The following is a 115343-nucleotide window of genomic DNA, read 5'->3' as shown; positions in this document are numbered from 1 at the left end:
ATCAAGAGCAAGATGAAGGTGAAGCCGTGAAGTGGTATGGAATCCTGCTTGGGGCGATCCTGGGCATCCTTGTTGGAACGGTGATCGGTTATCTGCTGGTTCCGGGCATGCTCAAATAACACGTCGATGACAACATGCTGGAGCAGACACGATGAGGCTCGAAGGATACCGCGTCCGGACCGGAACCTGGGACAATGCCGGCGCCACCGTCGTTGAGGGCGGCGTCAATTTCTGTGTCTTCTCGCGCTACACCGAGACCATGGAACTCCTGCTGTTCGAGCGCGACGACAGCATCGCGCCAGCGACGATCATTCGTCTCGATCCCGAGATCAACCGCACCTTCTTTTTCTGGCACATTCTTGTCGAGGATCTGCCCGACGGCATCTATTACAACTGGCGCGCGGACGGGCGCTGCGAGACCCGCGAGACCGGCTGTCGCATCGATGGGGAAAAGGCCCTGCTCGATCCCTGGGCGACGACCGTCAGCAATCGGCTCTGGAATCGGGAAGCGGCCTGTCGTCCAGGGAACAACCTGGCCACCGCGATGCGCGCGCAGGTGGTGCGGGACGATTACGATTGGGAGGGCGACCAGACACTCTATATTCCGCTCAACGATGCCATTGTCTACGAGATGCATGTCGGCGGTTTCACCAGCCATCCTTCGTCCGGCGTGACGCATCCGGGAACCTTCGCGGGAGTGATCGAGAAGATTCCTTACCTGCGGGATCTCGGCATCACGCATGTGGAACTGATGCCGGTCATGGCCTTCGATCATCAGGACGTGCCGCCCGCGACCGCCCGTCTCGGACTTGAGAATTACTGGGGTTACAGCACCCACAGTTTCTTCGCGCCGCACCCCTCCTTTACCGTTACGCCCAGCCGCGCCCGCGACGAATTCAGGGACATGGTCAAGGCATTTCACCGGGCCGGGATCGGCGTGATCCTGGATGTGGTCTTCAATCACACCGCCGAGGGCGGCGAAGACGGGCCGACCATCAGCTTCAAGGCGCTCGGTAACGAGATGTTCTACCATCTGGACTTCGAGGACCGGCGGCGCTATCGGGACTATACGGGTTGCGGCAACACGGTGAACTGCAATCACCCAATGGTCACGCGCTTTCTGGTCGACGCGCTGCTTTACTGGGTGCGACGGATGCATGTGGATGGGTTCCGCTTCGATCTCGCCAGCGCGCTGGCCCGCGGCGAGGACGGCAACCCGCAGTATCATGCACCGGTGCTCTGGGCCACCGAACTCTCGCCCAGCCTGAGCCGGGCGCACATCATCGCCGAGGCCTGGGATGCCGCCGGTCTGTACCAGGTCGGCGACTTCCCCGGCTATCGCTGGGCCGAGTGGAACGGCCGCTATCGGGATGTGATCCGCGGCTTCGTCCGGGGCGACCCCGGACTGGTTCCCGAGGTCGCCACCCGACTGACCGGCTCCAGCGACATGTACGGCAGTCGTGGACGACTCCCCCTGAATTCCATCAACTTCGTCACCTGTCACGATGGCTTCACCCTTCACGATCTGGTGAGTTATGACGAAAAACACAATGCCGCCAACGGCGAGGACAATCGCGACGGCAGTGACCACAATATCAGTTGGAACTGCGGCCAAGAGGGACCGACCGACGATCCCGCGATCCTGACCCTGCGCCAGCGCCAGGCACGCAATTTCGTCAGTCTCCTGATGCTGAGTCAGGGCGTCCCCATGCTGCTCTCCGGCGACGAAGTGATGCGCAGCAAGCTGGGCAACAACAACAGCTACTGCCAGAACAACGAACTGTCCTGGTCGGATTGGGAACTGGTGGAGACCAACCGCGACATGCTGGATTTCGTGCGCGCCATGATCGCCCTGCGCCGACGTCATCCGACCCTGACCCGCAACCGTTTCCTGACCGGCAAACCGGCCAACAGGCAGACCCTGCCTGACATTACCTGGCATGGTGTCGGACTCGAAACGCCGAACTGGGACGACCCCGACAACCGCGCGCTGGCCTTCACCCTGGCGGGGATCGACGCGGACGAACCACCGTTGCACATCATGATGAACATGGGACTGGCGGCGCTGGAATTCGCGCTGCCATCCATCAAGGGTTTGCGCTGGTGCCTAGCCGTCGATACCGCATGCGAACCGAGCGTCGTCGCGCCGGACGATCAGCGCCCGCTGCCGACTGGCCGCATCACACTCGGATCGCGTTCCGTTATCGTGCTCGAAGCACGGGATCGTGCTTAAACCGTCTCCGATGGCAGGCAGGCGGAATTCATGCTTGCTTCAGGTTCATCCACATTTCAGGAGCGACAGGGTTATGCAAATCGGAATGATCGGCCTTGGCCGGATGGGATCGAACATGGTGTTGCGGTTGTTACGTGCCGGTCACCAGTGCATCGTCTACGCCCGCAATCCCGACTCCATGGCGGGATTGGTCGCGGAAGGCGCCATCGGCGCGTCGGACCTGGCGGATTTCTGCGCCAAGCTGGAAACGCCACGCCATCTCTGGATCATGATTCCCGCCGGTGCCGTGGATTCCGTCATCGAGGGACTGCTACCTCATCTGTCGCCCGGCGACACCCTGATCGATGGCGGCAACTCCCATTATCGCGAGGATCTGGTCCGCGCCGAGCGCCTCGCGCTGGAGGGCATCCACTACGTCGACTGCGGCACCAGCGGCGGCGTCTGGGGGCTGGAGCGCGGCTACTGCCTGATGATCGGCGGCGAAACTCAGGTCGTCGAGCGGCTCGATCCCATCTTCGCCTCCCTGGCACCCGGCGCCGACAGCATCGAGCGCACCGCGGGCCGCTCCGGACCGGTCAGCCGCTCGGAGATGGGCTATCTCCACTGCGGACCCAATGGGGCCGGACACTTCGTCAAGATGGTCCACAATGGCATCGAATACGCCCTCATGGGCGCCTATGCGGAAGGTCTCAATCTCCTCAAGCATGCCGGGGCCGGTCGACAGGATCGCGCGACCGACGCCGAAACCGCTCCGCTCAGCCATCCGGAACACTACCAATACGACCTCGATCTCGCCGAGGTCACCGAGGTCTGGCGCCGCGGCAGCGTGGTCGCCTCCTGGCTGCTCGACCTGACCGCTAACGCCCTGGCGGAGGATCCCGAACTGAAAGGATTCAGCGGGCGCGTCTCGGACTCCGGCGAGGGTCGCTGGACCTGTCTCGCGGCGATCGAAACCGGAACCCCCGCCCCCTTGCTCACCACCGCGCTCTACGAGCGTTTCAGTTCCCGCGGCGAAGGCGATTTCGCCAATCAGATCCTGTCCGCGATGCGCTATCAGTTCGGCGGGCATCACGAAAAGCCAGCGGATTGATGCAGCCCAATTTGGCGCGGCGGAAAAGAACAGGTCCGGATGCGATCATGAATCCAATCGAAACCCTTCGACTCGACTGTCCCTGGTGCGCCGCGCCAATCGACATCGACGTCGACATCAGCCCTGGCAACCAAAGCTATGTGGAAGATTGTCAGGTCTGTTGCGCGCCCATGGTCGTGACTGTCCGACTCGACGAAGATCCCGACGCGGAACTCCTGGTCACGCTCGCGCGGGAAGGTGACTGAATGCACACCACTCAACCGCCGCTGGTGCTAGCCTCGACCTCCCCTTATCGCCGCGCGCTGCTCACACGGCTGGGCCTGACCTTTCGCACGGCCTCACCGGATGTGGATGAGCGGCGCCGACCGGACGAACCGCCTCAGGTGCTGGTTCTGCGCTTGGCCGAGGCCAAGGCGCGCGCGGTCGCCTCGGCGCATCCGGATGCGTTCATCATCGGCTCGGATCAGGTCGCCTGTCTCGACGACGCGGTCCTGGGCAAACCGCTCGGCCGCGACGCGGCGATCGCGCAACTGGAGCGCGCCTCGGGACGGACCGTTCTCTTTCAAACCGGTCTCTGTCTGCTGGATGCCCGCAGCGGTCAGGCGCAAACACTGGTCGAACCCTTCCGAGTGCATTTCCGCCCTCTCGGGCGGCAGCGGATCGAGGGCTATCTGGACCGTGAACAGCCCTACGACTGCGCGGGCAGTTTCAAATCGGAGGGGCTTGGGATCGCCTTGTTCGAGCGACTGGAAGGCGAGGATCCCAACGCGCTGATCGGACTGCCGATGATCCGCCTAATCCGCTTGCTGGAGTCCGTCGGGATCTTCCCACTGGGCGCATGATTTGACGCGGCTGATTTTGAATTCACATTGCCAAACGTGGCATTGTGAACGATACTTCATGCTGTTTATGAGGGGCCCGATAACGGGTCTTGATACCTCAAGAGGAGCCGCGAACATGCGTCCTGAATCCATTCATGCCCGTTATGCCTGGGTATTCCCTCTCTCGCTTCTGGTCCTGATCATTCTGAACGGCTGCGCTGGCTCTGGTGGCGAACGCGACAGTGGTGGGCAAGACACCGTTCAGATTCAGCGCGATCCGGGCGGCTCGTCAACCTTCCCGGTCCCGCCGGAAATCCAGGACAACGTGGACTTCTGGCGCCACGTCTACGGCATCTGGAGCCGGGGCGAGGTCGCGATCCACGATGACGAACACCTGGGCGTGATCTACGAAGTCAGCAGGATCCCCGGACCGATCCAGGCGGGTTACAGCGCCTCCCAAAAAGCCTGGCTGGATTCGCGCACAGGCTATCACGCCAGCCGGCTCAAGATGCTTGAGGAACGGATCCGCACGGGCCAAACCCTGACTCCTGGCGACAAGGAATTGCTCGCCAAATTCGAGAAGGACGGCGGTGTTGCCGCGCTCTACGGAGCCTCGGATCGGCTGCGCGCCCAGCGCGGTCTGCGCGAGCGTTTTCGGCGGAGCGTCGAGATCAGCGGCCGTTACGAACCCGCCTTTCGCGAGATCATGAAAAGCCACGGCCTGCCCGAGGATCTGGCCTATATCCCGCATGTGGAATCCTCCTATCAAACCAATGCCAAATCCAGCGCGGGCGCTTGCGGCGTGTGGCAGTTCATGCCCGCCACCGGGCGCAGCTTCATGACGGTCAACGATCACGTCGACGAGCGCTACGACCCCATCCTGTCCGCTGACGGCGCCGCGCGTTATCTGTCGCAGGCGCATCGCAGACTGGGTAGCTGGCCGCTCGCCATCACCTCCTACAATCACGGCCAGGGCGGCATGGCGAAGGCCAGGTCGCAACACGGCAACGATATCGGTCGCATTGTCGAACACTATGACGGCAAAGCATTCGGCTTTGCCTCGCGGAACTACTATGCCGAGTTCATCGCCGCCCGCGAAGTGGCCAGTAACGCCAAACGTTACTTCCCCGAAGGCGTGAACTATGAAGCGCCTTGGGCCTATGACCGTCTGGTTCTGCATCACAGCATGCCAGCCGAGCATGTGGCGCGGCACTACGGGGCGTCCGCCAGCCGCCTTGCGGATCTGAACCTGCATTGGCGTGGCGCGGTCCGCGATGGAAGAGCCTCCCTGCCAGCCGGCAGCACCGTCTGGCTACCGCAAGGCTCCATGAAGCGCGTTGCAAGCCAGCCTCCGCCTGTTTCGGTTCCCATCATGCTGGCGCGCGAGCCTAAGGTGGCGCCGAAGCAGGAAAAATCTCAAACCGCCGTTGCGATGGCCAAAACATCTCCCTCCACAGCGAGACCGACGCCAGCGATACGTACGGCGTCAAGTGGGAAGAAACCGGCGCCAGAACCTCGGGTCGCGGCCAACAAGCCGAAACCAGATACACGGACAGCCGCGAATAAGCCAAAACCAACGCCAGAGACGCGTGCAGCCAACAAGGTCCGCTATCACGTCGTGAAACCGCAGGAAACTCTCTACCGGGTGGCACTGCTGAACGGCCTGTCTGTCGCCGAACTGCGCCGCCTCAACAAAATGAGTTCGAACGACAACAACATTCAAGCTGGTCAGAAGCTGAAAGTGGGGATTTAAGATGATTGTTCGTAAATTTCATACTCAGGTTGCATCTATTCGCGATGAGCCAAAAGCCCATCGAAGGGTCTGTCCTGAGCGGATGCAATATTGGCCCCGGAGCGCGATTTTCCGGTCATCCCATTCGACAAGCCTGTCCTGAGCGAAGTCGAAGGGAGTCGACCTGCAAACACTGATCCGTTGGGCGCATCGTTAACAATGAGGCCGGTCCACAAGCGTTGGTATTCGAGCACACGAGTGGGGTTCCACCTTTTTTGACGCGGTGACGGAGTGGACACTGGACGACCTGATTCGTGACAGTGTCGCCTCCGCCGCCCCCTCCGTGCAGCGCGATCCCCAGACGGGGCGGATCGTGCCGAGTGAAGCGCTTACGCAGCACATTGCACCGTCCCGTTGGACCCTCAAGCGCTTGGCCGCCTGAATCAAAACCCGCTTTCAACGCCAAGTCAGTCGTGAAACGGCGTGGGTTTCTATGGGGTCTATCTCTAAAACGCGGGGCAGGTGGCGATCTGGGACTTCCAGCGCGCCAACACCGAGCACACCCTGACCGTCTTGCACCGCCTGCGTGAGCAAGACCTGCGGGGCTCGATACGAATCTGGCCGAATAGTAAAGTTGCTAACGGACGCGAGCTAAGTGTTTCTAAAATTTGCTTACACCAGTGCTTATATGGCGCTGAGGCAAATAAAAATGGCCTACGGCAATAAACCGTAAGCCCTTTTTAATATGGTAGCGGGGGCAGGATTTGAACCTACGACCTTCGGGTTATGAGCCCGAAAAACAGCGCGTTTATTGACGTTTATCGGTGTTTCACGAAATGGCGAAAATCATTAAAATCAACATTTTGCCAATGTAGCCGAATCACCCGAAGGTTGATTGACGTTAGCCTGCGTTGCATAATCTGGCTACATAGTGGCTACATGGCGACCTTCGGGTATGGCAACATCACGATTGACGGCTGGGCGAATCCGCGAGATTGAGTCTGCAAAAAAAGGCGCACAGGTTTTTCTATGGGACGTTGATGCTCCGGGGCTAGGTGTGCGCGTCACCGCCGGGAGCAAGGCATTTATTTTCGAGGGACGCCTTGAAGGGCGACGGATGCGGATCACGATTGGCGACGTGCGCGTGCTGGACATCGATAAGGCGCGCAGCGAAGCACGCCGACTGCAAACCCTGATTGACCAAGGCATTGACCCGCGCGATCAGAAGGCCGACCAGATAGCCGCAGTCGCGACAAAGAAGGCGGAGACCATGCGACAGGCGCAAGCCGAGGAGAGCACCGCGATCAGACAGGCGCTCCTCGTCGCCGATGGCTGGAAGGTCTACATCGAAGACCGCCGCCCCCATTGGGGAGAGCGCCATTACCGCGACCACCTGAATCTGGCACAACCGGGAGGCGAACCGAAGAAACGCGGGGCTGGCCTGAGCGTACCGGGACCGCTGGCGCCGCTGCTGGCGCGACGCTTCGCCGAGATCACGCCCGAGCAGATAACCGCCTGGCTGATCGCGGAATCGGCGACTCGATCAACCCAAGCTCTCCTTGCCTTCGGCCTCTTCAAGACCTTCGCGGTCTGGTGCGAGGAGCGGTCAGAGTACCGTGGCATGATCCATCCTGACGCCTTCGCCGGGCGCTCGGTGCGCGACGCACTGCCCAGCAAGAGCGCCAAGGATGACGTGCTCCAGAAAGAGCAGTTACGCGCATGGTTCGCGGCCGTTCGCCAAGTCGGCAACCCCGTCATCTCGGCCTATCTGCAAACGCTGCTGCTGACGGGCGCGCGCCGCAACGAGATCACCACCTTGACGTGGGCCAACGTCGATTTTCAGTGGGGCAGTCTGACCATTCGAGACAAGGTAGACGGCGAGCGAACCATTCCGATGACGCCCTATGTCGCGTCCCTACTGGCCGGTCTACCCCGCCGAAATGAATGGGTCTTCAGTAGCCCATCCGCCGCCGCCGGACACCTGCAAGAGCCACGTATCCCGCACAACCGCGCATTGGCAACCGCCGCCCTCCCGCCGCTCACCCTGCACGGCCTTCGTCGCTCATTCGGTACGCTGTCCGAGTGGGTCGAGATGCCGGTCGGGATCGTGGCGCAGATCCAGGGCCACAAACCCAGCGCCACCGCCGAGAAGCATTACCGTCGCCGCCCGCTGGATCTACTGCGCCAGTGGCACACCAAGTTGGAGGGCTGGATTCTGGAGCAGGCAGGGATCTATCAGCCACTGGAAGCGCAAGCCGGTCAACCGATCCGGCGCGTGAAGTAGAGCACTGTCATAGACTGTAGATCACACCAGCACCGAGGCGCAGACCATGACCGCCATCACTTTCGATACCCTGAAATTCGCCCTGATGAAAGTCGCGAAGTTGATCTAAACCCTTAGCCGGAGTCGCCGACATGCCAGAGTTACACCCGCAATTTCTCACCGACCCGGACGGCAAACCGACATCGGTTCTGCTGCCCTTCGCCGAGTACGCGGCGCTGATGGAGTATTTGGAGGACACGGAAGACCTGGAGGACGCCCGCGCGGCGCTGGCGCAGATCGCGCGCGGCGATGAAGACCTGATTCCGTGGGAAGACGTGAAAGCCGAACATGGCCTATAGCGTCACCTTCACCAAGGCATCCAAGCGCCAGTTCGACAAGCTGCCGCGACCTGTTCAACAGCGTCTTGGTGCCGTCATCGAACAACTGACCCGCGATCCCCGCCCCGCTGGCGTGGTCAAGCTGTCCGGCGAAGACGGTCTGTATCGCGTGCGGGGCGGCGACTACCGAGCCGTCTACCAGATTCAGGATGAGCGCCTGCTGATCCTCGTCGTCAAGGTCGGCCACCGGCGCGAGGTCTACCGCGACCACTGAACCCAGACAACAACAGGCCCCGAGACGGCACCACCCGTTTCGAGGCCCTGACCACAACCGATCTATCACGGAGATACAGAAATGGCTGATAGGAATTTTAGCAGTTCAGGCGATCCGCTTCGGGACGCGCTCTACGGACTTGGCGCATACCGACCCGATCCTCCGCCGCGCGTCATGGAGCCTACGCTACCCCATGAAATCCCGGCAGTTGTCGCGAGGCTTATGGACGGTGATCGAGCGCCGCCACCAATGGAAGTTTGGCTCAGGCTTAAGCAATGGACGGCGGAACAAGCTGGCTGGCTGGCTGGCCCTGGACATCGACCCTGACCGAACAACGCCTTGTTGGAGCCTGGACTCCGGGAAGGAGGCTCGCATTCGTCATCAGGCCGAGATGCTAATCGGGAAGCTGCGAGGGATCGCGGGCGACAGCAATCAACCGGGCTCCTATCTCGCCGCAATGCGGGATTTTAATATTGCGCCGATCTGGTTAAAGGGCCTGCCGATAACGCGCGAGGGTGAAACGACGGCGAACGCAGGCGACGACGACCAGCCAGGCCAGGACCGGGAAATTACAGACAGGAGCAAGGCGGGTTATTTGGAGGTTATTGGTGCGTTGGCGCGGGCACTGGCGGACTGCCTGCCGGAAACGCTGAAAGGGTCGGACCGCGAGCCTTTAACCGGAACGAGCATCGCGACCGGAGATACTGGTATTGTGGGCCATCTGCGAAAACACGGGTACACCACCAGGAGCGACAGCGATCTACGGAAGAAAATCAGCGCGGCCTTAAAGAAGACGCCGGCAAAATGGTAAATTTGGCATTACCATGACTTCCGATAACACGAACGAATACATTGCTTTCCATCATCAACCGATGGAGAGCATGAATGTTCCAGGCCACACCAAAGACCACCCCGCCGCTCGTCACTGACGCCTTTGCTACCCGCCTTGGCGTCAAGGCGCAAAGTGTTCGAGTCCGCCTCTGCCGCACAGGAAGTTATTACGGCGTCCGCCCACAGAAATCCCCGAATGGCCGCCTACTCTGGCCCGCCGATGGCCCAGATCGCGTGCTATCTGGCGAGTCGATCAATGGTCAGGTGGCCGCGTAATGTCCACCAGATCCAGACAGATCCGCGACCAGCGTCAGGCGAAAGCCGTCCGGCGCTGGACCGCAAACGAAAAAGCCGTCCGGGGATCGCGCCCCCGAGACGGCATTGCAAAGCAGGACGAAAGGCGTTTAGAGTGTGACCGTCCGCTAGGTGTTCAAACCACCTAGCGGCAAAGCAATTACCGACTGGAATCGGCTTGCACCGGCAGGATCAGTATATCCGAACATCCCTCACAGGGGATAGTTTCGCCTGTCGTCATGGGTCTTTGTGCCCATCCGCCCGCCTATCTCAGTTGGTACCAAGTCATTCAGACAAAGGTATCAACATCGTGAAAACCACCAACACCCGTTTTGCTGAAATCCCCGTCCTTGGCATTGACGCCAATTTTTTCAGCGTCAATGCCGGTATCCCGGCGTCTTTCGCGCTCAATGAAGCTGCGGCCATGACCGCATCGGCGATTGAGACGCTTATCAATGCCGCGTCCAATCTGGAGCCGACCAGCGATGCCAGCGCGATTCACTGCGCCATCTACACGCTGCAATCGGCGTGCGGGCTAATCGAGTCCATCACTCGCGCGGTCGAGATCGCCGATCCTGCCCCCAACCCGGACGCTGAGCCGCTCACAGATGACGAGCGCGATGCCGTTGTCAGGATCGCCCGCAATATCGTAAACCTTCGTCCCGAGTTGCCGCTGCCGCGTAACCTGGCTCGCGCAATGCTGGCTGCTGTGGAGTGGGCGCCGAATGATGGAGGGGTCGCGTAATGAACACCCTCCCCCACATTGACCCGGCGCTGATCGTCGCTTGTCGATTGGAAGACCCGGACGATTTTGCTGCATCGAACACAATGGTCCGCGCTGCTGTGTCAGCACTCGGAGACGATCCACGCAAGATCGAAAATTGGAACGTCGGATTACGCGACACTCTAACGATTATCGGAGTTGATCTTGGCGACGGCATGATCGACGCCTATTGCGTCATCAGCGATACGGGGCAGGTCTGCGACATCAACCGCTATCTGATGTCCGACATCGTGATCCCACTACGCCCGAGCCTGAGCGTCATTTGCGGAGGTGTCGTGTAATGACCAGCCCTCAAGGAACGAGGGCGCAAGCCCTCAAACGCACCTCGCGCGGTATCCAGATCAAGCCCGACATCGGCGAGACAATCTTGCCGGGATCGGCGTCTCTGACGAACCTGCCGATTTCATCGATCAGCGTTGACCAGGATATTCAGCAGCGCGAGGGGATGGATGATGCGCTGGTCGCCGAGTATGGCCGCGATATTGGCGAATGGATCGCCAGAGCGCCCGTAACCGTCTTCGCCGCCGATGGCGTCCATGTGCTCGCCGATGGATTCCATCGTCTGGAGGCGTGCAAGGCGGCTGGGCTGGAATCCGTCCCCGTCATCAAGCATGACGGTGGCAAGGTCGATGCGCTTCGCTTTGCCATCGGCGCCAACGCCAAGCATGGCCGTCGCCGCACTCAGGGCGACATGAGCAAGGCTTACAGCACCGCCATTGCCGAGGGATTCTGTCAGGCTGACGATACGGGAGCCGTCGCCGCGCTGCTGAATTGCTCAACGCGCTGGGCATCTGACCTGACCCGCGAGGCTAGGGAGCAAGCCAAGGTCGAACGGGACGCGACGATTCAGAAACTCGCCGATGAGGGCAAGACGCAACGGGAGATTGCGGCAAGCGTTGGGATGCACCAGACGGGCGTCAAAAAGATTCTTGATGACAAACGGAACCCTTCCAAAAGTCATCAAACCCCCGAGCCATCCGATCCCGTTCCCGACATCCCGGTATCGCCCGATCCCGTCATCATCGAGGAGATGCAAGGCGACGACTTGGACGCCATCCGCCAGACCACGGCGAAGCTGAAGGCGGACCAGGCACCCCCGGCGCCAGCGGCAAAAGGCCCTACCGCCAAGGATGCGATGCACGCCGCCCACCAGGTCACGGGATCGATTGGCATCCTCTACCGGGTGGATTCGGCCCTCCTGGCGTCGGACGCCAAGACGCTGATTTCCGAACTTCGCAAGGCGCTGGAACGCTACACCGCGCGGTTCCCGGAGACCATGGAGGGCAACGGCCATGCGTAACACCAGCATCATCAAGTCGCGATTCTTCATTGCGGGCACCGGCCAACGGCTGACCAGGGATCACGGGCGCGAGGTCGCTTTCACCGCGATCTATCTCACCGCCTGCCCTCATTCTCACATGGCGGGGATCTACTACCTCTCTCCGGGGATGGCCGCCAACGAGCTTCACATCACCGAGGGTCGATTCCTCGCCGATGTCGAGATTCTGGAGCGCGAGGGGTTTTGTCGCTATGACCGCAACGCCTGCGTGATCTGGATTCGATCCATGATGGGCCATCAGGTTTCATCGGCATGGAAGGCAGGCGACACGCGGATGAAGACCATCCGCCTGCACCTGGAAGCCCTGCCCGATACCCCGCTGATTCTGGAATTCCAGCGTCATTATCGGCTCTTGCCCGATGGGGCATGGCATGGGGCATCCGATGGGGCATGTGATGGGGGAGCCGATGCCGGTCCTAATCCTCTTCCTGTTCCTAAGCCTCATCCTCTATCCCCCCAGGGCGCCCCGAGCCGAAAAAACGATTTTCCCGCTCAGGACAAAAACGGCCTTGATCTGGGGGTGATGCGATGAAACCGACCCCCACCGAGATTTACCTACAGTGGCTGTCGCATGACGCGGGCTGGGTCGAAATCTGCCAAATGGACAAGGCGCCCCGCGAGATCGGCTGGGATAACCGCTCGGATGTCGTCCTCGCCCAGGCACGGGAATGGGCGCGGTCAGGCAATCTCTTCACCACGCTCAACCGGATCGATCATCCGGGATTGCTCGCCTATCTCGCCCAAGAGAGACAGGTAGATCCTCATCGCAAACTGCGCACCACCGACGCACTGGTGACCCGCTACACCCGGCTGTTCTTCGATTTTGATCCGGCTCGCCCAAAAGGAACATCCAGCACGGATGCCGAATTGGCGGAAGCGGAGATCAGGGCGAAGGGGTTACGGGATCGTCTGGCGTTGATGGATTGGCCGGCGCCGCTGATGGCGATGTCGGGGAACGGCTGGCATGTGCAGTATCGAACGGCTCTCCCCAATTCTGGGGAGACGACCGAAATGCTGAAGGCCATCTATGCCGGGCTCCACGCCGAGTTCAGTGACGACGTGGTGGAGTTCGACCGCTCGGTTCGGAATCCGGCCCGTCTCTGCGCGCTCTATGGGAGCGTCAAGCGCAAGGGGCCGAACACCCCGGATCGCCCTCATCGGCAATCGAAGTGCTGGATTCCGAGCGACTGGCGTCAGGTCCATCCGCGTCAGGTTGCAACCCTCGCCGAGTTCTACGCAAACCGAGCGAGTCAGACCCGACCGAATGCCCATCCAGACTCACAGGAGGCCCGTACAACCGTTTCGACCATCCAGGGCAAAGGGAACTATTCCAGTCTCGACGTGGTGGGGTGGTTCCGCGCTCACGGGGCTTACGTGGGGGAACTCACCGGCAACGTGCATGGGGTTTCGTGCCCGTGGTCCGGCGAGCACTCCACACCCTCGCCCAAGTCGGGCGGGGATACCGTCATCTTCGAGTCCGATGGCGGATGGCCCGGTTTCTCCTGCAAGCACTCCCACTGCCAAGGTCGAACGATCCGCGATGTCATGGCCCTGTGGGGCGACGCCGACGCTTATTGCCGAGAGCAATTCCAACCCCGGAGGGCTGCCTGATGTTCCAACTTTATCTGCATCAAGAGCAGGTCATCGGCGAACTGCGGCAGGGACTCATGGACGGGCACAAGCGGCAAGTGCTGGCGCTGGCGACGGGAGGCGGAAAAACCGTGGTGGCCGCGCACCTCTCCCGCTCCGCCGTCGAGAAGGGAAAGCGTGTGCTGTTCATCGTGGACCGCATCGAGTTGGTCGGTCAGGCGGTCGCCACCTTCCACGCGCTCGGGCTCCAAGTCGGCGTGCTCCAGGGCGACAACACCAACTATTCGCGGGAGGACGACATCATCGTTGCCAGTATTCAGACCATCCGCTCCAGGGCCGCCCCGGATTGGGTGCACGTCGTCATCATCGACGAGTGCCACATCCTGCACCAGGCCCATATCAAGCTGATGGAGACATGGAATGCCTTGCCATTCGTCGGATTGTCGGCAACGCCGCTACGCAAGGGGCTGGGGAAATACTTCACCAATCTGGTGCGTGGTCCGTCCGTGCGCTGGCTGACAGATCATGGCTTTCTGGTGCCGTGTCGGGGATTCGCCCCGGCAGCCGATGCCGTCGCCGAGGCGCTGAAGGGCGTCAAGAAGGGCACCACGACCAACGGTTATGACTATCTGGAAGCGGACCTTGCCGCCGCCGTGAACTCGAAGGAACTGGTTGGCGACATCGTGACCACTTGGCAGGAGCGAGGGGAGAACCGCCCGACCCTGTGTTTTGCGGTCAATATCGCCCACTCGAAGGCGATCCGCGATGACTTTGAGGCGGTCGGCGTCACGGTCGGTCATATCGATGCCTACACCGAGGCTCCCGAGCGAAAGCGTTTGATTCAGGGTTTCCGTGATGGCGACATCCGCATCTTGACCAGCGTCAACGTGTTGGGGATCGGCTTCGATGTGCCGGACGCCGCCTGTCTGATCCTGGCTCGACCGACCCTCAGCGAAGCGTTGCACATGCAGCAGATGGGTCGGGGCATCCGCACCGCCGAGGGCAAGCGCGATTGTCTGGTTCTCGACCACTCCGGTAACACCCTCAAGCATGGCCTCCCGGTCCACTTCGAGGTTCCCGATCTGGACGACGGCGAGAAGGGGAAGGCCGAGAAGCGCAAGAAAAAGGATCAGGAGGAATTCATTCTCTGTTCCCACTGTGGCGCGGTCATGGAGCGCACCGAGATGACCTGTCAGGAATGCGGACTCGACCGACCCGACCGCCGCCCGAAGGTGTCCTATCGCGATGGCGATTTGGTGGAGTTTGGCGCTGCCGATGAGGACATCGCCACGGGAGACGATGCGCGGATGTTGTTCTACCGTCGCTGCTTAGGCGTCTTGGTCGCACAAGGGAAGAAACCGGGCGCTGCTTATTTCCTGACGCGGGAGAAGTTCAAAGGGTTCGAGCCGCCGAAACACTGGCGCGGGCTCCTGCCGGATAACCCCACGCCAGAAGTGGCGCGCTGGATCAAGTCCCGAAATATCCGATGGGCGAAGGGGCAGGGCAAGGCGAAATAGTTGCAGTCTTCAATGGCGCCAGCGGACGGCGCGTGCATAAAAAACGCTTATGGCTTATCTGTCACAGTGACACCTGACGAGCCGGTTAAGCCCGGTATCGAACCCGTCACAGTGACAACTGAGCCTATCACTCCCGTACCCGTCACAGTGACCGACAAGACCGCCCGCGACCGCCGCATTCTGGAACTGTCGCACCTGAGCGAGATGAAAGTCGCCGCAATCCTTCAGCAAGAGGGTTTCAAATGCAGTCCGAGAACCATCGGAAATGTCCGCAAGAATGCCCAACGTGCCATGTGATACACGATGGACCCGCGCCTGAGTGCCCGGCCTGCCTTCGGGACGCTGAGCCTGCCCAAGTCACTGCCGGACAATGGCGAGGACTGACAGCGCAGCGTGACGCACTCACCGAGCACACCCACCAACTCGGTCGCGAGTTGATGAAATCGCGTCGTCGCGTTGAGCGGCTCAGGTGCGACCTCGCCGCGACGCAAGACGCACTGGAGCGAACTCGCCGACCGCCTGGCGTGATTCTGCCGGATCCGATTCGGCAAAAACTGGTGCGCCTGTTAATCGAACTGCACGACGACGAAAAGCATCCCGACGCGCATGAACTTCTGAGTTGGGCGACGCTGGCCTAGATAGCCTGCTCTAACCTGGAAAACAGCCCGAAATTGCCTGTTTTCAGCCTGCAAAATGGCACCTGTTTAGCAACAGGAGCATTCAACATGGCAATCCGCGATGAAAGCGGGAAATTTGCACCAGGCTCGTCGGGAAATCCGCACGGCGCGCCCAAAGGCCCGCGCACCACCAAGGCCACCGAAATCCGCAAGATGATCGAGAAGGAAGGTCCGGCGCTGGTCCGAGTCGTCATGAAGGCGGCAAAAGCCGGCGATCTGCAATCGGCTATTGCGCTGCTGGATCGGATCGTGCCGAGACTTCGCGCCGAAGCGGCGCCCGTCAACGTCGATCTATCCGGCGCGTCAACCGAGATCGCGAGTCGTTTGCTCGCCGCCGTGTCCGAGTCCGAGATGACGCCCGAAACCGCCGCCGACCTGCTGGCGCTGGTGAAGGACGCCCAACCGCCCGCGTCCGAGCCTGCCGCGCTCCCGGATACGAAAATGCTTGATGAGATTTACGAAAAAGCCATGCAGAACGCCGAAGCCGAGCGAGCCAAAGTCGCCAACCGTCGCGCCCTGCTGGTGGGGGACTCACCATGTCTGAATTAAGCCGCCAACGCCTTCTGGCCGAAGTGATTCGGAAACCTGTCGGTGGATTGTCAGAACATGACGTGACGCAGCGCGCCATCATCAAATCTGTCGAGATCGGACAAATCAATCATGACGCAACCCAAGCGGCAATCGCCGAACTGTTGAAGCAACAACGCGAGCTTCACGCCCTGCTGATCGCCCAACAAACCCGCCGAAACGAGACGAAAAAATATGAACGCTGAAACACTCAAGACCGCCGCCGCCGCTCACGACGAGTTGAACGATCCGCGTGCAAAACAGATCGCGCGGGCGATCCGCCGCTTGGACGACATCGGCGCCAAACTGGCGCGGGCACCAATGACCGCCCGCGTGTCGATGGCGATCCGCTCGCACGGGCTTGATGCGGCGCTCGCGTCCGTCACAGATCGCGCGTCCGCTGCCGAAACCGAGATTACAGACATCGGCGCGGAACTTGAACGCTTTGCGGTTGCCGAGAACGCACTGCGGGCGGCGCTGGCCGAGCCGCGAATGACGCTTGAGCGCGAGCGTAACGGGCTGGACTTCGAGCGGGATCGCCTTGGCCGTGAATTGACGGCGGCGCGCGATCAGCATGATCGAGCGGTTTTGACGCTGACAAATGCGGGAATGGATTTCAACGCGGCCACGAACGCGGCCACGCCGAGTCTGGACGAACTCGCGGCGCTGTCCGATCAACTCGAAACGCTGGCGCTTCGCATCGAAGAGGTTGAAACGGCGCTGTCGAGTGCATCCGGGATTGTCGCGCGGATGCGTTTCGAGCCGGAGCCGGAGAGCGAGCCGGAAGCGCTGGCCGCTTGATCGGGATCACCACGAACAGACCCGCCGCTTGGCGGGTTTTTCGTGTGGTTGTCAGTCTTGTTTGGCACCCGAGATAACTCGATCCAAGCATCTGATCTCACTGCCTACGGTGTTAGGGGCGTCGAATTGTTGTCTCTTAGGCCTTCTTGCTGGTTTAAAATCTTGTTAGAGTTCACGCCTTCTTAAACCTAGCTTCTAAGGTAACATCATGATAGCCGACCGCATTCGTCAAGCACGGCTGGCGGCAGGTTTGACGCTAGGTGCTTTGGGAGCAAAGGTAGGGGTCTCGCATACTGCCATTCAGAAGTACGAGAAGGGACTTGTAACTCCATCATCTTCTCAGTTGCTCAACCTAGCCCGTGTCTGCGGTATCCGGACCGAGTATTTCTTTCGCACTCATAAAGTAGCGCTACTGCAACCCGAGTTCCGCAAACTGGCCTCGTTCAGCAAGACTGCGCAAGACGCGCTGAAGATCAAGATCTTAGAATTGGTGGAAAAGCGAGTGGAACTACTAGGCGCATTTCCAGAGTCGCCGTTGTTGGCCTTTGAGCCACCGCCTGGGCTGCCTAAGCGCATCGAGTCTCTTGAGGAAATCGAGGATTTCTCCGAGCGGGTTCGCAATGCCTGGCGGCTCGGCATGAATCCAATTGGGGACCTTACCGACACTCTCGAAGGCATTGGTCTGCTAGTCATCGCAGTCGATGAGAACAACCCAAAATTTTCGGGCCTGAAGGCGGTGGCTCGCACGGAAGACGGCCGCGAGTATCCGCTTGTAGCGGTGTCGACCCGATGGCCTGGAGACCGGCAACGTTTCACCTTGGCCCACGAAGTGGGACATTTGCTCTTGCTTGGCAGGCTGGCGGACGGCGTCGACGAGGAGAAGGCGTGCGACCGCTTCGCCGGAGCATTCCTGGCCCCGCGCGTAGCAGTGTGTCAATTACTCGGTCATCAGCGCCACGCCTTGGAATGGCAAGAGCTTTATGTGCTCAAGCATGAATTTGGCCTGTCGATGGCGGGCTGGTTGCACCGCGCCAAGCAGTGCGGCGTGATCACCGACTCGACTTACCTGATAATGTACAAGCGATTTTCGGTAAAGGGCTGGCGCAAAAGCGAACCGGGCAAGCCACTTCCGCAGGAGCATCCTCGACTCTTTGATCAATTAGTGTACCGCGCCGTTGCAGAGCAGTACATCTCCGAGAGCAAGGCAGCAGAATTGCTTGGTATCCCGATGATGCGTTTTCACAAGGAGCGTCAGCTGGAGTCATTGGATGCGGTTGCTTATCAGTGACGCCAATATTCTGATTGACATGGAGTCCGGTGATCTCATGGAGACGCTTTTTCGGCTTCCCATGCAGTTCGGCATTCCTGATCTGTTGTATTTTGAAGAAATCGAACCGGGAAGTCCTGGCCTCGAATATCTTGGCCTGCAAGTTATGGAAGTCATGGGCGAATTCGTGAAGTACGCCGAGCAATTGCCCGCTCTCTACAACGTTACATTCTCGGCCAATAACGGACCGAAACCCAGTCACAACGACTACTTGGCCTTGGCACTGGCCAAACAGGAATCCTGTACATTGCTCACGGGCGATCGGAACCTCCGTGTCGTTGCAGCGTCTGAACAGGTCGAGGTTATGGGCACTATCGGTCTGCTCTGCGCTATGGTGGAAGAGCAACTACTCACCACAGACGAGGCCCTACTGGCGTTGCAGAAGATGAAGGAGGGCAAAAGGCGTTTGCCCTGGGATTACGCGGAAAAAGAACTCAAGGCGCTGCGCTGATTGCGCCGCCTGACAGACCCGCTCATGTGGCGGGTTTTTTGTGGGTGACACGAACGCGCGTTGATTCGGATTTCTAAAATTTGGCTACATAGTGGCTACATGAACGGCCAGCAACGAAAAAAGGCTTAGAGGCGAAACCTCTAAGCCTTTGTTTTATATGGTAGCGGGGGCAGGATTTGAACCTACGACCTTCGGGTTATGAGCCCGACGAGCTGCCTGACTGCTCCACCCCGCAACTGAGCTGCTAATAATATATATGGCTTCGACCTCTTGCAAGCCCTAATTTAGCATTTTACTGGAAGATACCGTCTTATTCAGGATTACTAATTGATTTTAAAAAGTTTTTAGATATTCAAGCAACGCCGCGCGTTTTACGGCAGAAAGCTCGTCAGCAAAGACGTGCCCTTGGTTTCCGTACCCTGCCAGGCGGGTGTCGTAGATCCGGTTGCGCTCGTCCCAACTCATGGCGCCGGCCTTGCCCTGCTTCAGGGTCCGATAGGCCCAGCCGAGTTGACGCTGATCGTAGACGGGTCTGGCGTCGCCTTCACGGTCGAACGCCCAGTAGGTCGGGCGCGATCGGCTGTCGAGCAGGGCCGCGAGGGTGGGGATAGCGCCATTGTGCAGATAGGGCGCGGTTGCCCAAACGCCGTCGAGCGGCGGGGCAATGTAGCCGAGGGCTGGAGCGGTCTGGGATCCTTGGCCGTAAAAGGAGTTCTGGAACCATTTTAGGAAACGATCCGACTCGCCGAATCCCTGGCGCGCCAACGCTGGATCTGTCTTGATCTTGCCGAGCGCGATGACGCGATTGGGATAACGCCCATCCTCTCCGTGGAGACCGTGGCACGCCTTGCACTTGTCCTGGAAAATCCCCCTGCCCTGCTTCGCGAGACCCTGATCGATGGGAAATGGATACTTGGGAGGTTTCAGGGTCGCCAGATAGGCGCGGACATCGACGAACCAGCCATCGATAACAGCCGCCTCCTCCACCGAATCGGTACAGAGGATCGCGGCCAGCATCATCTGACGCGCATGGTCGCCGCGCCCTTCGGCATTGTAAAAAAGCGCGTGCTTCTTGCCGAGGTTCCACCAGGGCGGAACGCTGACCGGCAGCGGTCTCTCGGGCGGCGGTTCGATCAGAGGTTCATCTGACCAGGCGAGCGTCTTGGGATCGCGGTGAGCCATGAGGGCCAGAATTGGATTGCGCGCGGCGTTCACGCCGACCGTCTCGGTCATCATGTCGTCGGCAATGACCGTGACGCGAGCCGCCCAGCGGCGCCATTCGGCGGCCTCCATGCCATCGGTCATGAAGCCGCCGAGATCTTCGACCGCGCGCAGAGGATCGACCGTCCTATCGAGAAATTCGTTGCCGAGTCCCATGACGAGTTCGCCATTTAAGGTCGCGGCATGGCAGCCAAGACAATTGGACGTGACCAGTTCGACACCCGATTGGGCGACATGGGCCGTCAGCATGTACGGCAGTTCCGCATTCCGGCCAGTGCGGCCCGGAAACTGCAGACCGGGGATCGGCGCGCCGGCGCGTTTCCGATAGACCCGATAGGGCAATCCGCAGGTAACGACCGAGCGGTTAATCAAAGCCTCGTAGCCCTTGTCAGGGTCGCCCGGCCGCTGGGGCGACGCGGGAACGCGACCGACCTCGGCCTTGAAGATCCCATCATGCTCGCGAGGGCCGCGGTCGCAGCCGGTCATGGATACTGACAACGCCAGCATGCCGAGCACACCAAGCCAGGTCGAGAAACGTCGGATCCCTGGACGCGGCCCCATGATCGGATTCTTCCCCTCGCCTGTCGGGGCGGCGACCGACCTGAATCCAACGGCGGACCGAATCAACGCCATCCTGATCGCGGCAATCCCGCCGATGTCGGCTCAGCGACGCGCACGCGCATATTCAGCCCGCGCCTGGGGCAGCAAGCGTTCGATTTGTGCAAGACGGGTGTCGTCCAATGGATGCGTGCTCAAGAACTCGGTTGTCCGCTCGCCGTGGCGGCGGCTATACGCCTGGAAACGTCGCCAGAATGCGACGGCTTCCGTCGGATCATAGCCGGCGCGAGCCATATAAAGCAGTCCGATCCGGTCGGCCTCCAGTTCCTGGGTGCGGGAATAGGGCAACATGACACCAACCTGAGTGCCCAGGCCATAGGCTTGCATGGCCAGCTCGCGACCGACCGCTGACTGCCCGCCAAGCGCGGCGGACAGGGCAGCCCCGCCGATCTCGACCAGAAGTCCCTGGGACATCCGCTCGGCACCGTGACGTGCGGTGGCATGGGCGATCTCGTGAGCGATGACGGTCGCGAGCCCGGCATCGTTGCGGGTCAGCGGCAAGATGCCGGTATGAACGCCAATCTTGCCGCCCGGCAAGGCAAAGGCATTTGGCTCGTCCGATTCGAACAGCACGAACTCCCACTGGGCGTGAGGCAGCTTGACGACCGCGGCGACCCGTTGACCCACCTCCTGTAAACGCTTCCATTCGGCGCGGTCTCGCGCGCGAGGCCGCTCCCGCTTCAACTCCTCGAACGCCTGGAAGCCGAGACGCGCCTCCTCGGCGCTATCGATCAGCACGAGTTGGCGACGCCCGGTCTCGGGCGCGGTCACACAACCCGCCAGACCCAACACGCCCAGCAGGAGCGTCGCTGCAATGGTGTCGCGTGCTCGAAAACGCATCCCGTTTGACCTCATGAACACGACCATGCGGGCCTTGCCGATCTCCAGTCGCTACCTCTGCATCATCGTCATCGCTTGGCCAACGATCCGAAGATCAGATCCTTGACGCAAGCGGCCCTGGAGACGACGCCAATCGTAGTAAACTCACACCGCAAGAAATCAGGTATTCCTGTCACGCACCTGGGATGCCTGCAACTGTCGAAGAGACCCAGAGCGATGCTCCATATCAAACTCGAATCCATCTGCTACATCATCGCAAAGATCCGCGAATTTCAAGCCAAGGAGGAGGTTGTGCTACCGGATACGCCAGCCAGTCCTTCCGAGGATTGGGCGCTCCAGGTACTCGCCGATCACAGCGAGGACTATAGCCTGCGCGAAACGATCGGCGCCATCGGCGAGATGAGCCAGCGCCAGCGTGCCGAACTGGTCGCGCTCCTGTGGCTCGGACGCGGTGACTATAGCCTGGAGGAATGGGAAACGGCGGTGGACGACGCGATCGGCGAATACTCGTTGAGCGCGGCCCCGTATCTGATCGGACATCCGACGGCCCCGGACGATCTTGAGGAAGGTCTGATCGCCCATGGCTATTCCTGCCAGGATTGATCGCGGCCCGATGCCTTGGGTGATTCGCGCCGCCTGAAACCGTTCGTGGTGAGGCACTCGAACCACGAACGGTTTCAGGCTCCGAGCCAGAGGATTTCCCGTTCGTTCCATGCGACAGGCATGTCATCGCTTCGACTCCCTTCGACTTCGCTCAACACGAGGAGCGAAGTCGAAGTGGGCAGGACGAACGGGAAATCGGTGATAAATTTTTCCAGAAACCGCCTTGATATCAAGCCGCGACCGACCGCATCATCGGTACGCTCGCAACCCCAGCACATCCTGCATATCGAACAGACCGCGCTCGCGTCCGGCGATCCAGCCGGCGGCGCGCATGGCCCCGCGGGCGAAGTTCATGCGGCTCGACGCCTTGTGCGCGATCTCGATCCGCTCGCCATCGGCGACGAACCAGACGCTGTGCTCGCCGACGATATCCCCGGCGCGGATCGTCTCGAAGCCGATCGTCCGGCGTTCGCGTGGACCGGCGTGTCCTTCCCGGCCATACACCGCGACCTCCTTGAGATCGCGTCCGAGTGCCTCGGCGATCACCTCGCCCATGCGCAGCGCGGTGCCAGATGGCGCATCGACCTTGTGCCGATGATGCGCCTCGATGATCTCGATATCGACCTCGTCGCCGAGCACCCGCGCGGCGATGTCCAGCAGCCTGAAGCAGAGGTTGACGCCGACGCTCATGTTCGGCGCAAAGACGATACCGATCGTTTCGCCCGCGCCGGCAATGGCCGCGCGCTGCGTCGCATCGAGTCCGGTGGTGCCGATGACCATGCGCCGACCCGCAACGCGACAGAGTTCGAGATGGGCGATGGTCACCGCTGGCGCGGTGAAATCGATCAGTACGTCGAAGTCATCGAACACCTCCGACAGTTCCGCCGCCACCGCTACGCCCAGAGGCCCGACACCCGCAAGTTCTCCGGCATCGGCGCCGAGCAGCGAGCTGCCGGCGCGCTCGGTCGCCGCGCCAAGGACGAGCCCCTCGGTCTCGGTGACGGCCTGCACCAGAGTACGTCCCATGCGACCGCCGGCACCGGCGATGGCGATCCTGGTTTCACTCATGTCATTAATTCCTCAAAATTGAGTGCACAGAACGATCAGAGCCGCATCAGTGAGCGCACAACCCCAGCCCGGTCTTCCAGCACCCATAAAAAATGCTTTTCAATCATGATTTTTTGCCGCGCAAAAAATCATAGTCCCATCTTCTCGAAGAAGTTTTTGACCCCATCCAGCCAGGAATGCGACTGCGGATTGTGGTGCGATCCACCCTCTTTCACGCTGGCCTCGAATTCCTGTAGCAGCTCCTTCTGACGCTCGGTCAGATTGACCGGAGTCTCGACCGTGACCCGACAGATGAGATCCCCGACCGGTCCGCCGCGCACCGGCTTCACGCCTTTGTTGCGGACCCGAAACATCTTGCCGGTCTGGGTGCCGCCCGGAATCTTCAGCATGACCTTGCCGTCGAGGGTCGGTACCTCAAGCTCGCCGCCCAGGGCGGCGGTGACGAAACCGATCGGCACCTGACAATAGAGATTGCTTTCCTCGCGGGTAAAGATGGGGTGATCCAAGACCTGGATCTGCACATAGAGATCGCCGGGCGGACCGCCCTGCTCGCCGCGCTCGCCCTCGCCGGCGAGCCGGATGCGGTCGCCGTTATCGACACCCGCAGGCACCTTGACCGACAGGGTCTTTTCTTCCTGTAGCCGTCCGCGCCCCCGACAGTGACTGCAGGGCTCGGCGATGACGCTACCCGCACCACGGCACTCGGGACAGGTCTGCTGAATCGAGAAAAACCCCTGCTGCATGCGGACCTGGCCAACCCCGCCGCAGGTCGTACAGGTCTTGGGCTGCGTGCCTGGCTTGGCCCCGGTCCCGCCGCAGAACTGACAGTCCACCAGGGTTGGGAGACGGATCTTGACTTCCTTGCCGTTCACCGCGTCTTCGAGCGGGAGCGACAGGTCGTAGCGCAGATCGACGCCTCGCTGCGTCCGGCGTCCGCCACCCGCGCGCCCGCCGAAGATGTCCCCGAAGACGTCGCCGAAGATATCCGAGAAAGAGCCTGCCCCGGAGAAATCCCCAGGACCGCCGAAACCGCCCGCGCCCGCGTCAACGCCGGCATGACCGAACTGATCGTAGGCCGAGCGTTTTTTCGGATCGCTCAGAACATCGTGGGCCAGCTTGGCCTCTTTGAACTTCGCCTCGGCATCCGCGTCGCCGGTGTTGCGGTCGGGATGATATTTCATCGCCAACCGCCGAAAGGCCTTTTTGAGATCGGCCTCGCTCGCGTTGCGTGGAACGCCCAACACTTCGTAATAGTCGCGCTTTGCCATGTCTTTACGTCCAACCGCCAGTGGCTGGTCGATTACCAGCCCCTTCAAAACAGAAAGCGCACGGGCGACCCGTGCGCCAGTACGCTTTCATCCTCATGACCGGCGGCCGTGGGCCAGCCATTCGCCTCATTTTTTGTCGTCTTTGACCTCTTCGAACTCCGCGTCGACCACGTCGTCCTGGGAGCCGCCCTGCCGCGTCTGGCTCTCCTCGGCGCCCGCACCGGCGGTCTCGCCGCCTTGCGCGTAGAGCCGTTCCGCCATCTTACCGGAGACCTCGCCCAGACTCTTGGTCAATGACTCGATGCGCTCCTTGTTCTCGCCCTTCATGGCCTCTTCCAGTTCCTTGATGGCCGACTCGATGGACGACTTCTCGCCGCTCTCGATCTTGTCCCCGAGCTGATCCATCGACTTGCGCGTGGCGTGAATCATGGAATCGGCCTGATTGCGCACGGCAACCAACTCGTGGAATTGACGGTCTTCCTCGGCATGGGCCTCGGCGTCCTTGACCATCTTGGCAATCTCGGCCTCGGACAGCCCGGAGGACGCCTTGATGATGATCGATTGCTCCTTGCCGGTCGCCTTATCCTTGGCCGAAACGTTCAGGATGCCGTTGGCATCGATGTCGAACTTGACCTCGACCTGTGGCACCCCGCGCGGCGCGGGCGGGATGTCGCTGAGATCGAACCGGCCCAGGGACTTGTTGGCGACGGCGCGCTCGCGCTCGCCCTGAAGGACGTGCACGGTAACGGCGGTCTGATTGTCGTCGGCGGTCGAGAACACCTGCTGCGCGGAGGTTGGAATCGTCGTGTTCTTCTCGATCAGCTTAGTCATGACACCGCCAAGCGTCTCGATGCCAAGCGACAGCGGGGTGACGTCGAGCAACAGCACGTCCTTGACCTCGCCACCGAGCACGCCGCCCTGGATCGCGGCGCCGATGGCGACCGCCTCGTCCGGATTGACGTCCTTGCGCGGGGTCTTGCCGAAGAAGCCCTCGACCTTGGCCTGGACCTTGGGCATGCGAGTCTGACCGCCGACCAGGATGACCTCGTCGATCTGTCCGGCGGTGAGTCCGGCATCCTTGAGCGCGATGCGACAGGGCTCGATGGTGCGGTCGACCAGTTCGTCGACCAGCGATTCCAGCTTGGCGCGTGTCAGCTTGACGTTGAGATGCTTGGGGCCAGTCTGATCGGCGGTGATGTAGGGCAGATTGATGTCGGTCTGCTGGCTCGTCGACAGCTCGATCTTGGCCTTTTCGGCGGATTCCTTGAGACGTTGCAGGGCCAGCGGATCGTTGCGCAGATCGAAGCCCTGGGACTTTTTGAAATCCTCGACCAGGAAGTCGATGATCCGCATGTCGAAGTCCTCGCCGCCGAGGAAGGTGTCGCCGTTGGTCGAGAGTACCTCGAACTGATGCTCGCCCTCGATCTCGGCGATCTCGATGATGGACACGTCGAAAGTGCCGCCACCCAGGTCATAGACGGCGATCTTCTGGTCGCCGCGCTTCTTGTCCATGCCGTAAGCCAACGCCGCCGCCGTCGGTTCGTTGATGATGCGCTTGACTTCAAGCCCGGCGATGCGCCCGGCGTCCTTGGTGGCCTGACGCTGCGAGTCGTTGAAATAGGCCGGCACCGTGATGACTGCCTCGGTGACCGCGTGACCGAGATAGTCCTCGGCGGTCTTCTTCATCTTCTGCAAGACCTTGGCCGAAATCTCGGGCGGGGCCATCTTGCGCCCGTTCACCTCGACCCAGGCGTCGCCGTTGTCGGCCTTGACGATCTTGTAGGGGACCATGTCCTTGTCCTTGGCGACCACCTGATCCTCGTAACGGCGACCGATCAGACGCTTGATCGCAAAGAGCGTGTTGGCGGGATTGGTCACCGACTGCCGCTTGGCGGACTGACCGACCAGCACCTCGCCATCGCCCGTGTAGGCGATGATCGAGGGCGTGGTGCGATCGCCCTCGACGTTCTCGATGACCTTCACATTGTCGCCTTCCATCACAGCGACGCAGGAGTTGGTCGTGCCGAGATCGATACCGATAATTTTTCCCATGAGCGTATTCTCCGATAATGTCTTGGTGGCGCGATGGCGCCAGATTGTTCAGTGAGTTGGGGAAAACCCCACGCCATTCAAGCCGGCGATCACGCGACTTGTTGAGACACCAGAACCAGTGCCGGGCGCACCAGCCGGCCATTCAGGGTATAGCCCTTCTGAATGACGGCCACCACGGTATTCGGCGGCAGGTCGGCGCGCGGCTGCGTGGAAATGGCCTGATGGAATTCCGGATCGAAGGGTTGCTCCAGCGGTTCGACCGGCGCGACCCCGAACTTGTCCATCACATCGCCGAGCAGCTTCAGCGTCAATTCGGTGCCTTCACGGAGTTTTTCGATGTTGACCGTCTCTTCCAGCGCCGCGCTATGTCCCAATTCCAGGCTGTCGCGCACCTGGAGCAGTTCGCGCACGAAGCTATCCAGGGCATATTTGTGCGCCTTTTCCAGCTCATTGGCATGACGGCGCCGGATGTTTTCCAGCTCGGCGCGCGCGCGCAGGAGTTGATCGCGGTTCTCGTCCGCGACCGAGCGCACCTCGGTGAGCGCGGCGGCCAATTCCTCCTGCGATGGCAGCGGCGGCTCGGCGGGCGGCGCGCTCTCCGGCACGGCCTCCTCGGGGGCTTCCGAAACATCCGCCGACGACGCCTTGATATACGCATCGACAGCCGCCCGGACGCCATGATTGGCCGCCTCCTCTCCAACGGGGAGCGCTGGCTCCGAGGCCGCCGGTTCCGGCGGCTCTGGGTCGATACGATGTGGATCCGTGTTCATGTTGACCTCCAAAGGCTGCGGACGAGCATGCTCCCGGTCGCTCTCGACGCCGGGTCGCCTGCTCGCATGATTTCGATTGTTTGCGCGCCCCGGCACCAACGCCGGGCGCCTCACTGGCGCAGTGCCGCCGCCAGCAACCGCGCGGTGACATCGACGATCGGCACCACGCGCTGATAATCCATCCGGGTCGGACCGATGACGCCGAGCACGCCGACCACCCGATCATCGACCCGATAGCTCGTCGTCACGAGACTGCAATCGTCCAGCAGCGCGTACCCGGACTCCTCGCCGATAAAAATCTGCACACCCTCCGCGGCGATACAGCGGTCGAGGATGTGCAGGATTTCGCGTTTCTGATTGAAGATCTCGAACAACTGCCTGATCCGGTCCATGCTCGCCAGCTCGCCAAACTCCATCAGATTCGTCTGTCCGGCGATGAAACAGTCGTCCCGGCTTTCGGCGGCCTCCACGACTTCCTGCGCCAGCGCCGCCGCGCGGATCATCTGCCGGTCCATGCTGGCATGCGCGTGCTTCAACTCGTCCAGCAGGCGCTTGCGGACCTCGCCGATGTCCTGGCCGGTGAACATCTGATTGAGATAATTCGAGGCCTGTTCCAACTGGGACGGCGTGAAAGACCGTTCCGTACCCATGATCCGGTTGTGCACCTCCCCTTCGCTCGTGACCAGGATGGCCAGCACCCGCTTCTCGGACAGGGGCAGGAGTTCGATCTGACGAAAGACATTGCGCTCATGGCGCGGCAGCATCACCACGCCAGCCAGATGCGTGATGCCCGAGAGGAGCGTCGAGGCCGTCTCGATCAACGACTTGGCATCCGTGCGGACATCGAAGCGCGTGCGCAGCGAGGCGATATCGTCCTCCGAGGGCGCGCGCCAGGTCAGGAGCGAATTCACGAACAGCCGATACCCGGCCACCGTCGGCACCCGGCCCGCAGAGGTATGGGGCGACACCACCAGACCCAGATCCTCCAGGTCCGACATGACATTGCGGACGGTCGCCGGGCTCAGATCCAGACCCGTGTCTTTCGCGAGGGTCCGCGAGCCAACCGGCTGACCTTCTCGAATATACCGCTCGACCAGCGCTTTCAGAAAATGAAGCGCGCGCTCGCTGACCGGGTTGTCGGTCTGTCGCGTTTCGGATGTCAATGTCGATTTGCCAGCGATCACAATGGTTTGAATCGTCAACCGGAAATGGGCTTTCTGAACCGATATTTTAGCACTCACCATCGGAGAGTGCTAACACCTCAATTTAGGGATCGAGACCGGGCCTGTCAAGACTCCCGCATGCGCACACACGTTCGCCGATTCAGTCTTGGCGCGATTGCCGCCCCATGCTAACGTTGCGCGGTCTTAACCGCCGGCCACCATGCCACTCAGATCCCATGCCGCATTTTACGACCGTCGGCATCGTTGCCAAGCAAGGCGATCCCGAGCGGGTGCGGGGCACGCTCGCGCGTCTGAGCGATCATTTGCGTTCGCGCGAGGTAGCGTGTTTGCTCGATGCCGAGAGCGCCTACCTGCTCGACGCGCCCATCGGCACCGCCCTCCCCCTCGCCGAACTCGTCGCTTGCTGCGATCTAATCGTGGTGGTGGGCGGCGATGGCACCCTGTTGCATACCGCGCGCGCGACTGCGGCGCGTGGCGTGCCCTTGATGGGCATCAATCTGGGCCGATTGGGCTTTCTGGTCGATGTCTCCCCCTGCGACATCGATGCGGTTCTCGACCGGATCCTGGCCGGCGAGTACGAAGCGGATCACCGCTCCATGCTGCAGGCGTCGGTGGTCACCGAACAAACCGCGGGGCCGGTTTACACGGCGCTCAACGATGTCGCGATCCACAAATGGAACACGGCGCGCATGATCGAATTCGAGACCTATATCGATGGCGTCTTCGTCAATGCACAACGCTCGGACGGCCTGATCGTCTCCACCCCGACCGGCTCCACCGCCTATGCCCTGTCCGGCGGCGGTCCGCTGGTCGATCCGGCACTGGATGCCATCCTGCTGGTGCCCATCTGTCCGCACGACCTGAGCAACCGACCGCTGGTGGTGCCCGGCGACCGCCGCATCGAGGTGCGGGTGCGCGGGCACGATCAGGGACACGTCCAGGTCACCTGCGACGGACAGACCGCGCTTGCGCTTCCGACCGACGCCTGGGTGCGGATTAGCGGTCACCCGGACCGGGTCCGGCTGATCCATCCCAAGGGGCACGATCACTACCAGATCATGCGCGCCAAGCTCCACTGGGGCGGCCATCACGCCACGCGGGCGCAATCATGCTGACCCATCTCCAGGTCCGGGATCTGGCCATCGTCAGCCAACTCGAACTCGACTGCCCGCGCGGCATGACGGCGCTCACCGGCGAGACCGGCGCCGGCAAGTCGATCCTGATCGACGCGCTCAGTCTGGCCCTGGGCGACAAGGCCGAAGTCGGCATGATCCGCGCCGGCAGCGAGCGCGCCGAGATCGTCGCCGAATTCGACCTCGCCACCTGCCCCGGTGCCCGCGACTGGCTCGCCGAACAGGAACTGGACGACGAGGGCGGCTGCATCCTGCGCCGGCTGATCGTGCGCGAGGGGCGTTCGCGCGCCTATATCAACGGCCGCCCGGCCAGCGGCGCGCAGTTACGCGATCTCGGCAATCTGCTGGTGGACATCCATGGTCAGCACGCCCATCAGTCCCTGCTGCGCGCCAACGCCCAGCGCGATCTGCTCGATGCCTATGGCGGCCATCGGCCCCTGGCGGATGCGGTGGCGAAGGCCTTTCGGGATTTCCGCACGCTCGATCAGAAACTCGCCGCGCTGGAAACGGCCTTTCAGGAACGTTCCGCGCGGCTCGATCTGCTGCGTTTCCAGGTCCAGGATCTGGAGTCGCTCGGCCTGACCGCCGCCGACATCGAGTCGCTGGACCAGGAACAACGGCGTCTGAGCCATCTTGGCCGATTGCAGGAGACCGCCGCGCGTGTCCTGCAGACCCTGGCGGAGTCCGAACCCTCGATCGAGGATCATCTACGCGCCGCGACCGCCGAGCTCGCGGAACTCGCGGTCATCGATCCGGGGCTAACCGAGAGCCGGGAACTGCTGGAAACGGCGGCCATTCATGCCGGCGAGGCCGCCGCCAGTCTGCGCCATTATCTCGACGGACTGGATCTGGATCCGGCCGCGCTGGAGACCGTCGAAACCCGTCTCGCCCAGGTTCACGATCTGGCGCGCAAGTATCGGGTCTTTCCCTCGCAGTTGCCGGAGACGCTGATCGAGCGGCGCGCTGAACTGAACGATCTGGAACAGGCCGATGTCACGCTGGCCGGTCTGCGCGAATCGCATGAGACCGCCTGGCAGGATTTCCTGACCCTGGCCCAGCGCCTGGGCGATGCCCGCGCCACGACCGCGGACCGTCTCGCCGAGACCGTCAGCGCGTCCATGCAGCAGCTTGGCATGGCTGGCGGACGCTTCGCGGTCCAGATCGACCCGCTCCCGCGCGAGCGGGTCGGCAGCGGCGGCTTGGAGCGGATCGACTTTCTCGTCAGCGCCAATCCGGGGCAACCCTTACAGCCTTTGGCGAAGGTCGCCTCGGGCGGCGAGCTCTCGCGGATCAGCCTTGGCATTCAGGTCGCGACCGCCGAATGCGGCAGCGTGCCCACCTTGGTGTTCGATGAGGTCGATGTCGGCATCGGCGGCGGCGTGGCGGAGATCGTCGGCCGGCTGCTCCATCAGCTCGGCGACTCCCGTCAGGTTCTCTGCGTTACCCACCTGCCCCAGGTCGCCGCCCAGGCGCACGCGCAACTTCGGGTCCGCAAGGAGACCCTCGACGGCCAGACGCATACCCGCATCGAGCCCCTGGACGCAACGGACCGCGTCGAGGAGATCGCCCGCATGCTGGGCGGGACCGAGATCACCGCGCGCACCCGCGACCATGCCAGCGAGATGCTGAATTGGGGACGCTGATCCGATACCAGCGGTTTTTAGAACGTGTCCATCAACTGTTTCCCGACTTGAGCGGCAATATCCGGCAGCCATCGGGACGTCGAAAATTGACAGTTGCTGAATGACGATCTCACGCGGAGGCGCGGAGCGCGCGGAGAAAGAAACAATCTCTCGGCGTGAACCGTGATACATCTTCCGACTCTCCGCGCGCTCCGCGTCTCCGCGTGAAACTTAGAACGTGTCCTTCAACTGTTTCCCAACTTGAGCGGCACTATCCGGCCGCAATCGGGAAGGAGAAAATGGACAGTTTCATCTCTACGGCCATTTTCCGCTGTCAGGAGCGCATGGAATGATCAAGAAGATCGGGGTCGAACAACTCCAGCTCGGCATGTATATCCAGGATCTCAATTGCGACTGGATGGATCATGGATTCATGCGGAATCGCTTTCTGCTCAAGGCGGACAAAAGCCTGGAGCGGATTCGCCAGTTGGGCATTCGCGAGATTTACATCGATACGGACAAGGGGCTCGATGTCTCGCTCGCCCCGACCGCCAGCGAGGTCGAGGAGGCGCTGGAGCAGGATCTGGTCCAGGTGGCCGAGACCGGCGCGGGCGAGGAGCATGCGGTCCCGCTGGCCGATGAGCGCAATCAGGCCAAACGCATCCACAACGAAGCGATCGGGCTGGTCAGCAGCCTGATGGAGGATGCGCGCCTGGGACAACAGATCGCCCTGGAGCAGGTAAACCCGCTGGTGACCGAAATGGTCGGCTCGATCTTTCGCAATCAGGATGCCCTGCTGGCACTCACCCGCATCCGCCGCGTGGGTCGTTATACCTTCGAGCACTCGGTCAATGTCGCCGTCCTCATGGTCTCCTTCGCCCGCACCCTGGAGATCGAGCGTTCGCTAATCCATGACATCGGACTGGGCGCGCTCCTGCATGACGTCGGCAAGATTCTGGTTCCCCCCGCGATCCTCAACAAACCGGGACAACTGACCGACGAGGAATTCATCGTCATGCGCGGCCATGTGGTCCACACCCGCGAGATCCTGGCCAAGGTTCCGGGCATCCCGTCGATCGCCCTGGCGGTGGCTGCCGAGCATCACGAACGCATCGACGGCAGCGGTTATCCGGATCGCAAGTCCGGCGCCGACATCTCACTTTACGGGCAAATGGCCGCGATCGCCGATGTCTACGACGCCATCACCACCGAGCGCGTTTATCACAAGGCACTGGAACCCCATCAGGCGCTACGCAAACTGCTGGAATGGAGCCATCATCATTTCGACGCGCATCTGGTGCAGCAATTCATCCGCTGCGTCGGCATCTATCCGGTCGGAACCCTGGTACGACTGCGCAGCGGACTGCTTGGCGTGGTGGTGGAAACCGGCCGGAAAGGGCTGTTTCATCCGGTCGTGCGGGTCTTCATGGACGCTAGGCGACGCACCTATCTGGCCGTGCGGGACGTGGATCTCTCGCGCTTGGCCAAGGGATCCGAGGAGCGGATCGAGAGCGCCGAATCGCCGGCGCAGTGGCGCGTCGATCCGGTCAAGGTGCTGCAGTATCCAGGTTGATCAACCTGAGAAGAGCAGTCGGACCGCATCCACCCGTTCCGAACCGACAAGCGATAGAGTGTTTGCACGGACTAGGCAAAAGAGGAATTACCAACAATACTGAAAAGCTAGGCCACGCCCCCAGGCGACAAACACTGGTTTCGAGCAACCCCAACCTCGCGGCCCCCCAGGATGATCGGCGGGTCACGATCCAGATCGTCAACAGTGCATTATTATAAGAGCGTACACCGCGTTCGCGCCGAGGCTTGCCGGTTCGGCAAGGCCGCGCCGACGCCCCCTGGATTGCCGCGTTCCACACGAGGAGGGACTCCATGCCGATGATGACATCATTTATTCCAAGTGAGGACAGACTCGATCTGTTATTCCACGGCGATCTCGATCTGACGATCTCGGAAGACGCTTGCCGGGTCTTTGCCGACATCCCGGTCGGCCTGCGAACCTGCATCATGGATCTGACCCGTCTCGATCGGGTTTTCGACTCCGGACTTGCACTGCTGTGGATGCTGAACGAGCGTCTGCGGCGCATTGGCGCGACCGTGGTGATCCTGAGCGATCACCCGGAACTTCAGCACCGACTGCCGCGCGTGATGACGAATGCCTTTAATATCGTCCCGAAAGATTCCCCGAACGCGCGCGAGCGATTGATGTCGCAAGCACCAAGACCCGTCTGACGATCCGTCAGTGACGATTCGGATCGCACACGGGGGCGGGCGGAACGCCCGCCCCCGGCGTTTCAGTTAGACGGTATCAGGGTTCGACAGCGTCCCTACGCCGCCTCCGCGCACTCGACCGTCGCCTGTCGATTCAAGGCCGACAGAACCGCCCGCATCGAAGCCGCCACGGTATCCTGATCGATGGACGCGCCGGCCACCCGCTGGCCATCCAGATCGAGTAGCACATAAGCCGCCGCCTCGGCATCCGTGCGCGCGCCGATGGCATGCTCCCGATAGTCCAGCACGCCGATCCGCCGGCCGCTCCAGCGTGTCCAGGCGTCGACAAAGGCCGCGATGGCGCCCTCCCCTTCCCCGCGCAAGCGTTGCTCGCCGTCGCTTCCGCCGATCCGGACCTCGATGACATCATGACCGTTGCGGTCGATCCGATAGCCCAACAAACGCCAGGGCACCTGATCGGTGATGAAATGGTCGCGGAACATCGTCTGGATGTCGGCCGCCGCCATCTCGCCGCCACGCGCCTCGCTTGCGCGCTGAACTAGGCGCGCCAACTCAAGCTGAAGCCAGCGGGGCAGCGTCAGACCATAATCGCGCTCCAGGACGAACGCCACCCCGCCCTTGCCTGACTGGCTGTTGACGCGGATCACGGCCTGATAGTCGCGCCCCAGATCCTTGGGATCGATGGGCAGATAGGCCACCTGCCAGGGCTGGTCGGCGCGCTGAACGGACAGACATTTGCGGATGGCGTCCTGATGACTGCCCGAAAAGGCGGTGTAGACCAGTTCGCCCACCCAGGGATGGCGGGGATGCAGCGCCAGCCCCGTGCACTCCGCACAGACCCGGACAATCTCGTCCGGATCGCCAAGATTCAGACAGGGATCGATGCCCTGGCTGTAGAGATTCATGGCCAGCGTCAAGAGATCGGCGTTGCCGGTCCGCTCGCCATTGCCCAGCAGAGTGCCCTCGACGCGGTCCGCACCCGCCAGCAGCGCCAGTTCCGCCGCCGCGACCGCGCCGCCACGGTCATTGTGCGTATGTACCGACAGGATGACGCACTCGCGCCGGCGCAGATGGGTGGCGAAAAACTCCACCTGATCGGCGAACACATTCGGGCTCGACACCTCCACGGTCGCCGGCAGATTGAGAATGCAAGGCCGCTCCGGGGTCGGCTGCCAGACCTCCAGCACCGCCTCGCAGACCTCCACGGCATAGTCTGGCTCGGTCGCGGTGAAGCTCTCCGGCGAATATTGGAAGGTCCAGCGCGTCTCCGGGTAGCGCAGCGACTCGCGTCGCACCCAATCCGCCCCCTGGCACGCGAGCGCTTTCACCCCCTCGCGATCCTGCTCGAACACACGTTCGCGCTGGACCGGCGAGGTGGAGTTGTAAACATGGACGATGGCCCGCCGCGCGCCGCGCAGAGACTCGAAGGTGCGTCGGATCAGATCCTCGCGCGCCTGCACCAGCACCTGAACGGTCACGTCCTCCGGAATCCGGTCTTCCTCGATCAAGCCGCGCACGAAATCGAAATCCGGCTGACTCGCGGCCGGAAATCCGACCTCGATCTCCTTGAAACCGAGTTTGATCAACAAATCCCAAAGACGGCGCTTCTGGTCCACGTTCATCGGCTCGCGCAGCGCCTGATTGCCGTCGCGCAGGTCTACGCTGGCCCAGATGGGCGCCTGCTGGACGGTTCGATTCGGCCACTGCCGGTTCGGTAGGCGCATCGCCGGGCCGGGGCGGTAGCGACGGTGGTCAAAACTGTTCATCCTCTTCTCCCCCATCTTGCGGATAGATCTTCAATGGGCACAGGATAGGGAAAACGCCGGGGCAGAGGATTGCGAAAATGGCCGGATCCAGGATCTAATGCGCAAGAATCCGCCAATTTTGAACGCGGGGGAGCATGAAACTCGACCGTTACGATCAGCGCATCCTCGCCGAACTACAATCGGACGGACGCATCAGCAACCAGGATCTCGCCGAGCGCATCGGCCTGTCGCCCTCACCCTGCCTGCGCCGGGTGCGCGCCCTGGAGGACGCCGGCATCATCCTTGGCTATCGCGCCTGGCTCGACGCCCGCAAGCTCGGGCTGGATCTCCTGGTCATCCTGAGCATCTCCATGGATCGCCACACCCCGGAGCGCTTCGAGCGTTTCGAGGCCGCCGTCGAGGCCATTCCCGAGGTGCTGGAATGCCTGCTGATCACCGGTCGCGACGCCGACTATCAACTCAAGGTCGTCGCGCGCGACATGGATGCCTATCAGGATTTACTGCTCAACAGGATCACGCGCATCGAGGGCGTCGCGGGCGTGCATTCCAGTTTCGTGCTGCGGCGGGTACTGGAACGGACCAGTCTGCCGTTAAGTTCAATGAGCGCGACAAGGCCCTAGCGAACCAAACCGCGAGACGATGACCGGCGGATCGATGGCATAAAAGATGCGTTTACTCACGTAAATCCATCATTCGCCAACCGAAGATCAGGAGCGATGCGATGTCCATCGAACAATTTCAAACGCAAACCCAGATCCTGAATCCGCAAGAACGGGTGCGTGCCAAACGACTGCGCGGCGCCCTCACCCAGTTGTCGCTACGCGCCGAAAACGTCCTCTACGCCCACACCCGCGGCATCAGCCATCGCAACCGCGCAGGCGGATTCCGCCCCGGCTATCTGCATCGCGTCAGCGGCCTGACCGTGCTTTCGCGGTTCGGCGACGGCAGCCTCGCGCCCATTCATGTTCTGGACGGTCTACCCCAATCCTGGGTCATCCGCCGGGACGCCGATGGCCGGGTGATCGAGGCCAGCCCCGAGATCGTCTCCGGTTTCATTCGCGACGGCGTCTTCTATACCCGCGAGGAAGCCATGAAGGCCGCGGCTCATTGAACGGTCGAGTTCCCTCCATTCGTCCCGTCTGAAGCCGTTCGTGGTTCGAGTACCTCACCACGGACGGCTTTAAAACGTGTCCATCAACTGTTTCGCGACTTGAGCGGCACTGTCCGGTAGCCATCGGGAAGTAGAAAATGGACAGTTTCTTAGTTTCTTAGTTTCTTAGCCCAGCATCGGCGGCCTGCCTGCACGCGACGCGTGGATCCGACAGCCAGCGTAAATATTTTTCGGCCTTGGATATAAACCGCCGCAATTCACTTAAACTGCACCCCGAGTCCCGATTGACGAGGAATTGACGCATGTTCGAGGCAACAAAAGTCGGCCGCTCGGTCAGCAAGGAAGATTACAAAGAGCAGCAGGAGGAACTGCGCACGCAACTGTTGGCCGCCCAGCGCGATTTGAGAGCATTCAATGTTCCCGTGATCGTACTGGTCTCGGGCGTCGAAGCGGCGGGCAAGGGCGAGGTGATCAACCGTCTCAACGAATGGCTGGATGCGCGCGGGGTGCAGACGTTCGCCTTTTGGGACGAGTCCGACGAGGAACGCGAGCGTCCGCGCTACTGGCGCTTCTGGCGCTCGATGCCCCCACGCGGCGAGATTTCGATCCTCTTCGGCGGCTGGTATCAGACCCCCATCGAGCATCGCTTCAAGGGTCACTGCACCGACGCGGAACTGGACGGCGAACTCAACCGCATCGTCGACTTCGAGCGTATGCTGATCCAGGATGGCGCGCTGATCGTCAAGTTCTGGTTCCACATGTCCGAGACGGATCAAAAAGCCCGCCTGAAGGAGCTTTCCCGCGACGACAAGAGCCGCTGGAAAATGCTCCCGGAGAAGAGCAAATTCTCGGAACATTACGCCGCTTTCGAGCAGGTCGCCGAGCGGGTCATCCTGCACACCGACCGCGGGGTCTCGCCCTGGTATCTGATCGAGGCTGGCGACCGGCGGTATCGCGATCTGACCGTCGGCAAGACCCTGCTGCATTCCATTCGCTCCCGGCTCAGCGAAGCCACGACCGAGGAGCAGAACAACAGCCTGGTCAGCCCGGATCTGCCGAGCAGCGCCAGCGCCCAGATCACCCTGCTCGACCAACTGGATCTGTCGCTCGCCATCCCGCGCGACGATTACAAGACCGAGCTGAAACGCCTGCAAACCGAGATCAACGAACTCGCCTGGACCGCCTACAATAAAAAGCGTTCGACCGTCCTGATGTTCGAGGGCGTGGACGCCGGCGGCAAGGGCGGCGCGATCCGGCGCATCACCAGCAGCATCGACGCCCGACTCTACCGCGCCATCCCGGTCGCCGCGCCCACCGACGAGGAAAAGGCGCACCATTATCTGTGGCGTTTCTGGCGGCACATCCCCCGCGCCGGCTATATCACGCTCTACGACCGCTCCTGGTATGGTCGGGTCTTGGTCGAGCGGGTCGAGGGCTTTGCCGGCGATGCCGAATGGCGGCGCGCTTACTCGGAGATCAATCGCTTCGAGGAGCAACTGGTCGACAGCGGCGTGATTCTGATCAAATTCTGGCTGCACATCAGCCAGGACGAACAGCTCAAGCGCTTCAAGGACCGCGAGAACGTCCCCTACAAACGCTACAAAATCACCGAGGACGACTGGCGCAACCGCGAGAAATGGCCGCACTACAAGGAGGCCGTCAATGAGATGGTCGCCCGTACCAGCACCAAGCACGCGGCCTGGACCCTGGTCGAGGGCAACGACAAACCCTATGCCCGCATCAAGGTCATGCGCACCATCTGCGATACCCTGACCGAGGCATTGAAGCGGGATCCGACGCCCACCACCGGTTACGTCCCCTGCGGAGACAAGCGGATCGAGGACGTGAAGAAGCCGAACGGAAACCATTGAACCGCGTCCGGCAGCGTCTGCGTCAGGTGCGCATTGGCGCGGACCCCGCCGCCCTCCGCGAGCAGCGCGTTGCACTCGACGCTCCGGCGGTCAGACCGGGGTCGACAGACCGGAATCCTCGCCGCCACCGCCTGTTGGTACCCTACGAAAACGCCTGACTGACCGCTGCTTTCCCCGCCGACTTCGGCAACAGAAACGCCAGCCCGCCGAGAATCAGGGTACTGCCCAACAGGAACAGATGCAGATTGACCGCGCCAGCCAGCGCCAGTTTGGGGTCGACCCCCAGTGGCGCCAGCGCCGCGACCGCCGCCAGTTCGTAACTGCCGCTGCCGGCAATGCCGTGAAAGGGCAGCACGCTGGAGAGTTCGGCGCCCATGACGCCGGCGAGCAGACGCCATAAATCCAACGGCAGAAAGAACCTCAGCAGACTGGTGAAGGCCGCGAACTTGAGGCTCCAGATCAGGGCCGTCCAACCATAGACCCGCGCGACCAGCCAGTGATCGCCGGGCGCGGCCAGCAGCACCCGGCGAATGATCGAGCGGATCTTGCCGTCCCCGGCCAGCCGCGCCGTCTCGCCCATCCCGCTGACAAGCACGACGAGCGCCAGCCCTCCGACCCAGAGCAGAGCCAGACCCCACCAGATCCAGGAGGGATGGCTCAGATTCAGGATGAGGATCGCGATCAGGGCCAGAAAATGCAGATCCAGCAGCCGGATCCACAGCAGCGCCGCAGCCGAATCCAGCAGTCCATGACCGAAATACCGGCGCATCAGCCAGGGAAAAACGAACTCGCCGGCGCGCATGGGCAGCAGATTGTTCGCCGTGTTATGCAAGATGCTCAGACGCAGCACGACCGGAAATTGCCCGTTGAAGCGGGGTCGAAAATAGTCATGGACCCGCACCGCGCGCAGGGCGTAACTGAGCGCCGTCAGCAGAAACAGCCAGCCGAGCAGCCAGGGCGAGAGTTCGCGCCAGGGCGCGAGCAACGGCCCCCAACCGATCGACCAGTGCACGGCGGCGAGCAGGGCCAGCAGCAGGGTTCCGCCCAGGATCCAATCGCGCCCGCGCCCAAGCCGCGGGGCGCCCTGCCCCTTCGTCTCCTCGTTCATCGGGCTCATTTGCGGCGTCTCCGTTTCGGCGGATAGATCGGCGGTTCGCCGGGCGGACGGGTCTTGAAGCGACGATGGACCCAGAAATACTGCTCCGGCATGCTGTGAAGACGCGCCTCGATGACCGCGTTCATGCGCGCGGTATCCTTTTGCGGATCGCCGCTGGGGAAATCTTCAAGCGGCGGGTCGAAGATCACCTCCAGCCCGCGCCCCCAGGGCAGAAAGCGCGCGAAGGTCGGGATCACGACCGCATCGGTCATGGCCGCGAAACGCCCGAGCATGGGCACGGTCGCGGCGGACAGACCGCAGAAGGGGACGAAGATCCCGCGCCGTCCGGCATCCTGATCGGGCAGATAAATGAAGGGCGCGCCCTTGCGGATCTCGCGAATGAGTCCACGCAGATCGTCCTGACGCTCGACCGGGATACTGCCGAACTGACAGCGGGCGCGGCGTACCCGCCAGTCCATGACCGGGTTGCGGACTTTCTGATACATATGGACGCCCGGATGGACCAGGGCGGTAAAGGCCGCGCCGCCGAGTTCCAGCGCGATGAAATGGGGCGCCAGCAGAATCACCGGGCGTCCCTCGGCGATGCAGGCATCGATGAATTCGCGGTTGCGGACGCGTGTCAGGCGGGCGATCCGGGCGCGCGAGATGCCCCAGCGCACTCCCTGACTCAACGCCGCGACCCCGAGCCAGCCGAAATGGGCGCGGAGAATGCGCTCGCGCTCGGTCGCGCTCGCGTCGGGCAGGCAAAGCTCCAGATTGCGGCGCCCGACCAGTCGTCGCGCGCTGGCGAACCGATAGCCCAAGCGACCTAACAGGGTGCCAAGCGCCCAGATCACGGGAAAGGGCAGCCGTCCCAGCCCCTGAATCATCCCGACGGCAACCCAACTCAGCCAATAGCGCGGATGCGAGAGCACGGTTCAATTCTCGAACTTGAAATAGATATCGGCGCCTGGATTCTCGCCGGTCTCGGTTTGCAACTCGATATGGCGGGAAAGGTTATACCGCAGCCGGACCTTATTGTCCTCGTCGCCGAGCCCGCTCTCATATTCCATATAAATCTTTGGGGCGATGTAGGTGCCGACCGCGAGCCCGGCCTGGTCGCTCCGGTCGTTCGCGGAGGGCGGGATTCCCGTCATGAGATATTTGGTGATTTCGGCCTGGGTCATTCCCGGATCGCTTTCGGAGAAAAAGGCCAGCTTGGGATTACGCAGGGTGCCGAGCACCCGCACACCAGCGGTAGTATCGCCGCCCTCGCGCTCGGCCTGGAGCAGCAGACCGGGGTTGCCGATGGGAGTCTTGGCGAAGATCAGACGGCCCTGGGTGATCGTCAACGGGGCGCCCAATTCGGCGGCCAGCCCGAATCCGCCAGACAGTCGGTATTCACCCTCGACGATCTGCAGCTGACCGTCGCCGAGCATGTCCCTGCCCGGCGCCTGAATCACGCTGAGACCGCCCTCCAGCCGACCGCGCACGCCGAAGGCATCGATGCTCACCTCATCCCCCAATACCAACCGGAGATCCAGCGAGAACGGATAGGACGACTTTTCACCGCTTGCCCTGAGCGCAGTCGCAGGGCCTTCCAGGACGACATCGCGTGATGGCGAGACGGCTCCAGCCGGAATCGCGCGGGGGCGGATGCGCGCCTCGGGGACACGGATCTCGCCGCGCAGGGCAGCCTCCTTCGAGGTCGCCTCCAGGTCGAAGGTGGGCGAGACGAGCGCGAAGTATTCTTTGGTGTCGGCCACCTTCAGCCGATCCCCGGACGCCTTGAACCGGGCGGCGAAACCGCCGCCGCCGAATCGGCTGTCCCCCGACAGATCGAGCCGGCCGCCGCCGATGTCCGCCTGACCTTGCAGTTCCATCCGTTCGAGCGTGGGAGCGATGGCGCTCAGGTTCAGATCCTTGACCTTGAGCGCGATCAAGGGCACCTCGAAGTTGACGTTCCGAAGATCCGCCCGACCCTTGACTCCAGGTTCGGCCAGCGTACCGCCCAGGGTCAGGTCGGCATCCAGCGAACCGCTCAGCCGCGCGATGTCCGGAACCAGATTGGCGATCCGCGCCAGACCCCGGACATCGGCCCGGACACGCCCATTCAAGGGCTGACCCGGACGCGCCGGGGCATCGAGCCGCCAGCCGGGTAGACTCAGATCGCCCGCGATCTCGCCGAGATCCTTGAGCGGCAGACCGAGCCGGGCGGACAATCCCCGCGCGCTCGCATCGAGCGTCAGACGGGCGCGCGAAAAATCCAGCGTCTCGCGTTTCCCCTGCCCCAGTGCAAGCTGGATCCGCCCGTCGGGAATCTCCGCGGTGGCGGAGCCGTCGAGCACCCCGTTCGCCGCCTGGAAGTTCCCCTTGAGCCGGGCGCCACCCTCGGCGCTCAGGTTCTCGGGCAGCAGACCCGCCAGCAGACCGAAGTCGAGCTTGTCCAGATCCAGGCTGACGGTCCAGCGTCCGGCATCCGTCTGGTCGAAGGACATGCAGCCGCCGGAGCCTTGCGCGTGACGAATGCAAAGCGGACCGGCGGCGATCTTGGGTTGCTCCAGACTGAAGGGCGTCGGGCGTTGCAGACGCCAGGCCCCAAAATCAGCCGTCTTGAGATCGAGCGTCGCGAGCTGTCCGCGATAGGCGCCGCCCGCCGCCAGAGCGCCGGTCGCGGCGAGATTGAGCGAGAGCGGATCGCCGGTCAGGGCGACCGAGAGTCGATGATCCGGCATGGAGCCGCCCCCACGCAGCGCCAGCGCGCTCCAGCGCATCCCACCCGCGAACAGATTCTGGCCGTCCAACTGGAGCGCAAACCGGCCATTGGGAGCCAGGTCCACCTCGGCGGTCCCGGCCAGCGAGGCAATCCCCTGCCCCGCCAGTTCGGCGTCGGTCGCCGACAGATCCAGGGCAATCCGAGGCGCGTCGAGCGTCCCCTGGACCTTGCCGGTCGCTTTCAGGCGCCCCCGAGCCTCCGGCAGCAGGCTCGCCAGGTCGGGCGATTCCAGGGCGAGCGCAAGCTCTAGGCGTTCGTCGATCACGCCATCGACCCGCGCTGTGCTGGGTCCGGACTCGGCTGTCAGGCGCTCGATGCGAATTGTTTTTCCTGCCATCGCGATTTTGCCAGCGGCGGCGATCGGGTAGCCCCGCAGCGTTCCCTTCAATCCATCAATGACCGCTGTGAGCATCGGGCCGTCGTCTTCCAACGTGCCCTGACTCGTCAGCCGGCCATCGATCCGGCCAGGCCAGTCCGGTGCATAAGTGCCTGGATTGATTCCAGCCAGCGCGAGACTGGCCTCCCAGGTCAGGCGCGGCGCGAAGACGACCTTGGCCTGACCGTCGATGCGGCCGTCCAGCAGGTCCAGACGCAGGGTCTTCAGGTCGGTGCGATTGCGGTCGCCGGTCCCGTTCAGGGTCAGATTCGCCGGCGGCAGACCGGGGCCGACCGTCGTCGCGGTCAGGCCATAGTCGAAACCGTCCAGCCCGCCCTGGCTGGCGAGCCGTAGGCTCAGTCGATCCTCCAGCCCCGCGACGAACTCACCCGGATTGAGATTCCGGCCGGCGAGCGTCAGGTTCCAGGTCGGCGCTGGCGACCAGGCCACATCGCCCGAACCTTCGAGCAGACCGCCCAGCGTCTCGATCCTCAGGGTTTCGAGGTGTGTGCCTTCCGGTCTGCCGCTGCCTTGCAGCGCCAGTCTGGCGGCGGGGAAACCCGGCCCCAGCGCCTCGGTGGACAACGCATACGCGAAGGCGTCGAAATCTCCGGACAGATCCAGATCGCCCTGCGGCGACTGGGCCACCAGATCGCCGATCAAGGGCCAGCGCAGACGTTTCCAGTTCCCCTTGAGCGCGAACTGACCGGGGCTGGGATTGAGATCGACCTGTCCCTGGGCGCTGAAAACGGCCTCGGACACCTGCTCGGTCAGCTCCAGCGCGCGGATCGAGAGCACGCGCTCCTTCCAGAGCACATCCAGCGCAACGGCCAGATGTCCGAAATCCGGGAGATTCGGCGCGCGGGCATCGACGGTGCCGGTGAGCGTCGCCGCGTCCAGATTGCCGCGCGTCTCCAGTCGAGCGACGGTCTCCACAGCGGGCAAATCCGGTCGGAAGGCGGGAAGATCAACCCGCGGGATCCTGATCAGCCCATCCCAACTCGGACGTCCCAGGACATCCTGAACATGGGCATCCAGCTCCGCCTCGACCGCGCCCGTGACACGATGCTGGATCGTCAGCCGCTGCAGATCGCCCCCGATGCGGCCCTTGCCGACCAATCGGACAGCGGGCGCCATGCTCAAGTCCCAATCGAGGCCAAGATCCAGGGGATAATGCCCCAGCAGATTGGCGCGACCCTGGGCAATGGCGCTGAACTGGAGGCTCTGTATCCGAACCTCGACGCGGGTCAGGTTGACCTCGCTCCCCTGTGCGTGCGCGCTGAGCGTGGCAAGGTCGAGGACGAATCCAGGTTCCTCCTCGCCCGGCGCGAAGACCCTTAGACGTTCGACCAGGACGTCACCGAGTTCGACCCGCAGCGGCAGATCGATTTCCGGTAGGAGAAAGGGCTCCTTTTCTTCATCCAGGCTGGGCGCGACCACCAGATCGATGTCGCGCACCGCCAGTTGTTGGACGGACAGGATGCCGGAGAAAACCGACCAGGGCGACCAATCGAGGTCGAGCGTGCCGATCGTCAGGTCGATCGCCGGCAGACGCATTTTGATCCCTTCCAGATGCAGCCGGCCCAACGCACGCCCATCGACCTGCGCGACGCTCAGGATGCCCGGAACCAGATCCTCGGCGAGCGCGATGGCGACGCGCAGACCGGTCTGCGTGCCGAGCGTCAGCGCGATCAGCAGGATCAGGGCCAGCAGGAGTTGCAACGGGACGGCGACCAGCCAAGGCAGGCGCCAGCGGCGAGGCGATGGGGAACGGGCGTCCTTTTCGTCCGCGGGCGGGACGTCCGCCCCCCCGGAAGACGGTTCCAAGCCCCCATCCAGGGCGACGGCATCGCTGTCTGATCGCTCGCTCACAGATCTGGCCCAATCACGATATGCAGCCGGGCCGGCGGCAATCCGCCCTCGTCATCGCCCTGATCCTTGGTCAAGGCGAAGGCGAGATCCAGCCGGACCTGTCCAATGGGCGAGGCCCAACGCACGCCGAACCCGGCACTCTGCGCGAAGCGTTGCTCGTAATCCGGATCGAAGGCGTTGCCGAAATCGGTGAAAATCGCCGCGCTCCAGGGGCCTTTGATCTGGCGCTCCAGCTCCAAACTCCCGACCGCCAGATAACGCCCGCCGACAGCGGCATCCGTGACCGGATCGTTCGGCCCCAGCGCATCGAACCCCCAGCCGCGGATGGAATTGTCGCCGCCGGCATAGAAACGCCGACTCGCCGGCAGATCGTCGACGCTGTCAGCCAGGGTCGCGCCCAGGTCGGTCCGGGTGATGACGCGGTAGCGTTCGGCGAAGCGCCGGACCCATTTGAACTGGATCTGGCCGCTCAGATAGGAGGCTTCGGAGATCAGCCCCTGCACGGCGCCCAACAGGGTGTACTTGATCCGATAACCTCGGTTGGTATTGATCGGATCATCCGAGACGGTCTTCGACCAGGACAGCGTCGGAACCAGTTCGCTGGTCGCGCCGAGCGCATCGGACGAATCGGAGGCGAGTTCCAGATCCTCGTACCGATAATCGAGTCCGAGATTGCGCCGCCAGCCGCGCGGAGTCAGAGTGGAATGGGCCGCCTGAACCGAGTGCACCCAACCCTTTCGGGTCGCGGTATCCGTATAGGTGGACTGGGGCTTGATGATGATGTAGTCGCGGGTGGGATCCTGGATCGGGATGCGATAATCCAGTTCCAAATTCGACAGCGCCGGCGCCAGACTCAGTTCGGTACGCAGTTTATGCCCCCAGCGATTGAGATAGCGGCGGCGCCAATCCATGCTCAGGCGCGGCCCGACATCGGTCGCGTACCCCAGGCCAATGCGATATTTGTTCGGCAGATTGCGCTTGGCGATCACCTCGATCGGGATCTCGTGGTTCGGACCGGCCTGATCCGTCAGCGGCACGATTTCGACATCGCTGTAATATTCGCTGCCGAGCAGTCGCCCCTGCAAACCGAGCAGCAGATCCGGGTCATAGACCACGCCCGGCTTGAACTTCACATAGCGGCGCAACAGATCCTCGTCGAGCAGATCCTGCTGAAACCGGACCTTGCCAATGCGGTATTGCGGACCGGTGTCCAGATGAAATTCAATCCGCGCGTCATAGGCAACCGGGTCGACGAGCACTTGATGGCGCAACAACTGCGCATCCAGGTACCCCTCCTGCGAGGCCGTATAACGAAGATCGGCCTTGGCCTTTTCATAGACGGAATGCAGCAGGACATCGCCCACCCGCATGGGGAATTCTTTCGGGAATCCGGGGTTGTCGGCACCCTCCCCGGTCACCTGATACGTCACCGATCCGATCTTGATCGGCTCGCCTGGATTGACTCGGTACACCGCCGTCCAGCGTCCGTTCGGGTCGGCGGCCGGCTCCAGGCGATCCTCCACCGCGACGCGATAGAAGCCAAACGGCGCCAGCGCCTCGCGGATCTGCTCGGGCGCCAGACGATGCAGACCGAGAATGCGCTCCGGGATCAGATCGCGATCATCGCGCTCCTGATAGATCGCCAGGAGCGCCAGGACATTGGCCTGCGGCTGACCTTCGAGTCCCTCGACCTTGACGTCGAGCGTCAGCGCATGCAGCAACCCCGTCGGCAGTAGGAGACCAACCAGCAGGAGACGGACGAAAAGCCCCTGTCCCGAACGTCTCGCGAACGATAACCGCCGTTTTGACCACCCGGGCTCACCCGGCAACCACGCCATCTTTCAGGCCGGCTCCGCGCCATAGCCGGCGGCGATCACCGCGGCGATCAGCGCGTTCGCGTCCGCGTCCGCCGGACCCGCGACCCGCGCCACTCCCCGCGCCAGATCCACCTCGACCGATTCCACGCCCGGCACCGCCTGAATGGCCTCCGTCACCGCCTTGACGCAGTGCTGGCAGCTCATGCCCGAGATCTTCAGTTCAATCGTCATGGTGTCTTCTCCCAACCGATTCGCCTGCAGCGGAATGAGCGATGCCCTTATTGCGAGGCCATGAAACGCGCCGCGCCCAGTAAAGGAGTGTGGGGTTGCAGGATGACGCAGACCGGCATCCGGCGCATCAGCGGTTCCATCCGGCCCTTATCGAAAAAACCCTCAAGAAACTGCCCGTTGCGCAAGGCCGACAGATTCTTCAAGGCAATGCCGCCCCCCAGAAAGACGCCGCCCAGGGCCATTTGTTTCAAGGCCAGATTCCCCGCCTCACGTCCATACAGACGCATGAACAGGCCCATGGTCTCGACGCAGAGCGGGCAACGATCATCGGCCGCCGCCTGCGCGACCGCGGCGGCGGTATCGCCTCCTTCGGCAATCGCCTGCCTCAGCCAGGCCGGCGGCTCGGCGCCACGATGGACCAGCAGAAACTCGTAGAGATTGGCGATTCCCATCCCCGATACCACGCGCTCCCAACTCACCCGTCCGAAACGCGCCTTCAGATGGGTCAGGAGCGCGAATTCCAGGTCGTCGGCGGGCGCGAAATCGGTATGTCCGCCCTCGGTCGCAAAGGCATGATGCCGCACGCCATCCCAATACAGGCCAGCCTGACCGAGCCCGGTCCCGGCGGCCACCACGCAGGCATTGCCCGTGCCGATCCCATCGCCGGGATGGATCACGGCCAGATCCTGAGGCCCGAGCGCGTCCACGCCCCAGGCGACCGCCTCCAGATCGTTCAAAAGATCGACGCCGGCAAACCCGAACGAGTGTTCCAGTTCGTCGGCATCCAGGATCCAGGGCAGATTCGTGGTCTCGCAACGACGATCCTGAATGGGACCGGCGACCGCGAAGGCCGCGAAACGACAGATCAACCCCGTTTCCCCGCAATAGCGGCGCACGATCTGATCGAGCGACTCGAAGGCCGCGCTCGGGTAACGCCTGGGTTCAGTCAGCGTCACGGTCTCGCCATCGGTCTGGGCGACGCCGAGTGCCGTCTTGGTTCCACCGATGTCACCCACCAGTAAGCGCATAAAAGAGTCTCCTTCATCGGACGGTGGACGGCCTACCCATGGGTTGAACCGATGGCGCCGGAATGGCAGGTGGGGATGATAACAAGATGCGCACGCGGCGGCGAAGTACTGGGCGATCAGATCCGCGTGTGGCGCCGCTGCCCGCGCCCGATGGCGTGGGCAATCGCGAACGAACGGAAGATCGGTTATTTCGCGGGAGTCGCGCCGGGCTGGGTCGCGGTCGACGGATACGCGGGATAGGCGTAGCCAGGATATCCGTAGCCAGTATATCCGTAGCCAGGATAACCATAGACTGGCGCGCCCCAGCCGTAGGGAACACCGTAGCCGCCATAGGGGTAACCATAGCCACCGTAGGGATATCCATAGGGACCGCCATACCAGGGACCGCCGCCCCAGGGGCCATCGCCCCAGCGACCATTGTCCCAATTGAATGGATTCCAACCCCAGAAGGCGTTGGCGGACATGGAGCCAAGCGCGGAGACGCCCGCAACCATGGCGGCCAGCATCAATCGTTTTGTCGTCATCATGGTTCACCTCTCTCAAAGGCTGTTTTTGAGACGGCCCGGGCCTGCATGCCCAGACCGCGAGTTAAAGATTAGGCAGTGAAAAAGCCGATCACGTTGATATCGATCAATTGCTTTTCAGATGGACGTGCATTTTCATGCGCTCTCGCCATGACTGGACCAAAAGACGAGGATTCCGGAATGGCTTGGGGCGTGTCATGAGGCCAACGATGCGTTGCGATGGGACGGCGGGAACGATTTCGCGGACGATCGCTTGATCCTTCACGAACGCGCCCGCACTCAGAGTGCGGGTTAGAGTCGATTGAAACCGCGCCCCGCCGATCCACGTCGTGCGCTCTCGACGCCCAAAATGATCGTCAAAATGTATCGCGTCGATCTTTATAATCGATTTTCCATATCAAAAGACTTGCTTTATCGTTCGTTTCGTTGGCGGCAACGACCTGCCAACCAAGCCTTAAACCCAACCTTTTCCACCAATCCATCTCATCGAACATTGGAGTATCGACATGTTGCAGGATCGTACCGGAAGCCGCGTCCCCGAGGTCACCTTTCGCACCCGCAGTGGTCACGAGTGGGTCGATGTGACGACCAACGACATCTTTGCCGGCAAGACCGTCGCGGTTTTCTCCCTGCCAGGCGCCTTCACGCCCACCTGCTCGTCCTCGCATGTGCCGCGCTACAATCAACTGATGCCGGTCTTCAAGCAGCACGGCGTCGACGAAATCGTCTGCATGTCGGTCAACGACACCTTTGTCATGAACGAATGGCAAAAGACCCAGAATGCCGACAACCTGATGTTCATCCCTGACGGCAACGGCGAGTTCAGCGAGGGCATGGGCCTGCTGGTGGACAAGAGCGACATCGGCTTCGGCAAGCGTTCCTGGCGTTACTCCATGCTGGTGCGCGATGGCGTAATCGAAAAGATGTTCATCGAGCCCGAGGTCGAAGGCGACCCCTATGGCGTCTCCGACGCCGATACCATGCTGGAGTATCTGGCGCCGAGCGCGCCCAAGCCGCTGAATGCGACCGTCATGACCCGCGACGGTTGCCCGTTCTGCGCCAAGGCCAAGGAGGCGCTGAAGAGCGCGGGGATCGCCTACGAGGAACTGCTGCTCAACCGCGACTACACCGAGCAGAGCCTGCGCGCGGTTGCCAATGCCACGTCGGTGCCGCAGGTCTTCATCGACGGTCAGTTGATCGGCGGTTCCGACAAACTGGAGGACTGGCTGAAGACTCGCACGATCTGAAGCCACTGAAACATTAAGCCTGTCGGCTGAGTTGCCGCGGTTGGCAACCCGGCGGGGCTACTGGAATCGCCGGTCTCTGACCGGCGATTCACTGTCTGGCTGGCGGTCGGATCGGCGACGGAATGGGATCGCGCCAGCGCGTTTTCGTCCGGTCGGAGACCGGACGCCCCAGGGCCGGCTGCAAGCCGGCGGTCCCAGGCGCGCGCGCCCGCTGGCAATGCCTCGCCCGCCATTCATCGACACGGATTCAAATTAGGAGAGAGTGTATGAGTCAGCATTTCGACTTGATCGCCATCGGAGGTGGCAGCGGCGGCTTGGCGGTGGCGGAAAAGGCCGCTCAATTCGGCCAGCGGGTTGCCCTGATCGAGTCCGCAAAGCTCGGCGGAACCTGCGTCAACGCCGGCTGCGTTCCGAAGAAGGTCATGTGGTACGCCGCCAGTCTTGCCGAGGCGGTCGCCGGCGCGCCCGAGTTCGGCGCGCTCGCTCGCTCGGAAGGTCTCGACTGGTCGGCGCTGGTCGCCGGACGCAATCGCTACGTCGCCAACATCAACCAGTACTGGGACGGCTACGTCGAACGGGAGGGGATCACCCGGATCGATGGTCAGGCCCGCTTCGTCGATGCGCAGACCATCGCGGTCGGCGATCAGCAGTACAGCGCCGATCATATCGTCATCGCCACCGGTGGCCGGCCCATCGTGCCGCGCATGCCGGGGGCGGAACTCGGCATCGATTCCGATGGATTCTTCAAACTTGAGACCCAGCCCAAGCGCGTGGCCATCGTCGGCGGCGGTTATATCGGCGTCGAGTTGGCGGGCGTACTGAGCGCCTTCGGCACCGAAGTGACGGTCGTCGCACTGGAAGACCGGCTCCTGTGGCTCTTCGATCCGCTCATCAGCGCGACCCTGCGCGAGAACATGGACGCGCACGGCATCACAACCCGGCTCGAATTCGAGGTGGCCGGACTCGAACAGGATGCGGAAGGTCTCACGCTAGCCGCCCGGAACGGCGAACGTCTCACCGGATTCGACCAGATCATCTGGGCCGTCGGCCGCGCGCCCAATACCCGCGAACTCAACCTGGACGCGGCCGGTGTGGAGTGCAAACCCAACGGCATCATCCCGACCGACGCCTTCCAGAACACCAATGTCCCCGGCGTCTACGCCATCGGCGACGTCACCGGCCGCGAGCCCCTGACCCCCGTCGCGGTCGCCGCCGGCCGCCGCCTGGCCGAGCGCCTGTTCAACGACAAACCGGGACTCAAGCTCGACTATGACAACGTCCCGACCGTCGTCTTCACCCACCCGCCACTCGGCAAGGTCGGCCTGACCGAACCCGAGGCGCGCGAACGTTTCGGCGATATTCTGACGATTTATGAGACCAGCTTCACGCCCATGCGCTACGCACTCAATGCGCATGGGCCAAAGACGGCGATGAAACTGGTCTGCGCCGGCCCCGAGGAGCGCGTCGTCGGCATCCATCTGATCGGCGATGGCGTCGACGAGATGCTGCAAGGGTTCGGCGTCGCCGTGAAGATGGGCGCGACCAAGGCGGATCTGGACGCAACGGTTGCCATTCACCCCTCCAGCGCGGAGGAACTGGTGACGCTGAAGGTGCCTGTGCGTCGACCGGGGGATGCGCTCTAAACCGCGCCCGGTCGACATGCGCGGCTGAAAAACAGTGTTTACACTCTGAAACGGTCTGGCGACAAGGGAGACGCCGGGGATGGGGTGGACGGGCGAGACGCCCGTCCACCGGTATCAATTGAGTCGCATCGAATACCCGGCACTGACGACTGATCGTCCCGGCTGCTCCAAAACGCCATGGGCTTTCAGAAAGCGCATCATGGCCGTCGAGAAATCCTCCATCCCGATCGGAAACCACAACTGCCAGACGCCAGGCTCCAGTCGATACACGCCTCCCATGCGATGCTCGCTGCTATACAGCGCCACGCACTCGCCATAATCGAACACCAGGGTCGTCTCGTCGGCGAGATCGGCTTGCGAGAGTCCGGGCGGGAGTGGAAATGCAATCATGACAGTCTCCAGTGGCGATTATTTTTCATTCCAATTCGCTTGGCGGCTTCGATACCGTTGCCGCGTTGTCCGTGTGACGTCGATACTTTGACAAATCGGCGACGCCATGGTTGAGACATCCGTCGAAAATTTCGCCATGACGACGCGCCGCGACGAACGCGTTCGCGAACTCGATATGCACCTGCGGATGGAATCGCCGGAGGGGAAACGCGAAGCGCTGCCAGTCGTGCTGGCGGAAACAACGGAGGTTCCCAATACGTCAAGCGCGCTGACGTGCTGAGTCAGTGCCCATTCTCAATGGCCACCAGGAAGCCGATGCCGACTGGAAATATGTTAAAAGCCGCGTGAACCAGGAGACTGGATCGCGCCGCACGGAGACGTACAACACGAGAGGAGTTGGAACCACCAACCCTAATGTGCGGCGACGCCAAGGTCGCCGAACAGGATTTATAGCACCTGCCTCTCTCCATTGATTTCGAAGGCCAGCTCACCGTCTTCGACCCGGACCCGGACCGCACCGCCACCCACCAGTTCGCCGAACAGCAATTCGTTGGCAAGCGGTTTCTTGATGTGGTTCTGGATGACGCGGGCCATGGGACGCGCGCCCATCTTGGGATCATAGCCCTTCTCGGCAATCCAGCGACGGGCCTCGGCATCGACGCTCAGGCTGACCTTCTTCTCTTCCAGTTGCTGTTCCAGCTCGAAGACGAACTTATCGACCACGCTGCGGATGGTTTCCTCGCCCAGCGAGCCGAACTGAACGACGGCGTCGAGCCGGTTGCGGAATTCGGGCGAGAAGTAGCGCTTGAGTGCCTCCAAACCGTCGGTCGAGTGATCCTGTTCGGTGAAACCGATCGAGCGGCGCGCGGTCTCCTCGGCGCCGGCGTTGGTGGTCATGACGAGCACCACGCTACGGAAATCCGCCTTGCGCCCATTGTTGTCGGTCAGTGTGCCGTGATCCATCACCTGCAGCAGCAGATTGAACACATCCGGATGAGCCTTTTCGATCTCGTCGAGCAATAACACCGAGTGCGGATGCTTGTTGATCTGCTCGGTCAGCAGCCCGCCCTGATCGAAGCCGACATAACCGGGCGGCGCGCCGATCAGACGCGAGACGGTGTGCCGCTCCATGTACTCGGACATATCGAAACGCAGCAGTTCCATCCCGAGGATGCGGGCCAACTGGCGCGTGACCTCGGTCTTGCCGACGCCCGTCGGTCCGGTGAAGAGGAATGAACCGATGGGCTTGCCCTCATTGCCCAGCCCCGAGCGATTCATGCGGATCGCCGAGGTCAGTGCGTCGATGGCCGGATCCTGACCATAGACCACCATCTTGAGATCGCGATCCAGGTTCTTGAGCGATTCGGTATCGGACACCGAGACGCGCTTGGACGGAATCCGCGCCATCTTGGCGACGATGGCCTCGACATCCGCCACGTCGATGCGTTTTTTTCGCTTGGCCGGGCTTTTCAGTTGCACATGGGCGCCGGCCTCGTCGATCACGTCGATCGCCTTGTCGGGCAAATGACGATCGTTGATATAGCGGCTCGACAGTTCGGCGGCGGCGCGCAGGGCCGGATTGGTATAGGTGACCTGATGATGCTCCTCGAAGCGGGATTTGAGCCCCTTGAGAATCTCGAAGGTCTCCTCGATCGAAGGCTCGTCTACGTCGATCTTCTGAAAGCGCCGCGCGAGCGCCCGGTCTTTCTCGAAGATGCCGCGATATTCCTGATAGGTGGTCGAGCCGATGCAACGCAGATCGCCGGAGGCCAGCACCGGCTTGATGAGATTCGAGGCGTCCATCACCCCGCCCGAGGCGGAGCCTGCGCCGATGATGGTGTGGATCTCGTCAATGAAGAGAATCGCGTGCGGCTGGCGCTTGAGTTGCGCGAGCACCGCTTTCAGGCGTTTTTCGAAGTCGCCGCGATATTTGGTGCCCGCGACCAGAGCGCCGAGATCAAGCGCATAGATCACAGCATTGTTCAGAATTTCGGGAACCTCGCCATCGACGATCATCTTGGCCAGACCCTCGGCAATCGCGGTCTTGCCCACTCCGGCCTCGCCGACGAACAAGGGATTGTTCTTGCGTCGCCGGCACAGGATCTGAATGGTGCGTTCCACCTCGGGGCCGCGGCCGATCAGCGGATCGATGCGGCCCTGACGTGCCATCTCGTTCAGGTTGGAGGCGAAATTTTCGAGTGGACTGGAACCTTCCTTCTCTTCCCCGCGCACCTCGTCCGGCTCGCCCGGCGCATCGTCTTCCTGATTTTCGCCCGGCACCTTGGAAATGCCGTGGGAGATGTAATTGACGACGTCGAGCCGGGTGACATCCTGCTGATTGAGCAGATACACCGCCTGGGAGTCCTGCTCGCTGAAGAGCGCAACCAGGACGTTGGCCCCGGTCACCTCCTTCTTGCCGGCGGACTGGACATGGAACACGGCGCGCTGAAGCACCCGCTGGAAACCGAGCGTGGGCTGAGTATCGCGCTCTTCCTTCGCGGGGATCAGCGGTGTGGTCTCTTCGATGAAGGCCGAAATCTCCCGGCGTAGACGATCCGCGTCCAGCCCGCAGGCCCGCAGCACCTTGGCGGCCGTCGGATTGTCCAGCAGCGACAGCAGCATATGTTCCACGGTCATGTATTCGTGGTGTTTGGCGCGCGCCTCCTTGAAGGCCCGGTTCAGTGTAAATTCGAGTTCTTTGCTCAGCATCGGCCTGTTCCAAGCGGGGGGTTTAGGAAACCATAACACTGTGCCGCACTGCGGTCTTCAAACAGCGCCTACGCCTCTTCCATTGTACACATCAGCGGATGCTGATTGCTGCGCGCGTAATCGTTCACCTGCGCGACCTTGGTCTCGGCGATCTCCTTGGTGAAGACGCCGCAGACGCCAACGCCCCGGGTATGCACATGGAGCATGACCTGGGTCGCCTTGTCGCGGTTCATACTGAAAAAAATCTCAAGAACGAGCACCACGAACTCCATCGGAGTGTAATCGTCGTTCAGTAACAGGACTTTGAACAAGGGCGGACGCCGTAATTTGGGTCGGGCCTCTTGGACGGTCAGCCCGGATTCGCGTTCGTCCCCTGGTATATCGTCACTCATGATCTCGAATTCTAGTCAAAAAATGATCGTCCGCGATGCGCATCCATCGGTTCGCGCGGCGAAAGTCGGGATTGGCGAAAGTCCGTGCGCCCACTTGCGCCATCGATCGGCAATCGGTTGTGAAACCGCGGAAAACGGATTCGGACGAAGAGCCGGTTTGACCAGCGAAATCAACTCACTATACTACTGAATTGTGGTGCCGATCGCCGGATTCAAGGTACGGTATCAGACAACAATAATGACCACCAAACGAAAGACCCATCATCCCGGGAGGAGTGCGCCAAATGATTACCGGTGTCGTCAAATGGTTCAATAACGCCAAAGGCTATGGTTTTGTGCAACCCGAAGGACGCGACGAAGATGTATTCGTCCACTTTTCGTCCATCGACATGGATGGTTACAAGACGTTGCGCGAGGGACAACGGGTCGAGTTCGAGTTGAGTCAGGGCCCCAAGGGACTCCACGCGGCCAATGTCCATCAAGTCAGTTGATGTTTTTAAAGCGCATTTAAAAACATTGTCTTAACTTACCATGAGCGGGTTTGCACCAAAGCCATTGGCCTTGGTGCAAGCCATCCCGCCGCTTCCTGGCAATCGATTCGCGCCAGACTCCGCCTACATCTTCCCGACCACCGCCGCGCCAAAGCCCGAGCAACTCAGCTTGGTCGCGCCGTCCATCAGTCGATCCAGGTCATAGGTCACGGTCTTGGCCGCGATCGCGCCCTCCACACCCTTGATGATCAGATCGGCCGCCTCGACCCAACCCATGTGACGCAACATCATCTCGGCCGATAGGATGAGCGAACTGGGATTGACCTGATCCTTGCCGGCATACTTGGGCGCGGTGCCATGGGTCGCCTCGAACATCGCCACCGAATCGGACAGATTCGCGCCGGGCGCCATGCCGATCCCGCCGACCTGAGCCGCCAGCGCGTCGGAGATATAGTCACCGTTCAGATTCAGGGTCGCGATCACGGAATAGTCCTTCGGGCGCAGCAGGATCTGTTGCAGGAAGGCATCGGCGATCACGTCCTTGACGACGATCTCGGTCCCGGTTTTGGGATTCTTGAAGCTGCACCAGGGGCCGCCGTCGATTTCCACCGCGCCGAATTCCGCCTTGGCCAGATCATAGCCCCACTGCTTGAAGGCACCCTCGGTGAACTTCATGATGTTGCCCTTGTGCACCAGGGTCAGCGACGGGCGGTCATTGTCGATGACGTATTGGAGCGCCTTGCGCACCAGACGTTCCGTGCCCTCGCGCGAGACCGGCTTGATACCGATCCCGGAGGTCTCGGGGAAGCGGATCTTGGTCACGCCCATCTCGTTGCGGAGGAAGTCGATGACCTTCCGCGCCTCGGGCGTGCCTTCCTGCCACTCGATACCGGCATAGATGTCTTCCGAATTCTCGCGGAAGATCACCATATCGGTATGCTCGGGCGCTTTCAATGGGCTCGGCGTACCGGTGAAATAGCGCACCGGGCGCAGACAGACATAGAGATCCAGTTGCTGACGCAGGGTGACGTTGAGCGAACGGATCCCGCCGCCAACCGGCGTCGTCAATGGCCCCTTGATCGACACGACGAAATCCTTGACCGCCGCGAGCGTTTCGTCCGGCAGCCAGACATCCTCGCCATAGGTGCGGGTCGACTTCTCGCCGGCGTAGATCTCCATCCATTGGATCTGGCGCGAGCCGCCATAGGCTTTCGCCACTGCCGCATCGACCACCGAGCACATGACCGGCGTGATGTCGATGCCGATGCCGTCGCCTTCGATATACGGAATGATCGGCTGGTTGGGGACGTTCAGCGACAGGTCAGCGTTGACCTGGATCTTCTCGCCGGTTGCCGGAATCTGGATTTTTTCGTAGGCCATGGGTGCTGTTCTCTTGGATCTTTTGGAAGATTGCCACAAAAACGTCATCCTACCACCGAGCCCAAGCGTTGCGCAGACCGAAGACGCTGTGTTTCGCGCGTCTTCAGACGTTTTATCGCTATTAAGTGCGTATCACTGTCGCCGGCCATAACAACACCAGATCAGTGACGATTGAACGCCGAAACGGCAGTTGCAAGGTGTCGAGATTCGCCTGAGCATAGGCGCGCGCCCGTTCCAGCCAGCGGGCGACGACTTCGATCTCCTGGCCTGCGCCGCCAGTCTCCGACGCCTGTTGTCCGGGCTTGCGCCGGTTGAGCAATTCCAGCACCGCCTCGTCGCGGATCAGCATCAGGTCATCGGCGTCACCGACCGTCACCCCGGCAATCACCTGACGCACCTGTCCGCTCTGACTGGTCAGGGCGTCGAGGAAGCGAAAGATCGCCAGCGGATGCTCAAGCTCCCTGCTCAACGCCAATGCGCCTTCCCATTCGCCAGCCTGAGCTAGCGCCTGATCGAAAAGCTGATGACCCACGCCGACGATGCGTTTGGCTTCGTCGTTGTCGCGCGGATTGCGGTGAAAAATCAGCCCCTCATAGCGGGTACGGATGCCGGGGGCATTGAGCCAGGCATCCGGGGTCTTGAAGCTGAACACGCCGTCGTCGCATTCCGGGCAGCGGCGGTGATGGACGATCATCCCCGTTGATGAAGCCAACCGACGCCTCGCCAAACCGCGCCATCAGAGTCGAGACCATCAGTGCCTGGGGCACCTTTTATTCGGTGAACAGCAGCACCGACCGTCCGGTATAGCGAGTATCGATCAGCTCGCCGATGCGCAGCATCTTGCTTTCGTCCACGATTGGCCCGGCGGCGTCCAGCAGTGCTTTAAGGTGCGGCAGCTCGTCCTCCATGAGTTGAAACCGCGCCTGCCGCGTCCACTGGTCGAAGGCCGCGAAGACATCCGCATCGGCGTCATCCTCCGAACCTTCGGAGTTAACCTGTTCCTCCCGGAAGGTCGCGACCTGTTGTTCCAGATTGGCCAGACGCTTACGCAGCGCGGAGCAAATCGCCGCAACCGAGCTAGAAGCGATCTTCTGCTTGAAATTGCGGATCAGTATCTCGCGCAGTCGCGGCAGTTGCTCGGGTTCCAGGCGGTGCAGACTGAAGTCGTCGGGTCGCGGCAGGCTCATCAGCGACCAGAACCCGAAAGGCTTGCCGCGATGCGGTGTGCCGGTAAAGAACAGACAGGACTCCACCCGCTCCTCGGCGACCAGCCGCTCGACGAATTTGAAGCCCAGCGTCTTGCCGGTCGCTTCGTCGGCATTGAGATGATGCGCCTCGTCGACGATCAGCATGTCCCAGCGCGGGGCATCCAGCAGGCGCTCATGACGCCCCTTGCGATCCGCGCGCAGTGTCGGCAGGGAGGCGACGACCTGATGGTGCGTGCTCCAGAAGTCGGCCTTGGGCGTATCCACCTCGGACCGGTACAGCGACAGGCGAATATCGAACAGCGTCCGCAGCCGGTACTGCCATTGCTCGACCAACGCGGCGGGGGTGAGGATCAGCAGACGCCGAACCCGACCGCTCGACAGCAGCGGCCAGAGGATCAGACCGGCCTCAATGGTCTTGCCCAGCCCCACGTCATCGGCGATCAGCAGTCGGATCGGCCAGTGCTGCAAGGCACGGTGACAGACCCAGAGTTGATGTGGCAACAGATCGATGCGCGAGCGCGAAAACACGCCCCAGGCATCGTTGAGCGAGCGGATCGCAGCTGACTGCGCCTTGAGTGTCAGTTCCAAAGCCAGCGACCAGTGACCGAGCCGCACCGCATCGGCGAGCGCCAGCCGTCGCGTGAGAATCGCCGCCTCGCAGGACTCGATGCGGTCGCCAAAACGCACGATGACCGTCGCGCCCCGATCGAATTCGTAGGGATACCTCAGGGTCTGTCCCAGTTTTTCCGCAGTTTTTCCGCAGTCAGGGGCGGCTGTCGCTTGGGGGGCTCGATCCGCCGAACTTAGCTCGGTTCATGGTGTTCTGTGCTTCTTCGCACCAGTAGCACCAAGGGGGATCGCATGTGGCGTAACACCGAAGAAACCTATGGCCTGGTCGCCGTGCTGCTGCACTGGCTGGTCTCGGTCGTTGTGTTCGGGCTGTTCGCGCTGGGACTCTGGATGGTCGAGCTGACGCCGCTGATGACCGCGCTGCTGCGTCTCGGCTGGCGGCTGATCAACCCCAGGCCGCGCCCGGAGCCGGGGCAGTCGCCGCTTCTGCTGTGGCAGCTCGGCATGGCGGCCGAATGGGCAGAGGTCGATCAGCGACCCCATCCGGGAAACGGCAAGCGACGCATCGATTCGCGCCACTTCCTGGCTTGTTCATCGTTCGTCCTGGAGAGCTTCCGCACCATCCTGGATGAGCTGATTCCAACCATCGACCACCCTGGTGGCGAATAATCACGACGCACGACTGACCGATGGCCTCGGCGCGTGAAGCCCTTCATGGTTCGAGAACCTCACCACGAACGGCTTCAGAGACACCACGAACGGCTTCAGAGGCACCATGAACGGCTTCAGTGAGGTGATTTCCGGAAAAAGAAGTACCGCCAAGGGGGCGACTTTGAGACTCCGCTGAACCAGTCGGACCAGCCGATTGGTGAGCGGCAGCGACTCCAGCAGATGCGGTGTTCCGGTCTCGGTCTCTCTGACGCAGCGCTCTAGGGCGATGGTATCGGCAGGGTCCGTGCGACTGGCGAAGACGAAGGGAGCCGCTGGATCGCAGAGCGGGATGTCGCCGGAGCGCGCTGGATCTGGCTCGGCCTCATCGGCCATGTCGAAGGATTCACCGCCGTCACTTGCCGCGTCCGCGTTTGCGTCTTCACTGACATCAGGCGCGGACGCCAAGTCCGCGCCGGCCGTTTCCAGCACGGGCGCTGCGTCCAACTGTTCCGCGCTGTCGACGCCCGCCTCACCCGGCATGACAAGCGAATCGCCTGGCGCCGCGGGGTCGGTCGATAAATCGGGGATCAGGGTTCCCGGAGCCTCCGGTCGAGCGGCCGTTTCCGCCTCCAGACTCGCTCGGCTTGGGGTTCCCGAAGGCCCAGGCGTCCCCGCGATCACGAACAGGAAGAGCATCGCCGTTATCCCCAGCCAGAGCTTACCCGCCACCGGCCACTCGCGCAGACGCTGCTCGGCGTCGCCCACCGGTTGGTCAAAGATCAGGCTGTAGACATCGGTCGCAACGCGTTCGAGCCTGCCATAAAGCCGGCTCCAGGGACGCCAGAGGGTCTGCCCGAGCCACACCAGGACGCGCGGCAGCGGCGTGGCCAGCACCAGCAGATCGCCGGGGGAAATCGGACCGATCAGCCGCTTGAACCAGTTCGGATAGCGCATGGCCAGTGCGCCGATGACGACGGCGATGCCGACCCCGGCCCCCAGGGTTGCCGCATTGGTGAGCCAGGCCGCCTGGTTTGCCCAGCAGGAAGGGAAAGAGCAGGACCAGGGTGATCAGCAGCGCCCAGGCGCGCTGGGCCAGGCATAGCCCGACTGCGGATCGGACGCTGATCCAGAGGAAGCGCGCCATCAACAGGGTGGTCGCGACTGCGGACAAGGCGACCGCCGCCGCCAGCCAGGTCCAGTTGGCGGCATCGAGCAGCGGCTTGATGCCATATTTCGTCACAGCACCGCTGGTCAGCGGCGCGCCGGCGAGCGCCAGCGCGAGGATGACCAATCCGCCAAGCACCAGCGGTTGCGCGAGCGCGGCGGACTTGCGCAACCCCACGCCGAGAAAGAGACCGCCCTTGACCAGCGCATGATACGCCGCATAGAGGGTGATGGCGGCAATGCCAACCGGGGCCAATGCCGGGTCGCTCAGGATCAAACCCAGCAGCAGCATCAGCAGACCCATCTTGCTGACACTCGAATAGGCGAGGATGACCTTCGGATCCGACTGCGTCATGCCGATCGGCAGGGCGAAGAACATGGTCAGCAGACCAACCGCGCTCAGCCAGGCGCCCCAGTCGGCGAGCGCCACCGCGCCGACCGGCAGGAAACGCAGCCAGCCCAGGATGGCGACCTTGATCATAGTGCCGCTGAGCACGGCGCTCGCGGCGATCGGCGCCGCCGGATGCGCGAGCGGCAGCCAGAGATGCAGCGGGACCATGCCCGCCTTGACGCCCAGTCCGACCAGCAGGAGCCCGATCGCCAGGCCATCGAGGCCGACCAGTTGCGCGGCGGTAGGCACAAAGGTGCCCGCGTGATTCGCGATCATGACCAGCGCGGCAAAGAGGGCAGGGCAATCGCATCAAGCGCTGCTAACATTAGCGGGTACCGATGTATCAGCGTCGCCCTTCCTCTGAGAGGTTGTGAAGAAATCGATTTTCGCCCAGTGATGGCGACAGCGCTGCCCTTTGTGCTGCGCGCAGAGCCGCGAGGCGGAGAGGAAGCCATCATCGGGAAATGGGGCGATCAATCGGCAGAGATCGGCAGAGATCGGCAGAATTCGCGCCGAAACCGACGACATTATTTATAATCAGTGCCTTATGCGGTTACTGTGGTTCCGCTAGACGCGCCTTTCCCGTCGCCCAGCAGACTCGGCGCCAAGGCGAGTGTACGCATGAGATTGTGGGCGAGGGCATGCAGCAGGAGCACACAGCGGACTTTGGCGGCACCACGCACCCGCAGTCGGGTCAGGCCGCGTTCGCGCGCCTGGGCGTTGACGCATTCGGCGGTGGCTGCCCGCTTTTTGTAGATCGCCTTGGCCGCGTCCGTTCCCATGCGTTCACGCCAGGCGCCGACGGCGGCGCTGTCGCCGTCCTTGGCGACATGCGGGTCGGTGGCGGCATCTTTCGGTTTGGGCACCGGAGCGTAGACTAAGGTGTGCGCGCCGGCGCGATCCAATTGGTCATGGGCCGGATAGCCACCGTCGACCAGCCACTCATCGGGGCTCTGTCCGCAACGCTCCTCGACCTGCTCGATCATGGGTAGGAGTTGCGCCATGTCGGTGCCGACGGTAACCGCCGCGACACCGACGACGACTTGGCTGGCGGTGTCGGTGGCGTATTGACCGTTGTAGGCGGGACGGAAGCCCCCGTCGCCCATCTTCATGACCGTGGCTTCGGCATCGGTGGTGGAGGCCCGCGCCTGCTCGCGCGGCTTGCCTTGCTTGGCCTTGATCTCGGCCAGTTCGGGCAACCGCTCCAGCGCCTGCTCGATGCGCTCCCGGCGCTCCCGCGCGGCCCGCTCGCGCGCCGCCTGTTGGCGCCGGGTCCGCGCCCCGGAGTTCTCTTCGGCCTGCTGCTTGAGGGCGGCAACCTGCGCCCGCGCCTCTTCCAGGCACCGCTCCAGCGTCTCACCGCGCCGAAACGAGGCCGCGCCGGCACTGGCGCGGATGCGCACGCCGTCCTGTGCGACCCGCTTGAGGGTCACGGCCCCCACCGCCATCAGGGCCGCGACACTGTCGGTCAGCACCGCCTCGAACGTCTCGCCATGGGCGCTGCGGAAATCCGACAGAGTGTGATGGTTGACCTGCACGCCGCCGCAGATCCAGCGATAGGCATCATGCGCTTGGGTCAGGCGCGCCACGCTTCGCGCCGTGCCCACCCCATCGAGCGTGGCATAGAGCCACAGGGCGAACAGGATCTCCGGGGCGATCGCGGTGCGCCCACTGCCGCCTTCCACCGCGCGGATGTCGGCGTACATCCGGCTCAAGTCGGCCTGTTCCACCCAGGCCCAGACAACCCGCGCCCGGTGCTCTTCGGGCAGCAGCGAGTCCAGGTCGCTCGGGCGCAGTTCCCGTTGCGTCCGGTTGGGCCAGCGCACCCGCGCCACCCCGGGGGGCGGCGCCTGACGCTGCTCGGCCTGGGCCAGCAGGTCCGGGACGCCGTCGAACAGGCCAGGTTGGAGATCATCCGCCATCGTTTGCTCGCCGGGGGCCATTGCTTCGATGGGGCTATTTTACCGCCCCCCAGGAGCAGCGGCCAGGCCGCGAGGTTTTTTCACAGCCTCTGAGAGGGTGTAGACAAAATCAAACCGTTGTGGTCAACCGCCGCAGCAGGATGCGCGCCTCCGCCAGCCAAACCCAGGTTTCGGAGACCGCTGGCAGACGGTCATGATGCATGATCAATCGACGGGCACGCTCATTCCACGCATGGGTGCGCTCGACAACCCAGCGCTTCGGCAGCGGAACGAAGCCGTCGGCGTTGGCGATCACCACTCGGTCAGGCGCCCCGTCCACGTGCCAGGAGCCAACGCTTTTGTTGGCTGGATGGCGCACGACTTCCACGCGGATCGCGTGGGTCTGCTCGGTGGTTTGGGCAAATTGACCGGCGTAGGCGCTATCGACAAACAGCGTGTTGATCTGGGGGTACTTGGCGGCCGCGTCAGCGACGGCGCCCGAGGCGGCATCGCGGTCCTGAAGATTGGCCGCGACCACGCTCACCGCCAACACGAACCCCAAGGTATCGACCACCAGGCTGCGCTTGCGCCCCTTGACCTGCTTGCCCGCATCAAAGCCGCTCGGTCCACCCTGCGGCGAGCCGCGGGTCGATTGCGCATCCAGCACCGCCGCCGTCGGCGCGATCTCACGCCCCTCGCGTTCGCGCCATTGCCCCCGCAGTCGATCATGCATCTGCTCAAACTTCCCAGCCGCACTCCAACGGCGAAACGTCTTGTAGACATTCTGCCAAGGCGCGAAATCGTGCGGCAGCATCCGCCACGCGCACCCCGTGCGCACCACGTAGCAACACGCCTCCAGGATGCTCCGGCGCGACACGCGGGGCGGTTGACCCCGCCCGCCCGGCATCTCAAAGAGAGCGGCGACCAAGTCCCACTCCGCATCGGTCAGACAACTTGGGTAGCTTTGGTCGGGGTCGTGGCGACGATGCGCATCCGTATACCCATACCGACGCGGCGTTGCGCGCGCTTGCGCCTCGAGACCACTCTCGCCCCGGAGGCGCGTGACGCCCGCCTCCCGCAAGGACTTGCGAATCGTTGCTTCATGAGCCTCGATTCCCGTCCGTGCCGCGAGTTCCCGGGCAATCTCTGACAGCGTGGAGGTCGGGCGATCCGTGACAATTTGACGCAATACCGCTTGCTCCGCCTCGTGAATCTTGGGGGGACGACCAGCTTTCGACATCAGCGCACACCAGCTCAGTTGTAGACTGGTATACAAATAGCAGCTCAATTATTTTTGTCTACACCCTCTCAGGCGATGTCCCACTGCCATTAAGTTTAAGCCGTGCGTGGTGAGGCCCTCGAACCATGAACGGCTTAACTTCATGGCAGTGAGGCGATGTCCGGGAGAGACGTTACCGGGTGTCTGTTCGTCCCGAACCTTTCGGCGTCGCTCGGGAGAGCCTTTTCAAGAATCAAGTATTCTGGGGTCATGAAATTGGATTTCCTTCCTGATCCGCCAGGTCCGACGGCGATGCGTTCAAACCGAAAATAATCGATTCCTCTGGACAACGCTTGCCATGCATCCACAAAACTCTTGCGTTCGGCGGAATCCGGCCCAGCCTCTGGCGGACCGGATCAAGACCTGGGGTCGACAACTGGGATTCCAGCAGATCGGCATCGCCGATACCGATCTCGGGGAGGCCGAAGCGCGTCTGCTCGACTGGCTCGCGGCCGGGTATCAGGGCACCATGGAGTATCTGGAACGACACGGCAGCCGTCGCTCCCGCCCGGCCGAACTGGTTCCCGGAACCCTGCGGGTCATCTCGGCGCGGATGGATTATCTGGTCGGGTCGCCCGACGCCATGCGGAAGGCGCTGGACGATCCGGCAAGCGCCTTCCTCTCCCGCTACGCGCTGGGGCGAGATTATCACAAGGTGCTGAGACGACGGCTGCAACGCCTCGCGGAGCGGATCGAGGCCGAGGTCGGTCCCTTCGGCTATCGGGTGTTCGTCGATTCGGCGCCCGTGCTGGAAAAGCCATTGGCCGCGAAGGCCGGGCTGGGTTGGATCGGGAAACACACCAACCTGATCCATCCGCGCGCCGGATCCTGGTTTTTCATCGGCGAAATCTACACCGACCTGCCGCTCACCATCGACGCGCCGATCCGGGATCATTGCGGCCGTTGCCATGCCTGCCTGGACATCTGCCCGACACAGGCCATCGTCGCCCCGTATCAACTGGACGCGCGACGCTGCATCTCCTACCTGACCATCGAGTTGCGCGACAGCATCCCGGAAACGCTGCGTCCGCTCATCGGCAATCGAATCTATGGCTGCGACGACTGTCAGCTTGTCTGTCCCTGGAACCGCTTCGCTCACCGGACGCGCGAGCCGGATTTCTCGCCCCGACACGGCTTGGACACCGCCACACTGCTCGAACTCTTCGCCTGGGACGAGGCGACCTTTCTGCGACGCACCGAGGGCTCGGCGATTCGGCGGATCGGTCACGTCCAATGGCTGCGTAACCTGGCCGTCGCGCTCGGCAACGCGCCGGCCTCGTCCGAGGTCACGGCCGCGCTGCGCGCGCGGGCCAGTCATCCGAGCCAGTTGGTGCGGGAGCATGTCGCGTGGGGGATGAAACGTTCCTTGGCTTGATCCGTTCGCGAATCGCCCGAACAGGGGTTGACGCCGCCGCGTTTCCGACTAAATTAATAGGTCAAGAAGTTCGTTCGATCATGGCATAAATCAAATCAATGATTGCCTATCAACTGATAGGGGAGCGCCGCACGATGATTCACTCCGGCATACAGCAGCAAACGCCCATCGGGGAGCGTCGCTTGCCACTCGATCAAGACGGATTTTTAGTCGATCCGGAACTCTGGAATCGGGGCATGGCAAAGTTCATCGCCAAACTCGATGGCGTCTGGCCGCTCGGTCCCGAGCATTGGAACATCATCTACTATCTGCGCGAGCACCGCCTGACCTATGGCGCATTGCCGCCAACCTCGCAAATCTGCCGCGCCCACGGCATGGAGCGTCACGCGGTGCAGCGGTTGTTCGGCTCCTGCCGCGAGGCCTGGCGTATCGCCGGTCTTTCGCATCCGGGCGAGGAAGCGCTGAACTACATGACGTGACGCCCGCGCGTCGACAGGCGGATGGCGGAAGTCAGTTCGCCTCCAACCCTTCCACCCGCTGAAACCCGCGCGGTAACAGGCGTCCGCGCCGGCCGCGTTCGCCCTGATAGATCTCCAGGTCGGCCGGCTTGAGCGTGAACTCGCGCTTGCCGGACAGGATTTTCAGACTGCCCCCCGCCGGCACCACGGCGAGCGCCACCATGACTTCCTCGCGCGCCGCGACTTTCGCGGTCGGAATCCCGATGATTTTGTTGCCCTTGCCGCGCGCCATCTCGGGCAGTTCGGAGACCGGAAACACCAGCAGATAACCCGCGCTGGTAGTCGCCGCCAGCCGCGCGCCGACGGCGTCGCCAAGCGGAACCGGAACCGGAACCAGCACATTGGCGCCCGGCGAGAGACTGATGATCGCCTTGCCGGCCTTGGGCTTGGCGAACAGATCCTCCATCCGGGCGATGAACCCATAGCCCGCGTCCGAGGCGAGCACATAGCGGCTCTCCGGCAAATCTCCGAGCACGGCGACGAAGCGGGCGCCCGGCGGCGGATCGAGTCGGCCGGTCAGCGGTTCGCCCTGCCCGCGCGCCGAGGGGAGTCCGTTGGCCGGGAGCGAATAACCGCGCCCCGTCGAATCCAGAAAAACCACGGTCTGATGACTGCGGATGCGCGCGGCACCCAGAAAACGGTCGCCCGAGCGATAACTGAGTCCAACCACGTCCACTTCGTGCCCCTTGGCGGCACGAATCCAACCCATCTCGGACAGAACGACGGTCACCGGCTCGCTGGGCGCCAGTTCGTTCTCGTCGATCGCGCTGGCGGCGCTGCGCGCGACCAGCGGCGAACGACGCGCGTCGCCATATTTCTCGGCATCGGCGGCGATCTCGTCGCGGATCAGCGTTTTCAGTCTGCCTTCATCGCCCAGAATCCGCTGCAACCCATCGCGTTCCTTGGCCAGTTCCGCCTGCTCGGCGCGGATCTTCAGCTCTTCCAGCCGCGCGAGCTGGCGCAGTCGGGTGTTCAGCACATAGTCGGCCTGAGCGTCGGATAGGGCGAAGCGGGTCATCAGAACCGGCTTGGGCTCGTCCTCGGCGCGCACGATGCGAATCACCTCGTCGAGATTCAGAAAGGCGATCAGCAGACCGTCCAACAGGTGCAAGCGTTCGAGCACCTTGTCCAGACGATGCTGCAAACGCCGGCGCACGGTCTCGGTGCGGTAGGTCAGCCATTCGACCAGGATGTCGCGCAGGCTCATGACCCGCGGGCGGCCGTTCAGGCCGATCACGTTCATGTTCACCCGATAGCTGCGCTCCAGATCGGTGGTCGCGAACAGATGCGACATGAGGCGTTCGACATCGACCCGGTTGGAGCGCGGCACGATGACGAAGCGGGTCGGGAATTCATGGTCGGACTCGTCGCGGAAGTCCTCGATCATCGGCAGTTTCTTGGCGTTGAACTGCGCGGCGATCTGCTCCATGACCCGGCTGCCCGAGACCTGATAGGGCAGCGCCGTGATGACGATCTCGCCCCGCTCGATCTCGTAGCGGGCGCGCTGTTTCACGCTGCCGCCGCCGCTCCGATAGAGCTTCAGAAGTTCATCCGGCGGGGTGACGATCTCGCCGGCGGTCGGAAAATCCGGTCCCGGAATCAGTCGGACCAGATCCTCGACCGTCGCGTCGGGGTGTTCGAGCAGATGCCGACAGGCCGCCGCCACCTCGCGCAGATTGTGCGGCAGGATGTCGGTCGCCATGCCGACGGCGATCCCGGTGGTGCCATTGAGCAGCAGATTCGGCAGACGCGCGGGCAGCAGCCGGGGCTCCTCCAGCGTTCCGTCGAAGTTGGGCTGCCAGTCGACCGTGCCTTGATCGACCTCGCCGAGCAGCAGTTCGGCATAGGGCGTCAGGCGCGACTCGGTATAGCGCATGGCGGCGAAGGATTTAGGGTCGTCGGGCGAGCCCCAGTTGCCCTGCCCGTCAATCAATGGATAGCGATAGCTGAAGGGCTGGGCCATCAGCACCATCGCCTCGTAACAGGCCGAATCGCCGTGCGGATGGAACTTACCCAGCACATCGCCGACGGTGCGCGCGGACTTCTTGAACTTGGCCGTCGCCGACAGACCCAGTTCGGACATGGCGTAGAGGATGCGCCGCTGCACCGGCTTGAGTCCGTCGCCCACATAGGGCAGCGCGCGGTCGAGGATGACGTACATGGAATAATCCAGGTACGCCTTTTCGGTGAAATCTTTCAGCGGGCGGCGTTCCAGGCCCTCCGCGTTATACAGCAGGGTATCCGTCATGGGTTATCTTGGATTCGGTCGCAAACAGGGCGGGCATGATGGGGCATGGATGCGCGAATCACAATAAACCGCGTTAAACCGCGCTTGGCGCGGCATGCGAACTTCGCGCTTTACGCGGTTTTGTCAGGACTTGTGAAGGTCGGAGCGGGCGCGGTTTAAGTTTTTGATTTTATATCCGACGCAACAGGTCTACCCGGTGTGGTTTGAAAAACCGCGCGCCGTCCGGCGTCAGATGACGCTCGAAGGCGGCGCGGATGTCCACCAGTCTGGCGGCGTCCAGATTGCGTTCCGTATGCGTGACCTGGATGAAGCGGGCGGCGAAGCTGTCCCAGTCGGGATAGACGCCTTCGGACTCGTAGAAGACCTCGCGCTCCAGCCGGAACAGCCTCCTGTCGATGGCGCGGCCCAGTGCCGCGAAGGCTGCGGCTCGCACCTCGCGCTCGTCATCGATCAGACGCATGATCTCATTAAAATCGCCCCAATAAACCGGCTCGGAGACATACAGCAACCCGCCCGGCGTCAGCACCCGATGGATCTCGCCGAGCGCCCGATCCATCAATTCGACGGGGACATGATGCAGCGACTTGAACATGAACACCCGGTCATAGAAGGCATCCGGATCGGCGATCGACTCAGCGCCGCCCGCGCGGAACTCGACCGCCGGCAGAGCCGCCAGGGCGAGGTTTTTCGCGTGTTGGATCGCATCGACCTCGGTCGCCGTGACCTGGGCGGCGCCAAATCGCGTCACCAGTTCGCGGGTTATCCAGGCGGCGCCGCAACCCAGTTCCAGAACCTTCAAACCCCGCACGCTGAGCAGATCCTCGATCACCTCAAGCTCGCCGCGGCGGCGATAGGCGGCGGGGTCATTGATTTGCATCGGTGGGCTGATGGACGCCATATACACTCCAGGATTTCGGTTTTCGTTTCACGGCCATCGCCGCCTATACTACGGAACTCTATCATTCGAGTCGCAAAGAGCAATTGAGGCTCGGCAATTCCCATTTTGATGTAGGAGCCCGCTTGCGGGCGATATGATCTGCCACAAACCAAAAACCTTTGGGTCTGCCACCCCTCTCGCCCGCAAGCGATTGAAGCTGACCCCCGTGACCGCCCCCTCAAATTGATCGATTCCGCCAAGAGGCATTGACCGCCTATGTTCGTCCGTCTCCTGCTGGTGCTGTTGGCGCTCGCCGCGATCGTCGCCGGTCTTGCCTTTCTCAAATACCGTCAGATCCAGGCCGAAATCGCGCTGTTCTCCCAGCCGATGCCGGCCCCGACGGTCGCCGCGGCGGTTGTGGAGACAAGCACCTGGGAACCCGCGCTGAACGCGGTCGGAACCGTGCGGGCGGTCCAGGGCGTCGACCTCAACAACGAGGTGGCGGGACAGGTCAAACAGATCCTGTTCGACTCCGGCGCCAAAGTGAAGCAGGGGCAGATCCTGCTGCGTCTGGAGGACGATGTGGACCGGGCCGAACTCGAAGGCTTGCAGGCGGCGGAGCGGCTGGCCCAGATCCAGTTGGACCGCAACCGCGCCTTGCTCAAGGATCGCGCCGTCGCCCAGGGCGATGTCGACGAGATCGCCGCCCAGCTCGATCAGGCGCGCGCTCAGGTCAAGTCCAGGCAGGCGACCATCGAGAAAAAGGCGATTCGCGCACCCTTCGCCGGTCAGTTGGGCATTCGGCAGGTGAATCTGGGGCAATATCTGGCCGAAGGTTCGGCGATCGTACCGCTCCAGGCGCTCGACCCGGTCTATGTCGATTATTCGCTGCCCGAACGGCATCTGGCCCAGTTGCGCGTCGGTCAGCCGGTCAGCGTGCGGGCGGCGCCCTACCCCGACAGAATCTTCGCGGGCACGATCCAGGCGATCAGTCCCGGCATCGATCAGGGCACTCGCAATGTGTTGATCCGTGCCCGTTTCGAGAATCCCGATCTCGCGCTACGCCCCGGCATGTTCGCCCGCGTCGCCACCCAACTGCCGGTCCAGGAACGTGTCCTCACGCTCCCCCGCGAGGCGGTCACCTTCAACACCTATGGCGATTCGGTGTTCCTGATCGAGGAAACAGACGGCAAGACCCTGGCGCAGCGTCGCCAGATCCGCACCGGCGCCGTGCGCGGGGATGAGGTCGCGGTCCTCGACGGACTGACCGAAGGGGATCGCGTCATCGTCGCCGGTCAGGTGAAACTCACCAACGGGCAGGACGTCAGCATCGTCTCGGACAGCGACGAGGCGGCCGCCGCGCCGGCGCAACCCGAATGACCTTCACCGACATTTTCATCCACCGCCCGGTGCTCGCGACTGTCGTGAGCTTGCTGATCCTGATTCTGGGGGTGCGCGCCTTCCTGGATCTGGATCTGCGTCAGTATCCCAAGACGCAAAACACCGTGGTCACCATCACCACCGCCTATCCGGGGGCGAGCAGCGATCTGGTGCAGGGATTCATCACCCAACCGCTCCAGCAGGCCATCGCCGAGGCCAACGGGATCGATTTCCTCGCGTCCACCAGCTCCGCCGGGGTCTCGGTGATCGAGGCCAACATGCGCCTCAATTACGATCCCAACGCGGCGGTCGCGGAGATCCAGGCCAAGGTCGCGAGCCAGCTCAACGTGCTGCCGGAATCCGCCCAGAATCCGGTGATCGACTCCACCACCGGGGACAGCACGGCGCTCATGTATCTGGCCTTCTACAGCGAGGAAATGGATCTGCCCCAGATCACGGATTATCTGATCCGGGTCGTGCAGCCTCAGCTTCAGGCGCTCCAGGGGATCGCCAAGGCCGAGTTGATCGGCAACAAGACCTTCGCCATGCGGATCTGGCTGGATCCGGCGCGCATGGCCGCGCTCAAGGTGACCGGCGACGAGGTGGCGCAGGTGCTGCGGACCAACAATTATCTCGCGGGTGTCGGACGGATTCAGGGCGAGCTGGTCCAGGTGGATCTGTCCGCCACGACCGATATCAGCAGCGTCGAGGACTTCCGCCGGCTGGTGGTACGCGCGGAGTCCGACACCCTGATCCGGCTCGAAGACATCGCCGAGATCGAGCTGGGCGCCGCCGACTACAACTCGACCACGCTCTACAAGGGCATCCCCGCCATCTTCATCGGTATCGAGCCCGCGCCGGGCTCCAATCCGCTCGATGTCGCCGAGCGCGTCCATGACCTGATGCCGGGCCTCAAGGCCGATTTTCCCGAGGGGCTGAACGCCTTCATCCCCTACGACGCCAGCGAGTTCATCCAGGAGTCCATCAAGGAGGTCTTCAAGACGCTGGCCGAGGCGGTGCTGATCGTGCTGCTGGTGATCTTCCTGTCGCTCGGCTCGCTGCGCGCCGCGCTCATCCCCTCGGTGGCGGTGCCGCTCTCGATCGTTGGGGCTGGATTTCTCATGCTGTTGATGGGCTTTTCCGTCAACCTGCTCACCCTACTCGCCATGGTGCTCGCCATCGGTCTGGTGGTGGACGACGCCATCGTAGTGGTGGAGAACGTGCACCGGCATCTGGAGATGGGCAAGCCGCGGATCCAGGCGGCGGTGGACGCGGCCCGCGAGCTGGCGCTGCCGATCATCGCCATGACCACCACCCTGGTCGCGGTCTATGCCCCCATCGGTTTCATGGGCGGACTGGTGGGCTCGCTGTTTACCGAATTCGCCTTCACCCTCGCCGGGGCGGTGCTAGTCTCGGGGATCGTCGCGCTCACGCTCTCGCCCATGCTGTCCGCTGCGGTGCTGCGCGAAGGCGGCCAGCAGGGGCGGTTCGAGCAGGCGGTCGAGCATTTTTTCGAGCGGCTCGCCAGCGGCTACCGGCGGTTGCTGCATGGCTGGCTGCGCTATCCCAGCGCCACCCTCCTGGTGGCTGTGGCGGTGCTCGCGGCCATCTATGGCATGTACAGCATGACCCAGAAGGAACTGGCCCCGACCGAGGATCAGAGCATTCTGTTTTTCATGGCGACCGCGCCCCAGACCGCCACCATCGACTATAACCAACGTTATGTCGCGCAAATGACCCCGCTCTTCGAAGCCTTCCCCGAGTACCAGGAGAGTTTCATCCTGGTCGGCTTCGGGGACGCCAGCACGACCTTCGGCGGCTTCAAGATGCCCCCACCGAACCAGCGGGAACGCTCGCAGATGGAAATCCAACCCCAGCTTCAGGGCGCGCTGTCCCAGATCGCCGGACTCGATACCGTCGCCTTTTCGCTCCCCAGCCTGCCGACTCCCGGCAGCGGGATGCCGGTGGAATTCGTCGTCCTCTCCGACCGGGGAGCGGAGGAACTCGCCGGCCTCGCCGACCAGTTGCTCGGCCAGGCGATGGCCAGCGGCAAGTTCATGTTTTTGATGAAGGACGTCAAGTTGGAACGGCCCCGGACCGTGCTGGAGGTGGACCGCGATCTGGCCGGCGACCTCGGGATCAGCATGCAGGATCTCGGACTCAGCCTCTCGGGCATGCTCAACGAGGACTATGTGAACTGGTTCAGCCTGGCGGGCCGCAGCTACAAGGTGATCCCCCAAGTCGAGCAGGGTTACCGCAACGATGCCGGGGAACTGCTGGACTATCAGGTGCGAACCGCCGCCGGGGAACTGGTGCCGGTCAGCGCGCTGGTGACGCTCCGCCACGAGGTCGAGCCCTCGAAGCGCGTCCAGTTCCAGCAGTTGAACGCTGTCACGCTCTCCGGCGTCATGACCCCCGGCGTCACCCTGGGCGATGCGCTGGACTACCTGGAGCAGGAAGCGCGCGGTCTCTTTCCGCGCGGCGCGCGCATCGACTACAAGGGCGAATCGCGCCAGTTCAAGCGCGAAGGCGCTGCGCTGGAGGTCACTTTTTTCCTGTCACTGCTGATCATCTATCTGGTCCTGGCGGCCCAGTTCGAGAGCTGGCGCGACCCCTTTGTCATCCTGATGTCGGTGCCCCTGTCGCTCGCCGGCGCCATGGCGTTTCTGTTCCTGGGTTTCGCCAGCATCAACATCTACACCCAGGTCGGGCTCATCACCCTGATCGGACTGGTCGCCAAAAATGGGATCTTGATCGTGGAATTCGCCAATCAGCTCGGCGAGCGCGAGGGACTCGCCAGACGCGAGGCGATCGAGCAGGCTTCGGCCATCCGGCTGCGCCCCATCCTGATGACGACGGTTTCGATGCTGGTCGCCATGATCCCGCTCCTCACCGCCAGCGGTCCGGGCGCGGTCAGCCGCTTCGACATCGGGCTGGTGATCGTCACCGGGCTTGGCATCGGCACGGTCTTCACGCTGTTTGTCGTGCCTGCGTTTTATCTGCTGCTCTCGCCGACGAGTCATCGACGCATCGGCGAGGAACAGGGCTCCGCGCACACTATCTGACCACTGATCAATTCCTGGAGACCTGACGATGAAGTCACAAAAACCCCTCGATCGCTGGCTGTCGACGCTCTTTCATTACATCGAAAAGGCGGTTCTGGTCGGTGTCGGCGCACTGGCGCTCGTCGGCATCGGCCAACTCATCCAAGGCATCTATCAGAATGGACAGGTCAAACTGGAAGACCTGCTTCTGATGTTCATCTTCATCGAGATCATGGCGATGGCGAACGTCTACTTCATCCGACGGTCCGTGCCCTTCACCTATCCCATGTTCATCGCCGTCACCGCGCTCTCGCGGCTGATCGTGCTCCAGGGCAAAAACATCGCCCCCGAGAACCTCCTCTACGAGAGCGGCGCGATCCTGCTGGTCAGTCTCGCGATCCTCATCATCCGCTTCAGTCAACGCTATAGCGCGGCCGCCATCGAGACCGAGGAAACCGAGGACGAGAAGCATGGCTGAAGGCTCGCGACACCGCTCGACAGCATCACGAAAGTTCAGTGGATCGCGGTTTACTTGAGGTAACCGGGCACCACGAAATCGAGATCCGTGGCCGATATCCCAAGTTTCTTGAGTCCCTCGCGCGCGCACACGCTGTCCACCTGAAGCGACAGATAGTTGTCCAGGGTGAATGGCTTGCCCGGCAAGCGTTGAAAGATACTTGCCTGAAGCCGCGACAGCCGATCGTCGAGCCCCATCACCCAGATCTCGCGTCCGATCCGCTCGCCGGTATAGACGACCAGTTCGCGGAGCGAGAAGGCGCGCGGGCCGCAGAGTTCGTAGGTCTTGCCATGGGTGTCAGGGTCATCCAGACAACGCAGCATGGCCTCCACCACATCCCCGACGTAGACGGGCGCGAAACGAGCATCCGGACAGGCGAGCGGAAAGAGACCGGGGAGCAGTCGCAACAGCCCAGCGAAGTGGTTGAAGAAGCTATCTCCGGGGCCGAAGATGACCGACGGGCGGAAGCTGGTCACCGCCAGCCCCTCCCCCGCCGCCGCGAAGGCCAGCGCCTCGCCGCGACCCTTGGTTCGCAGATAGTCGCTGGGGCCGCTCTCGGCGTTCGCGTGCAGCGCGCTCATGTGCAGATAGCGCGTCACGCCGGCCTGAAGCGCGGCGCGGGTCGCGGTCTCCACCGTCCGCACATGGGTCTGCTCGAACGTCCGCCCGCCGCCTTCATTGAGAATGCCCGCCAGGTTGATCAGAACCGTGCAGCCGGCCATCGCCTCGGCCAGTGGCGCCGTCTCCCAACCCGCGACCTCGCACAGCTCGCAGCCCGGAATCAGTTGCAGATGACGCTGCCGGTGCGGATGGCGCGTCGGCACGCCATCCCGGCGCGGGACAGACGGTTCAACAGGTGCTGGCCGACGAAGCCGGTTCCTCCAAGGACAAAGACGCGGTGATGTTTCATCTCAGTAATGACTCATGTAGGGGTGCTGGAACGCCGATTCGCCGCGTTGCGGTGCGATCGCGCGATTGAGTGCTCAGGATGCCATCACGGTTGAGCAGGTGTCGCGTATTATAGCCACCGCGCCTCAACGCTCTTGACGCTGTTTCTTCCTCAACCCTCAGGCCCAAACCGTTTCGCAAGCGACCAGATGCCAGCCGTCGAACTCTCCGCCTATCTGACGATCGGCATCCTGTCGGGTCTGCTCGCCGGACTCTTTGGGGTCGGCGGCGGCGTGGTCATCGTGCCCGCCCTGATCCTGATCTTTACCCGAATGGACATCGGTGGAGACTGGATACCGCATCTGGCGGTGGGCACCTCGCTGGCGACCATCATCGGCACCGGGGCCGCCTCCACCCGCGCCCATCATCGCCGCGGCGGCGTCCGTTGGGATCTGGTGGCCCGGCTGGCGCCCGGCATTTTGCTGGGAACCTGGGCCGGGGCGGGACTGGTCGCGATCATCCCGGAATGGTGGTTGAAACGGCTCTTTGCGGGATTTCTGGTCGTGGTGAGCCTGCGCATGCTGATCCGCTCAGCGCCGCAACGCAGCGCCCCGCTGCCTGGAACAGGCCGTCTGTGGGCGGTCGGCGGCGGGATCGGGATGCTTTCCGCGCTGGTCGGGATCGGCGGCGGCACCATGACCGTGCCTTTCCTGAACCGCCATGGGCTGGAGATGCGTCAGGCGGTCGGCACCTCCGCCGCCGTCGGTCTGCCCATCGCGATCGCGGGCGCCATCGGCTTGATCCTGGCCGGTTGGGGGCGCGGCGGGCTCCCCGCGTTCAGCACCGGCTTCGTCTATTGGCCGGCGGTCGGGGTCATGCTGCTCGCCAGCATGCCGGCCGCGCCGCTCGGGGCTCGTCTCGCCCATGCCTTGCCGGTCGATCTTCTGAAACGTCTCTTCGGGCTCTTGCTGCTCGCGGTCGCGCTCCGACTCGCGTTCAGCGACTGAGCGATTCGCGTCCCTGTCCAAGCACCAGACGCCGATAGAGAAAAACCTCGCCGCTCTGACTACGCAGCACAAGGCGGCCCTGATCGAGCGCGAATTCGAACGTCTGGGTGAAGTTCTCCCGCGAGTTGGTCAGCTCGATACGGGTTGGTCCGATGCCAATCCCGCCCTCGATAAAACCGTCGCAGGCGGAGTAAATCCGATAGAACGCACCCTGCACGATGAGCAAACCGCCCTGGTTGTCCTCCCAGACGCCTTCCAGCGACGAAGCGCCCCAGGGCATCGCCCCGACCCCGCCGGACAGCGGCAGGCTCTGGGAGAAACGATCCGCCATCTGATTCATCTGCGCGCCGCCGGGCATGGTCTGACCGCCAGGAACGGCGCCAAAGGGCGAAGGCAGGCCCGTCATCCCCGGCATGCTCATAGGATTGTAGGGCATCGCCTGACCCATGGCGGGCATGCCCGCGCCCGGCCCGCCCACGCCGGTATTGGCGAACCCCATCGATTCCATCATGCGCGCGATCGCATTGGCCATGGCCTCGGCCATCGTCTGCTCGGCAAGCGCGCCCCCCGTTAGACCGAGCGAGAGCGCCAGCGCCAAGATAAATCGCGCGACGAGCGGAAGTGAACGGCGATACGCGATCGACATCATCAGAATTTCAACCAAGGGTATGGAGAACGAGACAAAACCGGGACGGAGATGCGCGGGGATGACGGCCGACCGGCCAGGCTAACGCCGTTTTATAGCCTTTGGCACGGACGCCGCTTGGCCGTGAAGCCCATCGACCACCGCTCCAACGCCTGACCAAAACGCCCTCGGAAAACCGGGCGTGTTGCGTTGTGCGGTTCATCTTTCACATCGGCAACCCAAGATGCAGCTTGATCGCGTCTTCGACGGCCAGCAGATCCGTCTTGGATAAGACGTCAAGCCGAGTTTTCAGCCGCGATTTATCGGCCGCCATGATCTGATCGGCCATGGCTTTGCTGGTCTGACCCGCGACGGTCACCAAGGCTTCGCTGGGATACTGGCGTCCGGTCTGGCTGGTTAGTGGGACAACGACGACCCGCGCCAGATGCCGATTTGCCGCATCGTTGCTCACGATCACCCCTGGGCGCGTTTTGCGGATCTCACTGCCAACCGAGAGGTCGAACTCGACCCACCACACCTCACCGCGCGTCATCGGCGACGTCCCGCGCGAGCGCGTCACACCATTCCTGCGCCTCCGCTTCGCGCACCGCATCCGCCGCCATGGCCTGATAACCGTCATCCAGACTGGTATCCAGCACATGCGGTCGCACCAAGTCCTCGATGAACTGGCTCATGCGCCGCTTGCCCACGCGCCGGTACAGCCCCTCATAGACCGCTTCGTCAAGTGTGATGGTCATGCGTTTATGCATCCTGGCCCCCATAAAGTCTTATGCGCATAACGCATTTTAGCGACTGTTGTCCCTCGGTGCCAGAGGCCGTTCGGTGACGATTGGAGGTTCAGGGCTCCAGGCGCGCCTCGCGCCAGAAACCGGCCGCCGGCACCGGTGGCAACAGTTCGCTCAGGCGCACCGGCGCAAGCCCCAGGCGATCCGCATAGATCACGCGATAGGTCAGGACGCGCTCCACATACGCGCGCGTCTCGGCAAAGGGGATCCGGGCGATCCAGAGATCCGCGTCGAGGCAGTCCTCGGGCAGCCAGCGCGCGACCCGGCTCGGTCCCGCGTTATAGGCCGCCGTGGCGAGCGCGGCATGCCCGAAGCGATCGCGCATCCGTGCCAGATAGCTACTGCCGAGCGCGATGTTCAGAGCGGGGTCGAGCAATGACCAGCGCGAGGGCGCGTCCAGGTCCAGATCCGCCGCGACCTCCGCCGCGGTTGCGGGCATCAGTTGCATCAACCCGATGGCGCCGGCGTTTGAGGCGATCGTGCGCGCGAAGACGCTCTCCTGACGCATCACCGCAAAGATCCAGGCGGCATCGATCCCGGTCTGCCAGGCCTGCTCGGTCACCAGTTCCCGATAGGTCACGGGAAAGCGCAGGTGTAGGTCGTCCCAGTAACCGGTGCGCGCCAGCGTGAAGATGGCCTGATCATGCCAGCGCAGCGCATCGGCGATCACGGCCGCCGCCAGCAGATCCGGCGCTTCCAGATTCCGGGTCAGGGCGCGCCATTCGCGGCGGATATCGGTCTCACGCCCCAATGGATGCAGTTCCCGAATCCGCTGAAACGCCGGCGTGAGGACGAGACGGCGAATCCGCGCCGGCTCCGCCGGGGTCGGCGCATGGTCCAGACGATAGGGTTGTCCGATCCGGTCCGCCGCCATGAAGCCCCAGAAACCGCGTTGGCGTGCCGCCTGCTCGAAACTGGCTTGAGCCGCCGCCGCGTGGCCAAGCCGCTCCTCGGCGCGTCCCTGCCAGTAGAGCCAGCGGTCGCGTTTCTCCTCGCTGTCCGGCATGCGCGCGATCCACTTGGCCACCCAGTCCCACGCGATCAGCTCGATGGCGGCGCGCAAACGCGCCTCCTGTTCCGGGAGATTCTCCCCGGTCTCCCGCAGACCGTCCCAATAGGCAAGCCCCAGACGCTCGCCGGTGCGCGCGAGCGCGCGACCCACCGCGGCATGGGCACGGTCGAGCGCCGCCGGGTCGACCGCCAGCGCCTCGCGCCACTGCATCAGCGCCAAGGCCGCGTCATCCGGCGCGCGCCGCGCCAGCCGGACAATCCCATGGGCCAGGATCGCCGCGCGCAGCGGATGCTCCCTGGAAAATCCCACCGTCTCCAGCATCCGGGCGGGATCCCGATCCACGTCCAGCCAGCGTTCCAGCCAGGGACGCTCGGCCTCGGGCAGAAGCGTCCCAAGCCCACGGGCCAATCCGGTCTCGCCGGACTCCATCGCCAACCGGATACGCCGCCAGGTCAACCCGGGCGTCAGATGACCGGCCTGCCGCCAGGCCGCGAAGACGGAATCGCAGGCATCCGGCCGCGAGCGCGCCGACAGCCAGACCGATTCGACCTGGGGCATGGCCTCCTCGGCGCGGCCGGACTCGATCAGCGCACGCAGATACAAACAGCGGCGTTCCACCGACTCGTCCGCCCGATAGACCCGCGCATAATCGGTCCAGCGTCCGGCATCGGCGAGCCGGCGCAGATAGGCCAGGCGCAGACGGTCGGCCAGCGGCGAATCCGGATCGGCGTCGAGAAAGGCCTCGATCGCGGAGTCCGGTGCCGCATTCAGGTTCCCGGTCAGATCGGCGAAGCGCAGATAGGGATAAAGGGGATACTCGCGCAGCGTTTCGACAAGCGATTCGAAACGCGCCCGGTCGCCATCCTTGAGCGCCTGCTCGGCGGCGAGAAAATCATCCCGACTGTCCGCGCTGGCCGCCATTGCGGTCAACGTCAACATGCTGGCCAGCACTAGGCGCAAGACATCGGAGGCAAGACGCCGGGAAGAAGAAACGCAAGGGAGGTTGGCAGTCATCGGTAGAGTGAAATGGCGGAAACCAGTGATTGATGCGCAAGGAGATCAGTTTACCTTGACCTCCAGACTATTTTTGAGCATGGCCGCGATCCAAGGCTCGAACCATGCACGCCAGGAAGTCTGATATAAAGCAAACCGAGCCATCGCCTTTTATGTCGGTCGCCGGCAACCCGCAAACCCCCTTGTCTTTGCCCCTGAATTCCTTGCCCAAAAACGGAGAGAACTTCCATGAAAACAACCATTATCGCATTGATTTTCCTATTGATCGGCGGCTCCATCGGGGGCTTTCTGGCGCTTGGCTTCGGCATGGGGATGGGCGCCGCCAGCGGCGCGGTGATGGGCGCCCAGGCGGGAGTCTGTCTGGCGGCCGAGACTGCGCAACAGCAAGGGCTGATCGATGTCGCCGCGCAGAACAGGATCATCTCCGCCGCCATCGCAGGGATTCGCGCGCAAAGCGCCGCCGTCCCCGTCGAGGCGGGGATCGAGTGGATCGAGGATGCCGCGGGTTGCCGCAAGCTGCTCAATCAGTTCGCCCAAGGTTCCGTACAATTGTCCCCCATCCTGGGGAACCACTCATCAATCGTCGATTTCCAGAAAATCGATCCATGTCATCATGCGCGCTTGAGAATACATCGACCGATTCATTCACCTCCAACCATCAGGAGCCACCACATTGGATACGTTTATTTATCCGCGTGAAATCACTCTGTCGCGTATCACGCTGGTCCTGGGTCTGCTGGCCTGGGCGATCATCGTCGTCGGAACCATCGGCATCGCGCTGATTTACGTACTGCTGTTGTTCATCGGCTACCTGTTCGCGCAGTCGGCCTTCATCTCCTGGATCAAGGGCAATGGGGTGCGGCTGTCGGCTGAACAGTTGCCGGATCTGTACGCTAGCTACGAGACGTGCTGTACCCGTCTGGACATGAAAGAGCGTCCTGAAGCCTATCTGCTACAGGGAGAGGGCATGCTCAATGCGTTCGCAACCCGGTTCCTTGGCCGAGACTTCGTCGTCCTGCTGTCCAGCACGGTCGATGCCATGGCGCAGCATCCCGACGGCGTCAATTTCTACATCGGCCATGAATTGGGCCATATCCGCCGCAAACATCTGACCGGCTGGAAATGGCGCGCCCCGGTCCTCTGGCTGCCACTGCTGGGCGCCGCCTATTCGCGTGCGCGGGAATACACCTGCGATCGCCACGGCGCCGCTTGTTGCGGCTCGCCAGAACAGGCCGCCCGCGCCCTTGGCGCACTGGCCGCCGGCTCCGAGCGCTGGCGCGACCTGCATCTCGCGGGCTTTTCCGCACAGACCGCGCGCACGCGAGAGTTCTGGATGTCTTTCCACGAATTGATCAATGGCTACCCCTGGCTCTGCAAACGAGCGCAAGCCATCTTGCAGCCAGAAACGGCGATGCCTTCGCGCCATCCGCTAGCATGGCCGCTGGCGCTCCTGGTGCCGAATACCGGCGCTGGCGCCAGCGGTCTCCTGATCATGGTGGCGATGATCGGCATCCTCGCGGCAATCGCCATCCCTGCGTATCAGGACTACCTGACCCGTGTCCAAACGAGTGCGGCCTGGCAGGACAGCTCCCCGATCCGGGATGCTCTGGCCAGCCACTATGAGCAGCAACGAAGCGTCCCTGATTCGTTGGAATCGGTCGGCCTGGCGACGACCCTGCCCAACGGCAGCGACCTGTCGCTCAACGGCGAGAACATGGTTCTGAGTATCGCCCTGCCGGTCGGCGAGATGCTGTTGGTGCCCAGCGACAATGAGGGCGCGATCATCTGGGAGTGCCAGGCTGGAGCGGGATTGAAACCCAATGCCTTACCATCATCCTGCCGTCAGCCCTGACGGTGCAATTCAGCGCATTCTCCAATCGGTGCCGCGAACGCCCCTGGCCTTAGCGGTCCTGCCGGCTTGGGGGCGCAGGCGGCCTGCCCGCGCCCAAAAATGAGCAATACTTAAAGTTATTCCAAGGATCCATGATGTGAATAGCGTCTTGACAGAACACTGAATTCGCAGGAGGGACAACCCATGTCACTCGTCCGACAACCCGCGGTGGCCGACCGCTTCTACCCCGGAGACCCGCGTGAACTGACGCGGATGCTGGACGGTTTCCTGGCCAACGCTCAGCCGCGCACCCCGCCGCCCAAGGCCGTGATCGTCCCGCATGCCGGCTATATCTACTCCGGCCCGATCGCCGCGAGCGCTTACGCCACGCTGGCACCGGCACGCGAAAGCGTCACCCGCGTCATCCTGATGGGACCAAGCCACCGGGTTCCGTTTCGCGGTCTGGCGACGAGTAGCGCCGATTGGTTCGACACCCCGCTGGGTGCGGTGCCATTGGACCGGGTGGCGATCAATCAGGCGCTCGCCCTGCCCCAGGTCCGATCCATGGACGAGGCACACGCGCTGGAACACAGCCTGGAGGTTCAACTTCCCTTTCTCCAGCGGGTGTTGGTGGATTTCAGCCTGGCGCCCTTCGTGGTCGGCGACGCCAGCCCCGAATCGGTGGCCGAGGTGCTGGAACTGCTCTGGGGCGGCCCCGAGACGCTCATCGTCATCAGCTCCGACCTGAGCCACTATCATGACGACCGCTCCGCGCGCCGCCTGGATGCCGCCACGTCCGCCGCCATCGAGTCGCTGCGTCCGGACGACATCGGTTACGATCAGGCCTGCGGCCGCACCCCGGTCAATGGGCTCCTGACGGTGGCGAAACGGCGCGGCATGCAGGCGCGGACGCTGGATCTGCGCAATTCGGGCGATACCGCCGGATCGCGCGATCAGGTCGTGGGGTATGGCGCTTATGTCTTTCACTGAGTCCAAGCCGACCAGCGACGCCGAGCCACTCGACATCGCCCTGGACCAGCAACGCAGAATCCTGCTGGAGGTGGCTGCGCGCTCCATCGCCAACGGCCTGGAACGCGGGATGCCGCTGGATTTGGATCCCGCCGACTACCCCGAGCCGCTGCGGGCGACCCGCGCCACCTTCGTCACCCTTGAGTTCGACGGCGCGCTGCGCGGCTGCATCGGCGTCCTGGACGCTTTTCGCCCTTTGGTGGAAGATGTCGCCCACAACGCCTTCGCCGCCGCTTTCCAGGATCCTCGCTTCCCGCGGCTGCGCCCGGACGAATTCCCCCGGCTGACGATCAAAATCTCCATCCTCGCCCCACCGGAACCGCTGGAGTTCGCCTCCCAGGCCGATCTGCTCGGCCTTATCCGTCCAGGGGTTGACGGACTCATTCTCACGGACCAGGGACGGCGCGGAACTTTCCTCCCGTCCGTGTGGGAACAGTTGCCGGATCCCGCGTCCTTCCTGGAACATCTCAAGCTCAAGGCCGGGCTGCCCCCCGGGTATTGGTCCGAAACCTTGCGGGTCTTCCGCTACACCACCGAATCTTTCGGGGGCGCGAGTCGAAGGGGTCATGATAATGGGAAATCCATGAACTCTTTCCCGAAAATCGCCTAAGCTCCTTCGCGTATATCATCCAACCTGGGAATGGCTTATGAGGGAGAAGAGAACGATGGTAACGCTCACGATGATCGCGGGGCGATGAAGACCATGGATGACAAACCCAATTGGGAGCACGATGGCCATGATTGGCCCAATCGGGCGTCAAGTCGTTTTCTGTCGGCAGGCGGTCTGCGCTGGCATGTCCAGAAGATGGGCGAGGGTCCAGTGCTTCTGCTGCTTCATGGCACAGGTGCCGCGACCCATTCCTGGCGCGATTTTGCGCCGATTCTGGCCGAGCGCTTCACGGTCATCGCGCCCGATCTCCCCGGTCACGGATTCACGGCATCGCCCCCCTACGAACGCATGTCGCTGCCTGGCATGGCCGCGGCGATCGGCGCGCTGATCGAGGCGCTCGGGGTATCGCCAGCGCTTGTGCTCGGGCATTCGGCGGGGGCGGCGATTTTGATCCAACTCTGTCTGGAAGGCCGTCTCGCGCCAAGTGGCATCATCAGTCTGAATGGCGCGCTCATGCCTTGGCGAGGTCTGCCGGCGCATGTTTTCTCGCCCGTGGCAAAGCTGCTCGCCGGTAACGCGCTGGTATCGCGAGTTTTCGCCTGGCGAGCAGGTAACCGCAAGGAAATCGAGCGTCTGGTCGCGAGTACCGGCTCGGCACTTTCCCCGAACGGCGTCGATTTCTATCAACGCCTGATACGCCATCCCTCGCACATCCGGGCCACGCTGTCCATGATGGCCAACTGGGATCTCGCGCTGATCGAACAGGGTCTGCCGCATCTGCAAACGCCGTTATACCTGGTGGTGGCCGAGGGGGATCTGACGGTCTCTCCGCGCGAAGCGCAGCGGGTGCGCGAACGTCTGCCGGGTGCCGAATTACTCACGCTGCCCGCTCTCGGGCATCTGGCCCATGAGGAGCAGCCCGCGAAAGTCGCGGCGGTCGTGCACGGCATCGCTGATCGGCTGACGTTGTCCGCGCGGTAGCGTTCCGGTCGTTCATGGCGGGCTTGTCGAAGACGAAACCTGTCAGTAAGACGCGCTGAAATGGGACGAACGGAACATCCTCGGACTCGGAGCGTGAAGCCGTTCGTGGTTCGAGGGCCTCACCACGAACGGCTTCATGGACTCACCACGAACGGCTTCATGGACTCACCACGAACGGCTTCAGGGAATGGCGAACGTCAAGCCACACTGAGAGTTGTCGCCAACGCGGCCGAGCACGAGACAGGATGAAGAGATCGGGTAAAATCGAGCAGCAAGGCACACTGCGGCCAGGAAGTCAGACGCCGCAAGTGTGCCGCGGATCAACGACAGGGCATGCGTCGTTTCAAAACAGCAGGGTGTAGATCATCATCAAGGGTAGAACGACAACGACCGCGATCGAGATAAGCTCGCTACCGGTCAATTCCTTCAGAATCGCTGCGTATTTCATCACAAAGCTCCCGATTAAAGATGTCTTGAGTTCGAAATCAAGTGCGGCAACAACGGTCGCCAGCGTTTGCTTCCGAGTCGTAAGGCTTGATGCAAGCCATGCGTTAATTTATTAGAGTATTATTATATTAATGTCAATTATTTTTATGAAAATATCACGGATTTCCGACAGACTGCACATCCTCGGCAACGGCGGCCCGACCGACATCCGCAACGAGGCAAGCGCCTGATGACAGTCATGGGCTCCGATCCCTCGACCGGATCGCACAAGCGCGTCATTGTCGGCCTGTCGGGCGGCGTCGACTCGGCCGTCGCCGCCCATCGCCTGCTCGAACAGGGCCATGAGGTCGAGGCGCTCTTCATGAAAAATTGGGAGGAAGACGACCGCGCCGGCTACTGCGCGGCGGCGCAGGATCTGGCCGACGCACGCACCGTCGCCGAACGGCTCGGCATCCGGCTGCATACGGTGAACTTCGCCACCGAATACTGGGATCGGGTCTTCGCCGAATTCCTGAGCGAGTACCGGGCCATGCGGACACCGAACCCGGATGTCCTGTGCAACCGGGAAATCAAGTTCGCGGCCTTTCTGGATCACGCGCTCGGGCTGGGCGCCGATGCCATCGCGACCGGTCACTATGCACGGGTCACGCACGACGACCGGGGCAGTCATCTCGCGCTCTGCCAGGATGGCGAGAAGGACCAAACCTATTTCCTGCATCTGCTCGATCAGGCGCAACTGGCCCGCAGTCTGTTCCCGCTGCATGACCTAACCAAGATTGAGGTCCGGACCATCGCCCGCGCGATCGGACTCGCGAATGCCGAAAAAAAGGATAGCACCGGCATCTGTTTCATCGGCGAGCGGCGCTTTCGGGACTTCCTGGCCCAATATCTGCCGCGCGAACCGGGACCGATCGAAACGCTTGAGGGCGTCATTTTGGGCGAGCATCAGGGGCTCGCCTACTATACGATCGGCCAGCGTCAGGGACTTGGCGTCGGCGGCGTGACCAGCGGGCGCGAGGCGCCCTGGTACGTCGCCGCGAAGGATGCGGAACGGAATCGGTTGATCCTGGTCCAGGACAGTCATCACCCACGACTGATGTCACGGGGGCTGAGCGGTCTGCCTCCGCATTGGATCGCCGGACGCGCGCCGGATCTGCCCTTGCGTTGCCAGGCCCGTCTGCGCCATCGCCAGCCACTGCAGGCGTGCGAGGTGCTGAACGCCGACGATCTCGGCTGTCAGGTGCGTTTCCTGGAGCCGCAGCGCGCGGTGACGCCCGGACAGTCGATCGTTTTTTATCGCGATGGCGTGTGTTTGGGGGGAGCCGTTATCGACCAGGGATGGAGCGCTTCGGGTCAGTAGCCCGCGCTTCAAGCGCCATGCGGTTTACACTCCGATTTTACGATGCCCTCGGATGCAAATGCCGATCGGCTCAATCATTACCCTAGAGATTCCTAACCTATGCCCCACGACAATCTGGACCGAGTCATCGCCCTTGCCGGCATCTATCAGGCCGTTCATTGCGTGATCCAGATCGCCCGAAAGGGAACCACCGACACCGCTTCCATGGAGCCCTGCATTCACAGCCTGTTCCAGATCGACGCGGAGAACGTGGATGCCGTGTTTGGCGAACCGGGCGCGGTCGCGAATGGCGCGCGTCTGATCGTCTCCTCCTTGACCGGCGTCCCCGAGCGCAATCTGGAACTGACTCGCTATGTCGTGCTCCTAATGAGGCTGGAGCGCACGCTCGCGGGACGCCCCGATCTGTTAACGCGCATTGGCGAAGGTATCGAGGCGGCATCCTTGAAACGCGAACATCTTGCCCTGCTCCATCCCAATCTGCTCGCCCACTTCGCCGATCTCTACAGCGAGGCCTTGAGCCAACTGGAGCCGCGAATCGTCATTCGCGGCGAATCCTCGCATCTGAGCAATCCGGACAACCAGAACCGGATCCGCGCCCTGCTTCTTGCCGGCGTGCGCGCCGCAAGGCTGTGGCGACAGGTCGGCGGCTCCCGCTGGCGGATCCTCTTCGGCAACCGGCGGCTTCTGGACGACGCCAGAAGTTATCTCGGCGCCCATGCGCACGCCTGAGCATGTCGCGCGGATGGTTGCGACTGGCAAACCGGCATTGGCGGCGCCCATGGTGGCGCGGTTGCTCCCCGGCGACGCCATGGCTAGGATGCGGTAGTCTGCACTTGATCCGTCACGCCACACCTCCGCAGGAACCCGCCCCGCCGTGAAGATCCCTGGGTACACGATTATTCGCGAGCTGGGCAGCGGCGGGATGGCGACCGTCTATCTGGCCCGACAGGATCGGCTGACGCGCTCCGTGGCGCTGAAGGTGATGAAGCCCATCGCCATGGCGGGAGACGACTTCACCTCCCGCTTCATCAAGGAAGGCCAGATCATTGCGCAGCTCCAGCACCCCCAGATCGTCACCATCTATGATTTCGACTCGACCGACGGCTATCACTATTTCTCGATGGAGTATCTCCAGGGAGGATCGCTGGCGGACGAGATCAAGAAAGGAATTCCGGTCGCCCGCACCCTGAGGATCGTCAAACAGATCGCCGAGGCACTCGCGGTCGCCCATGCGAAAGGCGTCATCCATCGGGATGTCAAGCCGCAGAATATCCTGTTTCGCGCCGATGGCACCCCGGTTCTGACGGATTTCGGGATCGCGCGCACCGAGCAGCGCAACGCCGAGTCGATGCAGTTGACCCGCTTCGGGATGATCATCGGCAGCCCGCGCTATATGAGCCCGGAGCAGAGTACCGGTCGACCGCTCGATCCGCGCACCGACCTGTACAGCCTGGGTGTGGTGTTCTACGAGATGCTGACGCAGCAACTGCCCTATCGGGCGGAAGATGTCGTCAGTCTCGCCATGCAGCACTGCACCGAACCCATCCCCCGCCTGCCCGAGTCGCTGGCCCCCTATCAACCCATCCTCGACCGGATGATCGCCAAGCAGCCGGAAGACCGGTACGCCAGCGCCGGTCAGCTCATTCGCGCCTTGGAGGACTTCGCGAACGGAACCTTGGCCACGTCGCTGGACGATGACGCGACCCAACTCGTCGCGCGCGGCGCCAGCGTTCGCCCCCCAGCGGACAGCGGCACCCAAACCGCGTCCGCGAGCACCGACACGACCCAGCCTGTCGACAGCGGCACCCAGGGACGGCCGCTGTCCGAACGCCAGGGCGTTCGGCTCATGACGCTGCTGCTGGTCGTCGTGCTGGTTGCGGGAATTGGCCTCTATCTCGCGCGCCGTCCGCCGCCGGAACCGCCCGGTTCGATCGGTACCGAGCAACTCCCGCCCGCCCCGCCGAATCGCGCGCAAACGGCGATTCAATACGAAAAACTGGCCATCGAGCATGTCCAGAAAGCGCAATACGAACAGAGCCTGGAGATTGTCAGGCTCGGGCTCGCCAGCGCGCCGGACGATGCCCGTCTCGCCGCCCTGCAAGGGTTGATCCAGAACCGGCAGGAGGTCGAGCGACAGCTTGCGCAGGCGCACGAGCTGCTGCGCGAGAATCGGCTGGACGAGAGCCTGGCACGGGTCGCATCCGGATTACAACGCATCCCCGCCCACCCCGGACTGCTCGATCTGCGCGCCGAACTTCAGCGGCGTCTCGAAGAGAGGACGCGGCAGCAGGCCGATGCCCTGCGCGCGCGCGCTCAGGCAAGCCTTGACGCCGGTCGCCACGAAGACGCCATGACCCTGGCGCGGGAAGGGCTCGCGCTCCTGCCGGGACACCGCGGACTGACCGAGGTGCAGACAGGTGCGCGGCTGGCCAGCGAGCGGCAGGCGGCCGTTCAGGCGGCGCTGCGGCAGGCCGGCGACTTCCTCGCCGCCGGTACGCCGGAACGCGCCTCGGAGGTCATCGAACGCGCGCTGGAAGCGGCCCCGAACGACAGTCAGCTCCTGGATCTGCGCGCATCGGTGCGCCAGCAATCGCAACGGCAACTGGAACAGCGGATCGCCGAGCTGTTCGAGCAGGCGCAAGCACTGCGCGCGCAAGGCGAATTCGCGCGCGGTCTCGCCGCGATCGACGAGGGTTTGCGACTCGATCCCGATCATCGAAGATTAAAGACGTTGCGGGACGAAATCCTCGCCGCCCAAGAGCGGGAACGCGAACAACAGGTCGCCGACTTTCTGAAGCAGGCCAATACCCAATTTGAACAACGCGATGATGTCGCCAGCCTTGCCCTGATCGAGCAGGGCCTGGCCCTCTCGCCCGACAACGCGGAGTTGCTAGCATTGCGCGATCGCATCGATGCACGACGGCGAACAGAGGGACAACTCGCGGAAATCCTGCGGGATTGCGATCTGAAGTTCCCGCTCGCCGACCTGCCGGTCGAGAACGCCCACGCGGCCTTCGACTGCTACGCCGAGGCGTTCAAGCTGGATGCCGCCCATGCGCCGGCCCGGGAGCGGATCGGGAAAATCGCGGATCGACTTGCGAACCGGGCCGAGTCCTCCTTGAAACGCCGCCAGCTCGATGAGGCCGGCAACGCCCTAAAACAATTGCAGGCGATCGCTCCCGATCATTCCAGGCTGGAAAATTTGAACAAATCCTTTCAATCCTTGCGCAACGAGATGCTGACGGCCCAGGAGCGGGAACGCGAACAACAGGTCGCCGCCTTCCTGAAGCAGGCCAACACCCAATTTGAACAACGCGATGATGCCGCCAGCCTTGCCCTGATCGAGCAGGGCCTGGCCCTCTCGCCCGACAACGCGGCGCTCTTGGCGCTGCGCGACCGCATCGCCGCACGGCGGCAAACGGAGGAACAACTCGCTGACATCCTGCGGGACTGCGACCTGAAGTTCCCGCTCGCCGACCTGCCGGTCGAGAACGCCCACGCGGCCTTCGACTGCTACGCCGAGGCGCTCAAGTTGGATGCCAACCATGCGCCAACCCAGGAGCGCATCCTGAAACTCGGTGATCTGCTGGCGAACAAGGTCGAAACCTTATTGAAACGCTATCAAATCGATGAAGCCGAGCATGCCCTGGAGCAATTGCACGCCATGGTGCCGGATCATCCGAGGCTGGCGAACTTGACCAAGGACGTGCGGAAGGATCGCACCTGGATCCCTAAGACGCGCGTCATCGACGGCGGCTGTTTTCAGATGGGCAGCCCCGCCACGGAAACCGGGCGCGAGGACGACGAGCGCCCGCATCAGGTCTGCGTGAACACCTTCGAACTCGGGCAATTCGAGGTCTCGGTCAAGGAATTCAAACGCTTCGCCGAAGCGACCGGCTATCGCACCGATGCGCAACGGGACGTGGGCGGACTGGATGGCTGCTGGACCCTGGATCAGGACGACAAAGCCGATGCCTGGGGCTATCGGTCCTGGGCCAATTGGCAGAAGCCGAACCGATATCAAGCGACGCGCGACCAGGATCCGGTCAGCTGCGTGAGTTGGAACGACGCGCAGGCCTACCTCGGTTGGCTGAACCGGGAAACGGGCGGCGACTTTCGTCTCCCCACCGAGGCGGAATGGGAGTACGCGGCACGCGCCGGCTCCACGACCACGCGCTATTGGGGCGATGCACTCGACGATCATGCCTGCCGCTATGCGAATTCCGCCGACGCGGGCCATGGCTGGGCGGATGGCTTTCCCTGCGACGACAAGCAGGAATGGGTCGCGCCGATCGGGAGCTTCGAGCCCAACCCCTGGGGCCTGAAGGACATGCTCGGCAACCTCTGGGAGTGGACCTGCTCGGAGTACGACGCCGACTACACCGGAAGCGAACAGGTCTGCGCCGCCAGCGACTCGAACGATCCGCGCGCTCTGAGAGGCGGCGCCTGGGAGAGCGGTCCAAGCACGGTGCGTTCCGCGTATCGCAATCGCAATTTCCCCGAATCGCGCTACAGTTTCGTCGGTTTTCGGATCGCGCGGGACAGCTCGCCCAAGGCGAGACTGCCCGCGGGCAACAGCGGTTTACTGCTGGGCAAGCAGTCTGGAGGTATCCAGTAAGGCGCGGTACTGCTCGTTCCGCGTCAGCTCCAATTTGCCCAGTTGCGCGGACTTCCCGGAGTCGCCGGATTTGCCCCCGCGACTGGCTGCGCTCTGCTTGAGCTGCTTGACGGCATTGAGTTCCTTGCCGATCCGCGCGGCCTCGCTCTCGGCATCCAGACGCTGGCTGACCGCCTGACGTTGCAGGGTTGCCGGGCTCGCAGTGGCCGCTGACTGACGGGGCTTGGTGGCTGACGCCTTGCGTAGCTGCTGACGCAGTCCGGCGGCGATCTGATTGCGCACGGCGATCTCGCGCTTGAACGCCGCCTGCTGGGCCTTCAGCGTGGATTCGAAGATCAGTCGATCCTCCGTCAATCCCAGCGCCCGACGATACCAGTCCAGCGCCTGGGCCTGATCCTGCGTGACCCCCAGACCCCGCTCGTACAGCGAGCCAAGATTGGTCTGCGCCGGACCGTGATTCTGCTCCGCCGCCTTGCGATACCAACTCGCCGCGCTGGCATAGTCTGGCCCGGGCAATCCCAGACCCTTTTCGTATATCTCGCCCAGATAGGTCTGCGCGACCGGATCCCCGCCCTGCGCCTTGGGCGTCAGCGCCTGACGCGCGCTGGCGTAATCGGAGCGGTCGAAGAGGACGAATTCGCCGCCCCGGATGCCGCAATCGGTCTTGGTGGTTTTGACCGAGCGGCGCGGCGCCAGATAGGTCATGCGACTGCCAAGCTGGCGAATCTGGCCAGGCAGGAGACAATCGACCAGGACGAAATCGTCAACCCCCTGTCCGGGTGCGATCGGCAGCGGACCGGACAGGGTCTCGTCTGTCGGGGCGGTGGCGACGCAGCCAACCAGAGCCAGGAGCACGGGCAGGACGAGCCAGGCAATCGACAGGGGCAAGCGGCGGGACGGATCTCGTCTCATCTTGATTTCCCGAACCATGGTTGATGTGGATTTAGAGTATAGCAAGGCATACGTGTCCGGCATGCCGTCAGCCAGACGCCAGGTCTGTCCCGTACTCGCTCCGCACCGGCCGGCTCGGAGCGGCCCGGTTTAAACCCGCCTCATCACTGCCATTAAGTTAAGCCGTTCGTGGTGAGTTTATCGAACCATGAACGGCTTAACTTAATGGCAGTGACCCACCTCATCGATGCGCGCGAATCGCGTGTTTCAAACGCGCCAGGGCGCGCTCCATCCCAGCGGTGCGCTGTCGCCGCACCGCGATCTGGTGCGGATCGAAGCGCCAGCGCCCGTTCGGGGGAAGCAGTTGGAGTTCCGTCAGCACCCGCCGGGCGGTCTGCTCGGGATCCGCGGCCAGATCGTCGTAATCGACGATGGCCGGCTCGATCCCATACAACGCAAAATAGCTCATCAACTGCCGGTGAGCGAAGGTGATCTCCTCGACTTTTCGAGCCAGATCGGCGGGTTGCAATGCGTCCAGAAAGGTTCCCAGGACCGCCTCGGGATAGGGACCGGACCAGCAGCCCGTGCGTTCGGCGACCAGATGCGACATGGCCTGGGCCAGCAGATCGTTGCGCAGGCTCCAAACGAAACGTACCCGTGGCCAATAGTGCGGAATAACGCCGACGCGGGTCAGGAAAAAAAGCTGGCTCCAGTCCAGTTTGACCGCCAATACCCGACCGTCCGACCCGGCGCGCTGAAGATAGCCGAGATAGCCGGCCAGATCGGCGATGCCTTCGCGCTGGCAGGTCTCGCTCAGAAGATCGAAATTGAAACGTTCGTGCGCGCGTTCGACCAATCCGGTCGCGGCCAGGGTCTCGGCGAGCAGATTCGAGCCGCTGCGGTTGGCGAAGGCGATGACCAGCACGGTGTCCGGCAAGTCCTCGGGCCGGGGTGGTGCCGGTTGAGGGCGTCCGGCGGAATGCTGCGCGAAATAACGGAAGATTTCCTGTTCGTGAATGCCGGGGCTGTATTCGAGCGGAAAAAGGGCCGGATCGGTGCGTGGCGATTGCGGAGCGGTTGCGTCGGGCCGAAACATTTGCGCCAGATCAGTCGCGTCGTCGCTGACGAATTCAATCCGGCCGAGCAGCCAGTCGGTTTCGGTCAGACGGACTTCGAGCAGACGGCGGGGCGGACCATCGGCAAGCCTGATCGCGAAACCATAGGCGCCATCGCCCTTGCCGGCCAGCCGGAGATCGTCGCGGAAACGATCCGCCAGCAGGGTTTTCCAGGGTTGGCCATCGAGATGAATCGTCACCGACAGGCGTACCTCGGGGGAGTCCGGCGCGTAGAGCCAGCCGTGAAGTTCCTCCCCGCGCAGACCATCTAGATGACCTTCCAGCAGGGTTTGCGGCACGCCAAACGGAGTCAGCCGGCGTACCTCGTCGAGCAGCCGGGTTCGCTGTCGCGCCAGGCGCCGTGCGTCCAGCCAGCGCTGCGCGAGTTCCTGGTTGGAGAGGGTTTGGCTGGGAAGGTCTCGTGGCGGAACATCGCCCCAGACCTGCTGAAGCCAGGTCCGATACTGCTCCAGATGTTCCGGGATCGCCTGTTGACGCGGTCCGTATTGCTCTTTCAGACAGTGTCCGCACAAGGTCCGCGGGTAACGCTGCGCCAGGATCGACTCGCGCAGCGTCCGCCACGGCAGGCCGTTCCAGACACTGGCCGCGTCGGTCTCGGTGAGGTTTCCCAGCGCCGGACCGCTGTCGTCGGCAAAGCAGCAGGGTTTGACATTGCCGCTACGCCGGACGTAGAGCGTCTGAAAGGGTTCGAGACAATAAAAGGGCGTTGCGCCAGCGTAGTCCTCCAGCGCGAAAGCATCGCGCAGCGCGTCAGGCGTCAGCCGCATCGCATCGACTTGAACGCTGGACACATGCTCCGGCGGGGGGCGAACCGGAGTGGCATGCCGCGCGGTTTCGCCAATCAGGTTCAAGGGCACCGTCGCGGACGTATCGCCGCGCGCGCTCCGCCAGGCGGCTTCGTCGGAGACCTCGGTCTGGCGATACTGTTCGGTCGACAGGATCAGGCCACGCGCGCTTGCCCGCGCCCGCGCCTCCTGGAGAAACGCGCCTTCCACCCAGGGCCGCAGCACCGACCGATGCCCTTGCAGTTCCCGGATATTGCCGAAGGTCTGCAACGTCTTGAGGTAAATCACGGCGACACCGGCATCCGCCATGAGATCGACGAATTCCGGCAAGCCGCGCACCTGATGATCGAAGGCGATCGAATTGATCTCGATCCGCGGATAGAGACTCTCGCTCGCCAGTTTCGCGTCGCGCAGCCGCCGCAAGCCATCCAGCACGGTCTGGAAGCGACCGCCGAGATAGATATTTTCGTAGGACTCGCGATCGCTGCCCGAAAAACTGACCGTGACGCTAAAGACCTTGCGGGCAACCAATTGCTCGCAAAGCGCCGCGTCGAGATGCATGCCATTGGTAAAAAAGTCGATGAGCACCCGATATTCCCCGATATCGTCGAGCAGATCGACAAAGCCGGGGTGGATGGTCGGTTCCCCGTAGCCATAACAATGGACTCTAATCGCACGTTTCAGGACGTCATCGAGCCGGCTTCTTAGAGTCGCGAGATCGAGAAAGCCGCGTTCCTGTTCCTTGATGGAATAGAGTCGACTGGGGTTGAGCGCGGAAAACGTGGGGCACATGGCGCATTTCAGATCGCACAGGTTGCTCACTTCCAGAAAGACTTCCATCGGCCATTCCGGCGGTTCCCGACCTTCCGCCCAGCCGCTGAGGCGCGCAATCGCCTCCAATCGTTGCGGCCACCAATCGGGGCGTGTTGTTTCGTTGACTTGCATTGTGATTTCCTTTGCTACAAGACCCCGCAAGACCGTTGCCCGCTCAGTCGGCCGGGCTCAGCGCCTCGACTTGCGCCACGCTCAGCCTCGTGGCCTGCGCGATCTGGACATCGGTCAGCATGCCGATCTGTAGAGGTCGCGAGCGGTGGCCTGGGCCGCTTCCTGTCGACCTTCCTCACGCCCCTCCTCGCGCGCCTCGCTGAGAAAGGAGACCTCATCGCGCTGTGCCCGTTCGCGCACGAAGGCCATCCGCCGAGCTTCCTCGTCGGCGCTCAACTGACGCACTCGATTCAGTGCTGCCTGGATCGGGGCATGTTCAATGCTGGACATGGTTCGTTCCTCCCGCCAATGCTCGAAAAAGGTCACCCACGCCGACCGACGCGCGCAGATGCGCGTAGTCTCCGCCCAGACCCAATTGCTGACTCAGCAGTCGGGCCGGATAGTACAGCGCTTGCGATCCCCAGGCGCCATAGCGGCACACCTGGATCTCGATATTGTAGCGATCACCCGCAGCGTTGCGCTGATCAGCACCACCAACAGGTCCGGCGCTTCGCCGAACACGCGCGTGAAGACATCGTCGTTCTTGGGGCCGAGCAAATCGGGGACATGCGGGGGGCGCTCCGGGTGGCGGGATGACACGATCCCGTGTCCCAAGTCGGTCGTCAAGGTCAACGGCGCCCCTGAACGATGTGAACCGCACAAGATTCCGGGATGATCGATCGGAGGATGGCGTGGCGAGCGGTTTTTGGCTTGTCAATAGTACGTCTTAGACGTATCCTGTTCAAATGTACACGATCATCGAAACACCGCTGTTCACGGACGATGCCCGCTCGATTTGGTCGGAGGACGAGCGCGGTGAATTCTGCGCCTAGCTGACCGAGCATCCGCGCAGCGGCGATGTCATCCCCGGTAGTGGCGGATGCCGCAAGGTCCGCTGGACACGTGCCGGAATGGGCAAGCGCGGCGGGGCGCGGGTGATCTATTTGCTGGTGATCTACGCCAAAGCGGTGCGCGGCAACATACCCGCGCCGATCCTCAAGTCTATTCGGGAGACCCTGGACGATGAACGATGAGAACGTGATGACAGGCGAGGAATTAGGCGCGAAACTCCTGACTTCGATTCGCCAGATGAAGGCCGGACAAGGGACGGTGGTCTACCCGCCTGCTCTGGCGGCCCGCCAGCGCACGGGATTATCGCAAGCGCGCTTTGCCGAACTGCTGGGGGTGTCGGTGCGAACCCTACAGGAGTGGGAGCAGGGGCGGCGGCACCCCAGCGGGGCGGCGCGAACGCTCTTCCGGGTCGCTGAGCGCCATCCCGAAGTCCTGCGCGAGTTGGGTTGACGAGAAAGACAGCGGAGCGGATACGTCAGTGATCAGACACCGAGATTGACATGTCAACGCCCCGCTGCGAAATCCTCATTCCCGTCTTCAATGGCGCCGATCAAGTCCGGCGCTGCGTGGAGAGCGTTCTCGCGCTGACGCCGCCCGACTGTGCCGTCCGCATCCTCGACGACGCCAGCACCGATCTAGGGTTGCTGAACTGGCTCGATGAGACGGAACAGACCCATGCGCAATTTTCGGTGACGCGCTCCGACGAGAATCTTGGCTTTGTCGGCAATGTCAACCGGGGGCTCCGGTCTGCAACAAGCGATGTCATCGTGCTCAATTCCGATACGGTCGTCACCGCCGGCTGGGTCGACAAACTGCTCGCCTGCGCCGCCAGCCATCCGAAGATCGCGCTGGTCTGTCCCCTCTCGAATCATGCCACGATCCTATCGGTCCCCGTCATGAACGAGGAAAATCCCATTCCGGACGGGATGAGCATTGACCGGTTCGGGGAACTCGTCGCGCGTTGTTCGGCCCGCCGCTATCCGCGCCTGCCGGTGGCGGTCGGTTTCTGCATGCTGATTCGACTCGCGGCGCTTAAACAACTCGGTTTTTTACATGCGGCCTATCATCGCGGCTACGGCGAGGAGTGCGACTATTCGCTGCGTGCCTGGGAAGCCGGCTACGAGATCGCCTGCTGCGACGACACCTTTGTGTATCACGAAGGCGAGCAAAGCTTTGGCGCGGTGACGGGGATGGAGACGGTGAAACGCCGCAACGCATCCATTCTGCTGGCGCGCTGGCCCTTCTACAATCGACTCGTTCAACGTTTCTGCCAAACGAATCCGCTGCGCGATGTCCAGGAACGGATCGCGACGGCGTTGCAGCGCGCGCGGGGCGACACGGCGCCCCATGTCTTGCAGGTCTTGCATTCGTATCGCGCGCTGGGCGGCACGGAGCTGCATTCGCGCAGTGTCGTCGAGGGAACCGCGGACGCGTTCCGGACCACGGTCCTGTTTCCGGGCGAGGTCGACAACGCCTATCGCGATCTTCAGTGTGTCGAGGATCGCGAATGGTTCCGGGTGCTGGAATATCGGCGGGCCAATATCGTCGGCACGCCGCGCCTCTTCGGCCATGTCGCCTCGCTGCGTCAGCCGGTCGTCGAGGCCAGTTTCGCGCGTCTGATGGCGGGCGGACGAGTCGCGCTGGTGCATTTTCAGCATCTGCTGGACTGGGGAACGCTGGAACTGCCGATCATCGCGAAACGGCTCGGGGCGGCGGTCGTGCTATCGCTGCATGACTATTATTTGTTTTGCCCGATCTTCGACCTGCTGCAGCCGGAAGGGATGCCTTGCGGCAAGGCGTTTGCCCGCGCGGACGCCCCCGATTGTCTGCGCTGTCTCGCCCATCACTCGGACGCCGGGGATCGCGAGGAGAACCTGCGCGACTATCTTGCCGCGCGCCGCGACAAACTCCTGGAGGTCTTTCGCCACGCCGATGTCCTGATTTCTCCGTCCGGGTATGTCAAGGCCAAGTTCGAGGCGGCCTATGGTTCCGAACTGGCGTCCAAAGTACGGGCGATACCGCATGGCATCGCGGATCTCGGCAAGGTCAGGGAGACGCCCAGGGGCGGGCGATTCCGGCTCGGCGTGTTCGCCAATCTCTCCCGCCGCAAGGGCGCCGACATGCTGCTGGACGCCCTCCAACATCTCGCAAGTCGACGCATGATCGAAATCTGGCAGTTCGGGGGCGCCGAGGAGTGTTACGCCGGATCGCTCGACGCGGCGGGCGTCCAGCGCACCGGCGTCTATCGGCTCGCCCAACTTCGCCAGCGCGCGGCCGGGGTGGATCTAGCGCTGGTGCCATCGGTCTACGAGGAAACCTATTGTCTGACGATCACGGAGCTTCAGTCGCTGGGAATTCCGGTCATCGCCTTCGCGGTCGGGGCCATCGTGGAGCGGATTCGGGAGGGAGAAAGCGGATTTCTGGTCGAGGAGGTCAGCGCGCAAGCGTTGGCGACACGCATCGACGAACTGGTTGCCGATCCGGAGCGGCTGCGTCGGGTGCGGTCGGGCTTGCGTGGCCTGGCCATCAAATCGCTCGCCGCGAATGTACGGGAATACGCCGAACTCTATACGTCCCTGCTCGCTGGCGGGCCGCTCGACGAAGTGCCGCCTGTACGCGGCATGCTTGGCGACGGCGATCCGGCAGAGACGGAGTTTGCCCAAGAACCCATCGAGATGTCGGCGGCCCTGCTGGCGGCGGTCGAGCCGGCCTGGGGGCAATTCCTCAAGACCTATGGACCGCCGCGTGATCGGCAATGGCTGGAAACCTTGGGACAGGCCGCGGCACCTTGTGTCGGTGTCGCGCCAGTCGAGAACCTCGGTCTGGATCTCGGCCTTGATCTGGTGGTGTTCGAGCGCGAGCGCCATCCCGACGCCATCGCTACGACCCTGCGTTCGGTGTCCGCCGGTCGCGCGACCGGGGTGCGCGTCCTGGTGGTCAGTGTCTGCGATCCGCCGGAACTGACGCTCGCGGAATCGGCCCAGTGCGTCTGGATCAAGCTCGAACGCACCGCGCAGCCCGCGCGCATCGTCAATCGCTGGCTGGCCCAACAAGGCGCAGCCTGGATCGGCTGGTTGACGGCGGGGGACGAACTCCATCCCTCGACGTTCGCGATTCTGCGGGGATACCTCGCCGCCAGACGGGACTGGAAGTTCATCTACACCGACGAAGATTTCGTGGCCGAGGACGGTCGCCGCTATCGGCCGCGCTTCAAGCCCGACATCAATCTGGATCTGCTGCGCTGCAAGGACTATCTCGGCGATCTCTGTCTGATTGCCCGGGAAGCCTTCCTCGACTGCGGCGGACTGGCGCCCTATGCGTCGGCGGCGCTCTACGATCTCTGTTTCAAGGTCATCGATCGGTTTGGCGAGACGGCGGTCGGACATCTTCCACATGTCCTCTATCACCGCGCCGATCGCGGCGGCCTGCTGGAACTGGACGAGGAACGCCATCCCGGCGAACTCGAAAAGGTCATTGCCGCCCATCTCGCGCGCAATCGGATGCGCGGACGGGTTTGCAAGACCCCAACGGCGGGGATCTATTGGGTGGACTATCCACACCCACGGGAACCCCTGATCAGTCTGATCGCGGTCACGCGGGGCGATGGCGTCGCGGTCGGTCAACTGATCGACAACATTCGTTCGGTGCTCGATCACTTCGAGGTCATCGTGCTGGATTTTCAGCGCAAGGGGGCGAGCGGCAGCCGAGTGAAAACCGCCGTCACCGACATTCCGATCCGCACCCTGCGGGCCGCATCGGGGGACAATGTCGCGCAGTCGCTGAATCGCGCCATCCGGCTCGCCGGATCGCAACGGATCCTGGTGAGCCACGATGGTATCCGGATTCGTCAACAGCACGGTCTGTCCGCGCTGCTGAGCCTGATCGCGCGTCCGGACGTGGCCCTGGCCGGCCCCTGCATCCTGGATGAAGCCGGTAACATCCTGCAAGGGTATCCCCTGGCGGGATTCTGGCCGCTCGGCGCGACCGGCCAGTTGCATCGCGGTCAGACGCTCGGCGAGCGCGGCTATCTGGACCGCAATCTCTGCATGCAGAACTGCGTCAGCGTCTCGGATCACCTGTTCGCGCTCTGGAAGCCCGCCTTCGAGCGGGTGGGCGGCTTCAACGACCAGGATTACCCGATAGCCTGGTACCTGCTGGACCTGGGTCTGCGGTTAACCGAGCAGGGCGACCGGATCGTCTGGACGCCGTATGCGACGGTCGTCGAAGTCGACGAAGGAAGTTTTCACCGTTATCGCCGCGTCAAGCTCCGCGATCTGAAAGTGGCCGCGGAGGTCGCGCGGCTGTATGCGCAATGGCTACCGCGCCTGGCGAACGATCCGGCCTATAACCCAAACCTGAGCCTGCGCGACGTCGGCTGCGAACCCGAAGTCCAGATCGGGCGGGCCTGGGATCCCGCGATCTGCACTGCACCGCGCATCCTGGGACTGCCGGGCGATCGGACGGGCAGCGGCCACTACCGGGCGATCGATCCGCTGCAAGCACTGCATGACCGGAAGCTGGCCTGTACCGCCCTCCTGCCGGAACACAAGTCGGCGCGCGCGCCGAACGTCGTCGAGTTGGAACGGCTCGCGCCGCACATCCTGCTCCTGCACAATGCGCTGCACGATCAACACCTGCACGCGCTCGCGCTCTATCGTCAGTACAACCACGTCCGCCTGATTTTTTCGCTCGATGACCTGATCACCGACCTGCCGAGCTGGAACCCCTTTCGGAAATCGAACTACCCGGATCTTGAACGCCGCCTAAACTCTGCCCTGGAATGCTGCGACCGTCTCCTGCTCAGCAGTCAGGCGCTCGCGGATGCCTATGCCACGCGCCACGGCGACCTGCGCGTCGTCCCCAACCGACTGGCGGGAACGCGCTGGCTCGACCTGGTCGGCGCGACGCCGTCCGCGCCGGGGCGCGGCAAACCGCGTATCGGCTGGGCGGGAGCCGCCCAACACGCCGGCGATCTGGAATGGCTGGCGTCCGTGGTCGAGGCACTGGCGGGAGAGGTCGACTGGTGTTTCCTGGGCATGTGTCCGGAGATCCTGAAAGCCTTTGCGGCGGTCGCGTTGCCGATGGTCGAATTTGCGCGCTATCCGGCGGCGCTGGCGCGACTCGGACTCGATCTCGCGATCGCGCCCCTGGCCTTGCATGACTTCAATCGTTGCAAGAGCAATATCAAACTTTTAGAGTACGGAATCCTGGGGATTCCAGTTGTTTGCACGGATATCGAACCCTACCGGAATGCCCCGGTCGAGCGCCTGACGAACCGGCCGGAGGCCTGGATCGACGCCCTGCGGGCACGCCTGAACGACCCGGATGGCGCGCGCCGGGAGGGTGCCGAACTCAAACGTTGGGTACAATCCGGCTGGATCCTGGAGGACGCGCTCGATCCATGGTCGGACGCCTTGACGTAAGACTGCGATGTCCGTCGCACATGGACGGCCAGGATGGACGACACCGAATTCTCGCGCCGCCGCCGCCGACGACCGGGGTCTGTCAGCGGAAAAGCGTCGGCGGTCACTCGAAACGATCGTTCAATTGGCGGGAGCAACAGCACGATGAAAAAAAATCAGACCGCGGCCGCCGCGGCAGCCATCCTTGGACTCGCATTCTGCGGCGATTCGACCGCGGCGGACGAACCCACCAGCCGCGGAGGCGACCTGTTCTCCGCGGTGGACAATACCGCCATCGCCAACCCAGCGGTGACGTCGACCGACGAGCAGTCAACCGCGTCGGCCAGCGGCGCGGCGCTGGAAGGCGCTGCGGCGATCACCGGGAATGCCAACACGGTCGGAGTCGCGAACACCGTTTTCAATGCCTGTATCGGCGGTCTCAATAACGGAACGGCATTTGGCGACGATTGCGCGGTCCTGGTGATCGGCGGTACCGAGGATCCGGCCAATGCCTCGGCCGCACTCGCGTCCCTCACCCCCGATCAGGTTCTCGCGACGCGGACGGTAGCCCTGGCGCAGGTCGATGCCGGTCTCGGCGTGGCCGCGATGCGGATGGGCAGCCAGCGGTTGGCAAGCGGGCTCTCCGGCTTTGCGCCGAACGGAACCATGGCCGCGGGGCTGTTATTCGGACAGGCCAGCGGCGGCGGCGCAAGCGGCGACCTGCAGTTCGGACGGGGCGGCGCCTTTTTCAATCTGAAATATCTCAACACCGAACAGGATCGCGACACCTACACCTCCGGTTACGATCTCGACGGACTGCATCTGACGCTGGGCGGCGATTATCGCGTGCGGGAGAATCTGATCCTCGGTTTGTACGGCAGCTACACCACCGAAAGCGTGGACTACCGGCAAAACAAGGGCGACATGGAGATGGATGGCTGGGGCATCGGCGCCTACGGCACCTACTATTGGGAGGGCGGCGCCTTTGTGGAAGGAACCCTGGGCTACAACCGCAACGAGTACGATCTGCGCCGCAGAATCGCCTACGGTATTGCCAGCGATACCGACGGGAAAACCATCGTCAGGCAGACCGCCACATCCAGCCCGGAGGCCGATGTCCTGTATGCCAGCCTGGGCGGCGGCTACACCATCGACAGACAGTCGTTCACGATCACGCCCTCGGCTAGTCTCAACTACACCGAGAACGCGGTCGACGCCTATCGCGAAACCATGTCGAATCCGCAGGCGGCCGGCGGCAGTCTGGCCATCGGCTATGACTCGCAGACCTATACCTCGCTGACCTCCCGTCTTGGCGTCATGGTTGCCAAGGCGATCAGTAGCGGCAGCGGCGTTTTCCTACCGCAGTTGAGTCTGGATTGGGTGCATGAGTTTCAGAACGATCAGGAAACCCTTGACGCTCGCTTTGTCAACGATCTGAGCAATACACCCCTGCTAGTGACGACCTCCCGACCAGATCACAATTATTTCGACCTGGGCCTGGGAATTTCCGGGCAGTTCGCGCAGGGGCGTTCCGCGTTCATCTCCGTGAATACGCTCCTGGGATACGAAGATGTGACCTCGTATAGCATCACGGGCGGTTTCCGGATCGAGTTCTAACCCGCCTCAAGGTCGCGAACGCGGGCGAAGCCTCATGGCGTCGCCGGCTTCGCGCCCAATGTTCGCTCGATGTCCGCCAGAATCGCCGGCCAGTGTTCGACCCAGCAGCAACGGTGATCGAAATCCGGAAAGACCTGGATCCTGGCTTGCGGATTCCGCGCCAGAAAGGCGCCGAGCGAGCTTTGCGGCACCTGTCCGTCCCGTCCGCCAACCAGATGAATCTGATCGATGCGCGCGTCCAGCGGGCGCCGGGACGCCGGATTCAGCGAGCCGCCCAGACGGCTGTAACCATGATGGTCGGTCCATGCGTCGATATCCAGATTAGCGGCGATGCTGATCACGCGGTCCACACCCGCCAGACGTTCGGCCATCAGCATGGCGAGCACCCCTCCCCCGCTGTATCCGATCAGGGTGATGCGTCGGTTCGCCTGGCGCGGCAAAAGGCGCTCGATGGCCGCCGCCATGCTCGCGGTCACCTCGGTGCCGTAACGTCCCTGCGTCCAGAACCAGGGCGAACAGCCCGACGCTGTCGAGAATCCATGGTAACAGGGCCGTCCGACATGGATCGCGGGCCGCGGATCGCGCGCCATCAGCCGGAGCGCCACGGGGTTACGCGGCGTGGGATCGGCGGCAATGCGATCACGGGTTTCCCAGGGCCGGCCATCGCCCTCCAGATAGACATGAATCCGCGACGCATCGATCGGATTGCCGCGCGCATGGATCGCATGCCGAAAGCGCGTGCCCGTTACCTCAATGCGCTCCATGCCATGCCCGGCCGCGAACGCCTCGACCGCCCGCGGATTCCAGGATGGCGTGGCGCAGCCCTGAAGCACGCAGATCAAGCCAAGGACAAACGGCAAGGCGCGGGCGCGCCGACGGCGTCCCGATGTCATGGCGACAGCGGGAAATCCGATCCGAGCGCGGTCATCCCGCCTCGTCAAGCCACCGACTGGTAATACAGATTCTGCGGGTGCCTGGCCTCGGCGAAAAATGACCAGCGCTCGGCCATCAGGCCAAGATATTGCGCGACGAAGGCGAGAATCGGCAAGGTCGGCGAGGCCGTGACATAGGCGGCGCCGATCAGCAGGATGGGAACCGGAAAGACCAGCACCAGAAAGACCAGCCGCACGGTCCCGACAGTCGATTCGCTCTGTCCATGAAAGAACTCTCGGGTATTGAAACTTCCGCCCGTGGCTCCCTGGGCCTTCTGGACGACCGCCGTATGACGGACGCCGATGGCGGTCTGCACGCTACTCTTGCGTTTGAGATGGGCATTGCGCGACAGGTGCGCCAGTCGGGAGACGAGACCGACCAGGGTCAGGATGACCGCCCAGGTACCGAAAAAGGTCACCAGCGGGTTACCGATATAGGCGGAATAGGCGGCGGCCAGCATGAAACCGGAAGCCGCCCCCAGGAAGGTGAAATTCACCACCGTCAGCGGGGTATGCCATTCCTGCAGGAATTTGACGCCAGCATAGATCATCGCCGTGCAGACGAAGAGCGCGAAGCTCGCCAGCGTCCCCAGCAGGCCAAGCAGGAGCGTGGCGTCCACCTGGAGCGATTCGCCGACCCGGAACAGCGGCTGAGTCCAGCCCATCCAGTGCGCGACACCATAGCCAAAGACCAGGGCCATGACGATGGGCAGGACGATCACCTCGCGCGACAGCCAGGAAGTACGCCACTTGGCTGCGGCCCGCCAGGCGCGCTCGGGACGCCCGAGATGAAAGAAGGATGACGCCAGCCCGGCGACGAGCAGGATCAGGGCCACCAGACTGCCGACCGCATAGAATTGATCGGCCTGGACCGGCAGAAAACGCGCGATGGCGTAAAGTTGACCGGTCACCATGGCCAGGAACAGACCTTGACCGGCACCGATCAGCGTGGTCAGAAAGATGACTGAAAAGGCGGGATGCATAGATTCGTTCCAAGTTGGTCAGTTGGTAGGGTACGCATCGCGTACCGTTTATCAGCCATATCGCATACCGCTCCTTGAAGGAGAACGGTACGCGATGCGTACCCTACGCCAAATTTACCAAGCCACGTCGTCGAGGGTTTCCTCGCCGGTGTAGGTGGTGAGGTCTTCCTTGCGCAGCGGATTATCGACCCGCGTGAGTTCGTCCTGATCGATGTGCATGACCATCTTACGGCGCGGCAGGTAATGATTGGCCGGCTTGGTGCCCCATTCGGGCATGAGCTGATAACCGCCGCGCTCGCGGATCGCGATCGAGACCTCGGCATCCGGGTCATGGACATCGCCGAACAGTCGAGCGCTGGTCGGGCAGGCGAGCACGCAGGCCGGCTTGCGGTCACGGTCGCTGAGCTTGGGATCGGTGATGCGGTCGATACAAAGCGTGCATTTTTTCATCACCTGCTGCTGCTCGTCCAACTCGCGCGCGCCATAGGGACAGGCCCAGGAGCAGTATTTGCAACCGATGCACTTGTCGTAATCGACCAGCACGACGCCGTTGTCCGGGCGCTTGTAGGAGGCGCCGGTCGGGCAGACGGGCACGCAGGGCGGCTCCTCGCAGTGCAGGCAGCTCTTGGGGAAATGGACCGTTTCGGTCTTGGGATAGACGCCGACCTCGAAGGTCTGCACCCGGTTGAAAAAGGTGCCGGTCGGGGAGCCGTCATAGGGATGCTGGTCCACCATGGGACCGGCCCAGCCGGAGGTATTCCATTCCTTGCACGAGGTCACGCAGGCATGACAGCCCACGCAGACATTCAGATCGATGACGAGTGCGAGTTGAGTCATGATTTCTTTCCGAAGACGCCAGCCACATAGGCCTGCCATTTGCCACGCGGCTTTTCCTGACCCGGCAAACGGGGCATGGGCTTGAACTGGGGCGAGGTGATTTTCTCCTCGCCGGGGGCGGCCTTGTAGACCCGCACCCGCACGTCGAACCAGGCGGCCTGTCCGGTGATCGGATCGGAGTTGGAGAGATGATCGCCCGCCGCGCTGGGCGGCAGCTCCTCGGCAATCACATGGTTGAGCAGGAAGCCCTTGCGCGACTCGTCGGCGTTTGCTCCCAGCCCCCAGGCGCCGGCGGCCTTGCCGATGGCGTTCCAGGTCCAGACGGTGCCGGGCTCGACCGCCTCGGAGAAGCGACACATGCAGCGGACCCGGCCGTGCGGCGACTCGACCCAGATCCAGTCGCCGTCGCCGAAGCCGTTCTCCAGGCCCACGCGGGGATTCAGGAACAGATAGTTGTGACTGTGGATCTGGCGCAGCCAGGCGTTCTGGCTGTCCCAACTGTGGTACATCGCCATGGGCCGCTGGGTCAGCGCGTTGAGCGGATAGCGCCGGGGATCGGTGACCTGCGTCTCCAGCGGATCATAGTAGAAGGGCAAGGGATCGAAGTAGGTCTCGACCCGCTTGCGCAGACGCTCGGGCGGCTGACGTCCGGGCCATTTGCCCTGCGCGGCGAGCCGGAACTTCTGGAGCACCTCGGAATAGAGATGCAGCGTGATCGGCTCGGCGTAACGGATCATGCCGTGCGCGCGCGCCCAGTGCAGATAGCCCTTGTTCCAATTGCGCATGTACTGATAGCTGCGCGGCAGTTCATGGTGGAAGACGCAGCCGTTCTGCGCGTACATCTCCCACTGGCGCGGATTCGGCTCGCCCTTGAGAAACTGGTCGCCGCTCTTGCCGCGCCAGCCGGCCAGGAAGCCGATCCCGGAGCCGGGCGAGGTCTCGTAGTTGACGATCAGATCCGGATAATCGCGATACTTGCGACTGCCGTCGGCATTGGTGAAGGCCGGCAGCTTGAGCCGCGAGCCAAGCTCGACCAGGACATCCTGGAATGGCTTGCACTCGCCCTTGGGCGGCAGCACCGGGATGCGCACCGCGTCCACCGGGCCATCGAACTCGGAGATCGGGCGGTCGAGCATGGAGAGCGCGTCGTGACGCTCCAGATAGCTGGTATCGGGCAGCACCAGATCGGCGAAGGCGACGGTCTCGGAGGCGAAGGTATCGCAGACCACCAGGAAGGGGATCTTGTACTCGCCGTTAGGCTGCTTATCGACCAGCATCTTGCGCACTTCGCTGGTGTTCATCGACGAGTTCCAGGCCATGTTGGCCATGAACAGCAGCAGGGTGTCGATCGGATAGGGATCGCCGCGCCAGGCATTGGTGATGACGTTGTGCATCAGGCCGTGAACCGAGAGCGGATACTCCCAGGAGAATGCCTTGTCGATACGTACCGCCTCGCCGTCCGCGTCCACGAACAGATCCTCGGGCTTCGCGGGCCAGCCGAGCGGCATGCCGTCGAGCGGGGTATTCGGCTGCACCGCCTCGGGGCCATGCGGCGGCTTGGGACAGGGCGGGATCGGACGCGGATAGGGCGCCTTGTGGCGGAACCCGCCCGGACGGTCGATGGTGCCGAGCACGGTCATCAGGATGCCGAGCGCCCGGATCGTCTGGAAACCGTTGGAATGTGCCGCCATGCCGCGCATGGCATGGAAGGCGACCGGGTTGCCGGTCACCGAGTCATGTTCGTTGTCCCAGCAGTCGGTCCAGGTGATCGGCAGCTCGATCTTCTGATCGCGCGCCGTCACGCCCATTTCGTGGGCCAGTCGGCGGATGGTCTCGGCGGGGATGCCGGTGATCGGCGCCGCCCATTCGGGGGTGTACTGCTCGACGCGCTCTTTCAGCAACTGGAACGCCGGCTTGACCGGGGTGCCATCCGGCAGGGTGTAGCTGCCCATCAGACGCGGTTCGGCGCCCGGCGTGTGAGTGCTGATCGGGCCGTTGATCTCGCGATCCCACCAGAGCTTGTTCTGCGGGTCGAAACAGCCCTCCTCCACATGCATCTCGGCGCGGTAAAACAACCCGTGGTTGTCGCGTTCCGGATCGTCCACCACCAGCTCGGCGGAATTGGTGTACTGGATCAGAAACTCACGGTCGAACAACCCCTGCTTGATGATCTCGTTGACGATGGCGAGCAGCAATGCCCCGTCGGTGCCGGGCTTGATCGGCACCCACTCGTCGGCGATGGCCGAATAGCCGGTGCGGATGGGATTGACCGAGATGAAACGCCCGCCCCGACGCTTTAAGGCGGCGATGTCGATCTTGAGCGGGTTGGAATGATGATCCTCGGCGGTGCCGATCATCACGAAGAGCTTGGCGCGCTCCAGGTCCGGCCCGCCGAACTCCCAGAAGGAACCGCCGATGGTGTAGATGAGACCGGCGGCCATGTTGACCGAGCAGAAACCGCCGTGGGCCGCGTAATTTGGGGTGCCGAACTGCTTGGCGAACATGCCGGTCAGCGCCTGCATCTGATCGCGACCGGTGAAGAGCGCGAACTTTTTCGGATCCTCCGCGCGCAGCTTGGCCAATCGCTCGGTCAGCATCCCGAAGGCTTCGTCCCAGGAGATGACCTCGAACTCGCTGGCGCCCCGCTCGGCCCCCGCCTTGCGCCGCAGCGGCTGGGTGATCCGCCCCGGCGAGTACTGCTTCATGATCCCCGAACTGCCCTTGGCGCAGATCACGCCCTTATTGAGCGGATGATTCGGGTTGCCGTCGATATAGCGGACCTCGCCGTCGCGCAGATGCACCCGGATGCCACAGCGGCAGGCACACATGTAACAGGTGGTTTCCTTGACCTCGACTCGGCCAACCAGACTGTCCGAGTAAGCAACTGGGTCCTGCATGAGGGATACCTTCGGCGGGATCGAAACGAGACAAGGCCCGCATTCTAAGCGCCAGACACTGGATGTTTCAAACCCACACAATATTAGGAATTAAGAAATCGATGCGCCCGAGACAAAAAAAAGGGCCGCGAACGGCCCCTGACGAATGCTTGATGGCGCTGAAGGACTAGGCCGCCGCGCGGTACTCGGCGGGCAACCAAGCGCTCAGACGCTCGCGCTCATTGTTGATGTCGACGGTGAAGAAATGGTTGAGCACTTCCAGCGCCTCGTTCAGATCCTCGCACGGCCATTCGTTGGTCACGGTCCTGCAGGTCCAGTCTTCGACATGAAAGCAGCAGTGGCCACCCTTCGCGGCGCCGTCGGCGTCAAAACGCAATTTGAAGCCGGTGTAGGTTTTTGGATCCCATTTATAGCGAATCGTGTTTTCGGTTTTGTCAAACATGGTTGTTCGTCTCAGTGGATTCTTTTGTGGAGTCGCCTGGTATCCCGCCCGGGAAACCGGCTGAGCTGCCAACCGAACCTAATTTTGGAGCAACCGCACAACAGGGCGTTCCTTTTTGGTCACATGCTGCATCTCTTGCGCTTTAGTTTAGATTGAAATGCAACAATCGACAACTCCGAAATCACGAAGATTTCGTGACGCAACTAACGAATCCAGTCAAATCCAAAGAAAACACAGACAAGAACAACGTCGCGAAACTCGCGCGAGTCGTTTCATTTACGCAACATTTAGCGAAGGCGCCATTGGTATCGCCCGGTCTATTCCAGGGTGGCGGAGGTGTCCGCGGCGAGTTCGCGCGGGAGCGGAAACACGACCTGCTCGCGGATGCCGTCCTGTTCCTCGATGCCGTCCGCGCCCCACTCCTGGAGTCTGGCGATGACCTGTTCCACCAGGATCGCGGGCGCCGAGGCGCCCGCGGTCAGGCCGATGCGCGGAGACTGGGCGAGCCAGTCGCGGCGAATATCCTCGGGGCCGTCGATCAGATAGGCGGTGCAGCCCTGTCGCTCGGACAATTCGCGCAACCGATTGGAGTTGGAGCTGTTGGGCGAACCCACCACCAGCAGCAGATCGCAGCGGCTGGCAAGCTCGCGCACCGCGTCCTGCCGGTTCTGGGTGGCGTAGCAGATATCGCTCTTTTTCGGCCCCTGGATGGCGGGGAAACGCGCCCGCAGGGCCTCGATGATCGCGCGGCTGTCATCCACCGAGAGCGTCGTCTGGGTGACATAGGCCAAGCGCTCGGGATCGGGGATGTCGAGTCCCGCGATCTCGTCGGCCGTTTCCACCAGACGAATGGCGCCGCCGCTACCGAGACACTGCCCCAGCGTGCCTTCGACCTCCGGGTGTCCGCGATGTCCGATCAGGATGACGGCGATGCCGTTTTTGCAATAGCGCGCGACTTCCAGATGCACCTTGGTGACCAGCGGACAGGTGGCGTCGAAGACCCGCAGCCCGCGCGCTTCCGCCTCCTGACGCACCTGTTGCGGGACGCCGTGGGCGCTGAAGACGAGGGTGGCGCCGCCGGGAACCTCCGCCAGATCCTCGATGAAGATGGCGCCACGCTGTCGCAGATCCTCGACTACGTAGCGGTTATGCACCACTTCATGACGGACATAGACGGGCGCGCCATAACGTTCGAGGACGCGATCGACGATGGCGATGGCACGGTCGACGCCGGCGCAAAAACCGCGGGGATTGGCGAGAAGGATCGTCATGGCAGCCACTGGATCAGATCAATTCCTGGGTCACGAAAAGATAACCGAGCGAAACCACGACGACCGCGATGGCGACGTAGGGAAGCAGGATGCAGATGCCTGGCAGGTCGTTGCAAACGGTACTGTATTTGCAGAGGGTACAGCTTTTCATGCTCTGTCCGTCCCATCTCTCTAAGTGGATCCCGTGCCCCTGGCGAAAGGCCGGAACATTCTGTGATTGCGATTGAGCGACTCTGACTCGGTTATCCTTGCAGGATCGCCAAGCGGCATTTTATGGACGACTTCGTTGCAAAATTCAAGCATCAATCCCCCGAACGTCGGTTTCGTCAGCCTTGGCTGCCCCAAGGCCACGGTCGACTCCGAACGCATCCTCACGCAACTGCGCGCCGAGGGCTACGGTATCCAGCCAAGTTATGAAGGCGCCGATCTGGTGATCGTCAACACCTGCGGCTTCATCGATGCCGCGGTGGAGGAATCGCTGGATGCCATCGGCGAGGCGCTGGCCGAAAACGGACGGGTGGTGGTCACCGGCTGTCTGGGCGCGCGCGCCGAACTGGTGCGTCAAGCGCATCCCCAGGTGCTGGCCATCACCGGCCCCCAGGCGCTGGACGAGGTCATGGCCGCCGTGCATGCCCAACTGCCGGCGCCGCACGATCCTTTTACCAGTCTGGTGCCGTCACAGGGCGTGAAGCTCACGCCCCGACACTATGCCTATCTCAAGATCTCCGAGGGCTGCAATCATCGTTGCAGCTTCTGCATCATCCCCAGTCTGCGCGGCGATCTGGTCAGTCGGGGCATCGGCGAGGTGCTCGACGAGGCGCACCGCCTGGTCGAGTCCGGGGTGCGCGAACTGCTGGTCATTTCGCAGGACACCAGCGCCTATGGCGTCGATCTGCGTCACCGGACGGACATCTGGAAGGGTCGGGCGCTGCGGACGCATCTCACCGAACTGGCACGCGCCTTGAGCGATCTGCCCGCCTGGATCCGGCTGCACTATGTCTATCCCTATCCGCATGTCGACGAGCTGATTCCGCTGATGGGCGAGGGTTTGATCCTGCCCTATCTGGACATGCCATTACAGCATGGCAGCGAGCGCGTGTTGCGGGCCATGCGCCGCCCCGCGGCGACCGAGAAGGTGCTGGAGCGATTGGAGCGCTGGCGCGCGCAATGCCCGGAGCTGGTGCTGCGCAGCACCTTCATCGTCGGTTTTCCCGGCGAGACCGAAGCCGAATTCGCGGAATTGCTGGACTTTCTCCGCGCCGCCAGGCTGGACCGCGTCGGCTGTTTTGCCTACTCGCCGGTCGACGGCGCCGCCGCCAACGACCTGCCAGACCCCGTGCCTGAGCCGCTCAAACAGGAACGGCTGGAACGCTTCATGGCCGTCCAGGCGGACATCAGCCGCGAGAAGCTGGCCGCGCGCATCGGGCAGCGACTGACCGTGCTAGTGGACGAGGTCACCGAAGACGCCATCATCGCGCGCAGTTATGCCGACGCGCCCGAGATCGATGGCGAGGTCATCATTCCAGGGGAATGGGAGATCGATCTTGGCGATTTCATCGAGGTCGAGGTGACGGACGCGGGCGACCATGATCTGTGGGCGCGTCCGGTGGAGGCGCTGGATTAGGCAGCCGCCGGGGATGTTGCCCGATAGGGGATCGAACCAGGTCGGTCGAAGGGGGGAGACGGACGGGAAATCCGGGGCTCGGCGCGTGAAGCCGTTCATGGTTCGAGGGCCTCACCACGAACGGCTTCACTTAACGGCAGCGGAACGGCTTCACTTAACGGCAGCGGAACGGCTTCACTTCATGGCAGCGGGTCAGCGGGTGATCGCGTCATGCATCCCCACGTTGATCCGCCAGCCCGGTGAGTTCCCAGAGCCGATCCAACTCGGCGCGCAGGGAGGCGACTTCCGACTCCAGCGCCTCGATCCGGCTGTCTTGCGCCGCAACGCCTGCGGACGCTCCCGTTCTTGGCTCGACGTCGGCAAGATCCTCTGTCCTTGGCTGACCGCACAGTAGATGCGCGTAGCGCTCCTCGCGCTTGCCGGGCGATCTCGGCAATTCGAGGACCAGGGCATGGTCTCGGGTTGCCATGCCCCGCAGGATTGTCGAAACCTGATCCAGGTCCGCGAAATCCGCCAGACGTGCCGTGTTGGTCCGCAATTCGCCGAGCGTTTGCGGTCCGCGCAGCATCAGCGCGCACAAGAGCGCCTGTTCCTGGCGACTGAGAAAGAAGGTTCCGACCAGCTTGTGATCGAAGCGTTCGGAGCGCCCGGAGAGACTGGCGTGGATCAGACCGCGATCGCGCAACCGGTTCACGGCATGCCCGACCTCGCCCGGTGTCAGGTTCATCACGGGATGACGGGCGCTCTTCTGGTTGCAGGCACTCACCAGACTGTTCAGCGTCAGCGGATACTGCTCCGGCGTGGTGCGTTGTTTTTCCATCAGACAACCGACGATGCGCGCCTCGATCGGATTCAGGAGTGCGTCGGGCGTGGCGGAAGCGTTCTCGGCGGACATGATCGATCGGTTCTCGTGTTGAGGCCATCAAGCGCTGTTGGCCTGACGACTAAAGGGTTCGGGTCAGGTTGAGAATGGCCGTATTGCGCCACCGCGCCGGGCCGGTCTGGTGGACCGATTCGCCCCGGCTGTCGACCGCGACCGTGACCGGCATGTCCGCGACCTCGAATTCGCGGATCGCCTCCATCCCGAGATCCGCGAAGGCGATCGGTCGGGAGCTTTTGATCGCCCTGGCGACCAGATAGGCCGCGCCGCCGACGGCCATTAGATAGACGGCGCCATGGCGCTTGATCGACTCGATGGCCGCCGGGCCGCGCTCGGCCTTGCCGATCATGCCGATCAATCCGGTTGCGCCGAGCATCCGTTCGGTGAATTTGTCCATGCGGGTGGCCGTGGTGGGACCGGCGGGACCGACCACCTCGTCGCGCACCGGATCGACCGGGCCGACGTAGTAGATAAACCGATTGCGCAGGTCGACCCCGTCCGGCAGCGGCTCGCCACGGTCGAGCAGGTCGGCGATGCGCTGGTGCGCTGCGTCGCGCCCGGTCAGCAGTTTGCCGGAGAGCAGCAGCCGGTCGCCGGGCTTCCAGGTGGCGATCTCCTCGCGGGTGATGCCGTCGAGATCGATCCGGCGCGCGCCGGTCGCGGCATCCCAGACGATCTCGGGCCAATCGTCCAGACTGGGCTGCGTCAAGGTCACCGGGCCGGAGCCGTCCAGGGTGAACTCCAGATGACGGGTGGCCGCGCAATTGGGGATGATGGCCACAGGCAGCGAGGCGGCGTGGGTCGGGTAGGTCAGGATCTTGACATCCAGCACCGTGGTCAGACCGCCCAGGCCCTGGGCGCCGATGCCGAGCGCGTTGACCTTTTCGTAGAGTTCCAACCGCAATTCCTCGATGGGGTCGGAGGGGCCGCGCGCCTTGAGTTCATGGATGTCGATCGGTCCGAGCAGCGATTCCTTGGCCAGCAGCATCGCCTTCTCCGACGAGCCGCCGATACCGATGCCGAGCATGCCCGGCGGACACCAGCCGGCCCCCATGGTCGGGACCGTTTGCAGCACCCAATCGACCAGACTGTCGCTCGGGTTGAGGATCGCGAACTTGGATTTGTTCTCGGAGCCGCCGCCCTTGGCGGCCAGCCGGACTTCGACCCCGTCACCGGGCACCAGCTCGCAGTGGACCACCGCCGGCGTGTTGTCCCCGGTATTCTTGCGCGTGCCGATCGGCGGCGAGACCATGGACGCGCGCAGCAGGTTATCCGGATCCCGATAGGCCCGGCGCACGCCCTCGTCGACCATCGCCTGCACGCCGCGCGTCGCTTCCCAGCGCACCTCCATGCCGATCTTCAGGAAGACGACCACCATGCCGGTGTCCTGGCAGATCGGACGATGACCCTCCGCGCACATCCGCGAATTGACCAGGATCTGCGCCATGGCGTCGCGCGCCGCCGGGGATTCCTCGGCCGCGTAGGCGGCGGCCAGTGACTGGATGTAGTCGCGCGGGTGATAGTAGGAAATGAACTGAAGCGCGTCGGCGATACTTTGGATGAAATCGGTCTCGCGGATGGTGGTCATCGGACGTTCGGCGAAGCAGCTGGAAATCGCGAGAGTATAGCCGTGTTCCGTCATTCCGCACCCCTTCGGCCGGTTTCGGAATAACACGACACGTACCGCTGACTCAGCAGGGTCATACGAGCCATTGAGTTCGGCGCCACCGTGCCCGAGGCAATTTTTCCATCTGTTTGCCTGCTCGCGTCGATTTTCCGTGTAGCGTCAAACCCCGTAGGAGCACGCTTGCGGGCGACGGGTGGGTCACACGGAAGGCATTTTGGCGAGTCACGTCGCCCGCAAGCGGGCTCCTACGTGTAAGATGCTTCACGAAACGGGAAAGGACAGGATCACGCAAGCTTGCGAAACCGACGTCCTCATGCGCCTTGCGGCAGGATACCGCCACGCGCCGGGGCTTGTTCCGAGGCCAGGGAGGCAGGGATGCCGCGTCGCGTTTTTAGACCGTCTAGCGGTACCAAGGGAGACGAGTGCCATGCACGCGACGAGATCAACCAGCGAGGAAGCTCCGACCCACGGACCAGCGCTCTATCCGCGTCAGGTATTGCTGGTCGTCACCGGTCTGTCCCCCCAGGTCGTGACCGAAACCATCTATGCCCTCTGGAAACAGGATCCCCGCCTGGTTCCAACCGAGATCCATCTCATCACCACTGTGCAGGGAGCCGAGCACGCGCGGCTGAATCTCCTCTCGCCGGCCATCGGCTGGGTTGAACGGTTACGGCGCGAATACGCCCTGCCGGCCATCGCCTTTTCGCCCGAACACATCCATGTCATTGCCGGTCGCGACGGACGCGCGCTGGAAGACATTCGCTCTCCCGACGACAATGTTTGCGCCGCCGATTTCATTACGGATCTGGTGCGCGGCTTCACCGACGATGCGCGCTGCGCGCTGCATGTCTCCATCGCGGGAGGGCGCAAGAGCATGGGCTATTTCGTCGGCTATGCCCTGTCGCTGTTCGGGCGCGCGCAGGATCGCCTCTCTCATGTGCTGGTGTCCGCGCCCTTCGAGAGTCATCGCGAGTTTTATTATCCCTCGCTCGGAGGGTGTAGACAAAAATAATTGAGCTGCTATTTGTATACCAGTCTACAACTGAGCTGGTGTGCGCTGATGTCGAAAGCTGGTCGTCCCCCCAAGATTCACGAGGCGGAGCAAGCGGTATTGCGTCAAATTGTCACGGATCGCCCGACCTCCACGCTGTCAGAGATTGCCCGGGAACTCGCGGCACGGACGGGAATCGAGGCTCATGAAGCAACGATTCGCAAGTCCTTGCGGGAGGCGGGCGTCACGCGCCTCCGGGGCGAGAGTGGTCTCGAGGCGCAAGCGCGCGCAACGCCGCGTCGGTATGGGTATACGGATGCGCATCGTCGCCACGACCCCGACCAAAGCTACCCAAGTTGTCTGACCGATGCGGAGTGGGACTTGGTCGCCGCTCTCTTTGAGATGCCGGGCGGGCGGGGTCAACCGCCCCGCGTGTCGCGCCGGAGCATCCTGGAGGCGTGTTGCTACGTGGTGCGCACGGGGTGCGCGTGGCGGATGCTGCCGCACGATTTCGCGCCTTGGCAGAATGTCTACAAGACGTTTCGCCGTTGGAGTGCGGCTGGGAAGTTTGAGCAGATGCATGATCGACTGCGGGGGCAATGGCGCGAACGCGAGGGGCGTGAGATCGCGCCGACGGCGGCGGTGCTGGATGCGCAATCGACCCGCGGCTCGCCGCAGGGTGGACCGAGCGGCTTTGATGCGGGCAAGCAGGTCAAGGGGCGCAAGCGCAGCCTGGTGGTCGATACCTTGGGGTTCGTGTTGGCGGTGAGCGTGGTCGCGGCCAATCTTCAGGACCGCGATGCCGCCTCGGGCGCCGTCGCTGACGCGGCCGCCAAGTACCCCCAGATCAACACGCTGTTTGTCGATAGCGCCTACGCCGGTCAATTTGCCCAAACCACCGAGCAGACCCACGCGATCCGCGTGGAAGTCGTGCGCCATCCAGCCAACAAAAGCGTTGGCTCCTGGCACGTGGACGGGGCGCCTGACCGAGTGGTGATCGCCAACGCCGACGGCTTCGTTCCGCTGCCGAAGCGCTGGGTTGTCGAGCGCACCCATGCGTGGAATGAGCGTGCCCGTCGATTGATCATGCATCATGACCGTCTGCCAGCGGTCTCCGAAACCTGGGTTTGGCTGGCGGAGGCGCGCATCCTGCTGCGGCGGTTGACCACAACGGTTTGATTTTGTCTACACCCTCTCGGCGAGCGCCCAATCCACGTCAAGCAAGGCGACAAGGAGATCGCCTACGACTGCCAGACGGCCCAGGTCGATCTGGCCTGGATTCCCTTCGTGCGATTGCGCGCCGCGCAGCATCGTCCCCTGGTCGAGGGTCAGGCGCGCTTTACCGATTGCGTCAACGCGGTTCAAGAGGCGCTCGCCGAACGCGAGCTGGTCATCGACCTCACGGCCAAACGCATCCGCGCCGGTGGCACCACGATTCGCCTGCCGCGCACCGAACTGGCGTTTCTCTCCTGGTTCGCGCGACGGGCCAAGGCCGGGCTGGAGCCTCTGCCGGGGATCCCCATCCCGGAAGAAGATCCCGAGCAACGCGGTGTGGCGTATCGCGAGCCC

At 62.9% G+C, this 115343-nt stretch carries 101 protein-coding genes and 1 tRNA gene (1 of these 102 cut by a window edge); 57 read left to right on the top strand and 45 right to left on the bottom strand.

Annotated elements, in window-relative coordinates; genetic code table 11:
• Positions 1-151: 151 nt before the first annotated feature.
• The 22 genes from glgX to THIVI_RS22255 all read left to right on the top strand — a co-directional run bounded on the left by glgX (position 152) and on the right by THIVI_RS22255 (position 18929).
• Positions 152-2233 (top strand): glycogen debranching protein GlgX, encoded by a 2082-nt coding sequence (glgX, locus tag THIVI_RS22345; protein ID WP_014780785.1) that lies wholly within the window; start codon positions 152-154, stop codon positions 2231-2233.
• Positions 2234-2306: 73 nt separating this feature from the next.
• Entirely contained in the window at positions 2307-3323 is a 1017-nt protein-coding gene (gene gnd, locus THIVI_RS22340) for a phosphogluconate dehydrogenase (NAD(+)-dependent, decarboxylating) (protein WP_014780784.1), read from the top strand.
• Between the two features lie 47 nt (positions 3324-3370).
• Positions 3371-3568 carry a CPXCG motif-containing cysteine-rich protein gene (locus THIVI_RS22335; protein ID WP_014780783.1) on the top strand — a complete coding sequence of 66 codons (198 nt, stop codon included), beginning with the start codon at positions 3371-3373 and terminating at the stop codon, positions 3566-3568.
• Positions 3569-4165, top strand: a complete 597-nt coding sequence (locus tag THIVI_RS22330; RefSeq protein ID WP_014780782.1) for a Maf family protein — start codon at positions 3569-3571, stop codon at positions 4163-4165.
• 115 nt (positions 4166-4280) lie between these two features.
• Positions 4281-5897, top strand: coding sequence for a lytic transglycosylase domain-containing protein (locus THIVI_RS22325; protein ID WP_014780781.1), 1617 nt, complete (start codon positions 4281-4283; stop codon positions 5895-5897).
• A 934-nt stretch (positions 5898-6831) separates the two neighbouring features.
• Positions 6832-8160, top strand: a complete 1329-nt coding sequence (locus THIVI_RS22320; protein WP_014780780.1) for a tyrosine-type recombinase/integrase — start codon at positions 6832-6834, stop codon at positions 8158-8160.
• Positions 8161-8291: 131 nt separating this feature from the next.
• Positions 8292-8498, top strand: coding sequence for a hypothetical protein (locus tag THIVI_RS22315; RefSeq protein WP_014780779.1), 207 nt, complete (start codon positions 8292-8294; stop codon positions 8496-8498).
• Complete coding sequence (locus THIVI_RS22310) at positions 8488-8751, top strand: type II toxin-antitoxin system RelE family toxin (protein WP_014780778.1); 264 nt, start codon at positions 8488-8490, stop codon at positions 8749-8751. Before THIVI_RS22315 ends, THIVI_RS22310 begins: the two co-directional genes overlap by 11 nt.
• Positions 8752-8944: 193 nt before the next feature.
• Positions 8945-9562, top strand: a complete 618-nt coding sequence (locus THIVI_RS22305; RefSeq protein ID WP_041447156.1) for a hypothetical protein — start codon at positions 8945-8947, stop codon at positions 9560-9562.
• Positions 9563-10186: 624 nt separating this feature from the next.
• Positions 10187-10621 carry a hypothetical protein gene (locus tag THIVI_RS22300; protein ID WP_014780775.1) on the top strand — a complete coding sequence of 145 codons (435 nt, stop codon included), beginning with the start codon at positions 10187-10189 and terminating at the stop codon, positions 10619-10621.
• Positions 10621-10941 (top strand): hypothetical protein, encoded by a 321-nt coding sequence (locus THIVI_RS22295; RefSeq protein ID WP_014780774.1) that lies wholly within the window; start codon positions 10621-10623, stop codon positions 10939-10941. The genes THIVI_RS22300 and THIVI_RS22295 overlap by 1 nt, the downstream gene beginning before the upstream one ends.
• Complete coding sequence (locus THIVI_RS22290; protein ID WP_014780773.1) at positions 10941-11960, top strand: ParB/RepB/Spo0J family partition protein; 1020 nt, start codon at positions 10941-10943, stop codon at positions 11958-11960. Before THIVI_RS22295 ends, THIVI_RS22290 begins: the two co-directional genes overlap by 1 nt.
• Positions 11953-12531 carry a hypothetical protein gene (locus THIVI_RS22285; protein ID WP_014780772.1) on the top strand — a complete coding sequence of 193 codons (579 nt, stop codon included), beginning with the start codon at positions 11953-11955 and terminating at the stop codon, positions 12529-12531. The genes THIVI_RS22290 and THIVI_RS22285 overlap by 8 nt, the downstream gene beginning before the upstream one ends.
• Positions 12528-13610, top strand: coding sequence for a bifunctional DNA primase/polymerase (locus THIVI_RS25185; protein ID WP_014780771.1), 1083 nt, complete (start codon positions 12528-12530; stop codon positions 13608-13610). The genes THIVI_RS22285 and THIVI_RS25185 overlap by 4 nt, the downstream gene beginning before the upstream one ends.
• Positions 13610-15106: a DEAD/DEAH box helicase gene (locus THIVI_RS22275; protein ID WP_014780770.1), complete on the top strand. Its 1497-nt coding sequence runs from the start codon at positions 13610-13612 to the stop codon at positions 15104-15106. Before THIVI_RS25185 ends, THIVI_RS22275 begins: the two co-directional genes overlap by 1 nt.
• Before the next feature lie 147 nt (positions 15107-15253).
• A complete protein-coding gene (locus THIVI_RS25015) occupies positions 15254-15403 on the top strand; it encodes a hypothetical protein (protein WP_157174548.1) in 150 nt (49 codons plus the stop codon).
• A gap of 140 nt (positions 15404-15543) precedes the next feature.
• Entirely contained in the window at positions 15544-15744 is a 201-nt protein-coding gene (locus tag THIVI_RS25010) for a hypothetical protein (RefSeq protein ID WP_157174547.1), read from the top strand.
• Between the two features lie 33 nt (positions 15745-15777).
• Positions 15778-16332: a DUF5681 domain-containing protein gene (locus tag THIVI_RS22270; protein ID WP_157174546.1), complete on the top strand. Its 555-nt coding sequence runs from the start codon at positions 15778-15780 to the stop codon at positions 16330-16332.
• The gene (locus tag THIVI_RS25005; RefSeq protein ID WP_014780766.1) at positions 16320-16556 is read left to right on the top strand and encodes a hypothetical protein; all 237 of its coding nucleotides are present in this window, start codon (positions 16320-16322) and stop codon (positions 16554-16556) included. The genes THIVI_RS22270 and THIVI_RS25005 overlap by 13 nt, the downstream gene beginning before the upstream one ends.
• The gene (locus THIVI_RS22265; RefSeq protein WP_014780765.1) at positions 16546-17151 is read left to right on the top strand and encodes a hypothetical protein; all 606 of its coding nucleotides are present in this window, start codon (positions 16546-16548) and stop codon (positions 17149-17151) included. The genes THIVI_RS25005 and THIVI_RS22265 overlap by 11 nt, the downstream gene beginning before the upstream one ends.
• Positions 17152-17359: 208 nt before the next feature.
• Complete coding sequence (locus THIVI_RS22260) at positions 17360-18439, top strand: helix-turn-helix domain-containing protein (protein ID WP_014780764.1); 1080 nt, start codon at positions 17360-17362, stop codon at positions 18437-18439.
• Positions 18420-18929 carry a PIN domain-containing protein gene (locus tag THIVI_RS22255; RefSeq protein WP_014780763.1) on the top strand — a complete coding sequence of 170 codons (510 nt, stop codon included), beginning with the start codon at positions 18420-18422 and terminating at the stop codon, positions 18927-18929. The genes THIVI_RS22260 and THIVI_RS22255 overlap by 20 nt, the downstream gene beginning before the upstream one ends.
• A 158-nt stretch (positions 18930-19087) precedes the next feature.
• On the opposite strand, the gene THIVI_RS22250 is transcribed toward THIVI_RS22255, so the two are convergent.
• The 3 genes from THIVI_RS22250 to THIVI_RS22240 all read right to left on the bottom strand — a co-directional run bounded on the left by THIVI_RS22250 (position 19088) and on the right by THIVI_RS22240 (position 21608).
• Positions 19088-19164, bottom strand: a tRNA-Met gene (locus THIVI_RS22250).
• Positions 19165-19262: 98 nt separating this feature from the next.
• Positions 19263-20711, bottom strand: coding sequence for a c-type cytochrome (locus THIVI_RS22245; protein WP_014780762.1), 1449 nt, complete (start codon positions 20709-20711; stop codon positions 19263-19265).
• Between the two features lie 102 nt (positions 20712-20813).
• The gene (locus tag THIVI_RS22240) at positions 20814-21608 is read right to left on the bottom strand and encodes a M48 family metallopeptidase (protein WP_014780761.1); all 795 of its coding nucleotides are present in this window, start codon (positions 21606-21608) and stop codon (positions 20814-20816) included.
• 216 nt (positions 21609-21824) lie between these two features.
• Between THIVI_RS22240 and THIVI_RS22235 the strand changes: the two genes are divergently transcribed.
• Complete coding sequence (locus THIVI_RS22235; protein ID WP_014780760.1) at positions 21825-22211, top strand: DUF3775 domain-containing protein; 387 nt, start codon at positions 21825-21827, stop codon at positions 22209-22211.
• Between the two features lie 249 nt (positions 22212-22460).
• On the opposite strand, the gene dapB is transcribed toward THIVI_RS22235, so the two are convergent.
• The 5 genes from dapB to hrcA all read right to left on the bottom strand — a co-directional run bounded on the left by dapB (position 22461) and on the right by hrcA (position 28532).
• Positions 22461-23279, bottom strand: a complete 819-nt coding sequence (dapB, locus tag THIVI_RS22230; protein WP_014780759.1) for a 4-hydroxy-tetrahydrodipicolinate reductase — start codon at positions 23277-23279, stop codon at positions 22461-22463.
• A gap of 128 nt (positions 23280-23407) precedes the next feature.
• Positions 23408-24547, bottom strand: coding sequence for a molecular chaperone DnaJ (gene dnaJ / locus THIVI_RS22225; RefSeq protein ID WP_014780758.1), 1140 nt, complete (start codon positions 24545-24547; stop codon positions 23408-23410).
• A 126-nt stretch (positions 24548-24673) separates the two neighbouring features.
• Positions 24674-26599, bottom strand: a complete 1926-nt coding sequence (gene dnaK, locus THIVI_RS22220) for a molecular chaperone DnaK (protein WP_014780757.1) — start codon at positions 26597-26599, stop codon at positions 24674-24676.
• Between the two features lie 89 nt (positions 26600-26688).
• A complete protein-coding gene (grpE, locus tag THIVI_RS22215) occupies positions 26689-27369 on the bottom strand; it encodes a nucleotide exchange factor GrpE (protein WP_014780756.1) in 681 nt (226 codons plus the stop codon).
• A gap of 110 nt (positions 27370-27479) precedes the next feature.
• Positions 27480-28532: a heat-inducible transcriptional repressor HrcA gene (gene hrcA / locus THIVI_RS22210; RefSeq protein ID WP_041447866.1), complete on the bottom strand. Its 1053-nt coding sequence runs from the start codon at positions 28530-28532 to the stop codon at positions 27480-27482.
• Positions 28533-28768: 236 nt separating this feature from the next.
• Between hrcA and THIVI_RS22205 the strand changes: the two genes are divergently transcribed.
• The 4 genes from THIVI_RS22205 to THIVI_RS22190 all read left to right on the top strand — a co-directional run bounded on the left by THIVI_RS22205 (position 28769) and on the right by THIVI_RS22190 (position 33552).
• Positions 28769-29668 carry an NAD(+) kinase gene (locus THIVI_RS22205; RefSeq protein WP_014780754.1) on the top strand — a complete coding sequence of 300 codons (900 nt, stop codon included), beginning with the start codon at positions 28769-28771 and terminating at the stop codon, positions 29666-29668.
• Positions 29662-31329: a DNA repair protein RecN gene (gene recN, locus THIVI_RS22200; protein ID WP_014780753.1), complete on the top strand. Its 1668-nt coding sequence runs from the start codon at positions 29662-29664 to the stop codon at positions 31327-31329. The genes THIVI_RS22205 and recN overlap by 7 nt, the downstream gene beginning before the upstream one ends.
• A gap of 328 nt (positions 31330-31657) precedes the next feature.
• Positions 31658-32881, top strand: coding sequence for an HD-GYP domain-containing protein (locus THIVI_RS22195; RefSeq protein ID WP_014780752.1), 1224 nt, complete (start codon positions 31658-31660; stop codon positions 32879-32881).
• Between the two features lie 311 nt (positions 32882-33192).
• Positions 33193-33552, top strand: coding sequence for an STAS domain-containing protein (locus tag THIVI_RS22190; protein WP_014780751.1), 360 nt, complete (start codon positions 33193-33195; stop codon positions 33550-33552).
• Positions 33553-33647: 95 nt separating this feature from the next.
• On the opposite strand, the gene leuA is transcribed toward THIVI_RS22190, so the two are convergent.
• Positions 33648-35318, bottom strand: a complete 1671-nt coding sequence (gene leuA, locus THIVI_RS22185; RefSeq protein WP_014780750.1) for a 2-isopropylmalate synthase — start codon at positions 35316-35318, stop codon at positions 33648-33650.
• 134 nt (positions 35319-35452) lie between these two features.
• Between leuA and THIVI_RS22180 the strand changes: the two genes are divergently transcribed.
• The 3 genes from THIVI_RS22180 to pap all read left to right on the top strand — a co-directional run bounded on the left by THIVI_RS22180 (position 35453) and on the right by pap (position 38300).
• Entirely contained in the window at positions 35453-35938 is a 486-nt protein-coding gene (locus THIVI_RS22180; protein ID WP_014780749.1) for an Lrp/AsnC family transcriptional regulator, read from the top strand.
• Between the two features lie 101 nt (positions 35939-36039).
• Complete coding sequence (locus tag THIVI_RS22175) at positions 36040-36429, top strand: hypothetical protein (protein ID WP_014780748.1); 390 nt, start codon at positions 36040-36042, stop codon at positions 36427-36429.
• Positions 36430-36731: 302 nt separating this feature from the next.
• Positions 36732-38300 carry a polyphosphate:AMP phosphotransferase gene (gene pap, locus THIVI_RS22170; protein WP_014780747.1) on the top strand — a complete coding sequence of 523 codons (1569 nt, stop codon included), beginning with the start codon at positions 36732-36734 and terminating at the stop codon, positions 38298-38300.
• A 142-nt stretch (positions 38301-38442) separates the two neighbouring features.
• Here the strand turns inward: pap and THIVI_RS22165 are convergent, their stop codons facing one another.
• From THIVI_RS22165 to THIVI_RS22135, 7 genes are all read right to left on the bottom strand, one after another.
• A complete protein-coding gene (locus tag THIVI_RS22165) occupies positions 38443-39417 on the bottom strand; it encodes a lysylphosphatidylglycerol synthase transmembrane domain-containing protein (protein WP_014780746.1) in 975 nt (324 codons plus the stop codon).
• Positions 39414-40331: a lysophospholipid acyltransferase family protein gene (locus THIVI_RS22160; RefSeq protein WP_014780745.1), complete on the bottom strand. Its 918-nt coding sequence runs from the start codon at positions 40329-40331 to the stop codon at positions 39414-39416. The genes THIVI_RS22165 and THIVI_RS22160 overlap by 4 nt, the downstream gene beginning before the upstream one ends.
• Positions 40332-40334: 3 nt before the next feature.
• Positions 40335-44420: a translocation/assembly module TamB domain-containing protein gene (locus THIVI_RS22155; RefSeq protein ID WP_014780744.1), complete on the bottom strand. Its 4086-nt coding sequence runs from the start codon at positions 44418-44420 to the stop codon at positions 40335-40337.
• The gene (locus THIVI_RS22150; RefSeq protein ID WP_014780743.1) at positions 44417-46258 is read right to left on the bottom strand and encodes an autotransporter assembly complex protein TamA; all 1842 of its coding nucleotides are present in this window, start codon (positions 46256-46258) and stop codon (positions 44417-44419) included. Before THIVI_RS22150 ends, THIVI_RS22155 begins: the two co-directional genes overlap by 4 nt.
• Positions 46259-46261: 3 nt before the next feature.
• Positions 46262-46468 carry a CopZ family metallochaperone gene (locus tag THIVI_RS22145; RefSeq protein WP_014780742.1) on the bottom strand — a complete coding sequence of 69 codons (207 nt, stop codon included), beginning with the start codon at positions 46466-46468 and terminating at the stop codon, positions 46262-46264.
• A 47-nt stretch (positions 46469-46515) separates the two neighbouring features.
• On the bottom strand, positions 46516-47496 hold the full coding sequence (gene glk / locus THIVI_RS22140) for a glucokinase (protein ID WP_014780741.1): 981 nt from the start codon (positions 47494-47496) through the stop codon (positions 46516-46518).
• Between the two features lie 185 nt (positions 47497-47681).
• Positions 47682-48023, bottom strand: a complete 342-nt coding sequence (locus tag THIVI_RS22135) for a hypothetical protein (RefSeq protein ID WP_014780740.1) — start codon at positions 48021-48023, stop codon at positions 47682-47684.
• 503 nt (positions 48024-48526) lie between these two features.
• Here THIVI_RS22135 and THIVI_RS22130 point away from each other — a divergent pair.
• Positions 48527-49267, top strand: a complete 741-nt coding sequence (locus THIVI_RS22130; RefSeq protein ID WP_014780739.1) for a glutathione peroxidase — start codon at positions 48527-48529, stop codon at positions 49265-49267.
• Between the two features lie 266 nt (positions 49268-49533).
• Positions 49534-50910, top strand: a complete 1377-nt coding sequence (gene gorA / locus THIVI_RS22125) for a glutathione-disulfide reductase (protein ID WP_014780738.1) — start codon at positions 49534-49536, stop codon at positions 50908-50910.
• Between the two features lie 114 nt (positions 50911-51024).
• Here the strand turns inward: gorA and THIVI_RS22120 are convergent, their stop codons facing one another.
• A complete protein-coding gene (locus THIVI_RS22120) occupies positions 51025-51300 on the bottom strand; it encodes a hypothetical protein (RefSeq protein WP_014780737.1) in 276 nt (91 codons plus the stop codon).
• Positions 51301-51436: 136 nt separating this feature from the next.
• On the opposite strand from THIVI_RS22120, the gene THIVI_RS25000 reads away from it, so the two are divergent.
• Positions 51437-51580 carry a hypothetical protein gene (locus THIVI_RS25000; RefSeq protein ID WP_157174545.1) on the top strand — a complete coding sequence of 48 codons (144 nt, stop codon included), beginning with the start codon at positions 51437-51439 and terminating at the stop codon, positions 51578-51580.
• Between the two features lie 167 nt (positions 51581-51747).
• On the opposite strand, the gene clpA is transcribed toward THIVI_RS25000, so the two are convergent.
• A complete protein-coding gene (gene clpA, locus THIVI_RS22115) occupies positions 51748-54009 on the bottom strand; it encodes an ATP-dependent Clp protease ATP-binding subunit ClpA (RefSeq protein WP_014780735.1) in 2262 nt (753 codons plus the stop codon).
• A gap of 68 nt (positions 54010-54077) precedes the next feature.
• Positions 54078-54401: an ATP-dependent Clp protease adapter ClpS gene (gene clpS, locus THIVI_RS22110; RefSeq protein ID WP_014780734.1), complete on the bottom strand. Its 324-nt coding sequence runs from the start codon at positions 54399-54401 to the stop codon at positions 54078-54080.
• Between the two features lie 284 nt (positions 54402-54685).
• Between clpS and THIVI_RS22105 the strand changes: the two genes are divergently transcribed.
• Positions 54686-54892, top strand: a complete 207-nt coding sequence (locus tag THIVI_RS22105; RefSeq protein ID WP_014780733.1) for a cold-shock protein — start codon at positions 54686-54688, stop codon at positions 54890-54892.
• A 123-nt stretch (positions 54893-55015) separates the two neighbouring features.
• Here THIVI_RS22105 and icd read toward each other — a convergent pair whose 3' ends face one another.
• The 3 genes from icd to THIVI_RS25425 all read right to left on the bottom strand — a co-directional run bounded on the left by icd (position 55016) and on the right by THIVI_RS25425 (position 58167).
• Positions 55016-56272, bottom strand: coding sequence for an NADP-dependent isocitrate dehydrogenase (icd, locus tag THIVI_RS22100; protein ID WP_014780732.1), 1257 nt, complete (start codon positions 56270-56272; stop codon positions 55016-55018).
• Positions 56273-56393: 121 nt separating this feature from the next.
• Positions 56394-56984, bottom strand: coding sequence for a hypothetical protein (locus tag THIVI_RS25430; RefSeq protein ID WP_014780731.1), 591 nt, complete (start codon positions 56982-56984; stop codon positions 56394-56396).
• 58 nt (positions 56985-57042) lie between these two features.
• A complete protein-coding gene (locus THIVI_RS25425; RefSeq protein ID WP_014780730.1) occupies positions 57043-58167 on the bottom strand; it encodes a DEAD/DEAH box helicase in 1125 nt (374 codons plus the stop codon).
• A gap of 174 nt (positions 58168-58341) precedes the next feature.
• On the opposite strand from THIVI_RS25425, the gene THIVI_RS25950 reads away from it, so the two are divergent.
• The gene (locus tag THIVI_RS25950) at positions 58342-58719 is read left to right on the top strand and encodes a cytochrome b (RefSeq protein ID WP_052315086.1); all 378 of its coding nucleotides are present in this window, start codon (positions 58342-58344) and stop codon (positions 58717-58719) included.
• Positions 58720-59473: 754 nt separating this feature from the next.
• Here the strand turns inward: THIVI_RS25950 and THIVI_RS22075 are convergent.
• The 3 genes from THIVI_RS22075 to THIVI_RS22065 form a co-directional block, all read right to left on the bottom strand.
• On the bottom strand, positions 59474-60532 hold the full coding sequence (locus tag THIVI_RS22075; protein ID WP_014780728.1) for a proton-conducting transporter transmembrane domain-containing protein: 1059 nt from the start codon (positions 60530-60532) through the stop codon (positions 59474-59476).
• Between the two features lie 269 nt (positions 60533-60801).
• Positions 60802-62178, bottom strand: a complete 1377-nt coding sequence (locus tag THIVI_RS22070) for an IS1182-like element ISTvi2 family transposase (RefSeq protein ID WP_014777777.1) — start codon at positions 62176-62178, stop codon at positions 60802-60804.
• A 109-nt stretch (positions 62179-62287) separates the two neighbouring features.
• On the bottom strand, positions 62288-63397 hold the full coding sequence (locus tag THIVI_RS22065; RefSeq protein ID WP_041447215.1) for an IS5 family transposase: 1110 nt from the start codon (positions 63395-63397) through the stop codon (positions 62288-62290).
• A 337-nt stretch (positions 63398-63734) separates the two neighbouring features.
• On the opposite strand from THIVI_RS22065, the gene queG reads away from it, so the two are divergent.
• Together queG and THIVI_RS22055 are read left to right on the top strand one after the other, a co-directional pair.
• Positions 63735-64811, top strand: coding sequence for a tRNA epoxyqueuosine(34) reductase QueG (gene queG, locus THIVI_RS22060; protein ID WP_014780727.1), 1077 nt, complete (start codon positions 63735-63737; stop codon positions 64809-64811).
• A 98-nt stretch (positions 64812-64909) separates the two neighbouring features.
• Complete coding sequence (locus THIVI_RS22055; protein WP_342610360.1) at positions 64910-65290, top strand: TusE/DsrC/DsvC family sulfur relay protein; 381 nt, start codon at positions 64910-64912, stop codon at positions 65288-65290.
• Positions 65291-65321: 31 nt separating this feature from the next.
• Here THIVI_RS22055 and parC read toward each other — a convergent pair whose 3' ends face one another.
• Both parC and THIVI_RS22045 read right to left on the bottom strand, forming a co-directional pair.
• Entirely contained in the window at positions 65322-67577 is a 2256-nt protein-coding gene (gene parC / locus THIVI_RS22050; protein WP_014780725.1) for a DNA topoisomerase IV subunit A, read from the bottom strand.
• Between the two features lie 169 nt (positions 67578-67746).
• Positions 67747-68475: a class I SAM-dependent methyltransferase gene (locus tag THIVI_RS22045; protein WP_014780724.1), complete on the bottom strand. Its 729-nt coding sequence runs from the start codon at positions 68473-68475 to the stop codon at positions 67747-67749.
• 255 nt (positions 68476-68730) lie between these two features.
• Between THIVI_RS22045 and THIVI_RS22040 the strand changes: the two genes are divergently transcribed.
• The 3 genes from THIVI_RS22040 to THIVI_RS22030 are packed head-to-tail and all read left to right on the top strand — an operon-like array spanning position 68731 to position 73356.
• On the top strand, positions 68731-69834 hold the full coding sequence (locus tag THIVI_RS22040) for an efflux RND transporter periplasmic adaptor subunit (protein WP_014780723.1): 1104 nt from the start codon (positions 68731-68733) through the stop codon (positions 69832-69834).
• The gene (locus THIVI_RS22035; protein WP_014780722.1) at positions 69831-72899 is read left to right on the top strand and encodes an efflux RND transporter permease subunit; all 3069 of its coding nucleotides are present in this window, start codon (positions 69831-69833) and stop codon (positions 72897-72899) included. Before THIVI_RS22040 ends, THIVI_RS22035 begins: the two co-directional genes overlap by 4 nt.
• A gap of 28 nt (positions 72900-72927) precedes the next feature.
• On the top strand, positions 72928-73356 hold the full coding sequence (locus tag THIVI_RS22030; protein WP_014780721.1) for a phosphate-starvation-inducible protein PsiE: 429 nt from the start codon (positions 72928-72930) through the stop codon (positions 73354-73356).
• A gap of 50 nt (positions 73357-73406) precedes the next feature.
• Here THIVI_RS22030 and THIVI_RS22025 read toward each other — a convergent pair whose 3' ends face one another.
• On the bottom strand, positions 73407-74219 hold the full coding sequence (locus THIVI_RS22025; RefSeq protein ID WP_342610358.1) for a complex I NDUFA9 subunit family protein: 813 nt from the start codon (positions 74217-74219) through the stop codon (positions 73407-73409).
• 273 nt (positions 74220-74492) lie between these two features.
• On the opposite strand from THIVI_RS22025, the gene THIVI_RS22020 reads away from it, so the two are divergent.
• Positions 74493-75290, top strand: coding sequence for a sulfite exporter TauE/SafE family protein (locus THIVI_RS22020; protein WP_014780720.1), 798 nt, complete (start codon positions 74493-74495; stop codon positions 75288-75290).
• On the opposite strand, the gene THIVI_RS22015 is transcribed toward THIVI_RS22020, so the two are convergent.
• The 4 genes from THIVI_RS22015 to THIVI_RS22000 all read right to left on the bottom strand — a co-directional run bounded on the left by THIVI_RS22015 (position 75280) and on the right by THIVI_RS22000 (position 78672).
• Positions 75280-75939 (bottom strand): hypothetical protein, encoded by a 660-nt coding sequence (locus tag THIVI_RS22015; protein ID WP_014780719.1) that lies wholly within the window; start codon positions 75937-75939, stop codon positions 75280-75282. The genes THIVI_RS22020 and THIVI_RS22015 overlap by 11 nt on opposite strands.
• Positions 75940-76141: 202 nt before the next feature.
• The gene (locus THIVI_RS22010; RefSeq protein WP_014780718.1) at positions 76142-76468 is read right to left on the bottom strand and encodes a type II toxin-antitoxin system PemK/MazF family toxin; all 327 of its coding nucleotides are present in this window, start codon (positions 76466-76468) and stop codon (positions 76142-76144) included.
• Positions 76455-76673: a hypothetical protein gene (locus tag THIVI_RS22005; RefSeq protein ID WP_014780717.1), complete on the bottom strand. Its 219-nt coding sequence runs from the start codon at positions 76671-76673 to the stop codon at positions 76455-76457. The genes THIVI_RS22010 and THIVI_RS22005 overlap by 14 nt, the downstream gene beginning before the upstream one ends.
• A gap of 100 nt (positions 76674-76773) precedes the next feature.
• Positions 76774-78672 carry a transglycosylase SLT domain-containing protein gene (locus tag THIVI_RS22000; RefSeq protein WP_157174544.1) on the bottom strand — a complete coding sequence of 633 codons (1899 nt, stop codon included), beginning with the start codon at positions 78670-78672 and terminating at the stop codon, positions 76774-76776.
• Positions 78673-78975: 303 nt separating this feature from the next.
• Here THIVI_RS22000 and THIVI_RS24175 point away from each other — a divergent pair, with 303 nt between their 5' ends.
• From THIVI_RS24175 to THIVI_RS23145, 8 genes are all read left to right on the top strand, one after another.
• Positions 78976-79446: a hypothetical protein gene (locus THIVI_RS24175; protein ID WP_014780715.1), complete on the top strand. Its 471-nt coding sequence runs from the start codon at positions 78976-78978 to the stop codon at positions 79444-79446.
• Positions 79421-80599, top strand: a complete 1179-nt coding sequence (locus tag THIVI_RS21990; RefSeq protein ID WP_014780714.1) for a M48 family metalloprotease — start codon at positions 79421-79423, stop codon at positions 80597-80599. The genes THIVI_RS24175 and THIVI_RS21990 overlap by 26 nt, the downstream gene beginning before the upstream one ends.
• Before the next feature lie 183 nt (positions 80600-80782).
• Positions 80783-81568 carry an AmmeMemoRadiSam system protein B gene (gene amrB, locus THIVI_RS21985; RefSeq protein ID WP_014780713.1) on the top strand — a complete coding sequence of 262 codons (786 nt, stop codon included), beginning with the start codon at positions 80783-80785 and terminating at the stop codon, positions 81566-81568.
• Complete coding sequence (amrA, locus tag THIVI_RS21980; protein WP_014780712.1) at positions 81546-82217, top strand: AmmeMemoRadiSam system protein A; 672 nt, start codon at positions 81546-81548, stop codon at positions 82215-82217. The genes amrB and amrA overlap by 23 nt, the downstream gene beginning before the upstream one ends.
• 93 nt (positions 82218-82310) lie before the next feature.
• Positions 82311-83198 carry an alpha/beta fold hydrolase BchO gene (bchO, locus tag THIVI_RS21975; RefSeq protein WP_052315146.1) on the top strand — a complete coding sequence of 296 codons (888 nt, stop codon included), beginning with the start codon at positions 82311-82313 and terminating at the stop codon, positions 83196-83198.
• Between the two features lie 676 nt (positions 83199-83874).
• On the top strand, positions 83875-85005 hold the full coding sequence (mnmA, locus tag THIVI_RS21970; RefSeq protein WP_014780709.1) for a tRNA 2-thiouridine(34) synthase MnmA: 1131 nt from the start codon (positions 83875-83877) through the stop codon (positions 85003-85005).
• Positions 85006-85104: 99 nt separating this feature from the next.
• Complete coding sequence (hflD, locus tag THIVI_RS21965) at positions 85105-85734, top strand: high frequency lysogenization protein HflD (protein WP_014780708.1); 630 nt, start codon at positions 85105-85107, stop codon at positions 85732-85734.
• 145 nt (positions 85735-85879) lie between these two features.
• Entirely contained in the window at positions 85880-89623 is a 3744-nt protein-coding gene (locus THIVI_RS23145; RefSeq protein ID WP_014780707.1) for an SUMF1/EgtB/PvdO family nonheme iron enzyme, read from the top strand.
• On the opposite strand, the gene THIVI_RS21955 is transcribed toward THIVI_RS23145, so the two are convergent.
• From THIVI_RS21955 to THIVI_RS26225, 4 genes are all read right to left on the bottom strand, one after another.
• Positions 89588-90535, bottom strand: coding sequence for a tetratricopeptide repeat protein (locus THIVI_RS21955; RefSeq protein ID WP_014780706.1), 948 nt, complete (start codon positions 90533-90535; stop codon positions 89588-89590). The two genes, THIVI_RS23145 and THIVI_RS21955, sit on opposite strands and share 36 nt — an antisense overlap.
• A 220-nt stretch (positions 90536-90755) precedes the next feature.
• The gene (locus tag THIVI_RS21950; RefSeq protein ID WP_014780705.1) at positions 90756-93380 is read right to left on the bottom strand and encodes a Stf0 family sulfotransferase; all 2625 of its coding nucleotides are present in this window, start codon (positions 93378-93380) and stop codon (positions 90756-90758) included.
• A 114-nt stretch (positions 93381-93494) separates the two neighbouring features.
• Positions 93495-93710: a hypothetical protein gene (locus tag THIVI_RS26230; protein ID WP_014780704.1), complete on the bottom strand. Its 216-nt coding sequence runs from the start codon at positions 93708-93710 to the stop codon at positions 93495-93497.
• Positions 93697-93861 carry a hypothetical protein gene (locus tag THIVI_RS26225; RefSeq protein ID WP_342610353.1) on the bottom strand — a complete coding sequence of 55 codons (165 nt, stop codon included), beginning with the start codon at positions 93859-93861 and terminating at the stop codon, positions 93697-93699. The genes THIVI_RS26230 and THIVI_RS26225 overlap by 14 nt, the downstream gene beginning before the upstream one ends.
• 469 nt (positions 93862-94330) lie before the next feature.
• Here THIVI_RS26225 and THIVI_RS26220 point away from each other — a divergent pair, with 469 nt between their 5' ends.
• The 4 genes from THIVI_RS26220 (at position 94331) to THIVI_RS21925 (ending at position 101290) form a co-directional block, all read left to right on the top strand.
• Positions 94331-94453, top strand: a complete 123-nt coding sequence (locus THIVI_RS26220; RefSeq protein ID WP_342610352.1) for a hypothetical protein — start codon at positions 94331-94333, stop codon at positions 94451-94453.
• Positions 94443-94721, top strand: coding sequence for a helix-turn-helix domain-containing protein (locus THIVI_RS21935; RefSeq protein ID WP_014780702.1), 279 nt, complete (start codon positions 94443-94445; stop codon positions 94719-94721). The genes THIVI_RS26220 and THIVI_RS21935 overlap by 11 nt, the downstream gene beginning before the upstream one ends.
• 50 nt (positions 94722-94771) lie before the next feature.
• The gene (locus tag THIVI_RS21930; protein ID WP_014780701.1) at positions 94772-99694 is read left to right on the top strand and encodes a glycosyltransferase; all 4923 of its coding nucleotides are present in this window, start codon (positions 94772-94774) and stop codon (positions 99692-99694) included.
• A gap of 144 nt (positions 99695-99838) precedes the next feature.
• Positions 99839-101290: an autotransporter outer membrane beta-barrel domain-containing protein gene (locus tag THIVI_RS21925; RefSeq protein WP_014780700.1), complete on the top strand. Its 1452-nt coding sequence runs from the start codon at positions 99839-99841 to the stop codon at positions 101288-101290.
• 32 nt (positions 101291-101322) lie between these two features.
• Here the strand turns inward: THIVI_RS21925 and THIVI_RS21920 are convergent, their stop codons facing one another.
• The 7 genes from THIVI_RS21920 to THIVI_RS25180 form a co-directional block, all read right to left on the bottom strand.
• Complete coding sequence (locus THIVI_RS21920; RefSeq protein WP_014780699.1) at positions 101323-102183, bottom strand: alpha/beta fold hydrolase; 861 nt, start codon at positions 102181-102183, stop codon at positions 101323-101325.
• 44 nt (positions 102184-102227) lie between these two features.
• Positions 102228-103205, bottom strand: a complete 978-nt coding sequence (gene soeC, locus THIVI_RS21915; protein WP_014780698.1) for a sulfite dehydrogenase subunit SoeC — start codon at positions 103203-103205, stop codon at positions 102228-102230.
• A gap of 114 nt (positions 103206-103319) precedes the next feature.
• Complete coding sequence (gene soeB / locus THIVI_RS21910) at positions 103320-104042, bottom strand: sulfite dehydrogenase subunit SoeB (protein ID WP_014780697.1); 723 nt, start codon at positions 104040-104042, stop codon at positions 103320-103322.
• Positions 104039-106939, bottom strand: a complete 2901-nt coding sequence (gene soeA, locus THIVI_RS21905; RefSeq protein WP_014780696.1) for a sulfite dehydrogenase subunit SoeA — start codon at positions 106937-106939, stop codon at positions 104039-104041. Before soeA ends, soeB begins: the two co-directional genes overlap by 4 nt.
• Positions 106940-107105: 166 nt before the next feature.
• On the bottom strand, positions 107106-107381 hold the full coding sequence (locus tag THIVI_RS21900; protein WP_014780695.1) for a hypothetical protein: 276 nt from the start codon (positions 107379-107381) through the stop codon (positions 107106-107108).
• Between the two features lie 317 nt (positions 107382-107698).
• Positions 107699-108652, bottom strand: a complete 954-nt coding sequence (gene ispH / locus THIVI_RS21895; RefSeq protein WP_014780694.1) for a 4-hydroxy-3-methylbut-2-enyl diphosphate reductase — start codon at positions 108650-108652, stop codon at positions 107699-107701.
• 13 nt (positions 108653-108665) lie between these two features.
• Positions 108666-108803 (bottom strand): hypothetical protein, encoded by a 138-nt coding sequence (locus THIVI_RS25180; RefSeq protein WP_014780693.1) that lies wholly within the window; start codon positions 108801-108803, stop codon positions 108666-108668.
• A gap of 135 nt (positions 108804-108938) precedes the next feature.
• On the opposite strand from THIVI_RS25180, the gene rimO reads away from it, so the two are divergent.
• Complete coding sequence (rimO, locus tag THIVI_RS21890) at positions 108939-110276, top strand: 30S ribosomal protein S12 methylthiotransferase RimO (RefSeq protein ID WP_014780692.1); 1338 nt, start codon at positions 108939-108941, stop codon at positions 110274-110276.
• A gap of 208 nt (positions 110277-110484) precedes the next feature.
• Here the strand turns inward: rimO and THIVI_RS21885 are convergent, their stop codons facing one another.
• Entirely contained in the window at positions 110485-111171 is a 687-nt protein-coding gene (locus THIVI_RS21885) for a YceH family protein (RefSeq protein ID WP_014780691.1), read from the bottom strand.
• 49 nt (positions 111172-111220) lie between these two features.
• Positions 111221-112744 carry a fumarate hydratase gene (locus tag THIVI_RS21880; RefSeq protein WP_041447857.1) on the bottom strand — a complete coding sequence of 508 codons (1524 nt, stop codon included), beginning with the start codon at positions 112742-112744 and terminating at the stop codon, positions 111221-111223.
• Between the two features lie 466 nt (positions 112745-113210).
• On the opposite strand from THIVI_RS21880, the gene csm6 reads away from it, so the two are divergent.
• From csm6 to THIVI_RS21865, 3 genes are all read left to right on the top strand, one after another.
• Positions 113211-113795, top strand: a complete 585-nt coding sequence (gene csm6 / locus THIVI_RS21875; protein ID WP_083845803.1) for a CRISPR-associated ring nuclease Csm6 — start codon at positions 113211-113213, stop codon at positions 113793-113795.
• Positions 113796-113843: 48 nt separating this feature from the next.
• Positions 113844-114953, top strand: coding sequence for an IS5 family transposase (locus THIVI_RS21870; protein ID WP_041447215.1), 1110 nt, complete (start codon positions 113844-113846; stop codon positions 114951-114953).
• Between the two features lie 108 nt (positions 114954-115061).
• Positions 115062-115343, top strand: partial view of a hypothetical protein gene (locus tag THIVI_RS21865; protein ID WP_157174543.1) — the 5' portion only. 252 nt of this gene lie beyond the right edge of the window; only the first 282 of its 534 coding nucleotides appear in the window; the start codon lies at positions 115062-115064; the stop codon falls past the right edge of the window.

The organism is Thiocystis violascens DSM 198, from assembly GCF_000227745.2.
Taxonomy (GTDB): domain Bacteria; phylum Pseudomonadota; class Gammaproteobacteria; order Chromatiales; family Chromatiaceae; genus Chromatium; species Chromatium violascens.
This window is presented reverse-complemented; position numbering and strand designations above follow the sequence as displayed.

Bases quoted from the DNA above. Each gene is read 5' to 3' on its own strand.
- glgX (WP_014780785.1), top strand. From the start codon at position 152: ATGAGGCTCGAAGGATACCGCGTCCGGACCGGAACCTGGGACAATGCC.
- gnd (WP_014780784.1), top strand. From the start codon at position 2,307: ATGCAAATCGGAATGATCGGCCTTGGCCGGATGGGATCGAACATGGTG.
- THIVI_RS22335 (WP_014780783.1), top strand. From the start codon at position 3,371: ATGAATCCAATCGAAACCCTTCGACTCGACTGTCCCTGGTGCGCCGCG.
- THIVI_RS22330 (WP_014780782.1), top strand. From the start codon at position 3,569: ATGCACACCACTCAACCGCCGCTGGTGCTAGCCTCGACCTCCCCTTAT.
- THIVI_RS22325 (WP_014780781.1), top strand. From the start codon at position 4,281: ATGCGTCCTGAATCCATTCATGCCCGTTATGCCTGGGTATTCCCTCTC.
- THIVI_RS22320 (WP_014780780.1), top strand. From the start codon at position 6,832: ATGGCAACATCACGATTGACGGCTGGGCGAATCCGCGAGATTGAGTCT.
- THIVI_RS22315 (WP_014780779.1), top strand. From the start codon at position 8,292: ATGCCAGAGTTACACCCGCAATTTCTCACCGACCCGGACGGCAAACCG.
- THIVI_RS22310 (WP_014780778.1), top strand. From the start codon at position 8,488: ATGGCCTATAGCGTCACCTTCACCAAGGCATCCAAGCGCCAGTTCGAC.
- THIVI_RS22305 (WP_041447156.1), top strand. From the start codon at position 8,945: ATGAAATCCCGGCAGTTGTCGCGAGGCTTATGGACGGTGATCGAGCGC.
- THIVI_RS22295 (WP_014780774.1), top strand. From the start codon at position 10,621: ATGAACACCCTCCCCCACATTGACCCGGCGCTGATCGTCGCTTGTCGA.
- THIVI_RS22290 (WP_014780773.1), top strand. From the start codon at position 10,941: ATGACCAGCCCTCAAGGAACGAGGGCGCAAGCCCTCAAACGCACCTCG.
- THIVI_RS22285 (WP_014780772.1), top strand. From the start codon at position 11,953: ATGCGTAACACCAGCATCATCAAGTCGCGATTCTTCATTGCGGGCACC.
- THIVI_RS25185 (WP_014780771.1), top strand. From the start codon at position 12,528: ATGAAACCGACCCCCACCGAGATTTACCTACAGTGGCTGTCGCATGAC.
- THIVI_RS22275 (WP_014780770.1), top strand. From the start codon at position 13,610: ATGTTCCAACTTTATCTGCATCAAGAGCAGGTCATCGGCGAACTGCGG.
- THIVI_RS25010 (WP_157174547.1), top strand. From the start codon at position 15,544: ATGAAATCGCGTCGTCGCGTTGAGCGGCTCAGGTGCGACCTCGCCGCG.
- THIVI_RS25005 (WP_014780766.1), top strand. From the start codon at position 16,320: ATGTCTGAATTAAGCCGCCAACGCCTTCTGGCCGAAGTGATTCGGAAA.
- THIVI_RS22265 (WP_014780765.1), top strand. From the start codon at position 16,546: ATGAACGCTGAAACACTCAAGACCGCCGCCGCCGCTCACGACGAGTTG.
- THIVI_RS22260 (WP_014780764.1), top strand. From the start codon at position 17,360: ATGATAGCCGACCGCATTCGTCAAGCACGGCTGGCGGCAGGTTTGACG.
- THIVI_RS22255 (WP_014780763.1), top strand. From the start codon at position 18,420: ATGCGGTTGCTTATCAGTGACGCCAATATTCTGATTGACATGGAGTCC.
- THIVI_RS22245 (WP_014780762.1), bottom strand. From the start codon at position 20,711: ATGGGGCCGCGTCCAGGGATCCGACGTTTCTCGACCTGGCTTGGTGTG.
- THIVI_RS22240 (WP_014780761.1), bottom strand. From the start codon at position 21,608: ATGCGTTTTCGAGCACGCGACACCATTGCAGCGACGCTCCTGCTGGGC.
- THIVI_RS22235 (WP_014780760.1), top strand. From the start codon at position 21,825: ATGCTCCATATCAAACTCGAATCCATCTGCTACATCATCGCAAAGATC.
- dapB (WP_014780759.1), bottom strand. From the start codon at position 23,279: ATGAGTGAAACCAGGATCGCCATCGCCGGTGCCGGCGGTCGCATGGGA.
- dnaJ (WP_014780758.1), bottom strand. From the start codon at position 24,547: ATGGCAAAGCGCGACTATTACGAAGTGTTGGGCGTTCCACGCAACGCG.
- dnaK (WP_014780757.1), bottom strand. From the start codon at position 26,599: ATGGGAAAAATTATCGGTATCGATCTCGGCACGACCAACTCCTGCGTC.
- grpE (WP_014780756.1), bottom strand. From the start codon at position 27,369: ATGAACACGGATCCACATCGTATCGACCCAGAGCCGCCGGAACCGGCG.
- THIVI_RS22205 (WP_014780754.1), top strand. From the start codon at position 28,769: ATGCCGCATTTTACGACCGTCGGCATCGTTGCCAAGCAAGGCGATCCC.
- recN (WP_014780753.1), top strand. From the start codon at position 29,662: ATGCTGACCCATCTCCAGGTCCGGGATCTGGCCATCGTCAGCCAACTC.
- THIVI_RS22195 (WP_014780752.1), top strand. From the start codon at position 31,658: ATGATCAAGAAGATCGGGGTCGAACAACTCCAGCTCGGCATGTATATC.
- THIVI_RS22190 (WP_014780751.1), top strand. From the start codon at position 33,193: ATGCCGATGATGACATCATTTATTCCAAGTGAGGACAGACTCGATCTG.
- leuA (WP_014780750.1), bottom strand. From the start codon at position 35,318: ATGAACAGTTTTGACCACCGTCGCTACCGCCCCGGCCCGGCGATGCGC.
- THIVI_RS22180 (WP_014780749.1), top strand. From the start codon at position 35,453: ATGAAACTCGACCGTTACGATCAGCGCATCCTCGCCGAACTACAATCG.
- THIVI_RS22175 (WP_014780748.1), top strand. From the start codon at position 36,040: ATGTCCATCGAACAATTTCAAACGCAAACCCAGATCCTGAATCCGCAA.
- pap (WP_014780747.1), top strand. From the start codon at position 36,732: ATGTTCGAGGCAACAAAAGTCGGCCGCTCGGTCAGCAAGGAAGATTAC.
- THIVI_RS22165 (WP_014780746.1), bottom strand. From the start codon at position 39,417: ATGAGCCCGATGAACGAGGAGACGAAGGGGCAGGGCGCCCCGCGGCTT.
- THIVI_RS22150 (WP_014780743.1), bottom strand. From the start codon at position 46,258: ATGGCGTGGTTGCCGGGTGAGCCCGGGTGGTCAAAACGGCGGTTATCG.
- THIVI_RS22145 (WP_014780742.1), bottom strand. From the start codon at position 46,468: ATGACGATTGAACTGAAGATCTCGGGCATGAGCTGCCAGCACTGCGTC.
- glk (WP_014780741.1), bottom strand. From the start codon at position 47,496: ATGCGCTTACTGGTGGGTGACATCGGTGGAACCAAGACGGCACTCGGC.
- THIVI_RS22135 (WP_014780740.1), bottom strand. From the start codon at position 48,023: ATGATGACGACAAAACGATTGATGCTGGCCGCCATGGTTGCGGGCGTC.
- THIVI_RS22130 (WP_014780739.1), top strand. From the start codon at position 48,527: ATGTTGCAGGATCGTACCGGAAGCCGCGTCCCCGAGGTCACCTTTCGC.
- gorA (WP_014780738.1), top strand. From the start codon at position 49,534: ATGAGTCAGCATTTCGACTTGATCGCCATCGGAGGTGGCAGCGGCGGC.
- THIVI_RS22120 (WP_014780737.1), bottom strand. From the start codon at position 51,300: ATGATTGCATTTCCACTCCCGCCCGGACTCTCGCAAGCCGATCTCGCC.
- THIVI_RS25000 (WP_157174545.1), top strand. From the start codon at position 51,437: ATGACGACGCGCCGCGACGAACGCGTTCGCGAACTCGATATGCACCTG.
- clpA (WP_014780735.1), bottom strand. From the start codon at position 54,009: ATGCTGAGCAAAGAACTCGAATTTACACTGAACCGGGCCTTCAAGGAG.
- clpS (WP_014780734.1), bottom strand. From the start codon at position 54,401: ATGAGTGACGATATACCAGGGGACGAACGCGAATCCGGGCTGACCGTC.
- THIVI_RS22105 (WP_014780733.1), top strand. From the start codon at position 54,686: ATGATTACCGGTGTCGTCAAATGGTTCAATAACGCCAAAGGCTATGGT.
- icd (WP_014780732.1), bottom strand. From the start codon at position 56,272: ATGGCCTACGAAAAAATCCAGATTCCGGCAACCGGCGAGAAGATCCAG.
- THIVI_RS25950 (WP_052315086.1), top strand. From the start codon at position 58,342: ATGTGGCGTAACACCGAAGAAACCTATGGCCTGGTCGCCGTGCTGCTG.
- THIVI_RS22075 (WP_014780728.1), bottom strand. From the start codon at position 60,532: ATGATCGCGAATCACGCGGGCACCTTTGTGCCTACCGCCGCGCAACTG.
- THIVI_RS22070 (WP_014777777.1), bottom strand. From the start codon at position 62,178: ATGGCGGATGATCTCCAACCTGGCCTGTTCGACGGCGTCCCGGACCTG.
- THIVI_RS22065 (WP_041447215.1), bottom strand. From the start codon at position 63,397: ATGTCGAAAGCTGGTCGTCCCCCCAAGATTCACGAGGCGGAGCAAGCG.
- queG (WP_014780727.1), top strand. From the start codon at position 63,735: ATGCATCCACAAAACTCTTGCGTTCGGCGGAATCCGGCCCAGCCTCTG.
- THIVI_RS22055 (WP_342610360.1), top strand. From the start codon at position 64,910: ATGATTGCCTATCAACTGATAGGGGAGCGCCGCACGATGATTCACTCC.
- parC (WP_014780725.1), bottom strand. From the start codon at position 67,577: ATGACGGATACCCTGCTGTATAACGCGGAGGGCCTGGAACGCCGCCCG.
- THIVI_RS22045 (WP_014780724.1), bottom strand. From the start codon at position 68,475: ATGGCGTCCATCAGCCCACCGATGCAAATCAATGACCCCGCCGCCTAT.
- THIVI_RS22040 (WP_014780723.1), top strand. From the start codon at position 68,731: ATGTTCGTCCGTCTCCTGCTGGTGCTGTTGGCGCTCGCCGCGATCGTC.
- THIVI_RS22035 (WP_014780722.1), top strand. From the start codon at position 69,831: ATGACCTTCACCGACATTTTCATCCACCGCCCGGTGCTCGCGACTGTC.
- THIVI_RS22030 (WP_014780721.1), top strand. From the start codon at position 72,928: ATGAAGTCACAAAAACCCCTCGATCGCTGGCTGTCGACGCTCTTTCAT.
- THIVI_RS22020 (WP_014780720.1), top strand. From the start codon at position 74,493: ATGCCAGCCGTCGAACTCTCCGCCTATCTGACGATCGGCATCCTGTCG.
- THIVI_RS22015 (WP_014780719.1), bottom strand. From the start codon at position 75,939: ATGATGTCGATCGCGTATCGCCGTTCACTTCCGCTCGTCGCGCGATTT.
- THIVI_RS22010 (WP_014780718.1), bottom strand. From the start codon at position 76,468: ATGACGCGCGGTGAGGTGTGGTGGGTCGAGTTCGACCTCTCGGTTGGC.
- THIVI_RS22005 (WP_014780717.1), bottom strand. From the start codon at position 76,673: ATGACCATCACACTTGACGAAGCGGTCTATGAGGGGCTGTACCGGCGC.
- THIVI_RS22000 (WP_157174544.1), bottom strand. From the start codon at position 78,672: ATGTTGACGTTGACCGCAATGGCGGCCAGCGCGGACAGTCGGGATGAT.
- THIVI_RS24175 (WP_014780715.1), top strand. From the start codon at position 78,976: ATGAAAACAACCATTATCGCATTGATTTTCCTATTGATCGGCGGCTCC.
- amrB (WP_014780713.1), top strand. From the start codon at position 80,783: ATGTCACTCGTCCGACAACCCGCGGTGGCCGACCGCTTCTACCCCGGA.
- amrA (WP_014780712.1), top strand. From the start codon at position 81,546: ATGGCGCTTATGTCTTTCACTGAGTCCAAGCCGACCAGCGACGCCGAG.
- bchO (WP_052315146.1), top strand. From the start codon at position 82,311: ATGGATGACAAACCCAATTGGGAGCACGATGGCCATGATTGGCCCAAT.
- mnmA (WP_014780709.1), top strand. From the start codon at position 83,875: ATGACAGTCATGGGCTCCGATCCCTCGACCGGATCGCACAAGCGCGTC.
- hflD (WP_014780708.1), top strand. From the start codon at position 85,105: ATGCCCCACGACAATCTGGACCGAGTCATCGCCCTTGCCGGCATCTAT.
- THIVI_RS21955 (WP_014780706.1), bottom strand. From the start codon at position 90,535: ATGAGACGAGATCCGTCCCGCCGCTTGCCCCTGTCGATTGCCTGGCTC.
- THIVI_RS21950 (WP_014780705.1), bottom strand. From the start codon at position 93,380: ATGCAAGTCAACGAAACAACACGCCCCGATTGGTGGCCGCAACGATTG.
- THIVI_RS26230 (WP_014780704.1), bottom strand. From the start codon at position 93,710: ATGTCCAGCATTGAACATGCCCCGATCCAGGCAGCACTGAATCGAGTG.
- THIVI_RS26220 (WP_342610352.1), top strand. From the start codon at position 94,331: ATGGGCAAGCGCGGCGGGGCGCGGGTGATCTATTTGCTGGTGATCTAC.
- THIVI_RS21935 (WP_014780702.1), top strand. From the start codon at position 94,443: ATGAACGATGAGAACGTGATGACAGGCGAGGAATTAGGCGCGAAACTC.
- THIVI_RS21930 (WP_014780701.1), top strand. From the start codon at position 94,772: ATGTCAACGCCCCGCTGCGAAATCCTCATTCCCGTCTTCAATGGCGCC.
- THIVI_RS21925 (WP_014780700.1), top strand. From the start codon at position 99,839: ATGAAAAAAAATCAGACCGCGGCCGCCGCGGCAGCCATCCTTGGACTC.
- THIVI_RS21920 (WP_014780699.1), bottom strand. From the start codon at position 102,183: ATGACATCGGGACGCCGTCGGCGCGCCCGCGCCTTGCCGTTTGTCCTT.
- soeC (WP_014780698.1), bottom strand. From the start codon at position 103,205: ATGCATCCCGCCTTTTCAGTCATCTTTCTGACCACGCTGATCGGTGCC.
- soeB (WP_014780697.1), bottom strand. From the start codon at position 104,042: ATGACTCAACTCGCACTCGTCATCGATCTGAATGTCTGCGTGGGCTGT.
- soeA (WP_014780696.1), bottom strand. From the start codon at position 106,939: ATGCAGGACCCAGTTGCTTACTCGGACAGTCTGGTTGGCCGAGTCGAG.
- THIVI_RS21900 (WP_014780695.1), bottom strand. From the start codon at position 107,381: ATGTTTGACAAAACCGAAAACACGATTCGCTATAAATGGGATCCAAAA.
- ispH (WP_014780694.1), bottom strand. From the start codon at position 108,652: ATGACGATCCTTCTCGCCAATCCCCGCGGTTTTTGCGCCGGCGTCGAC.
- THIVI_RS25180 (WP_014780693.1), bottom strand. From the start codon at position 108,803: ATGAAAAGCTGTACCCTCTGCAAATACAGTACCGTTTGCAACGACCTG.
- THIVI_RS21885 (WP_014780691.1), bottom strand. From the start codon at position 111,171: ATGTCCGCCGAGAACGCTTCCGCCACGCCCGACGCACTCCTGAATCCG.
- THIVI_RS21880 (WP_041447857.1), bottom strand. From the start codon at position 112,744: ATGACCACCATCCGCGAGACCGATTTCATCCAAAGTATCGCCGACGCG.
- csm6 (WP_083845803.1), top strand. From the start codon at position 113,211: ATGCACGCGACGAGATCAACCAGCGAGGAAGCTCCGACCCACGGACCA.
- THIVI_RS21870 (WP_041447215.1), top strand. From the start codon at position 113,844: ATGTCGAAAGCTGGTCGTCCCCCCAAGATTCACGAGGCGGAGCAAGCG.